At 43.3% G+C, this 115,343-nt stretch carries 75 protein-coding genes (1 of these 75 running past the window's edge); 58 read left to right on the plus strand and 17 right to left on the minus strand.

The features are described from left to right. The coding region (locus AC1DXF_RS17495; RefSeq protein WP_477447344.1) for a transposase at window positions 1-216 on the plus strand (216 nt) is incomplete at its 5' end. Window positions 217-253: 37 nt separating this feature from the next. Here the strand turns inward: AC1DXF_RS17495 and AC1DXF_RS17500 are convergent. Next, complete coding sequence (locus AC1DXF_RS17500) at window positions 254-943, minus strand: hypothetical protein (RefSeq protein WP_477450013.1); 690 nt, start codon at window positions 941-943, stop codon at window positions 254-256. A gap of 140 nt (window positions 944-1,083) precedes the next feature. Between AC1DXF_RS17500 and AC1DXF_RS17505 the strand changes: the two genes are divergently transcribed. Beyond that, window positions 1,084-1,401, plus strand: coding sequence for a hypothetical protein (locus AC1DXF_RS17505; protein WP_477450014.1), 318 nt, complete (start codon window positions 1,084-1,086; stop codon window positions 1,399-1,401). Here the strand turns inward: AC1DXF_RS17505 and AC1DXF_RS17510 are convergent. After that, window positions 1,398-2,291 (minus strand): SMP-30/gluconolactonase/LRE family protein, encoded by an 894-nt coding sequence (locus AC1DXF_RS17510; protein WP_477450015.1) that lies wholly within the window; start codon window positions 2,289-2,291, stop codon window positions 1,398-1,400. The genes AC1DXF_RS17505 and AC1DXF_RS17510 overlap by 4 nt on opposite strands. A gap of 132 nt (window positions 2,292-2,423) precedes the next feature. Then, window positions 2,424-5,414: a patatin-like phospholipase family protein gene (locus AC1DXF_RS17515; RefSeq protein WP_477450016.1), complete on the minus strand. Its 2,991-nt coding sequence runs from the start codon at window positions 5,412-5,414 to the stop codon at window positions 2,424-2,426. Window positions 5,415-6,314: 900 nt separating this feature from the next. Here AC1DXF_RS17515 and lysS point away from each other — a divergent pair. The 4 genes from lysS (at window position 6,315) to guaB (ending at window position 12,690) form a co-directional block, all read left to right on the plus strand. Further along, a complete protein-coding gene (lysS, locus tag AC1DXF_RS17520; protein ID WP_477450017.1) occupies window positions 6,315-8,036 on the plus strand; it encodes a lysine--tRNA ligase in 1,722 nt (573 codons plus the stop codon). A gap of 214 nt (window positions 8,037-8,250) precedes the next feature. Continuing rightward, window positions 8,251-9,531 carry a M16 family metallopeptidase gene (locus AC1DXF_RS17525; RefSeq protein ID WP_477450018.1) on the plus strand — a complete coding sequence of 427 codons (1,281 nt, stop codon included), beginning with the start codon at window positions 8,251-8,253 and terminating at the stop codon, window positions 9,529-9,531. 168 nt (window positions 9,532-9,699) lie between these two features. Continuing rightward, window positions 9,700-10,983 carry a M16 family metallopeptidase gene (locus AC1DXF_RS17530; protein ID WP_477450019.1) on the plus strand — a complete coding sequence of 428 codons (1,284 nt, stop codon included), beginning with the start codon at window positions 9,700-9,702 and terminating at the stop codon, window positions 10,981-10,983. A gap of 234 nt (window positions 10,984-11,217) precedes the next feature. After that, entirely contained in the window at window positions 11,218-12,690 is a 1,473-nt protein-coding gene (guaB, locus tag AC1DXF_RS17535; protein WP_477450020.1) for an IMP dehydrogenase, read from the plus strand. Window positions 12,691-12,814: 124 nt separating this feature from the next. On the opposite strand, the gene AC1DXF_RS17540 is transcribed toward guaB, so the two are convergent. Beyond that, window positions 12,815-13,585 (minus strand): hypothetical protein, encoded by a 771-nt coding sequence (locus AC1DXF_RS17540; protein WP_477450021.1) that lies wholly within the window; start codon window positions 13,583-13,585, stop codon window positions 12,815-12,817. A gap of 130 nt (window positions 13,586-13,715) precedes the next feature. On the opposite strand from AC1DXF_RS17540, the gene AC1DXF_RS17545 reads away from it, so the two are divergent. The 10 genes from AC1DXF_RS17545 to AC1DXF_RS17590 all read left to right on the plus strand — a co-directional run bounded on the left by AC1DXF_RS17545 (window position 13,716) and on the right by AC1DXF_RS17590 (window position 31,767). Beyond that, entirely contained in the window at window positions 13,716-14,321 is a 606-nt protein-coding gene (locus AC1DXF_RS17545) for a hypothetical protein (protein ID WP_477450022.1), read from the plus strand. An 18-nt stretch (window positions 14,322-14,339) separates the two neighbouring features. After that, on the plus strand, window positions 14,340-14,924 hold the full coding sequence (locus AC1DXF_RS17550) for an LOG family protein (RefSeq protein ID WP_477450023.1): 585 nt from the start codon (window positions 14,340-14,342) through the stop codon (window positions 14,922-14,924). Between the two features lie 423 nt (window positions 14,925-15,347). Beyond that, window positions 15,348-17,282, plus strand: a complete 1,935-nt coding sequence (locus tag AC1DXF_RS17555; protein ID WP_477450024.1) for an SGNH/GDSL hydrolase family protein — start codon at window positions 15,348-15,350, stop codon at window positions 17,280-17,282. Between the two features lie 148 nt (window positions 17,283-17,430). Next, window positions 17,431-18,744, plus strand: coding sequence for an alpha-L-fucosidase (locus AC1DXF_RS17560; RefSeq protein WP_477450025.1), 1,314 nt, complete (start codon window positions 17,431-17,433; stop codon window positions 18,742-18,744). A gap of 10 nt (window positions 18,745-18,754) precedes the next feature. Further along, window positions 18,755-21,091: a glycoside hydrolase family 95 protein gene (locus AC1DXF_RS17565; RefSeq protein ID WP_477450026.1), complete on the plus strand. Its 2,337-nt coding sequence runs from the start codon at window positions 18,755-18,757 to the stop codon at window positions 21,089-21,091. Between the two features lie 300 nt (window positions 21,092-21,391). After that, the gene (locus tag AC1DXF_RS17570) at window positions 21,392-23,419 is read left to right on the plus strand and encodes an alpha-galactosidase (RefSeq protein WP_477450027.1); all 2,028 of its coding nucleotides are present in this window, start codon (window positions 21,392-21,394) and stop codon (window positions 23,417-23,419) included. A 47-nt stretch (window positions 23,420-23,466) separates the two neighbouring features. Continuing rightward, window positions 23,467-25,674 carry an alpha-galactosidase gene (locus AC1DXF_RS17575; protein ID WP_477450028.1) on the plus strand — a complete coding sequence of 736 codons (2,208 nt, stop codon included), beginning with the start codon at window positions 23,467-23,469 and terminating at the stop codon, window positions 25,672-25,674. A 192-nt stretch (window positions 25,675-25,866) separates the two neighbouring features. Next, window positions 25,867-28,674 (plus strand): outer membrane beta-barrel protein, encoded by a 2,808-nt coding sequence (locus AC1DXF_RS17580; protein WP_477450029.1) that lies wholly within the window; start codon window positions 25,867-25,869, stop codon window positions 28,672-28,674. 575 nt (window positions 28,675-29,249) lie between these two features. Next, complete coding sequence (locus AC1DXF_RS17585) at window positions 29,250-30,806, plus strand: sodium:solute symporter family protein (RefSeq protein ID WP_477450030.1); 1,557 nt, start codon at window positions 29,250-29,252, stop codon at window positions 30,804-30,806. A gap of 28 nt (window positions 30,807-30,834) precedes the next feature. Beyond that, on the plus strand, window positions 30,835-31,767 hold the full coding sequence (locus AC1DXF_RS17590; protein WP_477450031.1) for a dihydrodipicolinate synthase family protein: 933 nt from the start codon (window positions 30,835-30,837) through the stop codon (window positions 31,765-31,767). Between the two features lie 51 nt (window positions 31,768-31,818). On the opposite strand, the gene AC1DXF_RS17595 is transcribed toward AC1DXF_RS17590, so the two are convergent. After that, entirely contained in the window at window positions 31,819-32,709 is an 891-nt protein-coding gene (locus AC1DXF_RS17595) for an AraC family transcriptional regulator (protein WP_477450032.1), read from the minus strand. A gap of 450 nt (window positions 32,710-33,159) precedes the next feature. Here AC1DXF_RS17595 and AC1DXF_RS17600 point away from each other — a divergent pair, with 450 nt between their 5' ends. The 23 genes from AC1DXF_RS17600 to AC1DXF_RS17710 all read left to right on the plus strand — a co-directional run bounded on the left by AC1DXF_RS17600 (window position 33,160) and on the right by AC1DXF_RS17710 (window position 75,992). Next, window positions 33,160-33,834 carry a DUF3826 domain-containing protein gene (locus AC1DXF_RS17600; RefSeq protein WP_477450033.1) on the plus strand — a complete coding sequence of 225 codons (675 nt, stop codon included), beginning with the start codon at window positions 33,160-33,162 and terminating at the stop codon, window positions 33,832-33,834. Window positions 33,835-33,929: 95 nt separating this feature from the next. After that, on the plus strand, window positions 33,930-37,130 hold the full coding sequence (locus AC1DXF_RS17605) for a SusC/RagA family TonB-linked outer membrane protein (RefSeq protein ID WP_477450034.1): 3,201 nt from the start codon (window positions 33,930-33,932) through the stop codon (window positions 37,128-37,130). A gap of 13 nt (window positions 37,131-37,143) precedes the next feature. Further along, window positions 37,144-38,973, plus strand: a complete 1,830-nt coding sequence (locus AC1DXF_RS17610) for a RagB/SusD family nutrient uptake outer membrane protein (RefSeq protein WP_477450035.1) — start codon at window positions 37,144-37,146, stop codon at window positions 38,971-38,973. Between the two features lie 67 nt (window positions 38,974-39,040). Further along, a complete protein-coding gene (locus AC1DXF_RS17615; RefSeq protein ID WP_477450036.1) occupies window positions 39,041-40,702 on the plus strand; it encodes a polysaccharide lyase in 1,662 nt (553 codons plus the stop codon). A gap of 62 nt (window positions 40,703-40,764) precedes the next feature. After that, complete coding sequence (locus AC1DXF_RS17620) at window positions 40,765-43,866, plus strand: DUF6298 domain-containing protein (RefSeq protein ID WP_477450037.1); 3,102 nt, start codon at window positions 40,765-40,767, stop codon at window positions 43,864-43,866. A gap of 2 nt (window positions 43,867-43,868) precedes the next feature. Then, a complete protein-coding gene (locus tag AC1DXF_RS17625) occupies window positions 43,869-45,254 on the plus strand; it encodes a glycoside hydrolase family 140 protein (RefSeq protein ID WP_477450038.1) in 1,386 nt (461 codons plus the stop codon). Window positions 45,255-45,268: 14 nt separating this feature from the next. Continuing rightward, a complete protein-coding gene (locus AC1DXF_RS17630; protein WP_477450039.1) occupies window positions 45,269-46,213 on the plus strand; it encodes a glycoside hydrolase family 43 protein in 945 nt (314 codons plus the stop codon). Window position 46,214: 1 nt separating this feature from the next. Then, window positions 46,215-48,050 (plus strand): sialidase family protein, encoded by a 1,836-nt coding sequence (locus tag AC1DXF_RS17635; protein WP_477450040.1) that lies wholly within the window; start codon window positions 46,215-46,217, stop codon window positions 48,048-48,050. Between the two features lie 35 nt (window positions 48,051-48,085). After that, the gene (locus AC1DXF_RS17640; RefSeq protein WP_477450041.1) at window positions 48,086-49,510 is read left to right on the plus strand and encodes a sialate O-acetylesterase; all 1,425 of its coding nucleotides are present in this window, start codon (window positions 48,086-48,088) and stop codon (window positions 49,508-49,510) included. Window positions 49,511-49,515: 5 nt separating this feature from the next. After that, complete coding sequence (locus AC1DXF_RS17645; RefSeq protein WP_477450042.1) at window positions 49,516-52,320, plus strand: glycoside hydrolase family 2 protein; 2,805 nt, start codon at window positions 49,516-49,518, stop codon at window positions 52,318-52,320. Continuing rightward, the gene (locus tag AC1DXF_RS17650) at window positions 52,317-55,061 is read left to right on the plus strand and encodes an alpha-L-rhamnosidase (protein ID WP_477450043.1); all 2,745 of its coding nucleotides are present in this window, start codon (window positions 52,317-52,319) and stop codon (window positions 55,059-55,061) included. Before AC1DXF_RS17645 ends, AC1DXF_RS17650 begins: the two co-directional genes overlap by 4 nt. A 25-nt stretch (window positions 55,062-55,086) precedes the next feature. After that, window positions 55,087-55,794: a DUF3826 domain-containing protein gene (locus tag AC1DXF_RS17655; protein WP_477450044.1), complete on the plus strand. Its 708-nt coding sequence runs from the start codon at window positions 55,087-55,089 to the stop codon at window positions 55,792-55,794. Window positions 55,795-55,805: 11 nt separating this feature from the next. Next, window positions 55,806-56,942: a sialidase family protein gene (locus AC1DXF_RS17660; protein WP_477450045.1), complete on the plus strand. Its 1,137-nt coding sequence runs from the start codon at window positions 55,806-55,808 to the stop codon at window positions 56,940-56,942. Window positions 56,943-56,954: 12 nt separating this feature from the next. Further along, entirely contained in the window at window positions 56,955-58,355 is a 1,401-nt protein-coding gene (locus AC1DXF_RS17665) for an acetylxylan esterase (protein WP_477450046.1), read from the plus strand. A gap of 5 nt (window positions 58,356-58,360) precedes the next feature. Continuing rightward, window positions 58,361-59,254, plus strand: coding sequence for a sugar phosphate isomerase/epimerase family protein (locus tag AC1DXF_RS17670; RefSeq protein ID WP_477450047.1), 894 nt, complete (start codon window positions 58,361-58,363; stop codon window positions 59,252-59,254). A 6-nt stretch (window positions 59,255-59,260) separates the two neighbouring features. Next, entirely contained in the window at window positions 59,261-61,183 is a 1,923-nt protein-coding gene (locus tag AC1DXF_RS17675) for a hypothetical protein (protein WP_477450048.1), read from the plus strand. After that, a complete protein-coding gene (locus AC1DXF_RS17680; RefSeq protein WP_477450049.1) occupies window positions 61,180-61,890 on the plus strand; it encodes an L-rhamnose mutarotase in 711 nt (236 codons plus the stop codon). Before AC1DXF_RS17675 ends, AC1DXF_RS17680 begins: the two co-directional genes overlap by 4 nt. Before the next feature lie 22 nt (window positions 61,891-61,912). Next, the gene (locus AC1DXF_RS17685; protein WP_477450050.1) at window positions 61,913-62,992 is read left to right on the plus strand and encodes a Gfo/Idh/MocA family protein; all 1,080 of its coding nucleotides are present in this window, start codon (window positions 61,913-61,915) and stop codon (window positions 62,990-62,992) included. A gap of 8 nt (window positions 62,993-63,000) precedes the next feature. Beyond that, window positions 63,001-64,590: a sodium:solute symporter family transporter gene (locus AC1DXF_RS17690; RefSeq protein ID WP_477450119.1), complete on the plus strand. Its 1,590-nt coding sequence runs from the start codon at window positions 63,001-63,003 to the stop codon at window positions 64,588-64,590. Next, complete coding sequence (locus tag AC1DXF_RS17695) at window positions 64,591-66,786, plus strand: alpha-L-rhamnosidase-related protein (protein WP_477450051.1); 2,196 nt, start codon at window positions 64,591-64,593, stop codon at window positions 66,784-66,786. It abuts the gene before it with no gap. Window positions 66,787-66,894: 108 nt separating this feature from the next. Beyond that, window positions 66,895-70,158, plus strand: coding sequence for a glycoside hydrolase family 2 TIM barrel-domain containing protein (locus AC1DXF_RS17700; RefSeq protein WP_477450052.1), 3,264 nt, complete (start codon window positions 66,895-66,897; stop codon window positions 70,156-70,158). 34 nt (window positions 70,159-70,192) lie between these two features. Further along, entirely contained in the window at window positions 70,193-73,600 is a 3,408-nt protein-coding gene (locus AC1DXF_RS17705; RefSeq protein WP_477450053.1) for a glycosyl hydrolase, read from the plus strand. 346 nt (window positions 73,601-73,946) lie between these two features. Continuing rightward, window positions 73,947-75,992, plus strand: a complete 2,046-nt coding sequence (locus tag AC1DXF_RS17710) for an aceric acid hydrolase (RefSeq protein ID WP_477450054.1) — start codon at window positions 73,947-73,949, stop codon at window positions 75,990-75,992. A gap of 391 nt (window positions 75,993-76,383) precedes the next feature. Here the strand turns inward: AC1DXF_RS17710 and AC1DXF_RS17715 are convergent, their stop codons facing one another. Genes AC1DXF_RS17715 through AC1DXF_RS17745 form a run of 7 tightly spaced genes read right to left on the minus strand, consistent with a single transcriptional unit; the run spans window position 76,384 to window position 86,062 of the window. Beyond that, entirely contained in the window at window positions 76,384-78,711 is a 2,328-nt protein-coding gene (locus tag AC1DXF_RS17715; protein WP_477450055.1) for a DUF5703 domain-containing protein, read from the minus strand. Window position 78,712: 1 nt separating this feature from the next. After that, on the minus strand, window positions 78,713-80,137 hold the full coding sequence (locus AC1DXF_RS17720; protein WP_477450056.1) for a sialate O-acetylesterase: 1,425 nt from the start codon (window positions 80,135-80,137) through the stop codon (window positions 78,713-78,715). 32 nt (window positions 80,138-80,169) lie between these two features. Beyond that, window positions 80,170-81,753, minus strand: coding sequence for a sodium:solute symporter family protein (locus AC1DXF_RS17725; protein WP_477450057.1), 1,584 nt, complete (start codon window positions 81,751-81,753; stop codon window positions 80,170-80,172). Window positions 81,754-81,765: 12 nt separating this feature from the next. Further along, the gene (locus tag AC1DXF_RS17730; protein WP_477450058.1) at window positions 81,766-82,917 is read right to left on the minus strand and encodes a four-carbon acid sugar kinase family protein; all 1,152 of its coding nucleotides are present in this window, start codon (window positions 82,915-82,917) and stop codon (window positions 81,766-81,768) included. Further along, entirely contained in the window at window positions 82,914-83,960 is a 1,047-nt protein-coding gene (pdxA, locus tag AC1DXF_RS17735) for a 4-hydroxythreonine-4-phosphate dehydrogenase PdxA (protein ID WP_477450059.1), read from the minus strand. The genes AC1DXF_RS17730 and pdxA overlap by 4 nt, the downstream gene beginning before the upstream one ends. Further along, a complete protein-coding gene (locus AC1DXF_RS17740) occupies window positions 83,957-84,889 on the minus strand; it encodes a dihydrodipicolinate synthase family protein (protein WP_477450060.1) in 933 nt (310 codons plus the stop codon). Before AC1DXF_RS17740 ends, pdxA begins: the two co-directional genes overlap by 4 nt. A 6-nt stretch (window positions 84,890-84,895) precedes the next feature. Beyond that, a complete protein-coding gene (locus tag AC1DXF_RS17745) occupies window positions 84,896-86,062 on the minus strand; it encodes an iron-containing alcohol dehydrogenase (RefSeq protein ID WP_477450061.1) in 1,167 nt (388 codons plus the stop codon). A gap of 439 nt (window positions 86,063-86,501) precedes the next feature. On the opposite strand from AC1DXF_RS17745, the gene fbp reads away from it, so the two are divergent. The 5 genes from fbp to AC1DXF_RS17770 all read left to right on the plus strand — a co-directional run bounded on the left by fbp (window position 86,502) and on the right by AC1DXF_RS17770 (window position 93,465). After that, window positions 86,502-87,530 carry a class 1 fructose-bisphosphatase gene (gene fbp, locus AC1DXF_RS17750; RefSeq protein WP_477450062.1) on the plus strand — a complete coding sequence of 343 codons (1,029 nt, stop codon included), beginning with the start codon at window positions 86,502-86,504 and terminating at the stop codon, window positions 87,528-87,530. 390 nt (window positions 87,531-87,920) lie between these two features. Next, window positions 87,921-88,649: an acyl-CoA desaturase gene (locus AC1DXF_RS17755; RefSeq protein ID WP_477450063.1), complete on the plus strand. Its 729-nt coding sequence runs from the start codon at window positions 87,921-87,923 to the stop codon at window positions 88,647-88,649. A gap of 347 nt (window positions 88,650-88,996) precedes the next feature. Further along, on the plus strand, window positions 88,997-89,833 hold the full coding sequence (locus AC1DXF_RS17760; RefSeq protein WP_477450064.1) for a universal stress protein: 837 nt from the start codon (window positions 88,997-88,999) through the stop codon (window positions 89,831-89,833). 28 nt (window positions 89,834-89,861) lie between these two features. After that, window positions 89,862-90,704, plus strand: a complete 843-nt coding sequence (locus AC1DXF_RS17765; RefSeq protein ID WP_477450065.1) for a universal stress protein — start codon at window positions 89,862-89,864, stop codon at window positions 90,702-90,704. A 64-nt stretch (window positions 90,705-90,768) separates the two neighbouring features. Further along, window positions 90,769-93,465 carry a cation-translocating P-type ATPase gene (locus AC1DXF_RS17770; RefSeq protein WP_477450066.1) on the plus strand — a complete coding sequence of 899 codons (2,697 nt, stop codon included), beginning with the start codon at window positions 90,769-90,771 and terminating at the stop codon, window positions 93,463-93,465. Here AC1DXF_RS17770 and AC1DXF_RS17775 read toward each other — a convergent pair. Both AC1DXF_RS17775 and AC1DXF_RS17780 read right to left on the minus strand, forming a co-directional pair. Continuing rightward, a complete protein-coding gene (locus tag AC1DXF_RS17775; protein ID WP_477450067.1) occupies window positions 93,462-94,532 on the minus strand; it encodes an AI-2E family transporter in 1,071 nt (356 codons plus the stop codon). The two genes, AC1DXF_RS17770 and AC1DXF_RS17775, sit on opposite strands and share 4 nt — an antisense overlap. Window positions 94,533-94,673: 141 nt before the next feature. Next, complete coding sequence (locus AC1DXF_RS17780) at window positions 94,674-95,237, minus strand: DUF2231 domain-containing protein (RefSeq protein WP_477450068.1); 564 nt, start codon at window positions 95,235-95,237, stop codon at window positions 94,674-94,676. A 50-nt stretch (window positions 95,238-95,287) separates the two neighbouring features. On the opposite strand from AC1DXF_RS17780, the gene AC1DXF_RS17785 reads away from it, so the two are divergent. Then, entirely contained in the window at window positions 95,288-96,145 is an 858-nt protein-coding gene (locus tag AC1DXF_RS17785) for a universal stress protein (protein ID WP_477450069.1), read from the plus strand. A 225-nt stretch (window positions 96,146-96,370) separates the two neighbouring features. On the opposite strand, the gene AC1DXF_RS17790 is transcribed toward AC1DXF_RS17785, so the two are convergent. The 3 genes from AC1DXF_RS17790 to AC1DXF_RS17800 all read right to left on the minus strand — a co-directional run bounded on the left by AC1DXF_RS17790 (window position 96,371) and on the right by AC1DXF_RS17800 (window position 99,377). Further along, window positions 96,371-97,174, minus strand: a complete 804-nt coding sequence (locus AC1DXF_RS17790; protein WP_477450070.1) for a phytanoyl-CoA dioxygenase family protein — start codon at window positions 97,172-97,174, stop codon at window positions 96,371-96,373. A 20-nt stretch (window positions 97,175-97,194) separates the two neighbouring features. Beyond that, the gene (locus tag AC1DXF_RS17795; RefSeq protein ID WP_477450071.1) at window positions 97,195-98,268 is read right to left on the minus strand and encodes a GNAT family N-acetyltransferase; all 1,074 of its coding nucleotides are present in this window, start codon (window positions 98,266-98,268) and stop codon (window positions 97,195-97,197) included. Window positions 98,269-98,519: 251 nt separating this feature from the next. Continuing rightward, window positions 98,520-99,377 carry a glycosyltransferase family 2 protein gene (locus AC1DXF_RS17800; RefSeq protein WP_477450072.1) on the minus strand — a complete coding sequence of 286 codons (858 nt, stop codon included), beginning with the start codon at window positions 99,375-99,377 and terminating at the stop codon, window positions 98,520-98,522. Between the two features lie 605 nt (window positions 99,378-99,982). Between AC1DXF_RS17800 and glmS the strand changes: the two genes are divergently transcribed. The 13 genes from glmS to AC1DXF_RS17865 form a co-directional block, all read left to right on the plus strand. Beyond that, the gene (glmS, locus tag AC1DXF_RS17805) at window positions 99,983-101,821 is read left to right on the plus strand and encodes a glutamine--fructose-6-phosphate transaminase (isomerizing) (RefSeq protein ID WP_477450073.1); all 1,839 of its coding nucleotides are present in this window, start codon (window positions 99,983-99,985) and stop codon (window positions 101,819-101,821) included. A 476-nt stretch (window positions 101,822-102,297) separates the two neighbouring features. Continuing rightward, window positions 102,298-103,056, plus strand: a complete 759-nt coding sequence (locus AC1DXF_RS17810; RefSeq protein WP_477450074.1) for a polysaccharide biosynthesis/export family protein — start codon at window positions 102,298-102,300, stop codon at window positions 103,054-103,056. A gap of 98 nt (window positions 103,057-103,154) precedes the next feature. Then, entirely contained in the window at window positions 103,155-105,404 is a 2,250-nt protein-coding gene (locus AC1DXF_RS17815) for a GumC family protein (RefSeq protein WP_477450075.1), read from the plus strand. Window positions 105,405-105,679: 275 nt separating this feature from the next. Next, on the plus strand, window positions 105,680-106,243 hold the full coding sequence (locus AC1DXF_RS17820) for a UpxY family transcription antiterminator (RefSeq protein ID WP_477450076.1): 564 nt from the start codon (window positions 105,680-105,682) through the stop codon (window positions 106,241-106,243). Beyond that, complete coding sequence (locus AC1DXF_RS17825) at window positions 106,233-107,531, plus strand: nucleotide sugar dehydrogenase (protein WP_477450077.1); 1,299 nt, start codon at window positions 106,233-106,235, stop codon at window positions 107,529-107,531. Before AC1DXF_RS17820 ends, AC1DXF_RS17825 begins: the two co-directional genes overlap by 11 nt. 10 nt (window positions 107,532-107,541) lie before the next feature. After that, window positions 107,542-108,981, plus strand: a complete 1,440-nt coding sequence (locus AC1DXF_RS17830) for a lipopolysaccharide biosynthesis protein (protein ID WP_477450078.1) — start codon at window positions 107,542-107,544, stop codon at window positions 108,979-108,981. Then, window positions 108,978-110,147: a DegT/DnrJ/EryC1/StrS family aminotransferase gene (locus AC1DXF_RS17835; RefSeq protein WP_477450079.1), complete on the plus strand. Its 1,170-nt coding sequence runs from the start codon at window positions 108,978-108,980 to the stop codon at window positions 110,145-110,147. The genes AC1DXF_RS17830 and AC1DXF_RS17835 overlap by 4 nt, the downstream gene beginning before the upstream one ends. Beyond that, window positions 110,144-111,001, plus strand: coding sequence for a glycosyltransferase (locus AC1DXF_RS17840; RefSeq protein ID WP_477450080.1), 858 nt, complete (start codon window positions 110,144-110,146; stop codon window positions 110,999-111,001). The genes AC1DXF_RS17835 and AC1DXF_RS17840 overlap by 4 nt, the downstream gene beginning before the upstream one ends. Before the next feature lie 24 nt (window positions 111,002-111,025). Next, entirely contained in the window at window positions 111,026-112,168 is a 1,143-nt protein-coding gene (locus AC1DXF_RS17845) for a glycosyltransferase (protein ID WP_477450081.1), read from the plus strand. Between the two features lie 51 nt (window positions 112,169-112,219). Beyond that, window positions 112,220-112,981 carry a DUF2334 domain-containing protein gene (locus tag AC1DXF_RS17850; RefSeq protein ID WP_477450082.1) on the plus strand — a complete coding sequence of 254 codons (762 nt, stop codon included), beginning with the start codon at window positions 112,220-112,222 and terminating at the stop codon, window positions 112,979-112,981. 55 nt (window positions 112,982-113,036) lie between these two features. Beyond that, entirely contained in the window at window positions 113,037-114,290 is a 1,254-nt protein-coding gene (locus AC1DXF_RS17855) for a DegT/DnrJ/EryC1/StrS family aminotransferase (protein WP_477450083.1), read from the plus strand. A 1-nt stretch (window position 114,291) separates the two neighbouring features. Further along, window positions 114,292-114,885: a sugar transferase gene (locus tag AC1DXF_RS17860; protein WP_477450084.1), complete on the plus strand. Its 594-nt coding sequence runs from the start codon at window positions 114,292-114,294 to the stop codon at window positions 114,883-114,885. A gap of 340 nt (window positions 114,886-115,225) precedes the next feature. Next, window positions 115,226-115,343 carry the 5' portion of an O-antigen ligase family protein gene (locus tag AC1DXF_RS17865; RefSeq protein ID WP_477450085.1) on the plus strand. 767 nt of this gene lie beyond the right edge of the window, so the window shows 118 of its 885 coding nt (coding positions 1-118); it begins with the start codon at window positions 115,226-115,228; its stop codon lies off the right edge, out of view.

Consider the following 115,343-nt stretch of genomic DNA (forward strand, 5'->3'; position numbering starts at 1 on the left):
TATAACAACGTAGAAGAGGCAGGAATTGATGCTTTTAGAACCGTAGCAAGGTCTGTTCAAACTCATTATGAATCTATCTTAAACTTCTTCGATAACAGAAGTACTAACGCTTCGGCAGAATCTTTCAATGCTAAGGTCAAAGCTTTTAGAGCCACTTTAAGAGGCGTTAGAGATACTGCTTTCTTCCTATTCAGACTTGCTAAAATATATGCCTGACTTTTTTATCCCCCAACTTTTCGGACTGATCCTCAACTTAGCTAATAAAATTGCGCCAATATTTCACCCAATAAAGCTTCAAATCAAAATCGATATGTCGGCCTGTGGTAATAGGCGTACTCCCGTTGATACGTACCCTCCATTTTTTTATGAAAGTCTTCTTTTTTCCGTTGAGTTTATAAAAACAAATGCCCTCGCCGTCGTTGTACTTAATATGGCCTACATTTATGATTTTTGAGTTCGAGATATAAAATAAGTCGCTACTCCAGTTTCTACCCATACAACAGTCTTCATAAGAATAGTAAAATTTTGTTTTTGGTATTTTCTCAGCGTTTGAACAATTGCCAGCTAATTTAAAACCTTTCGATTTTAGGTCGTAAATAATAAGGTCCTGTGCACCCGAATCTACACCCCTTAGCTCTAAGGTTATGTCTTTATAGCCGTCGCCATTAAAATCTATGAATTTAAAACTTACTATGGTTTCACCTGGAGTTCCGTTATACACAATTTTGCCGCTTTCGTCTTTTACATAGAACCAGCTGTGACTGTCATCAAAAACATATGTTGCGGTGTAACTGATACCGTTTATAATTATTGTTTCACGTTGTAATATCGTATCTTTTTTTGAAGCGAATGAGGTTAAAACCGGCTTCGCTTCGCAATATGACAATAGTTGCAGGCTATAACCTAAGATAGAAAAAAACAATGTTTTGTAAATGAGGTTCATAAATGCAATATAGAATATACCACTCGGATGTGCCAGTTTTTTTGTCGTGTCGGGAAGTTTAAATGCTCCTGTTGTTGGCTAACCCTAAGTTAAAACAAATTTCTGAGGCCATTGTATTTATCTATTAAAACAACTCACCTATGAAAAACCCGGTTTATGTAGATTTAAAACACGCCGACGGCAGTTCGAGAAATATCATCATCGAACCGGTATTGCAACACGATCTTGCCGATACGGGGGTATATAAGATTTACAAAACATCCATCGACAACGAATCGCGCCTATTTACCGAAGAAATGGAAATTGATGGCGACGGCCCCACTTTAGCCGATGAAGACAATCCCGATTATTTGGGCACAGTATATTTCCCCCAATCAGGTCCATGGCACTACGAAGGCGACCTGCTCAGCAACGGCGAGCAGCAGCAGATCATTTCGATATTGCAGCAAAAGGCTTAGTTGGTACCCTTTATTTTCATTTGAAAGGTATATACAGCTTTTGAAGCGGTTATAAAAAGTACATCCCTTTTTTTGCCGCTAAAACAGATATTGGCAGTCCATGGTTCGTCAATATCAATGTGGCCAATTTTTTCGCCTTTAGGGTTAAAAATAGTAACGCCTTTACCGGTAAGGTAAATATCGCCCAATTCGTCAACCGTCATCCCGTCTGATCCCATCGCTGCAAAAAGCATTTTGCTGGTTAACGAACCATCTTTATTAATATCATAACGGTAGGTTTTGTTATCGCCTATATCGGCAACAAAAAGATATTTGCCATCGGCTGTGCCAACTATGCCATTAGGCCTTACAAATTTATCGTCGACGATAACAGCATCGTGTGCGCCTTTTGCCAGGTAATACAGTTTCTGCCCGTCAAGCTCGGGTTTGGTATGTGTCCAGTAATTGCGTTGGTAATAAGGGTCGGTAAAGTAAAGCCCGCCGTTCGGGTGTATCCAAACATCATTTGGACCGTTAAATATTTGTCCTTTATAACCGGTTAACAATACTTCGATTTTCCCTTTAGGGCTGATAGACCAAAGTTCGTTTTTGCCATCGGCACAGCTGATCAGGTTGCCCTTTTTATCAAAATCCATCCCGTTACTGCGGCCCGCGCTATCCAAAAAAACAGATAGCTTGCCATCGGTACCATATTTCCATATTTTGTTGTTGGGCTGATCGGTAAAAAAAACATTGCCTTTTTTATCAACTGCCGGCCCTTCGGTAAATGAGAATTGTTTGGCAACCAGCACAGCTTTGGTACCGGCATCATATAAACTTGTGCTATCCTGGCTAAATACTTTGCAGTTAACAGCTATAAGATATAATAAGATCAAAGAAAGTTTTTTCATTGGTGGATGGTAATTGGTTAGCTAATATAGGTTGTTTTTGGGGAAGATTACCCCAAAGAAAAAACAATTCACTAATCGATAAACCAATTACTTACCTCCAATTGCATTAACATTAAGAAGGCTTTTGCTTACTTACCGCATTTTTAAATCCTGTAAGCTATTAATAGAATGATAACCTAATTTCCGATAACTTTCAAACTGCGCCTCATCAAAAAACTGGTCGCCGGTTGATTGCTGAGGAAACTCGGGGTTGGCAATGGCATATTCGCGGATATCAACAGGCTCGTCGCCGGTAAGCGCGGTTTTTACATAAATTATAGTACCAGGCGACTGCTTTGAACCCGGATAAGTAATGGTACCACTCGCAATATGGGCGTTACAATAACCTGTATCTTTATCCTTTTTGGTGATCTTTGTAATATCCAGATCAATCTCTACCCCAAAATCTATCCGGCATCTTCTTATAGCATTTGCCAACCCTTCACATGACGCATTATCATCCTGTTCGCCATCGCCAAGTAATATATAATTGCAACGCCTTCTGATGAGTTCATATAAACCCATATTATCAAAATGACCACCATCTGAAAGGCACACATAATCTGTATTGATATCCGATTTGCCAATCAGGTCTTTGATCAGGTAAGCCAAACCTGTTTCGGGATCCGAGCGTTTCCATTTCTTAAGTCTTGGATTTCCTATCCACCAGCCCAGGCGCACATTAAAAACAGTTAACAAAAAAGCAATAGGGGCCGAGGAATGATAACCAAAGTTGGGGTTAACCGCCGCTCCTGAAATAGCCATAGCAGTACCTAATGTTGGTCCGCCGTTTTCGTCCGAGAAGTTTTCTGTGGGGCGATACCCATATTCATAAACCGGGTTTCTGTTAGATGCAGCCGAACGTGTAGGACTAAAATCGTATCCGCAGAAAAGTGGTGAAAACATAAATGATTCAGCCTTACGGTCCTGCCTGTCTAATGCAGAAACTACCGTGGCATTTAAGGCAGTATTTATAATGGGGTAGGGGCCAATATAGCCATTTGCCGATCGCATAGAAGCCAACAATATATCATCATTAGTATCAAAATCGGTAAACGAATTGGCAGTCTCCTCCCTGTCCGACCGGCGCCTTGTAGCCCCCATATAGGCCCTTATTAACCGATTTCGGTAAAAATAGTGCAGCGAAAATTCATTTACGCCAACACGCCAGCTTAAAGCGCAGGTAATTAAAGCCAATAATACAGTTATTAATAAACATAACCGGCTGCCGTGTAGTGTATCAAACGTTTGCTGTAAATCGCATACTTTCCTGATAGCCTCAACAGTATAGGCTCCTATTAATAAAAAGCCCAACATAAATATATATGGGGCAATTTTTATAAACACTTCTATATAAAACTTTGACCCTTGCACATCTTTAGATGTCATTTGCTTTGATGAAAAAGCCAATCTAACAGCGCAAGTTATAATTGCTGCCCAGCCCCCCAAAAGCATTGGCACTTTCCCCGAAATATCTTTAAAATACTTACTTTGAAACACATCAGGAATTATTAAAGACGCCGAACTTACCAATATCCAAATAAGTATGCTGCGATGTACGACCCCTCCCATCTTGCCCCACCATTCGCGGCGCTCATCTGGAAATAACTTGCCCATTAATGCCATTCTGGAAACAACAATTAAAGAAATCGCTTCTAAAATTAATGGAACTCCAATAACCAATACGATATTTGGCCGTGAAATATTTAAGCTACTATATGACGTATAATATGCAAACTCCATTAACTGCCAGGCAAGTACAATGAAACATACACCAGCAAAAGCCGAGATAGCAGACGAAATTATAATAGCTATTACAGTTTCGATATCGTGTTCCTCATCGAGTTTTTGACTTTTAGCTATTTTTGATTTTAATTGTTTTGATTTAGATTTGTTTTTTGATATCCAGCCTGCCCTGCCAACCTGTTTTAAATCGTGGCGCTGATGGTAATTACCCAAAAAAGCTATAATAAGCATTCCTATAAAACCAGAAACAGAACACGGTAGAATCAATAAGTTAAATTTAGCATTTAATCCTCTTGTATCCGGAATTGCTGAATAAAACCACGTAGTAACAAGCAACGAACAGATTACTCCCCATCCAATTAATAAATGTGACAGGTAAGGCTGTAATTTTTCTTTAAAGAATTCTCTAAGCCTTTTTCGAACCAGGAACAAGCTTTTTCTCAGGTATATATACCTTACATTTGTTTTTTGCTCTTGATCCTTATTAAATGATTGCATACCCTTACCCGCCAATAATGAACCAGGCAATATGATAATCAAACTCCACCAAAAAACTTTCCAGGGGCTGAAATCAGTGGGGACGGCCGCAAGATATATCCATATTCTATTAACTGTACTTATTGCCGATAAGGCAGTTAACAATATAAGCAATAGAATAATTTGATTTATAATGGCATTGCGTAACCAGGTAATTCCCGCTGTCCAGGCATCGGGTGACATAATGCCTGCATTTGGCGATAAATAATTACTAAACATACGCAACCACCTTATCGGGCGCACCTCATCAGCCAACGGATCTCCTGATTTATTCGGGCATAACCTGGCGGTTACCTTACTAATAGATGATGACCTCATGAGCCAGGAAGTGTACCATGTGCCTATGTAACCTCCTCCCGAAACGGTTGAAAGATAATCAAAATGGCCAAGCAAATTTAAGGAAGCAAGTTTTTGCAATATCCCAAGGTTAAACGTGGCCGACCGTATCCCTCCGCCCGAGAATGCAAGTCCACGAAGTTTCATATCTTTTGCTATTTTAAGTGGATCGTTTAAGTCTGAAGGATCTTTCACATTTACAACACCATTAGCCGTATCAACGTCATTTGCTGTATTAATAAAGGGAATATCAGTGTTTCTTTTTTCTCTTGAACCTTTTATTTCGTTTAACTCCCTTCCAAATAAGGTTTCAAATGGTAACGATATCTCCTTTTCTATTAACTTGCTTAAAAGTACCTGATCGTTTTTAACTAAACTTTCTAACTCCCTTTTCTGTGCAGGCTCTTTGAGCTGATTATGCCATAATTCTGATTTAGCCCTGTCATCTTCGCTTAGCAGATCCATAAAGAAGGGTTTATAGACCTGGTAAAGTCTTTGATCATAAACGCCTGATCCTTTTTTTCTTATGGCAAAAACTACCTGTAATGGCAGATATTCTAATTTTTCTATCAACTCTAGTCTTTGTTCGGGGTCACGATATAGTATATCTCTTATTTGCTGCCTCCAAAAAAATGGGCTTTTGAAAATTATCGGGTTGTCGGGCTGATCTTTACTAATTATATTTTCACTATTGTTAAAAATCCATCTCAATAGATTCGCCGCTATTTTAAAGAAAGCAACCTTTAGTAATGGGGAATTATTGGAGTTACAACTATGCCAAATTATTTCACTTATCCTCGTTCCCAATTTGGGTGTAAATGTAAGCCGGCTTAAATCATCACTATTAATGGTACCCCATTTATTTATATTTATAAGCTTGTTTTCAACTTGAGTATTCAACTCATCGTTTCCGGTTTCAACGGATCGCTCAGGCAGGTTACATTTACAAATATCCTGCAACACTGTAAGGTATGAAATAGCTTGTGCGGTAAGGTCGGTTACAATATCCATCTTGTTAATTGGTTTAGATTATCAAATTGGTTGGTTATCAATTAAAAAAAATACCGGCAAACGGTTACTTAATAAACCGGCAAAAATTTAAAGGAGATAAATCGGGTTAAATAATGGTTGTTAACTTTTAATTAATTATAAATCAATTAATTAAGGCCACAATTTACTAACTAAATTCAATAATCACTTGCGTGTTTTTACGTAATTTATACCGTATTTTCACGGTGCTGGAAGTACAGGCTTTTAAGATTGGTTTGATGGAATGAAAAGTATCTGCAGCTAATACAAATCTCATTATCCAGTACTCATTAAAAACGCTATTTTTGCACCTTTATTAAAAATACCGTTCAAAACATGAGTATTGCACTATCCGAGCAGGAAATTATCCGCCGCGAATCTTTACAAAAATTAAGGGAACTGGGCATAAACCCGTACCCCGCCGAAGCATTTGATGTTAACGCCTGGGCACAGGATATTACCGATAATTTTGCAATAAAACCCGAGGCCTACCAAAATGTAGTTATCGCGGGCCGTATCATGACCCGCCGTATCATGGGTAATGCGTCGTTTGCCGAGATCCAGGATTCAACTGGCCGTATCCAGATATACCTGAAACGCGATGATATTTGCCCTGACGAGGATAAAACTTTATACAATACCGTATTTAAAAAATTGCTTGACCTTGGCGATTATGTTGGTATCAAGGGTTATGTGTTTTTAACTCAAACCGGCGAAATTTCTGTCCACGTAAAAGAATTAATCGTTCTTTCAAAATCGTTGAAACCACTACCCGTAGTTCGACGCGATGACGAAGGAAATATATATGATGCATTTACTGATCCCGAACTTCGCTACCGTCAGCGCTATGTTGATTTAACTGTTAACCCGGCTTATAAACAAATATTTATCAACCGGTCAAAAGTGATTAGCAGCATGCGCAATTATTTTAACGCGCAAGGGTGGATGGAGGTAGAAACCCCCATACTGCAGCCAGTACATGGCGGCGCGGCTGCACGTCCGTTTGCTACACATCATAATACGCTGGATATGCCTTTGTTTTTACGCATAGCCAATGAGCTTTACCTGAAACGCCTTATTGTCGCAGGTTTTGATGGCGTATACGAGTTTGGTAAAATGTTCCGCAACGAGGGTATGGACCGTACCCACAACCCGGAATTTACTGCCATGGAAATTTATGTAGCCTATAAAGACTATATATGGATGATGGCCATGGTTGAAGAATGTTTGGAAACCGTTGCTAAAGCTGTTCACAGTATCCCCGTGGTGCAGGTTGGCAGCAATGAGATCAACTTTGCCGGTCCGTACGAAAAATTGTCGATGTACGATTCTATCCTGAAGTATACAGGGATAGATGTATCTGCCATGGATGAAGCCGCTTTGCGCGAAACCTGTGCCGAACTGAAAATAGAAGTTAACCCAACTATGGGCAAAGGCAAACTGATTGACGAGATCTTCAGCGCCAAGGTTGAGCATAACCTGATTCAGCCAACTTACATTACCGATTACCCAATCGAAATGACTCCGCTTGCCAAAAAACATCGCACCAAAGATGGCCTGGTAGAGCGTTTTGAGTTGTTTGTAAATGGTAAAGAAATAGCCAACGCCTACTCGGAGTTAAATGACCCGATTGACCAGCGCGAGCGCTTAGAGGAGCAGTTGATACTTGCAGGCAGGGGCGATGATGAAGCCATGGCCATGGACGACGACTTTTTACGCGCCCTGGAATACGGTATGCCGCCAACATCGGGCCTTGGTATTGGTATCGACAGGTTGGTGATGCTGATGACCAACCAGAGCACCATCCAGGAAGTATTATTCTTCCCGCAGATGCGCCCCGAGAAAAAAGCCAAAGTTATTACAGCCGAAGATTTTATAAACATTGGCGTACCTGCCGAGTGGGTGCCTGTGTTAAATAAAATGGGCTTTAACACCGTAGAAGAACTAAAAGCCGCCAACTCCAACAAGGTATTCAACGACCTTGGTGGCATGCGCAAAAAATTAAAGCTTGATATCACCATGCCCACCAAAGACGAGGTGATGGCCTGGTTTAAATAATACAAAGACAACTAACGTTACCTTTTACAACGACCGCGAAGTGCCTTATTCAAAGGAAATTCGCGGTCGTTTTTTTATCAGTTAATGGTGCCTTTTGTACCCGCTGCTGCGTGCCCGTTTTCTTCCATCTTGATTCTTGACTCTTAATTCTTGACTCTCATCCCCGATTGTCGTCAAAAGTTTTACATTTGCTTTGTTAAAATAAGAACTATCCATGGTTAAATTCAACCGGTTTACACTGGATAATGGCCTCCGGGTTATTGTTCATGAAGATAATACCACGCCTATGGCAGTGCTCAACATTCTGTATGATGTTGGCGCACGCGACGAAGATCCCGAGCAAACCGGCTTTGCTCATTTGTTTGAACACCTGATGTTCGGCGGATCTGTAAATATTCCCAGCTACGACGAGCCACTGCAAAGGGTAGGGGGCGAAAACAACGCTTTTACCAGTAACGATATTACCAACTATTACATCACCCTGCCATCTGCCAATATCGAAACAGCATTTTGGCTGGAGAGTGACCGCATGTTAAACCTTGCCTTTAGCGAGAAAAGCCTTGAGGTGCAGCGTAATGTGGTAATTGAGGAGTTTAAGCAGCGTTACCTTAACCAACCTTACGGTGATGTTTGGTTAAAGCTGCGCCCGCTGGTTTATAAACAACACGCGTACCGTTGGGCTACTATTGGTAAAACCATCAAGCACATCGAGGATGCCAAAATTGAGGATGTGAAAGCATTCTTTAAAAAACACTATAACCCGCAAAATGCCATTATGGTAGTAGGGGGCAATATTACAACTGAAGAGGTTAAAAAACTCTCCGAAAAATGGTTTGGCCCGATCCCTGCCGGCGATAAATACACACGCAACCTGCCACAAGAACCTGAGCAGCACGACGAACGCCGCGAAACTGTTACCGCTAAAGTGCCGTTGAACGATGTTTATATTGCCTTCCAGATGGGAGCAAGGCTGGATGATGATTATTACCCGGTGGAGCTACTGAGCGATATCCTGTCGCGTGGGCACTCCTCACGTTTGTACCGTAGTTTGGTGCAGGATAAGCAAATTTTTAGCGAGGTACACGCCTATATTACAGGCAGCCTGGATAAAGGCATGTTTGTGTTAGAGGGCAAACCCCTGGAAAATGTTAGCATTGAGCAGGCCGAAGCCGCGTTTTGGGACGAGTTGGAAAAAGTAAAAACTACCGATATTCCGGCTGATGAATTAACCAAGGTGCAAAACAAAACCGAATCGACCATGGTGTTTTCTGAAATGTCGTTGTTAGATAAAGCCATGAACCTGGCCTCGTTTGAGCTGCTGGGCGATGCCGACCTGCTGAACCAGGAAACCGCCAAATACCTGGCCGTAACCCCTGCGCAGATCAAAGAAGCTGCCAACAAGATATTCAGGAAAGATAATTCATCAACGCTGATATACCTGGCCGAGAAAGCAGAAGTTTCTGAATCAGAAGTTTTCACGGCGAGTTTATCTTGATGGAGTTCAAGAAAGCTACGCTGTTTTCAGAATTAGAGAATTAACAGAATTGGAATTTGTCTGAACCACGATTTTTCGGATTAACGGATTTACAGGATTAGTCTAATCAAATCCAAAAAATCTGATCAATCTGTTAATCCGAGTTCAGAAAAAAGGAACCACTGACCAATGACCACAATAGATAGAACATTAGCCCCCGATTTTAAGGCTATCGATAATATAAACCTGATACGCCCCGCGCACAAAAAGCTCGATAACGGCTGTAATATATTTTGCTTTAACTCCGGCGACCAGGAATTGGTTCGTATAGAATGGATTTTTGGCAACCTGCGTTTTAACCCTGCGCTGCCGCTGTTAAACATGGCCGTAAATACCATGCTTACTGAGGGTACCAGCACGTTAACCGCAGCGCAGATTGCCGATAAGGTTGATTTTTACGGTGCCTTTTTGCAGGTTGAATACGGGTACGAAAACTCGCAGGTTGTATTGTACAGCCTGAACAAGCACCTGCACCATACCTTGCCCGTTATTGTTGATATTTTAACCAATTCAACCTTCCCCGAGAAAGAATTGGAAACTTTTAAACGTAATCAGCAGCAAAAACTACAGGTTAGCCTGCAAAAAAATGATGTTGTTGGCCGCCGCAATTTTAACAAGGCGGTTTATGGCGATACGATATACGGGGTGGGTGCAAGCTTTGATAATTATAAAGCGCTGCAGCGCGATGAATTGGTTGCGCACTATAAAGAGCAGTACCAGCCATCAAACTGTACCATCATCATTTCAGGTAAAATTGAACCGGAAACTTTAACGCTTATTACGGATACCTTTGATAAAGGATGGGTTAATGGCGATAAACCCGCCGATACCACCCAACCCGAAATTGTGCCGGCTACAGAATTGTTTTACTTTACCGAAAAGCCCGAAGCCCTGCAATCGGCTATTAGGATAGGTACACCGATGATTAACCGCAACCATCCGGATTTTCAGCAATTACAGGTATTGAATACGGTTTTGGGCGGCTATTTCGGGTCGAGGCTGATGGCCAACATCCGTGAGGATAAAGGTTACACGTATGGTATTGGCTCGGGCCTGGGCTCATTTAAGCAAGGCGGATCATTCTTTGTAGCCACCGAGGTTGGCGCAGATGTTTGCAAACCAGCCCTTGCCGAAATTGAAAAGGAAATCAATATCCTGAAAACCGAACTGATCCCCGACGAGGAACTTTCATTGGTACGCAACTACATGTTAGGTTCGCTGTTAGGCAGCCTGGAGAATGTGTTTTCGCATGCCGATAAATTCAAGAGCATCTATTTTGCCGGTTTGGACTATGATTATTACGATAGGTATGCCGCCACCGTAAAAAGTGTCGACTCGGCAAGGTTATTGGAATTAGCCAATAAATATTTCCACTTTGATCGTTTCTATAAAGTGATAGTGGGCAAATATTAAAAAAGAGTCAAGAGTTAAGAATCAAGAATTAAGACAGCTGCAAAGGGTTGCGGAAGGTAGCCCCAGGATTTAAACTGGCTTCAAAAGGTCTGCAAGAGCGATGTTTTTCTGCGAAATGTAAAATTCTTGATTCTTGACTCTTAATTCTTGACTCTATTTCACAAAGCATTTCTGTTTACCTGAATTTTTATTACCTTTGCCCGGCAAATAATAACTCCAAAATAATTATTTGCTATGCAGTTAGACCCATCTAAATTTGTTGCCGAAGGATTAACTTACGACGACGTTTTACTACTCCCCGCTTATTCAGAAGTATTACCGCGCGATGTTAACACCAGCAGCTGGTTAACAAAAAACATCCGTTTAAACATTCCCATCATTTCGGCAGCTATGGATACCGTTACCGAAGCTGGTTTGGCTATTGCCATTGCACAGGCGGGTGGTATAGGTATGCTGCATAAAAACATGACCATACAGGCCCAGGCCGATGAAGTTCGTAAAGTTAAACGATCTGAAAGCGGTATGATCCAGGACCCTGTTACTTTGCTGGAAGATGCCCTGCTTGCAGATGCATTCCAGATCATGAAGGAGTTTAGCATAGGCGGCATTCCGGTTATTGATGCGGAGCATAAACTGAAAGGCATCATTACCAACCGCGACCTGCGTTTTCAAAAAGATATGAGCGTTCCGGTTAGCGCGATAATGACCAAAACTAACCTGATAACCGCTCCCGAAGGCACTACGCTTACTGAAGCCGCCTCGATACTGCAAAGCAACAAAATTGAGAAATTACCGGTTGTGAATGAAAACGGCAGGCTGGTAGGCTTAATTACCTATAAAGACATTCAGAAGGTTAAAAACTTCCCCAACGCCTGTAAAGACGAATTTGGCCGCCTGCGGGTAGGTGCTGCCGTCGGCGTTGCTGCTGATAATATCGACCGCGTAACCGCCCTGGTAAACGCCGGTGTTGATGTGGTTACAGTTGATACAGCCCACGGCCATAGCAAAGGAGTTATTGATATGGTAAAAGCCATTAAAGCTTTACATCCAAACCTGCAGGTTATTGCCGGTAACATTGCCACAGGCGATGCGGCTATTGCCCTTGCAGATGCAGGCGCCGATGCTGTTAAAGTGGGTATTGGTCCGGGGTCAATTTGTACTACCCGTATCATAGCAGGTGTGGGTGTACCACAACTGTACGCCGTTTACGAGTGCGCTAAAGCATTAGAAGGCCGTGGCATCCCGGTTATTGCCGATGGTGGTATCAAACAAACCGGCGACATTGTAAAGGCTATTGCAGCCGGTGCAAGCTCTATTATGGCAGGTTCACTGTTTGCAGGTGTGGAAGAATCACCGGGCGAAACTATTATATATGAAGGCCGTAAGTTTAAATCGTACCGTGGTATGGGTTCGGTTGAGGCTATGGCAAAAGGATCGAAGGACCGGTATTTCCAGGATGAAACCGATGTGGTAACTAAACTTGTTCCCGAAGGCATTGTAGGCCGCGTACCATTTAAAGGTAGTATGGCCGAAGTAGTATTCCAGTACATTGGCGGTTTACGCGCCGGTATGCACTACTGTGGTGCCGCTAACATTGAAGACCTGCAACGCGCCAAATTTGTACGCATAACCGCTGCCGGCATGCGCGAAAGCCACCCGCACGATATTACTATTACTAAAGAAGCTCCTAATTATACGAGCAGGTAGGTTTGAGGTTGATTAGGTGATTGGGTGAGTGGTTGATTGGGTGAGTGGTTGGATTTGAAATGATAAAGCCAGTAAGGTATAAGTTTTTACTTACAACCTTACTGGCTTCTGTTTTGGTAACTATTTACTGACCGTTAATGGATGCCGACTTTGGGATGATGCTGTTTGATGTTAATATTTTTAAAGCCTGGTCGTTGGTAAAGCCCTCTTTGGTAAGGGCATCAAAATACTCTTTATTTAATTTTGCTATCTCGGCTATTTTGCCGGGCTGTTGGTAATAAGCAAATTGTGCGTCAAGCAAGCTTTTTGCCATCGAAGCGTACATGGGGGCCATGGCGCTTGCCATTTCATTACCGTGTCCATAAAATAAACCTTTGACAGTGTCGGTATTCGCTGGTGGTGGTGGCAATAATTCCACGTTGGTTATTTTTATGCGCTTATCCCCGGGCGATGAATGTATAACATCAACGTTATAAAAATTAAAATAGTTTATTCCATCACTCCGTTTGCCTGCGCGTTCAATAATATCGATGCTTTTGGCGTTGGCAGGGATCTTTTTAAAATACACTTTAAACTCCAGCTTATCATTTAGTTTTTTTAAGGTGTTCCTGGTCTCGGGCGCTACGGCAATTCCTTCCGATTTTACATATCCATAGTGCTTATTATCAACATCTGTTTGGATATAAATTTCCTTATTTAGTACAACCCAGGCATTATCGCTGCCCGCATAGTGCCTAAAGCTCACTATGGTATATTGTTGATCGGTCTCAATTTTGGTGATGGTACTTGTCGGGCTGTCAGTAGTTTCAACATCGGGATTGGTAACAGTTTGGGCAAAAGAACATTGAAGGCCAATTGCAAATAATACGGCTGTAAGAATTAAGGCTTTTTTCATATGGTTGCTTGGTTTATAAGGTTTGGTAAATGTAATTATGTAATAATACGTATTAAATGGATAAACGGCTAAGGTTAATGGATAATAGTATTTAAAAAGAAAGCGGTAAATTGACCACATAATTAAGTATATGCGATTAACTTTCATAGCAGTTTTTTGTGTATTAGCTACAGCGGTATCTATATCCGGTTGCAATACGCATACCAATAAAGAAGTTATTGACCTGTTGAATAAACGCAACGATGATAACGTTTGGGGCGGTGATGTTCATTTTTCCGTAGTCAACGTCAAAGAAGTTGATAAATCGTTTGTGTATGATTTACAGGCAAAATATAAGCAAAAGCTTGTTGGCTTTGAGGTAGCTATACCCAAAAATACAAACCAGGGCGAAAATGGGTTCGGTAAAGGCGTCGAGATCAGGAGTCTTGGTATAAAGAGCGACGATTTCAGGAATGCGCTTGCCGAAATTTATAAGATTAAGGTTGATACCAATAAAAAATTTGTTGATAAGATACCGGCAGCTTTTGTCGATCTTGATATATTTGCCAAAACTTTAGGGTACAACGCCAATACCGATAAGAACTACTTAAATCAGCTGAAGTTGTTTTTTGATTCTCCTGACGGTGATGAAGCAGAATTGTTTCTGAATGTTCGTAAAGGTCAACAGGTTGTTGAACTTGCAGAGAAAGATGAGGAATACAGAAGCTTGATCATCAAACTATTTACTCAACCATAACTGTATCAATTTAGATAAATGAAATCCATCTCTGTATTCTGCGGCGCCAACTTTAACGGCGATCCTTTATTAAAACAAGCTATAGAACAGTTAGCCGAGGTTATGGTGAGCCGTGAAATTACCCTTGTATTCGGCGGTGGTAAAGTTGGCGTAATGGGTTTAATAGCCGATGCTGTTTTAAGCCGGGGCGGTAAAGCGATAGGGGTGATACCGCAGTTTTTAATGGATAAGGAAGTTGGCCATACCGGTTTAACTGAGTTGCATATTGTAGATAACATGCACCAACGCAAGCAAATGATGAATGATTTGTGCGATGGCATCATTACCCTACCAGGAGGCCTGGGTACCCTCGAAGAGTTTTTTGAAGTACTCACCTGGCTGCAATTAGGACTGCACAGCCACCCGATAGGCCTGCTTAATACCGGCGGGTATTACGATTCATTGTTAAAACAACTGGATGTAATGGTTGAACAGAAATTCCTGAAACCCACCAACCGCGAACTTGTCATCACCTCCGGCGACCCAATCGAACTGGTAAACCTGATGGATAATTTCAATGCCAAACCCGATGAGGTTTGGTTTAGGGACAGGAACTTGACGTAGCTTTAGTTCTATAGTTTAATAATATTTTGATTATACAATGCCATTATTTGGGTATTGCCGGTTGCTGTATCCTGTAAAACTACGGCAAACATCAGCATCACAAAAAACCAAATCGGGTTATTCGATATAAGCCGGATTTGCGGTTAACTAATTACAAACCAATTTTATTACGGCGGTATAATTTTTAAAGCGTGTTTTATACCACTATTTATCGGTGTATAATCCATCGTTTTAAAAGGTTTATCCATTTTTTGAAGTGCAGTTAGCTTATATATTTACCCCAACCAATAATAACAGATCGGGTAGATGCAGCATTTTTTAACACATGCACATGGCCATGTTATGGCTTGTTTAAAAATACTTTGTTCACTAAAATCGCATAGTGCATAAACACCTTTGCCCGAAATTGTAATGTTAAAACCTATGTCAAAATTAAAACAGGCTGTTATCTTATTACTGCTAATAACCACTTTTATTAATGCAAATGCACAAAGCAAGGCCAACTTATGGAAAGGCTTTGAAAGAATACAACTTAAGTTTGCCGATAGGGATGCTTACTATGTTAAGCCCGCGCATCCGCTGCCCGGCAATCCCTGGGTTTGGCGTACATCATTTCCCGACTGGCACACCGAAATAGACAGCATTTTGCTTGCCAAAGGGTTTTACATAGCCTTTATAAATGTTGATAACCAGTATGGCGCCCCATCTGCAATGAAGTTTTACGATGTGTTTTATACCTATTTAACCACCCAACTCGCCTTTGCACCAAAGGTAGCGCTCGAAGCCGTAAGCAGGGGAGGCTTGTATGCTTATGCCTGGGCCAAACGCAATCCTGATAAGGTAAGCTGTATTTATGCCGAAACGCCGGTTTGTGATATCAAAAGCTGGCCGGGCGGAAAGTTAAAGGGCCCCGGAGATGCCGGCGCATGGAACGAATTAAAACAGGTGTATCATTTTACCGAAGAACAAGCTATTGCTTACAACGACAACCCAATTGATAACCTGGAAGGCCTGGCATCATTCCGTGTACCCATTTTACATACCATAGGGCTCGACGATAAACTTGCCCCACCTGCCGAGAATAGCGATGTGCTGGCCAAACACTATATTGCTTTGGGTGGCCCCATTAGTATCCATCCCGTAACACAGGGGCCAATGGAGTTACAGGGGCATCATTTTACGGTAGATCGCCCGGAATATTATGCCGAGTTTATATACAATAACTCATACCCGGTACAAAAAATACTCCCTTATACAAATTACATCAAAACGGCCGGCGGTTTAAATAATTTTTACTACGCTGCTACAGTAAATAAAAAAGCTACTGTTTCTTTTTTAGGCGGATCGATCACTTTTAATCCCGGCTGGCGCGATAAAGTTTGCAAATATCTCCGGGAAACTTACCCCGAAACTGATTTTCATTTTATCGCTGCCGGCATACCCTCGTTAGGCAGTTTACCACATGCGTTCAGGTTACAACGAGATATCCTTGATTCGGGTAAAACCGACCTGTTGTTTGTAGAGGCTGCTGTAAACGATAGAGGCACAGATAGTACCACACAGGCCCGGGCGTTAGAAGGCATTGTAAGGCATGCAAAAATGAACAATCCGACGATGGACGTTATTATGATGGCCTTTGTTGATCCTCAAAAAATAGAGAACTATGCCAAAGGCAAAGTATCGCCCGAACTGCTGAACCACCAGTTGGTTGCTACCCATTACAATCTACCTTATGTAAACCTGGCGCTGGAGGTTAACGATAAAATAAAAAACAAGGAACTAACCTGGGCCGATGATTTTAAGGATATCCACCCTTGGTACCATGGGCAGGAACTTTATTTTGAAACCATTAAAGCATTGTTGCAGGCCGGCGTTGCTGCAAATTACAAGCAACCTGTTAAAGTTGTTTTACCAAAACCAATTGATAAGGCCAGCTACAATAATGGTAATTATTATAACATTAGTAATGCCCGGTTGGATAAAGGCTGGGCCATCGACACAAAATGGAACCCAAAAGATGGCCTTTCTACCCGTCCGGGTTTTGTTGATGTGCCTATGTTACAGGCTACTGAACCGGGCAGCGAATTAACCCTGCCATTTAAAGGGACAACTGTTGGTATTGCGGTGGTGGCCGGGCCCGATGCCGGTATTATATCTTACTCAATTGATGGTGGTGCCTATAAGGATATGGATTTGTTGACCGGATATTATAGCTGGATTCACCTTGGCGTTTACCACATGCTGGGCGATAACCTGAGCAATGGCAGCCATACTTTGAAAATTAAAATAAGCGATAAAAAGAACAATTTGAGTAAAGGCCATGCCTGTCGCATTGTTAATTTTTTTGTAAATAAGTAAATGAGTGAGTGGTTGATTAGGTGAGTAGTTGATTAGGTTGAATGAGTGAATAATTATAAGAAGCTATCCGTCAAACTCCGTCAGCCCAATCAACTAAATCTAACTCAATCAACTAATCTAACTAAAAAAATACCTGATTAATTAAACTATGAAAAGAAAAGCAGGACTATTGGGGGTCCTTTTATTAAGCACCTGTTTAGCTATCGCACAGCAGGCAACAAGTCCAACTCCGCTTAAAACGCCTAAGGCGGTTATGGATCAGTTTATGGATAAGCGTTTTGGCATGTTTATTCATTTTGGCCCTGTTACCCAGCGTGGTACCGAAATTGGCTGGAGCCGTAACGACCAGGTGCCCGAAGAAGATTATGATAACCTTTACCACGAATTTAACCCGGTATTATTTAACGCCGATACCTGGGTAAAGGCGGCTAAGGATGCCGGTATGAAATATCTCACCATCACCGCCAAACATCATGATGGTTTTTTACTATGGCCAAGCAGTTATTCGGATTATAATGTTTCCAAATCGCCGTTTAAAAGGGATATTGTTGGGGAGTTGGCCAAAGCCTGTAAAAAACAAGGTATTACCTTTTGCATCTATATGACAGTGCTCGACTGGCATGACCAGGATTACCCCATAGACAACCCGCACCATCCCGAAGTAAATGCCCGCAAAGGGGATATGGCTGCCTTTAAAGCCCGCATGAAAAACGAGTTGAAGGAAGTGATAACCAAATACCATCCCTTTATGCTTTGGTTTGACGGCTATTGGGAAAAACCATGGACAACAGAAGATGGTAAAGAGATTTACAGTTACATTAAAAACGTTGATGCTAATGTAGTTGTAAACAACAGGCTTGGAAAAATAAGCGATAAGCTTGGTGGCGATGCGGTAGGTGATTTTTTAACCCCGGAACAAACCATAGGCAAACTAAACATGGATGAACCATGGGAAAGCTGTATCACAATTTGCAACCAATGGGCCTGGAAACCAAACGATGGGATGAAATCATTAAAGCAATGCATCCAAACCCTGGTAACATCGGCGTCGGGCAATGGGAACCTGTTATTTAATATTGGTCCGGCGATGGACGGGCATATGGAAGCCCGGCAGGTAGCACGCTTAAAGGAAATGGGGGCTTGGCTAAAGCAAAATGGCGAGGCGATTTATGGCACAAAAGGCGGTCCATACGTACCAACTGCCGAATATGGTGCAACGCGCATGGGCAATAAGATTTATATCAACGTTTTTCAAAAAAAGGACAGCACATTGAATATTCCATTGCTGCCCAATGCCAAAATCCTGAAATCGTATTTTTTGAACGGTAATACGGTAGCAATCAGATCGGACAGTAAAGGCTATAAGATTGAGTTACCGGCCACTTTACCTGATGAAAATTGCTCGGTAATTGTGTTGGAACTTGATGTTAACGCTATAGATATCCCTGTAATAAAATCATAACCTGCACTAAATGAATTTTAAAAAAAATATACCTGTTGCGGCTGTTCTTTTATTGCTGTCAACGGTTTCTTTCGCCCAGAAAAAGGCGCTTACTTTACATTACGACAGGCCCGCATCGCGCTGGGAAGAGACCCTTGCCCTGGGCAACGGCCGTTTGGGTATGATGCCGGATGGGGGAGTAAGTGACGAAAAAATTGTACTTAATGACATTACGTTATGGTCAGGATCGGTACAGGATGCCAATAATTATGACGCCTATAAAAAACTGCCCGAGATAAAGGCATTGCTATTGGCCGGTAAAAACGTGGAAGCGCAGGCCCTGATAGATAAAGATTTTGTGTGCAAAGGCCCCGGATCGGGAGGCAAACAATGGGGCTGTTTTCAAACACTGGGCGATTTAAACCTGAAGTTTGACTATAACGGCGCCGATGCTTCAAAGTTTACCAACTATCGGCGGGAATTATCGCTGGATAATGCTTTGGCTAAAAGTACTTATACTGTTAACGGGGTTACCTATAAACGCGAGTATTTCACCAGCTTTGGCAATGATGTTGCCATTGTCAAACTCACTGCCGATAAACCCGGTCAGCTAAATTTTAGTATCGGCATTAGCCGCCCCGAGCGGTCAAAAACTACCACAATTGGTAATACGCTGCAAATGGAAGGCCGGTTGGATAATGGCACCGATGGTAACGGTATGCAGTACATAGCCAATGTTAAAACCAAACTTACCGGCGGTACATTAACCGCTACAAATAATAGCCTGGTTATAAAGAACGCCACTGAGGTTATTATCTATATTTCGGCAACTACCGACTTTAAAAGTCTTGGATTTAAAGCTAAAATGACAAATAACTTAGCTAACGCCATGCTGAGGCCTTATGCGTCGGAAAAACAGGAGCATATCAGGAAGTTTCAAAAGCTGTTTAACCGGGTGAGTATCAGTTTAGGCGACGATAATTCAACCGAAACAACCGACCAACGCCTCATTAGCTTCCATAAAGCGCCTGCCGATGATAAAGGCTTGCCGGTATTGTTTTACCAATTTGGGCGCTATTTAAGCATTTGCAGTACACGCGTAGGGTTGTTGCCGCCCAACCTGCAGGGACTTTGGGCCAACGAGGTGCACACCCCATGGAATGGCGATTACCACCTGGATGTAAACGTGCAAATGAACCATTTTCCGGTTGAGGTTTCTAACCTGTCTGAGCTAAACCTGCCATTGGTTGAACTGGTTCGCGGCATGGTAAAAAATGGCGAACGCACAGCTAAAGCTTATTACAATGCCGATGGCTGGGTTGCCCACGTTATCACCAACGTTTGGGGATGGACAGAACCTGGCGAAAGTGCTTCATGGGGCGTAACCAAAGGCGGCTCGGGCTGGTTGTGCAGCAACATTTGGGATCATTACGCTTTCACCAACGATAAAAACTTTTTGAAAAGCGTTTACCCTATTCTGAAAGGCTCTGCGCAATTTTATAACAGCATTTTGGTAAAAGACCCTAAAAGCGGTTACATGGTTACTGCGCCATCATCATCGCCCGAAAACAGCTTTGTGATGCCCGATGGCAGCGGCAACCACGCCAGCATCTGCATTGGCGCCACTTTTGATAACCAGATCATGCGCGAGCTGTTTACCAATGTAATTACCGCATCAGAAACGTTGGGGGTTGACGTTGCTTTTCGTGCCCAATTGAAAAAACGGTTAACGGAGATTCCGCCTGCCGGTATCATCAGCAAAGATGGCCGCATACAGGAATGGCTGGAAGATTACAAGGAAACCGAGCCGCAGCACAGGCATATTTCGCATCTATATGGAATCTATCCTGCATCGGAAATTACAGCCGATGGCACGCCTGACCTGGCAGCCGCAGCTAAGAAAACCCTGGATGTACGCGGTGATGACGGCCCAAGCTGGTCTATCGCTTACAAACTCTTATTTTGGGCCAGGCTGCACGATGGTAACCGGGCCTATAAACTATTTACCGAGATCATGAAACCGACGATAAGCACAGGTATTAATTACGGTGCGGGAGGCGGTATTTATCCCAACCTGTTATCGGCCGGTCCGCCGTTCCAGATTGATGGAAACTTTGGTACCACTGCCGGTATTGCCGAAATGCTGATCCAGAGTCATGAAGGCTACATCAACCTGATCCCTGCCATCCCTGATAGCTGGAAAGTATTTGGCGATGTAAAAGGCTTACGCGCCCGCGGCAATTTTACTGTAGATTTTAAATGGAAGGATGGGAAGGTGGTTAGTTATCGCGTTACATCAACCACGCCGCGTAAAGTAAAAATAAAGGTTAACGGGGTGATGAAAGAGGTGATGGCGCAGAAGGTGTAGGAAAAGGATCTTTAAAAGGTTTGTCATGCTGAGTTGTAAAATTCGTGGATGCTGAAGGGGAAATGACAGTCAAAAATAAAAGACTGTCATGCTGAGGAACGAAGCATCTATTCGCGAACTTTTCTATCGGTCATCCATGGCTGATAGATCTTTCGTTTCTCAGGATGACAGGAAAATGGGATATGTCATGGGTACGAAGCATCTATTCTTGAACTTTTCTGGAGATCATGTATGTCGACAAATAGATGCTTCGTACCTCAGGATGACAGGTTATAATTTGTCAAAACAAAACACTAATCAATGAAAATATACTATCATATAATTTTTACGCTGTCGTTAGTCATGCAATCACTGTTTAGTATTGCATTAGCCAAGCAAACAAGTGCCGTTACAATCCCATATGGAAAAGGCAACAGCATCGTTTACTACCTTAAAACCGGCACTTACAATGTGTACCATGGCAAAACCGCTATCTATACCGATGTTAGCGCTATTTTAAAAATAAAAGAGGTAACGGTTAACACAACTAACAATTTGCATCGTCGATGTACCAACGTTTCCATAAGCGATGGTTTTGGCAAAGGCGAAAAATACGTAATAACACTTACCGGTAATAACCTCGCAAAAATTGAACAGGTATTTTATGTTTACCCGGCCCGGGAATTTTTCCTGACACAGATTGTATTGACAGGGAAAAAACTATCAAGTAATTCCATTATTCCTTTTTTGGGGAATATTCCGGCTGTTACGGGCAATGCCCGAAGTGTTTTTGTACCCTTTGATAACGATACATTTATCCGGTACAACGCCAAAGAGTTTAAAGCCCCGTTCAGCAATACCAGCGCCGAAGTAGGTACCGTATATGACAACACCAGCCGTAACGGTTATATAGCCGGATCTGTTGAGCACGAGGTTTGGAAAACCGGGGTACGCAGCACCGCCACGGGCGAAGGCAACCGCATGGTTGTTTGGAGCGGCTATACCGAAGAAAGCGTAACCCGAGATCATATTGAGCATGGCCAGGTTAAAGGCGATGTGGTAAAATCGCCAAAGATTTTTATTGCTTATTATAACGACTGGCGCACAGGTATGGAAGAATACGCCAAAGCCAACCGCATTGCCGAACCTCCCTTTGTTTTTAACTGGACAAAGCCTACACCCGTTGGCTGGAACAGTTGGGGTGTAATACAGGAGAAACTGAATTACGAAAAGGCCACCAAAGTAGCCGATTTTTTTGCCGATAGCCTGGACAATTTCCGTACGGGCAATACTGCTTTTATCGATTTGGATTCCTACTGGGATTTTATGCTGAAGGGCGGCTTAGAAGGCGACTATAGCAAGTTGAAGGAGTTTGCCGACTATTGCAAAAGCAAAGGCTTGCAACCCGGTGTATACTGGGCGCCATTTACCGATTGGGGCTGGAAAGACGGCCCCGGCAGGAAAGTAGCCGGAACAAAATATACCTATGGCGAAACCTGGGCAAAAGTTGGCAATGGTTACCACGATATTGATGGCGCAAGGGCTGTTGACCCTACACATCCCGGAACGCTGCAACACATAGACCTGGTGATTGGCAAGCTTAAAGAATGCGGCTTTAAAATGATTAAAATAGATTTCCTGGGCCACGCTACTGCCGAATCTACTCATTTTTACGATCCCACCGTAACTACAGGCATGCAGGCTTATCGCAAAGGGATGGAGTACCTGGTGAATAAACTGGGCAATCAGATGCTCATTTACGCTGCTATATCGCCAAGTTTGGCATCAGGTCGTTACGTGCACACCCGCCGCATTGCCTGCGATGCTTTTAAAAGCATTGATAATACACAGTATACCTTAAACAGTGTAAGCTATGGCTGGTGGCAAACTTATTTATACAATTTTGTTGATGCCGACCATGTGGTATTAAATAATGAAAGCGAAGGGGCCAACCGCGCCCGCATACTTTCGGCCATCGTTACCGGTACGTTTATCACGGGCGATGATTTTTCGGTGCATGGGCAATGGAGCTCAAGGGCTATAGCGTGGTATCAAAATCCTGAAATTTTAACGGTTATTAAAAATGGTAAATCCTTTAAACCGGTTGAGGGTAATACCGGCGAAAACGCGTCTGAACTGTTTACTCAAAAAATCGGGAATGCATATTATGTGGCCGTATTTAATTACTCGGATAAGCCTAAGGCATTTGTATTGGATTTTAAAAGGTTAGGCCTGCCCCCGCAAAAATGTAAAGTTACCGAAATATTGAAAGGCACTAACACAGATTTAAATGTAAAGATCCCTGCTGCCGATGCCGCATTATATAAATTTGAGTTCAAGAACCAATAATCAATAAATTTAACCTTATTTGTACCTGATAATTAACCTGTAAAAAATTGAGAAAGAAGTTAATAAACAAAGCACTGCCATTTGGTGTGGTGCTTGTAAGTTCGGTGGTGATGGCTATGGGAAGCTACGCCCAAACAGTTACCATCCCGGTAGAAACACAAAACAATGCCCTGGTGCTGCAAACCGACGGCGATAAAACCCTTAAAATGGTTTACTTCGGCAGTAAGCTGGGTAATGCCAAAGAGTACGAACATATTGGCAAAATGTACCGGCAGGCCGATGATTCGGGTGTGTTAACCGAAGCCTACATGGCATCGGGCTCGCAAAGCCTGGCCGAACCGGCAATAACGGTAACACATACCGATGGTAATAAATCGCTTAACCTGGTTTATGTAAGCCATACAGTTACTAAAGTTGACGAGGATGTAAGCCTGCTGGTTGTTAATCTGAAAGATCCGGTTTATCCGTTTGAAGTAACATTATATTATAAAACCTATTTTAAAGAGGATGTTACCGAACAATGGTCGGTAATAAAGCATAACGAAAAAGGTGAAGTGACATTGAACAAATATGCATCGGCCAACCTTAATTTAAAAGGTAATGGTTTTTGGCTAAAACAGTATCACGGTAACTGGGCATTAGAAATGCAACCCGAAGAAGCCAGGTTAACCCATGGAATTAAAACTATTGACAGCAAACTGGGTACCCGCGCTAATTTGTATGAGCCATCTATGTTCATGGTATCTATGGATAAACCTGCTACCGAGGATGAAGGCAGAGTAATGCTTGGCGCTTTGGAATGGTCGGGCAATTTTAAGATCGATTTGGAGTTGGATGTATCCAATAACCTAAGAGTTATTGCCGGTATTAACAATGCCGCGGCCGAGTATCACCTTAAACCTGCACAGGAGTTTACCACACCTGCATTTGTGTATACCTACTCAGATCACGGTAAAGGCGATGCCAGCCGCAAGCTACAGCGCTGGGCACGCAAATATAAAATTGTTGATGGCCAGGGTGATAGGCTTACCTTGTTGAACAACTGGGAATCGACCTATTTTGATTTTAATGAGAGCAAGCTGTTTGGTTTATTAAAAGACACCAAAAAATTAGGTGTCGATTTATTTTTGTTAGATGATGGCTGGTTTGCCAACAAATTCCCACGTAATGATGATCATGCCGGCCTGGGCGATTGGCAGGAAAACAAGCTGAAGTTGCCCAATGGAATCGGCTCGCTGGTAAAAGAAGCAACTGCCGATGGTGTGAAATTCGGCATCTGGATAGAACCCGAAATGATTAACCCTAAAAGCGAGCTTTACAGTAAACATCCGGATTGGGTGATTAAACAACCAAACCGCCCCGAAAAATATTTCCGCAACCAGTTGGTGCTCGATCTTGCTAATCCTAAAGTTCAGGATTTTGTATTTGGGATAGTTGATGACTTGTTTACCAAAAATTCTGCCCTGGCTTATATTAAATGGGATTGTAACGCGGTTATTTATAACGCGTATTCGGCCTATCTGAAAAAAGATCAATCGCATTTGTATACCGACTATGTTTTCGGTTTGTATAAAGTATTGGAACGTGTCAGGGCAAAATATCCCAAAGTACCTTTGATGCTATGCTCTGGCGGCGGTGGCCGTGTTGATTATGGCGCACTCAAATACTTTACCGAGTTTTGGCCAAGTGATAATACCGAACCGTTGGAAAGGGTATTTATCCAATGGGAGTATTCATACTTTTATCCGGCTATGACCAGCTCAAATCACGTTACCGACTGGGGTAAACAGCCAATAAAATTCCGCACGGATGTGGCTATGATGGGTAAGCTTGGGTTTGATATTGTAGTAAGCAAATTAAGTGAGCAAGACCTTACCTATGTGCACGATGCCCTTAAAAATTACGATTACCTGAAAGATGCCATCTGGCACGGCGATCAATATCGCCTGCAGTCTCCATGGGATAATGATGCAGCATCTGTCATGTATGTAAACGATAGCAAGTCAAAAGCAGTGGTATTTAACTATTTGGTTAATAACAGGTACAATGCCGGAACAAAAGTACCTATCCGCTTGAAAGGCCTCGATCCGCAGAAAAAATACCTCGTAAAAGAGATCAATCTTTATGCAGGTTCAACCTCATCTATAGAAAACAACCTTGTACTTACCGGTGATTTTTTAATGACCGTAGGCATCAACCCCGATGTTAACAGCGGCAGAGCAAGCGTTGTTTTGCAGTTGGACGAAAGCAAGTAACAAGGATGTTATGTAACAAGGCTGCAACAGTTTAAAATAAACCGTTGCAGCCTTGTATTTTTAGCCAGATTAATTCCTGTCAACTTTACAAGTTTTAAATTGATAGCCTTAAGTTCTAAGTCAGCTTGCTACTTATAACTTCTGGCTCATGACTTTTAACTCGGGATTTAATGCAGCCACATCCGCCTTGCCATGAAAAAAACTTTACTCTTTTTATTTATACTGATGTTTGCCGGCGCAAGCTATGCCCAAAACCGCCGTGGAGGCGGCAATGGGAACGGGAATAACGGTGCCGGTAACTTCGGGAGGCAGCGTGGCACTAAAGATCAAAAGGGGCCTTTACCATTTAGGGAAGTTTATGGCGTAGTTAAGGATACCGCCGGTAAAAAACTGGAAGGGGCAACCATCAAACTGATATCGGCTACAGATAGCATAGTTACCAGTACAGGTCCAACAGGTAAGTTCAGATTTGGGAAGGTTAAGTCGGCCACGTTTGTAATCACCGTTACCAGTGTAGGGTTCCAAACGGTTGTCCGCAAGATGCTGAACAACGACGAATCGCGCAGTTTGGAGCTTGATGCCTTTGTTTTGAAGCCTCAGCAGCACATGCTGGGCGAGGTAGTGATCAACGGCGAACCAAGTGTTACTTATAAAACAGATACAGTTGAATATCGCGCAAGCGATTATAAGGTGCGCCCGAACGCCACGGTGGATGAACTGATAAAAAAAATGGAGGGCGTGGAAGTTGCCAAAGATGGAACGGTTACCCACCAGGGGCAGGCCGTAGTAAAAGCCCGGTTGAATGGCAAAGATTACATAGGTGGAGATGTTGCGCAAGCCATTAAAAATTTGCCTGCGGAAATAGTTGATAAAGTACAGATAATTGACGACTACGGCGACCAGGCGGCACGCACAGGTATCAAAGATGGTGACCCGCAAAAAGTATTGAACATTACCACAAGGGCCGATAGATCTGTAGGGAATGTTGGGCGGTTAAGCGCAGGAGCCGGTAGTGATGACCGTTATGATAACAGGCTGTTTTTTCAGCGTATAAACGGCAACGAACAGATAGGACTGATAGGAAGTTTTGCAAATACGGTAAATGGCGTTTCGGGCGGTACAGGCGGCGGCAGCGGCGGTACTACCAAAACAGGTGGGCCAAATATCAGCTACCGGACCTATCTCACCAAAAAGATCCAGATAAATACCAGCTATAATTATAATTTCAGAGATGTTAATTCTATTAACCATAGCGATGGCCAACAGTTTAGCACATTGGGTACAACTAATTTTATCAGGAACTCCAATTCGCAAAATAATAGTAAAACCCATAATGTAAACCTGGAACTGGAGTATAATATTGATAGCGCTAATTATTTAAAAGTAACCCCCAATTTTAGCTACTCGGGCGCCAGTTCCACAAATACGTCACAAAATTTTAAAACCGGCCTCATTCACCAGGATATTTTGGGGCTAACCGGCAGCAATAATACCGTGCCCACCTGGGGGGCTATTGTGTTTTATCAGCATTTGTTTAAAAAGCCAAAGCGCAACCTGTCGTTGCAGGTAAGCTACAACCGGGCAGATAATGAAACGGTTAACGAGCAGGATAATAACATTATATACTACCAGGATTCAATCAATCACGTTTTAAAAGATTCACTGGTTAACCGCCACATCAGCCGCAGTAACCTGAGTAAAAACTTCAGGACGAGTTTTACCTACGTTGAGCCCCTTACCGATGTATCCCAGCTGGAATTTAATGCCCAGGTAAATTCGCGCAGCTATGATAACCAAGCCTATACCTATAATATCGACTCGCTGGGGAAACGCAGCCTTGTCGATTCACTGAGTAACGTTTTTAAATACTCATTTACCGAAACCCGACTGGCGCTTAATTATCGCATTAATCAAAAAAAATATAACATTTCGTTAGGTGTTACCGGTGTGCCAACCGTTTTAGATGGAACCAAAATAACCGGGGGAGTAGTAAATACGCATCGCACTAATTTTAACCTGATCCCGATAGCTCGTTTTCAATATGTATGGTCAAAGCAGGAGCGTTTTTCGGTGAACTATTCGGGCAGCCCACAAGAGCCTTCGTTTAACCAGATTCAACCTGTGCGCGATGAATCCAATCCGCAAAACCCGGTTGTGGGTAATCCTGATTTGAAACCGTCATTCAGGAACTCCATCAATTTGCAATACAATAACTACATAGTCGATTCGAAGTTCAATGTATCTGCCAACGCCAACGTGAGCTTTATTAAAAGCCAAATTGTTACTAATACGGTGCAGATAGCCGATACCCTTGGCGCTTTAAAAAACGAAACGCACTATATTAATTTAAATGGCAGTTACACCATTGGCGGCAACTACAACATATCTAAACAGTTGGCCGATCGTAAGTATAACCTATCGCTCAATGGTACAATCAACTACGGGCATGGTATATCCATGAGTAACAATGTGCAAAACTTTACCACCACCTGGCATTTTAATGAGCGCTTAGGCCCGCAGATAAACCCAAGCGAATCGGTAGAAATTAACCCATATGTTTCCTATGATGTAGCAAAATCATATTTTACGCTGCCACATTCGGTAAATACCAATATCAGTACAACGGCTTTAGCCATTGATGGTAAGTTTTATTTCCTTACCGGGCGAACGGCTACGTTTGGGTACAGTGCTAATAAGAATTTCGTAAAAGGAATATCGCAAAACCTAACGCGTAACCCGTTGGTAATTAACGCTTACATTGAACAGCAGTTTTTTAAGCGCCGTAACCTTACGCTCACATTCCAGGTATTTGATATTTTAAAGCAAAACAACTTTGTTAACCAGGTAACTACCGAAAACTCGGTAACCAACACCCTCAGCAACGCCCAAAGCCGTTACTTCATGTTCAGCGCCAAACTAAACCTCCAAAAATGGACAGGCTCGCCGATGCGTCACGGGCAACGGATGAAAAGGAGAGGGGATGGAAGTTTTATTGAGTAAGGGCAGTCTAACAAAACCAAAGTCATGCTGAAACAACTTACCCACGGCAAATTGGAAAACGGAAGTCACCCTGGGCTGTGATATCGGGACTCTGAAGATGTAATGATTGACACTTAAAGCTTGTTATGCTTCGTACATACCCATTACAAGTTTAAAAACGGGAGTCATCACGTCCGTTAGCTAACGGATCGGGAACCCACAGGACGGGTCACCCACATGAAGTACACTTAGCATGTGGGGTGCCGAAACAAGTTCGGCATGACATTGGGGATTAAATCGTTGTCATCCCCCTTTCAGAATTTCGCGAAATTTTACAACTCAGCATTCCTTTTTCTTACCCATCGACTGTTATCCTCATAGTCGATTTGCAATTGGGAAAAGTTGGCTGTAAGTGCACAATCGACAGAAGCAGGAAAATTCCTGAAAATTTAAAGAGTGATTTTCCTTTAACCAAATGCTAACATCCTACAATACCCTGAAAAAATGTTATAGTAAATGTTAATCAGCCGACGTTACATTTGTTAATACAATTTTAAACCATAATATAAACTTTTACCGTTCAACCCGTTTCATACATGAAAATGTTACCCGTGGTCGATTTTGCCGTTATAGGTATTTACCTTATTGCCATGGTATTAATCGGCTTTTATTTTTCGCGGAAGAATAAGAATGCCGAGCAATTTACCACCGGCTCGGGTTTGATACCGGGTTGGGCTATCGGGCTATCCATATATGCCACATTTTTAAGCAGTAATACTTTTTTGGGTGTGCCGGGTAAAGCTTATGGCGGTAATTGGAGCGCTTTTGTATTCAGCCTGTCTATGCCCCTGGCGGCGTGGATAGCGGTTAAGTATTTTATACCATTTTACCGTAACAGCGGCGAAGTATCGGCCTATACCCATTTCGAAAAGCGTTTTGGCGCATGGGCGCGCACTTACGCGGTGGTTTGTTTTTTACTTACACAGTTGGCGCGTATGGGCTCGGTTTTTTTTGGTATTGCATTAAGCCTGCAAGCGCTCACGGGGGTATCTATGAAACTCATTATGCTTGTTATGGGCATTGCTATTATCATATACACGGTATCGGGTGGTATAAAGGCGGTTATCTGGACGGAGGTAGTACAGGCCATTGTTAAAACACTGGGAGCGGTGCTTATTATTTACCTGGTGGTAACCAATGTGCCGGGCGGCTTTACCAAAATACTGGCTATAGGTAAAATTGCCGATAAGTTTAGTTTGGGCAGTTTCTCGTTAAACTTTACACAGCCCACGTTTTGGGTAATATTGTTTTATGGTTTTTTTATAAATCTCAACAATTTTGGTATGGACCAAAATTATATACAGCGTTATCACGCGGCAAAGTCAACCAGCCAGGCAGCAAAATCGGTGTGGCTTTGTGTGCTGATATACATCCCCGCATCATTTCTTTTTTTTGCAATAGGATCCTGCCTGTATGCCTACTATAGCCAGCATCCCGATTTGCTTTTGAGTATAAAGCACCAGGTGGCAGTGGAGCGGCTTCCGTTGACGGCTACGCCCGGCCAGGTAAACAACCTGGTGGCCACATTGACACCTGCTGATTATGGAGATAAAATTATGCCTCATTTTATGGTAACCCGTATTCCAACAGGATTTGTGGGCATTATTGTTGCGGCAATTTTATCGGCAGCAATGAGCACCATCAGTTCGGGGATGAACGCATCGGCTACCGTTTTTGCGGTTGATATTTATCAGCGTTACTTTAAGCCAAAACTTAACGGTAAGCAAATACTTTTTTTATTACACATTGGTACTATTGTATTTGGGTTTGCAGGTATGGGCGTGGGCATAGCAATGATAGGCGTAAAAAGCATACTTGATTTATGGTGGCAGCTTTCGGGCATATTCGCGGCGGGCATGCTTGGGCTGTTTTTACTGGGTATTATCAGCAGGCAAACCAATAATCATGAGGCAATTATAGCCACAATTATAGGGGTTGTCGTTATTATATGGCTCACATTCCCGGCTATTATTCCAGATAAGTACGCTTCGCTTCGCAGCACTTTAAATACAAATATGATTATCGTTGTAGGTACGCTCGCTATTTTTTTAACGGGCATACTTTTAACAAAAACAAGGCAGCAAACGGTTTAACGCCGGTTTAAATTCAACATAAATAAAAATGGAAGAGGCAAAAAAAGGTTTTATACCGGTAATGTTAACCCCTTTTAAAAATGACGGCGGTATTGATTACGACGCGCTTACGCAACTAACAGAAATGTATTTGAAAGCCGGGGCCGCCGGTGTTTTTGCCAATTGCCTATCCAGCGAGATGTTTGAACTTAAAGACGACGAGCGCCTGCAATTGATAAGGCATGTTATAAAAGTAGTGAACGGGGCCGTACCCGTAGTTGCTACCGGAACTTTTGGCGGTGCTATTGCACAGCAAGCCGACTTTGTGAAAAAAGTACATGACACAGGCACGTCGGCAGTAATTGCAATTACAAGTTTGCTGGCAGATGCGCACGAGCCGGATGATGTTTTAAACGACCGCGTATTTGAACTTTTTGATCAAACCAAGGGCATCCCGTTGGGTTTTTACGAATGCCCGGTACCTTACAAAAGGCTCTTATCACCAAAGCAGCTTATTGATTTTGTAGCCACCGGCAGGGTAATTTATCATAAAGATACTTGTCTTGATATCGGCCAGGTAAAGCAAAAATTGGCTGCCCAGGCCATAAACCCGGCCTTTGGTTTATACGATGCTTATATGGGCCACGCCGTTGAAACTTTAAAAGCAGGTTCGGCTGGCCTGTCATGTATCCAGGGAAATTTTTTTCCAGAGCTAATTGTATGGTTGTGTAATAATTATGCCAATGAGGCTTTACAGCATGAGGTAACCATGGTACAGGAGTTTTTAACAGATAACATGGTTGTAATGCACAATGTGTACCCCGTTATAGCCAAATATTATTTAACCAGGCGCGGATTAAAAATTTCGACCGTTACAAGGCGCAACGTTGGGCAATTTTCGGCTTCAGTACGTAACCAAATCGAAGACTTGTATAGCAGTTATACTTTGCTACAAAATAATATCGGCATTTGTAAGAGCTAAAAGCAGAATGACTAAAGCTAAAAGCCGACTTGTTATGTATAAATCAGTTAGCTATGCCACAGCTGCCTTTTGCCCTTTAATATACCGCCTCTTATACTCCAATGGGGTCATGTTGGTTACCCTTTTAAAATGCCGGTAAAAATTTGATATGTTATTATAACCGCACTCAAAACACAATACTTCGGTAGGCAGCTTATCCTCAATTAAAAAACGGCAGGCATGACTGATCCTGATCTCGGTTAAAAAATCAAAATAGGTTTTTTTGGTCATCAGCTTAAAATAACGGCAAAAGGAGGTGACACTTAAATTACCGATAGCTGCTATTTTTTCAAGACTGATTTCCTGCTTATAATTGGCCAGCGTATAGGAGCATACCTTATTCAGGCGAATGGTGTCCGATTCATTAGATTGATGAAACTCGTTGTGTGAAAGAATTATAGGGGCAAACTCTTCCGTTTCGGCCAATATTTTTAAAATAGACAGCAGCACAATTATCCTGTCGAGGTTGGTTGCTTCAACCGCCTGCCGCATTAAATGAGCCAGTTTTTCTTTGTCGGCCCCTTTTATCACCATGCCGCTTTTAGCTTTTTCAAACAGTTTTGGCAGCAGGTAAGTTTCGGGTAAATTCAATAAATATTTGCCCAAACAATCTGGTAAAAAATGAATTACAATCACTTCTACGTTCAACCCCGAATCGGGCAAAAAGTATTCATCCTTGCAGCGCCAGCAGTGGGGTAGGGCCTCGCCAAGTAAGGTGATCTCGCCGGGCGAAAAATTGCTGATATTATCACCAATAAAACGCACACCTTCCCCCTTAATTACGTAGTGAAGTTCCAGCTCCGGATGATAATGCCAGATACCCCTGAAGGTTGGCAAAATATCATGCCTGATGCTAAAAGAGTTCTGTGGTTTTACAGCAACCTTAAGGAAATGAGGCTTCATTTTTGAAAAATCAATAAACTGTTAATAAAATTAGCAGTTTAAACACTGCTTGCTAATTGGCTTACAATTTTTAAAATTATAAATATTTAAGCAAACATTGAATATAAAAAGGTAACATTCTTTTGACAGAACCAGGATGTATAGGAAAAATAGTGTTATGATAGGATCGTACAATAAATTGATAAATACAGGTAGAAATGGCACTACCTAATCTTTGATATTTGTTAAAGCATCCTGTAAAACAGTTTGCTGCAACCAAATATATAAACCGGAATAAGGTAACCAACATATAGTTTTTAAATAAGGTATTAGTAAATGATATGTGCTTGTTTAATTGTTGTAAATACGATTGAAATAAAGTAAAATATATTACAATATTTAATTAATAAATTGATTTACAGGTACTTGATTTTATATAAAAACTAAGTTTTTGAACCAGGAGAAATGAATATGAAAAAATATATTGTTATATTAACATTACTGTGTGGCGGGTATGCAGTCGCATTTGCACAATCGGCACCGGTAAATACCGGGAGCGATAGCTATACACAGGTAATTACACAACGGTCGGCGAAAATTGTTGATGTGTTAAATATTAGCGACTCGGTAAAGTACAAAAGGGTGCGCGATATTATTGTTGATCAGTACCGCAACCTTAACGATATATACAACGACCGCAACGCCAAAAGCAAACAAATTAAAGAGCAATTTGCCAATGACAAACCCGCAGCTGCAACCAGGATAGCTGATATTGACAGCGGTGTTGTTAAGCAGTTGAAAGTGCTGCATGCCCAATACCTTTTAAAATTGAAGTCTGAATTAAATGCAGACCAGGTAGAAAAAGTTAGGGATGGCATGACTTACCGTATTTACCCCATAACATACGGCGCTTATTTAGATGAACTGCCCAAACTTACCGCCGAGCAAAAAGACAAAATCAGGGGTTGGTTACTGGAAGCGCGTGAAAACGCGATAGATGCCGAATCATCAGAAAAAAAACATGCCTGGTTTGGCAAATTTAAAGGCCGTATAAATAACTACCTCTCGGCCCAGGGCTACGACATGAAGAAGGAAGGCGAAGAATGGCAAAAACGGATCAAAGAAAGGGCCGCGGCAAACAAGTGAAACAAACAGTAGGGTTGATAAAGTGAGAAGTATTACCTGAACATCAGTTATAACCAATTAATTAACAGAATTATGAAATTCAATTTCAAGACTTTATGAGAAAAATTTTTTACTTATTTTCTGTACTGCTCCTGATTAGCAGTACGCTAAAGGCCCAGAACAGGACCATAACGGGTATGGTAACTGACGAAAATGGTCAGCCCTTGCCTGGCGTTACCATTACGGTAAAGGGAAGTACAACGGGCGCTGTAACGGGTACTGATGGCAAGTATGCCATTAAGGCCACAAACTTGCAGATAGTTGTAATCGGCGCCAAATTTATAGGCTACAATTACCAGGAAAAAGCCTTAAGAGAAGGCGAAATGAATGCAGATTTTAAGCTGTTGCCATCGCAAAGAAGTCTGGACGAAGTGGTTGTAGTGGGCTATGGTACACAAAAGAAAGCGCATCTTACGGGGGCAATTGCAACTGTGGAAATGAAAAACATACAGGATATACCAACAACCAACCTGGCTGCGGCCTTGCGGGGGCAACTGCCCAATATTTCTGTAAGCGGCGGTACTGCCAGGCCAGGCGAAAACGCTACAATACAGATTCGTAACCCTGTGTTTTTTGCAAAAGATGGTAAAACCGATCCTTTATTTATCATCGATGATAATCAAAGAACACTTAGTGATTTTAACCTGCTTGATGCAAGTGAGGTTGAAAGTATTTCGATATTAAAGGATGCCGCGGCAGCAATATACGGGATTTTGGGTGCAAACGGTGTTGTTATCGTTAAAACAAAACGTGGCCAGTCAGGTGCCCCTAAGGTAACCTACAGCGGATCGTACGGAATATCTGACGCGGTTAAGCTGCCGCAAATGATGACAGGTTTGCAGCAGGCAACCTATCTTAATGATTACGAGCAAACCAAAAACAACTATACCTTATCGCCTACAGGTGTTATAGGAACCGGTACAACAAAAGATGCCGCTTACTACAGCCCGGATGAATTAGATTATTTTGCCAACAACAGTTCGGATCACTTAAGAGAGGCCTGGCAATCATCATATATTATGCGCCATGCTTTAACAGTTAGCGGAGGTAATGAGAAGGCAACTTATTTTGCAGGCGGTACTTACACGCAACAAAATTCAAATTTTAAAGGCGCCAGCACCAACAAATTCACGTTCAGGGCCAGTGCCGATGCCAAAGTAGCAAGTGGTTTAAAAATTGGTTTATCACTTAGCGGCGATACCTATTACAGCAAAAGGTATTATTTTAAACAGGGATCAGAAAGCCTGGACAACGATTTTAAATCTTTGCTGGCAATTCCGCAGTTTCAGCCGATGTATTACAACGGCTTACCGGTGCTGCAGGCATCAAATACAGGATCGTTTCAGGGAGCGAATTTTTTTGAGATACAAAAGTTAAATAACTACACATCTCAAAACACAACCATGTTAAATGTTTTGGCCAATGTCGAATATGAAATCCCTTTTATAAAAGGTTTGAAAGCTAATGTAAGCTACAACCGCAATATCAACAACGATTTTAGCAAACAATACGGTACCAGGTATAACATGTACTCATTCACCAACCTGGGCGAAAATAAGCATATAGTAGGTGGAGATGTTCAAAGTGTGATTTCGGCCAAAAATGGTGATATAGTACGTTTTACCCCTGGCATTACCAATGTGTACCAGGTAAATGGTAATTTAACTTATGCTGCCAGCTTTGGCAAACATGAATTATCGGCCATTGCTCTATTTGAGCAAAAGCACGATTCGGGCGAAAGCTTACAGGCCTATCGTGAAGGCACGTTAATAGGAGGCTTTGATAATATGCAGTTTGCAACCGGGGCCCAAAGTACCGATCAGGCAAATGGCAGGGTGTTGGAGTTTGGCCGCCTGGCTTATGCGGGTCGTGTAAACTACTCTTATGCCGATAAGTACCTTGTTGAATTGCTGGTCCGTGCCGACGCCAACAATAACTTTGCCCCCGGCCACCAGTGGGGTTATTTTCCTTCGGGTTCGTTGGGTTGGGTAATGTCAGAAGAAGGGTTCTTCAAAAACAATATCAAATTTGTTAATTTCTTAAAATTTCGGGCATCAGTTGGTTTATTGGGCAACGATAGCTCAAAGCCCTATTTGTACCAGGAAAACTATAGGCTGGAAACGGGTAAGGGCGCCGTTTTTGGCGGCAATAACGACAGGGGCAACACTTTTGCGCCAAACGTTGTAATAGCAAATGCAAATACCACATGGGACAGTAATTTAAGCACCAACTTTGGTATCGACGCCCAGTTTTTAGATAACCGTCTTTCGTTAACTGCAGATGGATACTACTCGCATAGGTATAACATGTTATCGGGTTTAACATCGTCAGTTTCGGTATTGATAGGCACCGCGCCGCCAACCGAAAACTTTGCATCGGTTAATACATTTGGTTACGAGATTGCCCTTAGCTGGAAGGATAGGATAGGAAAAGATTTTCACTACAACTTTAGCCCGTTTTTATCATGGTATGACGATAAAAACCTGAGAGTTGACCAGCCGCTTGGCAATATTGGCACCTACCTTGATGCAACAGGACGCCCAAGCGATAAGGGTGTATTGGGTTACCATTACATGGGTATGATCAGATCACAGGAGCAGGCCGATGCCGTAAAAGCACAGATGGCTGCAGCAGCAGGCGTTTCGCCGGATGCTGTACGGATTAATGGCCTGGTGCCCGCCCCGGGAATGTTGTACTACCAGGATGTACGTGGCCCTAAAGATGCCACAGGCCAGTACACTGCTCCTGATGGTAAAATAGGCGAAGAGGACCAGGACTACCTCACCAATAAATCAAGCAACCATTACGGTTTGGGCTTAAATTTTGGCGGTGGCTATAAAGGAATAAATTTAAACGTGACCATGGGCATGTCGTTTGGAGGCCAAAGCCTGGTTGAAGGCGATGCAAGGGCCTTATCAAAGGCTACCGATAACCGGCCGGAGTTTTGGTCGGACCACTGGACTCCTACTAATTCAAACGCAGCATATCCGGCGCCGTACTATGCAGATTCATATACTTTAACGTCGTCATTTTGGTTCAGGAGTTCGTACACGTTTAAAATAACTAATATCAACCTGTCATACACGCTCCCTGCGGCTGTGACAAAAAAGATGGGCATAGCAAGCATAAAAGCATTCGCGGTGGCAACCAATCCGTTTAACTTTTATAACCCTTTCACATACAGGGATAACGCGACTCCGTACAATGTGTACCCCACGCTCAAAACGGTATCTTTTGGTTTAAATGTTGGTTTTTAATTATCAAAGCAAAATGAAAATTCACAAAATATTATTACCGGTAATATGTTTAGCAACGGTAATTACAAGCTGTAAAAAAGTACTTAACAATGTCGACGAAGGCAATGCTGTGGCAAGCCAGATCTTCAATGATTCAACCTTGGCGGTATTAAACCTAAATTACATATACAATTCAAACCTGCCCGATTGGGGTGGTGTTACCGGCGGGGCCATAGGCAATCCAAACTCGCTATCGGAAGAATCTTATTCTGATACCAAGTTCTTTAGAGGGACGCTTACCAATAATGACGTTGGAGATATAGGTACCGCGGTAAATGTCACTAACAATTATGGTAAAATTCGTTTTATCAATACTTTCATCAGGGACCTTAATGCCGGAACTTTACCAGCAGCTACCAAAAACAGGCTGCGTGCCCAGGCGTTGTTCCTTCGTGCTTTCCGTTATTTCGATCTGGTACGTTTATATGGCGGTGTGCCATTGGTATTAACCCCATTGCAGGCTGTTGGCCAGGAAGCAAAAGATGCTGCTTTACTGCCCCGTAATAAAACATCTGATTGTATTAAACAAATCAGTGCCGACCTGGATAGTTGTATTAAATATCTACCCAAAAAATGGGCCGCATCTTCTGATTGGGGCCGCATAACAGCAGGAGCGGCCGCTGCATTTAAAGGCCGTGTATTGTTAACCTGGGCAAGCCCGCAATTTGTAACAGCAGGACCAAGTGATCCGGCTAACCCGGCAAGTTTACCAGAAAGATGGGAAGCCGCTTATGCCGCAAATACCCAGGCCATTGCTTTATTGCAGGCCGGCGGATTTGGTTTAAATACATCATACGAAAATATGTGGTTTACCGAAGTGAATAACCCCGAGGCTGTTTTGGTAACAGGGTATAACAACTTAACCACCGATACCAAAAAGAGCAATGGTTATGATAATTCTACAAGACCGTCATATTTAGGTACCGGCGGCGGCAGTAACCAGCCCACCTGGGAAATGGTAAAAGCATACCCGATGAAAGATGGTAAGCTGCCTGCAGATTCGAAATACGCTTACAACGATCAATCCTATTACCAAAACCGCGACCCCCGCTTTGATAAAACTATAGCCTACAACGGATGTACATGGTATATCATCAATAATTTGAATTACAGGTTATGGACATATTATTACAACCCAAATCTTAGCAAGCCAACTACATTTAGTACAGTGGAACCAAAGGCATCGTCAACAGGTTTTTATTGCCGTAAGGCCATTGATCCTACGTCGTTACAAAGTAATGTGCAATATGCGGGTACCGATTGGATGGAAATTCGCTACGCAGAAGTACTGTTAAACCAGGCCGAATGCGCAGCCGCAACTAACAAAATTTCGGAAGCATATGATATTTTGGTACAAATACGCAAAAGGGCCGGAGTAGAGGCCGGAGCAGATAATTTGTATGGCTTAAAAACAGGCATGGGCCAGGTTGAAATGATCAATGCCATTATGTTTGAGCGCCAGATAGAATTTGCATTTGAAGGTAAGCGTTTCTGGGATCTGCGTAGGAGGAAGCTGTTTGCCAATACCTTAAATGGCAAAACGAGGACCGGAGTTCAATGGAATGTTAATTCGGCAACCGCGCCCACAAGTCTTAGTGTATCGCCGTTTGCAGGCAGGGATGGTTTAACCGCCGATGAGGCATACCAATACTTTACCCTGAATACCAAAAAACTGGATAATGGGTATACAATTAGTTGGAAGGACGAATATTACTTTTTTGGTATCCCTACTTCTGCCATTACAAATAACCCAAAAATTGAACAAAATAATACCTGGGGCGGAACTTTTGACCCGTTACAATAATTGTTAAAATATTAAAGTGGCGGCAATGCTGCCACTTTAAGTTAAAAAGGATAATTTCAATTTACCTATGAAAAAGCACACAGCTATATTTATAATGGCAGCAGCATTGGGATTTGTTAAACCGGCTTTTGCACAATATCCGGAGGTACCCCAAAAAGTAAAAGACGAGAGTGAAGCATTGATGAAAGAGGCTACCCGCCGTTCAGATTCTGCATGGCAGGTTGCGCTTCCTATAATTAAGGCCGATCAAAGACGCGGTAAAGTGTATGTGCCCTGGGCAGGCAGACCATCAGATCTGCCGCAGGCAAAGCTGGCGGCTTTCCCCGGTGCCGAGGGCGGTGGTAAATTTACTTTTGGTGGCCGTGGTGGTAAGGTATATGTAGTAACAAGCCTTGCTGATAGCGGTCCGGGTACCTTACGTGACGCCTGCGAAAAAGGCGGCGCACGCATAGTAGTATTTAATGTTGCAGGTATTATCCGTATAAAAACGCCCATTATAGTGAGGGCGCCATACATCACCATTGAAGGGCAAACTGCACCGGGCGACGGTGTTTGTATTGCCGGCGAATCATTCTGGGTAAATACGCATGATGTAATTATCCGTTATATGCGTTTCCGTCGTGGCGAAACAAATGTTGGCCGCAGGGACGATGCCCTGGGCGGTAACCCGGTTGGGAATATCATTGTTGATCACGTATCGGCGAGCTGGGGTTTAGATGAAAATTTTTCGATGTACAGGCATATGTTTGATCCGGGCGACGGTTCAAAGGAGGAGAAGCTTGGAACAGTTAATATCACCATCCAAAACTGTATCTATTCCGAATCGCTTGATTATTGGAACCATGCTTTCGGCAGCACCACAGGCGGCGAAAACAGTTTGCTGATTCGTAACCTTTGGGCCGATAATACCGGTCGTAATCCATCAGTAGGCTGGAATGGTGTTTACAATTTTGTAAACAACGTGGTATTTAACTGGCACCACCGCTCTATGGATGGCGGCGATTATACAACAAACTATAATGTAATCAATAATTATTTCAAACCTGGTCCGGTAACGCCAAAAAATGAGCCTGTAGGCCACAGGATCCTGAAACCTGAATCGGGCAGGAGCAAATTGAAAGAAAAGTTTTTTGGTCGTGTATACGCCGTTGGTAATATTATGGAAGGATATCCCGAAATTACCAAAGACCCGTGGAAAGGTGGTATCCAGGTTGAAGGAGCCGGAGGCAAAGAATTGCCTGATGCGGGCGAGTATACCGATTACATGCGCTCAAACACGCCATTCCCTATGCCGCCCTTGACTATTATGTCGGCTACGGATGCTTACAAATTTGTTATTGCCAATGCAGGTGCAACGCTGCCAAAACGCGACGCGGTTGATGTGCGTATTACAGAGCAGGCGCGTACAGGAAAAATTGTTTATAAGGAAATGCAAACCGACACTGCATACCAGTTTAAGGTTCGTAAATTACCGAAAGACTCATATAAACTGGGTATCATCACTGCACCATGGCAGGTAGGCGGATATCCTGATTATAAAGGTACACCTTTCAAAGATTCGGATAATGATGGCTTGCCAGATGATTGGGAAACAAAACATGGCTTAAATCCTAAAGATGGTAATGATTCGGCCCTGCCTGCTAAAAATGGCGGTGGCTATACCAATATAGAAGTATATTTAAATACCGTAGCGATGAAAGGCGAAAAGAAGTTAGCTACCTTGAAATAATTATAACAGTACTAATGTCAGGATTTGGGTTCAATAGGTTTATTTATATGTTGGTGGGGAGCATGCTTTTGCATGCTCCTTTGTTTGCTCAAAAAAGGAAGCAGGATAAACCACAGTCGCCTGTTGCTGCTGATAAAAACGGGAAGCTGATCTATGCTGTTGCCGCCAATGGCGATCGCATTCCCGATTACTCTTATTGCGGGTACATGGCTTCAGAACAGCCAATTCCTGTTGCTCCGGTGCGGGTTGTCGTTCCGATAAAGCCTGGAGATGCCACATTGAGGATCCAGGCCGCGTTGGATTATGTGGCGGGATTGCCCGCCGGTAAGGATGGTATTCGCGGCGCTGTATTGCTTAATAAGGGGATATACAAGCTTAATGGCAGCCTTAAAATAAATGCCACGGGTATAATATTACGCGGAAGTGGCATGGATTCAAACGGAACCATATTACTGGCTGCCGGAACAGACAGGGAAACTTTTATCCATGTTTCGGGTAAAAACAACAGGCAAACCGATAAGGAAATTAAAATTACAGATGCTTATGTGCCTGTGAATGCTAATACATTACACATTGCTGCAGGCACTGATGTTAAAACCGGTGATATGGTTAGGGTACACAGGCCCAGCACCCAGGCCTGGATCAATGCCATCAAAACAGATCATTTTGGCGGCGGCCTTACCGCATTAGCCTGGAAACCCGGCGAACGCGATATTTACTGGGACCGAAAGATAATTGCCGTTGATGGCAACACTATTACTCTTGACGCACCGCTTACCGCGGCTTTAGATACAGCCTATGGCGGCGGCCTTATAGCAACCTATAAATGGCCGGGCAGAATAGCGCAGGTGGGTATTGAAAATTTAAAACTGCGGTCGGCTTATGAAGCATCAAACCCAAAGGACGAAGCGCACCGCTGGATGGCCATCACCATGGAAAATGTTACTGATGCCTGGGTGCGCCAGGTAACCTTTGAGCATTTTGCGGGTTCGGCGGTATTTATTGCACCTACAGGTAACCGTATTACCGTTGAAGATTGCAGATCACTTGCCCCGGTATCAGAAATAGGAGGGCAACGCCGTAATACCTTTTTCACCATGGGCGGGCAAACCCTGTTCCAGCGTTCATATTCAGAACAGGGGTATCATGATTTCGCAACGGGATATTGCGCCCCTGGTCCAAATGCCTTTGTACAATGTATGTCAATTCAGCCTTACAGTTTTAGCGGGTCAATTGATAGCTGGGCATCAGGTATTTTGTTTGATGTAGTAAATATTGACGCGCAAGCACTAAGTTATATGAACCGTGGGCAGGATGGGCAGGGAGCGGGATGGAGTGCAGCCAATAGCTTATTCTGGAACTGTACCGCTGCCCGTGTGGATTGTTACCAGCCGCCAACAGCGCAAAATTGGGCTTTTGGCACCTGGGCACAATTTGCCGGCGACGGCTATTGGGAAGAATCCAATAGCACTATTAACCCGCGCAGCTTTTATTATGCGCAATTGGTAAACCGGTTAAATAAAGATGTAAGTAAACAAGCGGATATTTTATATGCTGCAACAGAGCCGTCGAGCAGCCCGACTGTTGAGCAGGCTGCCGCGCTAATGGCTGCTGCCAGGAAACCGGCAATAACCATAAGCGACTGGATAAACCAGGCCCCTCAAAGAAATTCGATAAACACTTCATCCGCTGGTGTAAAAACAATCGACCAAATAGGATATAAGCCAACCGGCACTATTGCTGCAGCTCCAAAAATGAGTGTTGAAAATGGCTGGCTGGTACGCGGCAATACTGTGCTTGCCGGCAAACATGCGCAAACTCCCTGGTGGAGCGGCACTGTTCACCCTGATTATACCGAAAAAGAGGCCAAACCCGCCATTACCCGCTGGGTACCCGGCCAAACGGGAACCGGGCTTACTGATGACCTGGATGAAGTGTGCAACAGGATGCTTAAAGATAACATTGTAGCCTTTGAGCACAATTACGGTTTATGGTATGATCGCCGCCGGGATGACCATGAACGCATCCGCCGGATGGATGGCGACGTTTGGGCGCCATTTTATGAACTGCCTTTTGCCCGTAGCGGTAAAGAGTTAGCCTACGATGGCTTAAGCAAATACGATCTCACCAAATACAACACCTGGTACTGGAGCCGTTTAAAACAGTTTGCCGACCTGGCCGATCAGAAGGGGCTGGTACTGGTGCACCAAAACTATTTTCAGCATAACATTATCGAGGCAGGCGCGCACTATACCGATTTTCCGTGGCGCACCGCCAACAACATCAACGGTAGTGGCTTCCCCGAACCGGTACCTTACGCGGGAGATAAGCGCCAGTTTATGGCCGAACAGTTTTATGATGAAACCAACCCAGTGAGGCGTAAACTTCACCAGGCTTATATTAATAAATGCATGGATAATTTTGCGGGCAATAACGGTGTAATTCAATTTATGGGGGAAGAATTCACCGGCCCGCTTCATTTTATGCAATTTTGGGTAGAAACCATTAAACAATGGGAAGCTACTCATAAAAAGAAAGAAATTATTGGCCTTAGCGCCACAAAGGATGTGCAGGACGCTATCCTGGCCGATCCTTCAAAAGCATCGGTTATCAACGTGATCGATATTCGTTATTGGTATTATCAGGCCAATGGCGCTGCATATGAACCTATCGGCGGGCAAAGCCTTGCGCCACGCCAGCAGGCACGTATTTTAAAACCCAAAGCAACATCTTTTGAGCAGGTTTACCGTGCCGTGCATGAATACCGCACCAAATACCCCGGTAAGGCTGTGCTTTTTTCTGCCGATGGCTATGACCGTTTTGGCTGGGCCGTATTTATAGCCGGAGGCTCATTGCCGGTATTACCTGCCGGTACAGATAAACAATTTTTAACTGCGGCAAGCAGCATGAAGCCTGTGGAGCTGCCCGGCACGCCAAAAGATCAATGGGCATTAAGCTCTGCCAAAGGGTACATTGTTTACAATAGTACTGATAAGGCAGTTCGTTTGAATCTGCCTGCCAATATCAGTTACAAAGCGCAATGGATAGATCCCCAAACCGGCCAAATTTTGCCCGGCGACCAGCAGGTAAAAGGAGGTAATGGTGCCGAAATAAAGAACCCGAACGCCGGGACTGCCATTTTATGGCTGATGAGTAAAAAATAATTATGTTTAAAAAGATTGTTTTAATAGGTATCATCTCTTGTTTGCTTTTCTCGTTCAAAAGTAATGAAACGGCTATGCCGGTTTTAAAAATAGCTGCAAACCACCGGTACTTTACAGCAGGCGGCAAACCTTTTTTCTGGTTGGGCGATACCGGCTGGCTCCTGTTTTCGAAGATGAACAGGGAAGAAGCCGAACAATACCTGGATACCCGGAGCAAGCAAGGCTTTAACGTGATACAGGTTATGGTTGTACATAGCATTAAAGAAACAAATGCCTATGGCGACTCGGCCTTAAGTAATAAAAATATCGCCCAGCCTAAAGTAACGCCCGGCAATACCTTTGGCAAGGGTGATGAATACGATTATTGGGATCATATTGACTGGATAATCAGTAAAGCTGCCGAAAAAGGGCTTTACATTGCCTTGGTGCCTGTATGGGGATCGGTAGTTAAAGAAGATCATATCAGCGCAGCTAAAGCCAAAATTTATGCTGAATTTTTAGCCAAAAGATACCGCGACCGTTCAAACATCATCTGGATGAACGGTGGGGATATAGCCGGTACCGACTCACTGAAAACATGGAATGCCATTGGAAATACGCTGCACGACCTTGATACAGCACACCTCATTACGTACCACCCCCGCGGGCGTACACAATCATCAACCTGGTTTCATGAGCAGCCCTGGTTAAGTTTTAATTGCTTCCAATCCGGTCATCGTACCTATGCCCAGGATACCTCAAAAAAAGACTTAAAGTATGGCGAGGATAACTGGAAATACGTGCAGGTTGACTATGCCAAAACGCCCGTAAAACCTACACTTGATGCCGAACCATCCTATGAGAAAATTCCCTATGGATTGCATGATCTCAAATTGCCAAGGTGGACGGATGCCGATGTAAGGCGATATGGTTACTGGTCGGTATTTGCCGGTAGCTGCGGTTATACCTATGGCCATAATGATGTAATGCAAATGCACAAGCCAACAGATAAAAACAGCGCTTACGGCTCAAAGGGATATTGGTACAAGTCTATAAATGATCCCGGCGCCAGGCAAATGATCTACCTTAAAAAACTGATGTTATCGCGGTCATATTTCGACAGGGTGCCCGATCAGTCACTTATTGCAGGACCGCAGGGCAAAAAATATAACCGGCTTATAGCTACCCGTGGTAAAAACTATGCATTTATTTATACCTACACCGGCAGAGAAATTAATGTGAATACCGGGCAATTAACGGGAGCAAAGATAAAAGCATCCTGGTTTAACCCGCGTAACGGACAAGTTACAGCAATAGGCACGTTTACCAAAGCAAAAACACTTAAATTCAATCCTCCCGGCCAAAAAACAAATGGCAATGATTGGGTACTGATCATTGACGCTATATAAACCTGAGATAAAACATGAACCGATTAGTTAAATACGTAACGTTGTTATTTGCCTTTGTTATGATGGTATCATGCAAGGCAGGTAAAAGCGTATACATTTTCTCCTCGTTTCATGAACCTGCCAATGAAGGGCTCCGGTTTTTATACAGCTACGATGCCTGGCACTGGACAGACCTTAACCATGTATTTTTAAAACCGGATGCCGGCCAGGCGAAAATCATGCGCGACCCATCCATTGCCCAGGGTCCGGATGGCGTTTACCACCTGGTGTGGACAACCGGCTGGAAGGATGATAAGGGTATTGGCTATGCCAGCTCAACTGACCTGGTACATTGGTCGGCACAGCAACACATTAATGTGATGGAATACGAACCGACCGCTGTTAATGCCTGGGCGCCCGAATTGTTTTATGATGATGAAGCAAACCGGTTTATTATCGTTTGGGCATCAACAGTACCCAATCGTTTCCCTAAAGGGCAGGAGGACGAGAACAATAACCACCGCCTGTATTATACCACAACCAGGGATTTTAAAGCGTTTACGCCAACTAAACTATTCCTCGATCCAGGCTTTAGTGTAATTGATGCTGAAATTGTAAAGCGGGCCAAAAATGATTATATCCTGGTAATGAAGGATAATACCCGGCCCAACCGCAATGTCCTGGTTGCATTTAGTAACAACCCATTGGGGCCATACAGCAACTATACCAAACGCTTTACCGAAACGTACAGCGAAGGCCCATCTTTAACAAAAGCGGGTAACAACTGGCTTGTGTACTATGACTCATACAGGTTAAAAAGATATGGCGCTATGCGCACTACCGATTTTAAAACTTTTACTGATGTATCAGATAGTGTAAAGGTACCCGAAGGGCATAAACACGGGACTGTTTTTAAAGTGACCAAAAAACAACTGGATTTACTGCTAAAGGAAGCACAGTTGAAAAACGACAGAAGCTAACATGAACAAGATCATCAATATACTACTATTTACATTAATTGCTTATACCGCGCAAGCACAGGATACAGTACGCTACACCGGCAATACAATAGTTAATGTTGATTACCATCACGGGCAGTTAACTCCGGTAGTGGGGGTGCATAGTACGCAGATTTTGAGGGCCAACCGGGAACATCCCGAACTTGCCGATGGCTTTGGGTTTACTTATAACCATGCGCCTATGCTGGCCTACTGGAACAATACTTTTTATGTTGAGTATTTGAGTGATAAGGTAGGAGAGAGCGCGCCCCCCGGCCAAACATTGGTGATCACATCTGCCAACGGGCAAAACTGGTCGAAACCAACCCTTGTTTTTCCTCCCTATAAAATACCCGATGGTACTACAAAAGAAGGGCATCCTGGCGTGGCAAATAACCTGTATTCGGTAATGCACCAGCGTATGGGCTTTTATACCGCCAAATCAAAACGCTTGCTGGTGCTGGGCTTTTATGGTATTTGTTTGGATGGACATGATGACCCCAATGATGGGCAGGGGATTGGGCGTGTGGTGCGCGAAGTTTTACCAAACGGGAAATACGGGCCTATCTACTTTATTCATTACAACCCTAAATGGAACGAGAAAAACACAAGCTATCCCTTTTATAAAACAAGTAAAGACAAAGGCTTTGTACAGGCCTGTGACGAGTTGATGGCTAATCCCTTAATGATGATGCAGTGGGTAGAAGAAACCGATAAAAAAGATCCTTTAATACCGTTGCATAAAGACTATAAGGCTTTCAATTTTTATCACCTGCCCGATGGCCGGGTAGTCGGCTTATGGAAATATGCCCTAACAGCCATCAGTACCGATAATGGTAAAACCTGGCCTGCAAATGCTGCACGTGCGCCACGCTTTGTGAACAGCAATGCCAAAATATGGGGGCAGCGCACATTCGATGGTAAATATGCAACCGTTTATAACCCTTCCGAATTCAGGTGGCCGCTGGCTGTTTCGGTTAGTGATGATGGGCTCAATTATAAAAACCTGTTACTGGTTAACGGCGAAATTTCGGCAATGCGGTATGGCGGCGCCTATAAATCATACGGGCCGCAATATGTGCGCGGGATAGAAGAAGGCAACGGTAGCCCACCCGATGGTAAGCTGTGGGTCACTTACAGTATGAATAAGGAGGACATCTGGGTTTCATCAATACCTGTACCCCTAACCGAAATAGCCGGTGCACATGCCAACGAAGTATTTAATGAGATACCTGCCGGTAAAGAGCTGGAACTGTGGAATACTTACAGCCCTCAATGGGCTCCTGCAACTATTGAAAAAGCTCCGGATGGCGAAAAAAGTCTTACCCTGAAGGACAACGACCCTTTTGATTATGCCAAAGCGGAACGCGTGGTGCCTGTATCTAAAAAGTTAATCGCCGATTTTACCATCATCCCAGGGCAAAATAATGCTGGTATGCTTGATATAGAGTTCCAGGACGAAAAGGGCAGTGCCGCCATCAGGCTCACACTTGATTCGGCGGGGCAGTTTAGGACCAAGGCGGGATACCGTGATAAAAACATTATGAAATATGAGGCAGGCAAACCTTATCATATCATCCTGAAATTAAACACCAATACCCGTTTTTATACCATGAATGTAAACGGCAAGGATGTGCTTACTGCCTTGTTTTTTGCCCCGGTATTAAGCGTTAACCGTGTTGTTTTTCGCACAGGCGAGGTACGGCGTTTCCCCGATACAGACACACCAACGGATCAAAACTACGACCTGCCAAAAGCAGGCGAATCTGCTAAATCCGCGGTTTATTATATCAAATCATTTAAAACAGGCAATTATTAGGAATGGGTAGCAGAGCTATATTTTGCTGTTTGATTATGAGCTTATTCTGTTTTACAGGCAGTATAGCCCAGGTTGTTTTGCCTAAAATATTAGGTAACGGCATGGTATTGCAGCGCAATCAGCCTGTTCCCGTCTGGGGTACCGCCAAAGCAGGCGAAAGGGTAACAGTTAAGTTTAACGGTCAAACCAAAACGGCGATTGCGGATGCTACCGGTAAATGGATAGTTACGCTTAAACCGATGCCTGCTTCGGCAAATCCGTCCACGTTAATCATCGCCGGCACCAATACTATAAAGCTTACAGATATCCTGGTAGGCGAGGTGTGGCTATGCTCGGGCCAGTCCAACATGCAGTATGAAATGCGCAAGAACAGCAAGGTTAAAAAGCCCGATACCAGTACAGTAAATTCGCCGGTTGATGAACTGGATAGAGCCCATAACCCACAGATCAGGCTCTTTTTAGTCACCCAAAAAAACCTGCAGAAGCCCGATTCCACTCATTCTGGCTGGAGCGTCGCGGAGGATTCAGCTTTACGTGCTTTTTCGGCGGTGGGATATTTCTTCGCCAAAAATCTTAATCATGATCTGAAAGTGCCTGTTGGTATCATTTCATCGGCAGTAAGCGGCAGCCGTATTGAGCCATGGGCGCCACAGGAAGCTTTTGATGCTATCCCATATTTTAAAACCAATAACATTAAAATTGAGGGTGATCCCGGTAAATTCTACATCAAAATGATTGCGCCGCTGGCGCCGTTTGCGCTTAAAGGTTTTTTATGGTACCAGGGCGAAAGCAACTGCTATTTGGGTGAAACCATTAGTTACACCTATAAAATGGAGGCGCTCATCAATAACTGGCGTAAAAGCTGGAACAACAAAGGCCTGCCATTTTACTATGTGCAGATAGCACCCTTTTATTATTCGCAAAGTAAAGGAGCGGTGCCTTATACTGAGCTCACGGAACCCGAATTAAGAGAAGCCCAAACCATGGCTTTACAGATCCCCCATACAGGTATGATCATCACTACCGATTTGAACGATGATCTTAAAAACATTCACCCGCCATTTAAGTGGGAGGTTGGCCGCAGACTGGAATTACAGGCATTAGCCAATACTTACGGACAGAAAAAGCTTGTTTTCTGCGGACCGATGTATAAAAGCATGAAAATCACCGGTAATAAGATCATCCTGAGTTTTAAACATGCAGGTAATGGGTTGGTTAGTCATGACGGTAAACCGCTTACCTATTTTACTATATGCGGTCAGGATGGAAGATTTGTACCGGCCATTGCTGCCATCAAAGGTAATACGGTGGAAGTTTCTGCGGATGGCGTAGCCTCTCCTGTAGCTGCACGTTTTGCCTGGTCGGAATCGGCCCAGCCCAATTTCTATAACAAGAACGGATTACCTGCCGCGCCATTCCGAACGGATAATCCGCTAAAATTTACACCTACTACAAACTGATTGCCATGACATCTGCCTGTTTTAAAATATATACCTATGCCCTGTTACTGCTAAGCGGGATAACTGCCCGCGCGCAGGAAACACAAAAGGTATATTTATCGGGCACGGGTAGCGATCATACCGTTAACTGGCAGTTTTTCTGTACTGAAGGTCGCAATTCGGGCAAATGGACAACCATCCCCGTTCCATCTAACTGGGAATTACAGGGCTTTGGCAAATACAATTACGGGCTTGCAAAGGATAGCCTGAAGGGAAAGGAACAGGGCTTGTACAAATATGAGTTTACAGTTCCGGCTGCATGGCAAGGTAAAAGCATCAACATAGTTTTTGATGGCTCCATGACAGATACCGAAGTGAAACTGAACGGCAGATCTGCGGGGACAATTCACCAGGGATCGTTCTATCGTTTTAAATATGATATCAGCAGTTTGCTTAATTATGGCAAAGCCAACCTGCTGGAAGTAACCGTTTCCAAGCAATCTGCCAATGCATCCGTAAATGCGGCTGAAAGAAAAGGCGATTTTTGGGTGTTCGGTGGTATTTTCAGGCCGGTGTTCCTCGAAGCTTTTCCCAAAGCTCACATTGAACATTATGCCATTGACGCCAAAGCTGATGGCAAGCTAACAGCCGCGCTAAAGTTATCATTAGTTAAAGCGGGAACAATAACCGGGCAGGTATATAACCTTAAGGGGCAAAAAGTTGCTGCGGTCTTCAAAACGAATGTAAATACCGGCGATACCCTGGTGAATCTCACCACCAGGGTCGCATCGCCGCTGTTGTGGTCGCCGGAGTTTCCAAACTTGTATAATGTGGTGTTTACCCTAAACCAGGCCGGTAAAGCGGTGCATACGGTAAAGCAACGCTTCGGTTTCAGAACGGTGGAGTTGCGCCAGCACGACGGTATTTATGTAAATAACGTAAAGATCAAGTTTAAAGGCGTTAACCGCCACTCGTTCTGGCCCACAACCGGCAGGGCAATGAACAAAAAGCAAAGCATTGATGATATCATGCTCATGAAGGATATGAACATGAATGCCGTGCGCATGTCGCACTATCCGCCCGATGATCATTTTTTAGATGCCTGCGATTCACTTGGTCTTTTTGTTTTGGATGAACTTACCGGCTGGCACGGTCATTACGATACGGAAGTGGGTTCTAAGCTGGCGAAGGAAATGATAGCGAAAGATGTAAACCATCCATCAATAGTTATCTGGGATAATGGGAATGAAGGTGGATTTAACTTTGATCTCGACCATTTTTTTGACGACCTGGATATCCAGAAGCGGCTGCTCATCCACCCATGGGCAGTTTTCAGGGGCACAAACACGCAGCACTATATCAACTATGATTATGGTACCGGCACTAATTTACACGGGCACGATGTGACTTTCCCAACCGAGTTTTTGCACGGTCTTTACGATGGAGGTGCTGGCGCCGGTTTAGATGACTTTTGGGAACTGATGTACCATACGCCGCTTTCGGCTGGTGGGTTTATCTGGGATTTTGCAGATGAAGATGTGGTGCGCACCGATAAAAATAATGAGCTTGACTCTGATGGTGATCATGCCGCGGATGGCATTGTAGGGCCGTACCACGAAAAGGAAGGTAGTTATTACACCGTCAAGGAAATCTGGTGTCCTGTACGCCTGGAGCCGCGGGAAATTACCCCTGCATTTAATGGTAACCTGAGACTCGAGAACAGGTATCTATATACCAATTTAAAACAGTGTACATTTAGCTATAAGCTGGTTAAGTTTAATGATGCGTGGCAGCACCCCACGCCACAGGCCACCTCACAAACCGGACCGATAACTTCACCCAATGTAGCACCGGGCCAATACGGCAATTTGCAATTTGATTTACCTAAAAACTGGCAGGATTACGAGGTATTATACATAACTGCCATTGATCCTCACAAAAGAGAATTGTTTACCTGGAGTTTCCCCATTAAAATGCCTCATGACTTTGTAGGGCGTATTATATATAAACCTGGGAATCACAAGATAACCGTTACCGAAACCGACTCGCTTTACAAAGTGGCCAATGGCAATGGCATTCAATTGGAGTTTAACCGTAACACGGGTGTACTGAAAAAGGTAAGTAACAGCGGGGGCGAAATTCCATTTAATAACGGCCCCGTATTGGCTGAAGGCGGTGAGAAAACAGGCTTTAAAAAGCTGAGCTACCACTACCAGGGCGATACTTTAATAGTTGAAGCAGCTTTTGAACCCAAAGCCAATATGGCAAAACTCAAATGGACCATGTACCCATCGGGCTGGGTAAAGCTGGATGTAAAATACTGGCCCATTGGCGAAGAAGGTAACCTGTTGGGCGTAAGTTTTTCTTATCCCGAAAAGGATGTTAAAGGGGTACAATATATGGGCAGCGGCCCTTACCGTGTTTGGAAAAACCGGCTGAAAGGTAACTCGTTGGGCGTTTGGGATAAACAGTATAACAATACCATAACCGGCGAGCCAAAAATTGAGTACCCCGAATTTAAGGGATATTATGCCAACCTGTACTGGATGAGGTTAAACGCCAATGCCGGCCCAATCACTATTGTTTGTGATAACCGTGATGTATTTATGCGCCTGTTTACACCGGCTAATCCCAAAAAAGTGTACAACACGGCGCCTGCGTTCCCATCGGGAGATATATCGTTTATGCATGGCATCAGTCCGATTGGCACAAAATCTCAAAAGCCCGATAAATTAGGTGCACAGGGCTTCCCCAACAAATACTTTGATTATTACAAGGATATAGATATGGCTTTGCCGTTAACGTTATACTTTGATTTTTCGGGCAGATGAGTAAACGCGCACATATCGCCCTGCTGATATTTATACTCTCAACGTATAAGTGCCTGGCCGGTATTGCCACGCAAAACCTGCGCTGCGAAATGCTGCACAATCCGCTGGGGATTGAAACTATCCATCCAAGGTTAAGCTGGCAGATAACGGGAGAGGGGCGTAATATTAATCAAACAGCTTACCGGGTACTGGTTGCATCAACCCCGGCAAAACTGGCCGCCAATGTGGGCGATCTTTGGGATTCGCGTCGTGTAAATTCGGGTGAATCCATCATGATTAACTATGCTGGTAAGGCATTAATTAGTCGTACAGCCTGTTACTGGAAAGTTAAAGTATGGACCAATAAAGGCGAAAGCCAGTGGAGCCAACCGGCCATGTGGAGCGAAGGTTTGCTAAATACTACCGACTGGAAAGCCCGCTGGATAGGCCATGACGGCGGCTTCGCCTGGGATAGTGTTTCTAAATTCTCCCGCCTGTCGGCACGTTATTACCATAAACAGTTTGATGTAAAGCCTGCTGTAAAAAAAGCTACCATATATATCATTGGTTTAGGTCATTATGAACTTTATATAAATGGTAACATTATAGGCGACCAGGTGCTTGCCGGGCCACCTACCGATTATACCCAGTCTGTTAAATACAATACTTTTGATGTTACCAATGCAATAAAAACAGGTGCAAACGCTGTTGCAACGGTACTGGGCAACGGCAGGTTTTTTACCATGCGCCCCAAATACAAACCAAAAAAAATTAAGGAATTTGGTTTCCCCAAAATGCTGCTACAGTTAGAGGTAGAGTATACCGATGGCACCCGGCAATTAACTGTGAGCGATAACAGCTGGAAGTTTACAGCTGATGGTCCAATCCGCACCAATAATGAATACGATGGCGAAGAATACGATGCCACCAAAGAGATGCCAGGATGGAACAACACCGGCTTCGACGACAGCAAATGGCTAAAGGCCGAACTGGTTGAAGCGCCTGGAGGCAGGGTAGAGGCCCAAGTGAATGAACCCATTAAAGTTATGGATACGGTAAAGCCAGTCAGCATAAATCAGCTTAAACCGGGCACCTGGATTATGGATATGGGGCAGAATTTTGCGGGCTGGGTAAAAATGCATGTAAAAGGCAAACGTGGCGATAAAGTAGCCCTGCGCTATGCCGAAACCCTACAGCCCAATGGCGAACTGTATGTAGCCAACCTGCGCGATGCCAAAGTAACGGATGTTTACACCCTGAAAGGCGGCGAAGATGAAAGCTGGCGCCCGGCATTTGTATACCATGGGTTCAGGTATGTGGAGATCAGCGGTTACCCCGGCAAGCCCGGATTGGCCGATTTTGAGGGAGAGGTAGTTTATGATGCCATGGCTACAACCGGGCATTTTGAAACATCCAATCCGCTCATCAATCAGATCTATCATAACGCTTATTGGGGCATATTAAGTAATTACAAAGGCATGCCTGTTGATTGCCCGCAGCGTAACGAGCGGATGCCCTGGCTTGGCGACCGCGCGGTAGGCTCTCTTGGCGAAAGCTTTGTATTTGCCAATGGTAACCTGTACGCCAAATGGCTGGATGATATTGCTCAATCGCAAAAGCCGGATGGTGCCATATCCGATGTTGCCCCGGCCTATTGGAATTATTACAGCGATAACATGACTTGGCCGGGCACCTACATACTGGTTGCTGATATGCTTTACCGCCAGTTTGCCGATAAGGCGCCCATTGAAAAGCACTATGCCTCCATGAAAAAATGGATGGATTATATGCGCCTAAAATACATGAAGGATTATATGGTGACCAAGGATAAATACGGCGACTGGTGTGTACCACCCGAATCGCCGGAACTGATCCACTCTAAAGATTCTTCCCGCAATACTGATGGGCAGCTTATCGCGACAGCATATTATTATCACCTGTCGGGATTGATGCAAAAGTTTGCCAAACTGCTCCATAAACCTGCCGATGCACAGGCCTTTGCCGCCTTGAAACTAAAGGTAGGCAATGCTTTCAATCAAAAATATCTTGATAAAAAAAACTTTCGATATGCTAACAATACTGTTACCGCCAATTTGCTGCCTTTGTATTTTGGTATCACACCCACAGCAGGCAGCAAAGCGGTTTTTAAAAACATAGTTGATAAAATTCAAAACGATGCAAACGGCCACATCAGTACCGGGGTTATCGGTACACAATGGCTTATGCGTGGGCTTACCGAATACGGAAGGCCTGATCTTGCTTATCGCATCGCTTCTAACGATGATTATCCAAGCTGGGGCTATATGGTGAAGCATGGCGCCACCACCATATGGGAGCTATGGAACGGCGATACCGCCAACCCGGCCATGAATTCGCATAACCATATTATGCTGCTTGGCGACCTGGTAGCATGGTTTTACCAGGACCTGGCCGGTATTAAAACTGTTAACGCGGGTTTTAAAGAAATGGTGATGATACCTCCGGTAATAAGTCAATTGAATAGTGTAAATGCCTCGTATGAAACACCATATGGTGTGGTTAAAAGTAACTGGACAAATAATAAAGGTCATTTTACCTGGCATATAGTCATACCACCCAATAGTAAAGCTTTAGTATACATACCAGCGGCAACCGGCAAGGCTGTAACCGAATCGGGGCAGGCAGCGGATGCCATAAAAGATATTAAACTGGTAAAAATGGAAGGCGGCCGGGCTATTTTCCGGATAGGATCCGGCAGTTACAATTTTGAAGTTAAAAGTTAAATCTACCTATCTAATGAGTAAAAACATGAAAATATTAAACATTGTGGGTATGGCCGTATTGCTTGCAACATCAACCCTAAGTAAGGCACAGGATCAATCGGTAATAAAACAGTCCCAATCACCGGAATCACTGGCCAAAGCTGATGCAGAAATTGATAAAAAGGCTACGGATTGGATAAACTCATTCACTCTTAATGATACCGCGAAAGCTTCACGGGTAAAAACCGTAGTGACTGCGCACCTGAAAGCTATCCGGGATTGGAACAATAGCCACTCGTACGAATCTGTACCTGCCGGGATTGATCCGGCTACCGGCAAACCATTGAGCACTATGGACCGGCAGATCATCATCAATTCATCCCTGCCAAAATCGGTCCATGAAAACCTGATGACCGGTCTGCGCAAAGATCTTAATGAAGAGCAGGTAGAAGCGATACTGGATAAATATACCATTGGCAAGGTGGCTTTTACACTGGCAGGTTACAAAGCCATCGTTACCGATCTGACACCGGTTGAAGAAGCAACCATACTGGCCAATTTAAAGCAGGCACGCGAGCAGGCGGTTGATTTTAAAAATATTAAACAGATTTCGGCCATTTTTGAGATCTACAAAACCAAAAACGAGCAATACCTCAACAATAATGGCCGTAACTGGCACCAGTTATTTAAAGCTTATGTAGATGCTGTTAAAGCTAAAAAATCTGCGGATGCGGCAAAGAAAACAGCTCAATAAATATAATAGCTATGTATAAGAAAATCTTGCTGATCATATTAAGCGCCTGCACAATAGCCGGCGAAACATTTGCCCAAACTAATCCCTGGCGCAAAAGCATTGTAAAGGATGAATTTATTTACGATAAAGCACCTTATCCCGAATGCCATGCAGCCACTATTGCCGAAACACCAAAAGGCCTCGTGGCATCCTGGTTTGGTGGTACAAAAGAACGTAACCCCGATGTTTGTATCTGGGTAAGCAGGTTGGTTAACGGCAAATGGACCGAAGGCATTAATGTGGCCAACGGCATACAGAACGATACTTTACGCTACGCCTGCTGGAACCCCGTGCTTTACCAGGTTCCGGGTGGTAAGCTGTTGTTGTTTTATAAAATTGGCCCCAGTCCTGCAAAGTGGAAGGGGTATATGAAAACATCGGGCGATGGAGGGATTAGCTGGTCGGCGCAAACCGCTTTGCCGGATAGCTTTTTGGGCCCGATTAAAAACAAACCGGTTTTACTGAAGGATGGCACATTGCTAAGCCCGGTAAGTACCGAGGGTAAAGCCTGGCAGGTGCATTTTGAAGCCAGTAGTGATTTTGGCAAAACCTGGACAATGATAGGCCCTATTAGTGATGGTAAAGAGCTAAAAGCTATCCAGCCCAGTATCCTGATCCATAAAGATGGCAGGTTGCAGGTACTTTGCCGTAGCCAGAACCGGGCGATACTCATGGCCTGGTCTAAAGACAAAGGGCAAACCTGGTCGCCGCTCGAAAAAACAACCTTGCCAAACAACAACTCGGGCACCGATGCGGTGACGTTAAAGGACGGCAGGCAGCTTTTGGTTTATAACCATGTATTACCGCCGGGAACACTGGCAAAAGGCGCCCGTACGCCTTTAAACGTGGCTGTATCAAAAGATGGGGTTGACTGGTATGCTGCCGCTATACTGGAAGATTCGCCAATCAGCCAGTATTCTTATCCCTCGGTAATCCAGTCGGCAGATGGGCTGGTGCACGTGGTTTATACCTGGCGCAGGCAAAAAATAAAACATGTAGTGATCGATCCCCAAAAAATAGATCTGAAAGAAATAAAAGACGGTGTGTGGCCTAAGATTGATGGATACACAGCCCCCTCGGCAACAACAGGAGATGCTAAAGATCTTTAAAGGAGAAACGTGATGAAAAAATTAACCGGTATACTCATAGGCTGCTTTACATTGCTGTTTTACACAGCCGGTGCTCAGCAAACCACGGATGGCCTGTACAAAAAGTCATTAAAGGAAGTACTTGATGTGATCCAGGACAGGTATCATGTAAAGATTAAATACACCGATGCCCAGGTTCAGGATAAATGGGTAAACTATGCAGAGTGGCGTTTCCGGCCGGATGTGGATACTACCCTGGCTAATGTACTTACCCCGCTCGATCTGAAAGTAAATAAAGAGGGCCCCGGCAAGTATAAGTTAAAAGAGTACGAATATTTCCGCTGGACGGTTACTGACGGCTGGAAAGAGTTGGATCGTATTGCATCGCAGTATCACGATAAAGCAAGCTGGGAACAGCGCAAAGTTTTACTTAAACCACAACTATATAAAGCTTTGGAGTTATGGCCTTTACCCGCAAAATCAGCTTCAAAACCTATCATCACCCCAAAAAGAATATTTAATGGTTATACGGTAGAGAACATAGCCATTGAAATTTTACCGGGTTTATACATCAACGGATCGTTGTATAAACCATCAAAAATAAAAGGGAAGATCCCGGTAGTATTAAGTCCCGATGGGCATTGGGAGCACCAGCGCTACCGTGCCGATTGCCAGTTGCGTTGTGCCACACTGGCCCGCATGGGTGTTATGGCCTACAGCTACGACCTTTTTGCCTGGGGCGAATCGCTGTTGCAGTTTAAGTACGAAGATCATCGCCGCAGCCTTGCGCAAACCATTCAGGTTTTAGGAGCTATCAGGATATTAGATTATGTATCATCATTAAAAGAAACGGACACTGCAAGGATAGGAATCAGCGGCGGATCTGGCGGTGGCAGCCATACTGTTTTAATGACCGCGCTGGACGACAGGATTAAGCTAAGCGCACCGGTAGTTTCCGTATCATCCTATTTTTATGGCGGCTGCCCTTGTGAAAGCGGGATGCCTGTACACCAGTGCGGGGGTGGAACGGATAATGTGGAGCTTGCCGCTATGGCTGCCCCAAAACCGCAATTGCTGGTATCTGATGGGCAGGACTGGACAGCCAATATGCCCGAACATGATTTTCCGTACCTCAAAAAAATGTATGGTTATTATGGAGCCGAAAATATGGTGGAGAATGTACATCTCCCCAATGAAGGTCACGATTTTGGGCCATCCAAAAGGTTTCCGTTGTACAAATTCATTGCCAAAAATTTCCACCTCAATATTAAGGCGATTGAAGATAAGAGCGGCAATATAGATGAATCAAAAGTAACTATTGAAAAAGAGCCGGCCATGTATGTGTTTGGCGATAAAGGCGAAAAGCTGCCTGCCGGTGCCATAAAGGGATTTGACCAGTTCCAAAAAGTTTTCGCGGCAGCAATAAAAAAATAGAGGATATGAAAAGCAGGATGATATTGGTTTTGGGCGTTGTGCTATTTACAATAGGGGTGGTGCAACAGGTAATAGCGCAAACTCCATCGGCTAAGCAGCGGTACAAGGTAGCCGTAGTTGACCTCATGATAATCAAAAGGCAAAAACCTGGCGCTTTCCAGCTTGCCAAAGATATAGGCGCCGATGGCGTTGAAGTTGACATGGGCGGCCTTGGCGATTGCGAGACATTTGATAATCAATTGGCAAAAGATTCGGTACGGGAACTGTTTTTAAATAAAGCTAAAGAACTGGGCCTCGAAATACCCTCATTGGGAATGACCGGTTTTTTTGCACAATCATTTGCCGAACGGCCCACCGCCGTTAAGGCTGTTGAAGATTGCATCAATACCATGAAGCAAATGAATGTAAAAGTTGGCTTTTTGCCATTGGGCATTAAAGGCGACCTGGTTAAATACCCAAACCTGCGCCCCGCAATAGTTGCCCGCCTAAAGGAAGTAGGTAAAATAGCCAAAAAAGCTGGTGTGGTGATTGGCATCGAAACTTCACTGGACGCGAGGAATGAGTTGCAGTTATTAAAAGATATAGGTTCGCCAGCTATAAAAAGCTATTTCAACTTTCAAAACGCACTTGATAATGGCCGCGACCTGGAAAAGGAATTGCAGATACTGGGCAAGACGAATATTGTAATGATCCACTGTACGAATACTGATGGCCAATGGCTGCAGAACGACCCCGAAATAAACATGGAACGGGTAAAAGCAACTTTGGATAAAATGGGCTGGAGCGGCTGGCTGGTGATTGAGCGGTCGAGAGATACTAAAGATGTGCATAACGTTAAATGGAACTTTAGCGCCAATGCCACTTACATAAAATCAATTTTTCAAACATCAAACCAATAATTGTTAATGACCATCTGCCGCATATTTATCATCGCTTTGCTGTTAATTGTTGCTTTAACGGGCGGCGTTTTCGCGGCGGAAATATGGGTGTCGCCAAAAGGATCAGACAAAAATACGGGTACGCAACAGCAACCATTGGCTACGGTAGCCATGGCGCTGAGAAAGGCGCGCGAACTACGCCGCCTGAATGATGTATCCATAAAAGGAGGCATTCGTATTATGGTAGAGAAGGGACTTTACCAATTAACCGAACCTTTGTTTATCTGCCCCGAAGACTCGGGTACCGCGGATAGCCCCACCATTATTGAAGGCGCCGACAAAGGCGAAACTATTTTAAGTGGCGGTATCAACGTAAACGACTGGAAAAGGCTGGAAGGAAATATCCCCGGTTTACCGTTGAATATTGCCGGGAAAGTATGGGTTGCCAACGCGCCCTTAATTGGTGATGAAGTAGTGAATTTCAGGCAATTATGGGTTAATAATATTAAAGCCACCCCGGCAAGGGAAACAGATGCGCCGTTAATGAGCCGTATTTTATCATGGGATCATCAAAGCCAAACCTGCTGGATCCCTAAACCCGCGGCCTTTGACACCCTGCACATTAAGGGTATGGAAATGTTTATACACCAGTGGTGGGCTATAGCTATACTAAGGGTTAAATCGGCAAAAGTGGCGGGTGATAGTGTAAGGGTATCTTTTTATCAGCCCGAAAGCCGCATCCAGTCGGAACATCCATGGCCTGCGCCCTGGATCTCCAAAAAAACGGGTAACTCTGCCTTTTATCTCAGCAAATCGATACAATTTTTAAACCAGCCCGGTGAGTGGTACCTGGATAGGGAGCATCGTAAAATATACTACATACCCCGCCCCGGTGAGGATTTGTCCACAGCCGCCGTAACTGTTCCTGTCCTTGAAAATATTGTAAAGATTGAGGGGACGATAGATCATCCGGTAAGTTATATCAGTTTTAAAAATATTGGTTTTCAGCATAGCAGTTGGCTCCGCCCTTCAAATGTAGGTTTGGTGCCACACCAGGATGGTATGTATATGCTGGATGCCTATAAACTTAAAATACCCGGTACGCCCGATAAAAAAGGACTGGAAAACCAGGCATGGGTTGGCCGGCCTGTCGCTGCCGTTGAAGTGGCTTACGCTGCTCATACCACTTTTGAAGGCTGCCGTTTTGAGCACCTTGCCTCAACAGGCTTAGATTATCAGCGGGGAACGCATGATGATGAAATAAAAGGTAACCTGTTTAAAGACATTGGCGGAACAGCCATCCTCGCCGGGGTTTATTCGGATGAGGCGCAGGAGGTTCATTTACCTTATAACCCAACCGATAAACGCGAAATATGCAACAATGATCACATTGAAAACAACCTGGTAACCGATGCTACAAACGAAGATTGGGGCTGCGTGGGCATTGGTGCAGGATATGTAAAAGGCATCACCATAGCCCATAACGAGGTTTGCGATGTAAACTATACCGGCATCAGTATGGGCTGGGGCTGGACAAAAAGTACCAACGCCATGAGTGATAACCGCATTACAGCCAATAAGATTCACCACTATGCGCGCAATATGTACGATGTGGCGGGTATTTATACCTTATCGGCACAACCCGGTTCGGTGATCAGTAATAATTATGTAGATAGCATTTATAAAGCGCCCTACGCGCATGATCCCGAACACTGGTTTTACTTATATACCGACGAAGGCTCATCATACATCACCATTAAAAACAACTGGTGCCCTGCAGAAAAATTCCTGAAAAATGCCAACGGTCCCGACAATGTATGGGAAAATAATGGCCCGCAAGTGGCAAACGAAATTAAAAAAGCGGCAGGGGTAGAGCCGGCTTATCAATACCTGCTTAAATACAAAACCGATAACCGGGAAGGCCAGCCCATTAATTATAAGTCGGAATGAGGTCTTTAATTATATACATCACCCGGAAAAGTTTAGGATTAATGATGGTCCTGGTATTGCTGTTTAATGCAGCTGATGCAAGAGTAATTAGCAACCCTTACGCTGTTATTGAAATTACCGCACCGGTTGGGAAAACTATAGATCACCGGCCGTTATTGAGCCTGATTAAAAAGCAAAACCTGCCATTATCGTCAATTTATAAGTGGAGTAATCATTTAGTTATTTACGGTAAAAATCTGAATATAAATAAATTATATAATTTAATTGAAGGGTTGTACCCCGGATTGACAATAAGGAGATATAGCCATCCCTTTTATACTTTCAATAAGCAACAATGTTGCGTTAACTGCATCGTAGCGCCGGAATGGGACAACATAATACTGACGGCCAATTTGGTAAAAGATCCCAAACTGCAGCAGGAATATTTAAACTATCATGCAACCCAGTTTAAGAAATGGCCCGAAGTTTCCTGGGGTTTTTGCAACGCGAATTTTCAGCAACTGCTGGTTTTTAAAAATGGACGGCAGTTGATGTTAGTCATCAGCATCCCCAAAGGTGAAAGCCTGGATAAGCTGGATCCCAAAACAACAGAGAACAACCCAAAGGTGAACGAATGGAATAAATTGATGAAAAAATACCAGGAAGGCCTTCCCGGTACAAAGCCCGGTGAAGTTTGGGTGTTTTTTAAGCCATTGAAAAATCAATAATTGAGTAACTCAATAATTAAATATGAAGGTAGGAATATTAGGATTAGGCGAAGGCCGCAGTACCATGTCGGCAGTATTACAGAGCAACAAACTGGAATTGAAAATGGTATGCGATATGAGTATTGAAATGTGCAAACGCCGTGCAGCGGAATTTAACTTTCATAACTACACAACCAATTACCAGCACATGCTGAGCGATGCAGACATTGATATTATTGCTATTTATACGCCCGACCACCTGCATGCCGAACATGTGAAACAAGCCCTGCATTATGGCAAGCATGTGGTATGTACCAAACCCTTTATTGATGACCTTAGCAAAGCCGCCGAACTACTGGACCTGGTTGAAAAAAGTGGCAGAAGGGTGTTTGTTGGCCAAAGCTCCCGTTTTTTTGAGCCGATGAAAAAGCAACGCCAGGATTATGAAACAGGCCTGGTTGGCGACCTCATCACCATTGAGGCTTATTATCATGCCGATCATCGCTGGTTTTTAGATAAGCCATGGTCGTTACAAAATGCTTTTAAATGGCTTTATGGAGGCTTAAGTCACCCCACAGATTTTATTCGCTGGTATCTGCCCAATATCGAAGAAGTAATGGGATACGGCATGTTAAGCGCAAACGGGGCAAAGGGCGGATTGAAGAACCCGGACACTATGCATTTTATATTCAAAGCAAACGATGGGCGTATTGCCAGGGTAAGCGGCTGCTACACCGGCCCGGTACAACCCGCTACCCGTGACAGCGAGATGAGCTGCATTTTAAGAGGTACCGAAGGCTGTAGCCAGGGCGACTATATGGACCTGCGCTATGCCATAACTGATAAAACCGGCGAAGAAAGGATCATTACGTGGGAACATAAGCTGAAACATTATTTCCGCTTTGAAGGCAAAAGCCACCATGCGGGCGAATACCAGAATTACCTTGAATATTTTGCCGACAGCATTACCGAAGGTTTTACGGCTTACCCCGATATCAAAGAAGGTATTGGCACCATTGCGCTGCTGCAGGCTATGGATCGTTCCCTACAAACAGGCAGGCCGGTTAAAGTTGGCGACATTTTGGCCGAGTATCATTTAACCGCTAATCAACCCGGCGCATGATCATCGCAATGAGCAATATTGTGTCGCGCTTAACGGCCTTGGATTACGCGGTTGTGGCCGTTTACCTGGTCGTGTTGTTAGTGATTGGCTACCGGGCCAGTTTTAGCAATAAAAACAAAAAGGACGAAACACTTTTCCTGGCCAATAAATCATTGGGTTGGCCAAGTATTGGTTTCAATATGTGGGGTACCAACGTGGGGCCATCCATGCTGCTGGCCTTTGCCAGTATTGGCTATAGCACGGGCATAGTAGCCGTAAATTTTGATTGGTATGCCTTTGTATTCCTGATGCTGCTGGCCCTGGTTTTCGCGCCCAAATATATTGCCGCTAAAGTATCTACCATGCCCGAGTTTATGGGCAACCGTTACGGCGACTCGACACGGAACATCCTCGCCTGGTATGCACTCATTAAAATGCTCATTTCCTGGTTGTCGTTAGGTTTGTTTGCAGGCGGCTTTTTGGTAAGGCAGATATTAGGAATCCCCATGTGGCAATCGGTTATTGTGTTGGTTTCATTTGCGGGGCTGTTTGCATTTGCGGGGGGCTTAAAAGCCATTGCCAAAGTGAACGTATTCCAGATGTTGTTGCTCATCGGTGTATCATTAACCTTAACGGTTTTAGGTATAAACAAGGCAGGCGGTCTTTCGGCGGTATTTCATAAAGTGCCCGGCAATTACTGGAACCTAATACATCCGGCCAGCGACGTTAAATACCCCTGGTATGCTATATTGCTGGGTTACCCGGTATCGGCCATCGCTTTTTTTTGTACCGATCAGGCTATGGTACAATCTGTGCTGGGTGCTAAAAACCTGGAGCAGGGTCAGCTTGGTGTTAACTTTATAGGCTGGCTCAAGATCCTGTCGCTGCCCCTGTTTATCCTTACTGGTATTTTGTGCTTTATCCTTTATCCGCACCTGGATGATCCCGCCTTGGCCTACATGACCATGGTGACCAACCTGTTCCCTCCCGGTATGAACGGGCTGGTGATAGTAGTGCTGATAGCCGTTTTGGTGGGTACTATCGGCTCGTCATTAAACTCGTTAAGCACGGTGTTTACCATGGATATTTATGCCGAAAAGATTAACCGCGATGCCAGCAACCACGACCTGATCAGGATTGGTCGGTGGGTGGTTGTTGCAGGCTGCCTGTTTGCAATAGGCATGGCACTGGCTATTGATAGCATTAAAGGGCTTAACCTTTTCGATGTATTTCAATCGGTACTGGGCTTTATAGCGCCGCCACTGGCAGTTGTGTTCCTGCTCACAGTTTATTGGAAACGCACTACACGTAAAGCCGTGAATACTATTCTTTCGGCAGGTTCGGCTTTTAGTTTGGGTACGGGAGTGGTTTACCTGTGGGTGCTGCCATCTGCTAAGTACCATTTCTGGCCGCATTACCTGCTGCTGTCTTTTTACATTTTTGTTTTTCTTGCCGCCCTGGCTGTTGCCATTTCTTTACTGGATACCTCGCCCGAAATTTATAAACCGGATGCTTCGGAAATCAGCCGGATAGCCAAACCAACCAAACGGGTAAAATTAGCCTGGACATTGCTCACCATAGTAATGATTGTTTTATACCTCATTTTTAATGGACACTAAATGAAAAACACTGCTACACATAAAAAATTAAACGGCTGGCACTATGTGATGCTGTGCCTGGGCTTCCTGCTTTTTGCTGATATAGCCCAGGCACAAAAAGCCACCTGGATCTGGTATCCCGGCGACTATGAAGTATGGCTGAGCAATAAAATGCAAAACAGGCGTACGGAGCGTGGAGCATTTCTGCCTCCTTTCTGGAAGCTGGACAGCCATTATGTGCTGATTGATTTTCACAAGGATTTTGTATTGCCCAATGCCGAAAAGGTAGAGCTAGCCGTTGAAGGGCAGTACAACGTAAAGCTGGATGGCAAAGCTTTACCGGGCTATCCAAAATCAATAAATATCCCTGCTGGTAAGCACCGGCTGAGCCTTAAGGTATCAAACCAGGCAAGTGTACCTGCCATATACGTAAAAGGAGAATACCTAATATCTGATACCTCATGGCTGGTTACCTATGAGGATAAGGAGTGGATAGATGAATCCGGTAAAACATCTGATGTATCTGCCACAAAATATGTAGCAGCCGGGGCCTGGAATTTTGATTCATCAGCGCAACTGCCATCAGCGTTCCGTTTGCCTGTGGAAGAGCATCAACCCGAAAAAACTGAAAAAAAAGATCATTCCATACTGGTAGATTTTGGAAAGGAAACCTTTGGTTATGCCAAGCTGATCGGCCTAAAAGGTAAAGGCAACATCAGGCTTTGCTATGGTGAATCAAAGGAGGAGGCCTTGTCTGCCGCTACCTGCGAATTGCTGGATAGCATCCAGGTTGATCAGCCGCAAAAGGCCGATCTTACGATGGAAGGTTCGCGCGCGTTCAGGTACATTAATGTATTGTTTGACGATGATGTGAGCATAGATAATGTAGCCATGCTTTACGAGTATTCGCCGGTTCAGCAGCGGGGGAGTTTCCGTTGTTCTGATGAGCAGGTTAATAAAATCTGGGATGTATCGGCCTATACACTGCATTTAAATACCAGGGAGTTTTTTATTGATGGGATAAAACGCGACCGCTGGGTATGGTCGGGTGATGCCTACCAAAGTTATTTAATGAACTACTACCTGTATTTCGATTCGCCCACGGTTACCCGCACACTGTACGCCCTGCGCGGGAAAGACCCCGTAACCAGTCACATCAATACCATTATGGATTATACCTTTTACTGGTTCATGGGTATTTATGATTATTACCAGTACACAGGCGATAAAGCTTTCATTAAACAAATGTACCCGCGCATGCAAAGCATGATGAGCTATTGCCTTTCCCGCAGGGATAAGGATGGCTTGATGGAAGGCCTGCCCGGCGACTGGGTATTTATTGACTGGGCCGATAAACTAAGTAAAAAGGGAGAGGTGACCTTTGAGCAATTACTGCTTTGCCGCAGCCTGGAAACTATGGCTCTATGTGCCAATATTATGCAGGATCAACCCCAGGCAGCTCAATATCAGCAATTATCAACCAGTTTAAAGTCAAAAATATTTGCTTATTACTGGAATAGTGAAAAGCACGCCTTTGTACACAGCCGTGTAAACGGCGTGCAAACGGATAATGTAACCCGCTATGCCAACATGTTTTCCATCTTCTTTAGCTATTTCACCGAAGCCCAAAAGCAGGAAGTTAAAAAATACGTACTGCTGAACGATAAAATTCAAAAGATAACCACCCCATATATGCGCTTTTACGAACTGGAAGCCTTATGTGCCATGGGCGAACAAAGTTACGTGCTTAAAGAAATAAAAGATTACTGGGGCGGCATGCTCAACCTTGGAGCTACTACTTTTTGGGAGGTATATGATCCGGCCGAAAGCGGCGCTGCGCATTACGCCATGTATGGCCGCCAGTTTGGTAAAAGCCTTTGCCATGCCTGGGGGGCAAGCCCAATTTACCTGTTGGGTAAATATTATTTAGGGGTTAAGCCAACCGCGCCCGCATACCAGCAGTACCTTATTGAGCCAAAACTTGGCGGCTTGCAATGGATAGAAGGCAGTGTGCCAACCCCACATGGCGATATTAAAGTGTATTGCAGCACTAAACAAATAAAAGTAAATGCGGGTAGCGGCACAGGAACATTGCGTTTTGCCAGTAAAACAACACCGGTTTGTAAGGAAGGTGCTATAGCGGCAAAAGGTAACGGTATGTATGAAGTAACCATTCAAAAGGATAAAAAATACACGGTAGCATATAGTGTATTGTGATTGAAAAATAATGGAGGGCTATAGGAGATGCTCAGTTGTCCCTTAGGGACAAAATATTTGTAGAAAAAAATATAGAAAACGTTTGCTCCGTAGGAGCTACCCAAATCGATGAGGAAATTTATTTTTTTAGTATTTAATGTTTTATTTGCCCTTGGTACGCATGCCCAGCTGGTTGATAAAACCCCGGCGCCTATACCCAATGTGCCGGCGGTTTACGATACCGAACCCTGGGAAAATCCATCTGTTGATGGTATAAACCGCGACCCGGCCAGGGCTACAGCTTATTCATACAGCAGTATTAAAGACGCGCTTGCAGGCAACCGTGAAAAATCGGGCAGAATGATGTCATTAAACGGCTACTGGGATTTTAGCTATGCCGTTAAACCGGGCGATGCGCCAAAAGATTTTTATAAAGGCCGGGTAAGCGGGTGGAAAAAGATCATCGTACCCTCCAGTATCGAGATGCAGGGTTATGATAAGCCTATTTATAAAAGTGCTGTTTACCCGTTCCGGCCGGTTAACCCGCCGCATGTACCGCAGGATTATAATGGGGTTGGTAGCTATCAGCGTACTTTTACCCTGCCTCAAAACTGGAAAGATCTGAACATCACCCTGCATTTTGGCGGTGTAAGCTCGGGTTTTAAGGTATGGCTTAACGGCAAATTTTTAGGTTATGGCGAGGATAGTTTTCTGCCGTCGGAGTTTAATATCACCCCTTATTTGCAGGCCGGTGAAAACGTAGTATCAGTGCAGGTGATCCGCTGGAGCGACGGCTATTTTTTGGAAGACCAGGACCAGTGGCGCATGAGCGGCATCCATCGGGAAGTAATGCTGCTGGCCGAACCTAAGCTGAGGATTGCTGATTTTCAGTGGCAGGCCAAGCTGGATAAGCAATATAAAAATGCCGTGTTCAGCATCCGCCCAAGGATGGAGAACCTTACAGGCAAAGCTGTTCCCGGTTATAAAATTGAGGCGCGGCTTTTCGACAAAAACAATAAGGAAGTATTTCAAAAACCGCTGGAGCGTAGTGTGGAGAGTATGATCAACGAGATCTATCCCCGGTTGGATAATGTAAAGTTTGGTTTGCTTGAAACAACGCTGAAAAACCCAGATAAATGGAGCGATGATCAGCCCAACCTTTATACACTTACCCTATCGCTGTTGGATAGCGCCGGGCAAACTGTGGAAGTTAAGAGCTGCAAGGTTGGCATCAGGAGCATTGAATTTGGCAAGGATGATGGTAAATTACTAATCAACGGAAAAGTTACCTACCTGTACGGCGTAAACCGGCCCGACCACGACCCGGTAAAAGGCAAGGCATTATCCCGCGAGGATATTTTAAATGATGTGCGCACCATTAAACGCTTTAATTTCAACTGTATCCGTACAAGCCATTACCCAATGGACCCTTACCTGTATGATCTGTGCGATGAATACGGCATCCTGGTAATTGACGAAGCCAACCTGGAAACACACGGCCTCGGCTCCAAATTAAGTAACGACCCTATGTGGACGGGCGCTTATCTTGACCGTGCAACCCGCATGGTGATGCGCGACAAGAACCACCCCAGCATCATCACCTGGAGTTTAGGGAACGAGGCAGGCAGGGGGCCAAACCACGCGGCTATGGCTGCATGGATCCATGATTTTGATATTACCCGCCCGGTGCATTATGAACCCGCCCAGGGAACCCCGCAGGCCGAAGGTTATATAGATCCCACAGATCCGCGTTATCCCAAAACAAACGATCATTCACATAGGCTTCAAAATCCGATTGATCAGCCTTACGTAGATATTGTGAGCCGCATGTACCCTGGTTTATACACGGCGCCATTATTGGCCAACCAGCAAAACGGCGATAACCGGCCGATATTTTTTGTGGAATACTCGCACGCTATGGGTAACTCCAACGGCAACCTCAAAGAGTTTTGGGATCAGTGGCGATCAACCAAACGCATCATAGGCGGGGCCATATGGGAATTTAAAGACCAGGGGCTGTTAAAAAAAGATTCCGCCGGGGTATCATACTATGCGTATGGCGGCGACTATGGCGAACGCTACTTTGATAACTTCACCATCAAAGGTATCGTTGCTTCAGATGGGCGGCCCAAACCGGCTATTTATGAATGCAAGCATGTTTTTCAACCTGCAGAATGTACGCTGACGGATGCCGGCAAAGCATTGATCAAAATTAAAAACTGGCATAGTACGGCCTCATTGAGTCAATATGATGTATACCTACAGGTGCGGGAAGATGGTCACATCATTGCAAAAAAACAATTGCTGCATATTGATTTGGCTGCCGGTAAGGATACCATCATCAGCATTAAACAATACCTGCCCCATTTTAAAACGGGCCACGAGTATTTAGCCGATATTCATTTTACACTTGCCGAAGATAAACCCTGGGCTGCAAAAGGATATGAAATCGCGGAGGATCAGTTTACACTGACTGGTTTGCCTGTTGTTAAATCAACTACTGCTAATTACCCGGAGATAGCTGTTGATGATGCTAACCCGGCGTATACATTAAGCGGGAAAAATTTCAAGATCCGGGTAGATAAAACAAACGGTGCCTTAAGCTCCTATGTATGGGAGGGACAGCAGCAGGTATTCGCGCCGCTGTTACCACATTTTACACGGCCCGTTACCGATAACGATCACCGGGGATGGAAAGCCGAAAAAAAACTAAAGCCCTGGTTTATCAATCAGCCTCAATTAAAAAATATCGGCATTGACCGCTCTGTAAAGGGCCGGGTGAAAATTACCAGCACTTACACGCTCATTAATGATAGTGCCTCTGTTAAAGTTACATATACCATAAACGGAAAAGGTGCTGTTAAGGTTGATTACAGCCTGGCCGCTGATAAACATTTGCCCGATCTTCCCAAAGTAGGGATGCAAATGGGCATTTTACGGGCCGATAGCAATATAGCTTATTATGGCCGTGGGCCTTACGAAAACTATACAGACAGGCGCACAGGTTCCGAAGCCGGTATTTACAACCAGGTCATCAGTCAGTTTATGGAGCCATATGTGGTACCGCAGGAAAACGGTAACCGCACCGATGTACGTTGGATGCTGCTGCATAATAAAACCGATGGCCTGCTAATAACAGCCGATAGCCTGCTCAGTATGAGCGCCTGGCCTTATACCGAAGATAATATCCTACACGCTAAACATACCAACAAGCTAAAAGACGCGGGTTTTATAACCCTTAATATCGACCTGGTACAAATGGGAGTTGGTGGAAATGATAGCTGGTCGGAGGTGGCGGCGCCATTGGAACAATACCGCATACCTGCAAAGGATTATCATTATACGTTTTATATCGCGCCATGCCGTATAACGGAGGTGTTGATAAAGCAATAGTAGTGGCTGGTGAAATAAAATTTAACTGACGTTTATGAAAAGATTCATCCTGGTACTTCATACATGTATTTGCTGCATCGCATTGCAGGGCAGGGCCCAGGTGCGGAGTGTTTCCTATGCAAAGGATGAATTAAAACAAGCTTTTTTGCACCCCGGCGAGGCCGCGAAGCCCTGGGTATTCTGGTATTGGATGCAGGCCGCCGTAACACGTGAGGGCATCACTGCCGATTTGCAGGCTATGAAGCAGGCAGGTATTGGCGGCGCTTATCTTATGCCAATAAAAGGAGCCGCAAATCCGCCATACTTAACTCCGGCAATTGAACAATTAACACCCGAATGGTGGGCTATGGTAAAATTTACCATGCAGGAGGCCGATAGGATAGGCGTTAAACTGGCTATGCATGATTGTGATGGCTTCGCGCTTGCAGGCGGGCCATGGATCACCCCCGAATTATCGATGCAAAAGGTGGTTTGGTCGAAAGTTAAAGTAGCCGGTGGTAAAGTTTATAGGGATACCTTGCCAACCCCGGTGCATTACAAAAACTATTATAAGGATATCGAAGTACTGGCCTATCCTTCTCCGCAGGGTGAGGGCATCAGCAGTTATGATGCCGGGCCTAAAGTAAGCACCAGTATTGCCAATACCGATGTTCAATATCTTGCAGAAAAAAACAATAAAAAGAGTTTTGCAAGCAATGAGCCCTGTTGGATCCAGCTGGAGTTTCAAAAACCTTTTACCTGCCGCTCACTGGTTATCCATACTGCAGCCAGCAATTACCAGGCAGAGCGGTTGCTTATCGAGGTTAGCGATGATGGCAAAAACTTCCGGTCCTTAGGCAGACTTAATCCTCCCCGGCATGGCTGGCAGGATGGCGATTCGGAGATCACTAACGGAATTCCTGCTACTACGGCCAAATATTTCAGGTTTGTTTATGATAAAGCGGGATCAGAGCCCGGTGCCGAGGACCTTGACTTTGCCAAGTGGAAACCCACGTTAAAATTATCGGGTATTGAGTTATCGTCCGAAGCGCGGATCCATCAGTATGAAAGCAAAACCGGCGAAGTATGGCGGGTAAGTAAAAGAACCCCAGCAGCTCAATTGCCCCCTGAACTTTGTGTTGATAAAAGCAGGATCATTAACCTAACCGATAAATTAAGCCCCGACGGTAAGCTCAACTGGGACGTACCGGCAGGCACCTGGACTATACTGCGCATAGGCCACACCTCAACAGGCCATACCAATGCTACCGGTGGTGCAGGCAGCGGTTTGGAATGCGATAAGTTTAATCCCGAAGCAGCCAAAGTACAATTTGACCATTGGTTTGGCGAGGCCATCAGGCAGGGCGGTCCCGATCTTGCAAAAAAGGTTCTAAGGATCTTCCATATCGATAGCTGGGAATGCGGCAGCCAAAACTGGTCGCCGGTTTTTGCCGGGGAGTTTAAAAAGCGCCGGGGGTATGATGTGCTGCCTTACCTGCCGGTAATGGCGGGTGTACCTGTGCAAAGCGCCGATATATCTGAAAAGGTATTAAGCGACATAAGGCAAACCGTTGCCGAATTACTGGTTGATAATTTTTATGGCACCATGGCCAGGCTGGCCCATGAAAAAGGCTGCGAATTTACTGCCGAAAGCGTAGCGCCAACCATGGTAAGCGATGGTATGCTGCATTACAGCAAGGCAGATATCCCGATGGGAGAGTTTTGGTTCCGCAGCCCTACACATGATAAGCCTAATGATATGCTGGATGCAATATCAGGAGGGCATATTTATAGTAAAAATATTATCCAGGCAGAGGCATTTACCGAGTTGAGGTTATTATGGGACGAGCATCCGGCCATGTTGAAAACTATGGCCGACCGCAATTTTGCACTGGGTATTAACCGCCTGGTATTCCACGTAAATGTGCATAATCCCTGGCCCGACCGTAAACCGGGGATGACCCTGGATGGCATCGGCGTGTTTTTTCAGCGCGATCAAACCTGGTGGAAACCCGGTAAGGCTTGGTTCGACTATCTTCAGCGATGCCAGGCACTATTACAAATGGGACACCCTGTTACCGATATAGCCGTATTTACCGGTGAAGAAACACCACGCCGGGCTATTTTACCGGATAGGTTAGTTGGGACCTTGCCGGGCATCTTTGGCGCCGAACGAATAAAACAGGAAGCCGAAAGGCTGGCTAACAAAGGCGAACCGATAGTAAGCAGCGTCACAGATGCCAGCCACTCGGCCAACATGGCTTTACCCGAAAACTGGATTGATCCTTTACGTGGTTATGCCTATGATTCTTTTAACAGGGATGCATTGCTGCGTTTGGCCAAAGTAAAGAATGGCAGGATTGAGCTCCCCGGCGGTGCAAGCTATGCCATGCTGGTAATTCCGGGCGCACATCCCATGTCGCCCGATCCGGGTTTAATGTCGCCGGAGGTTGTAAAAAAGTTGCAGCAATTGGTTAACGATGGCGCAACTGTACTGATTAATAACAAACCGGTAAAGGCTAATGGCATGACCGATGACCGGCAGGTGAAACAAGCCGGCGAAGCATTATGGACATCAGCTAAAGACAAAACCACCCGGGGCAAAGTTTTAATTGGGCCATATAAAGAGGAAACTTTTGATAAAATAAGCATAACGCGCGATGTGATAGTTAAAGACGCTGCCGGGAACTACGCTGACGGTATCGCCTGGACACATCGGCTTGCACCCGGTTTTGATATTTATTTTATAGCTAACCAGGAAGAGCAACAACGGACGATTGAATTATCCCTAAGATCAACAAAAAGCAGCCCCGAGCTATGGGATGCTTTAACCGGCAAAAATGTTTTAGCGGCTAATTGGCAGGTAATAAAGGGCCGCACCGTTTTGCCTTTGCAACTCGCGGCAAACGGGTCTGTGTTTGTTGTACTCAAAAAAGGTGCTGGTCCACTTAAAGCGGCTCACCATGTTAAAAGCGAAAAGGAAACGCTATTGCAAACGCTGAAACCACAATGGGAGCTTAGTTTTGACCCCAAGCTTGGTGGTCCGGCAGTGCCTGTTATGTTTGAAAGGCTGGATAGCTGGTCGGAACGGCAGGAGGAGGGTATTAAGTATTATTCGGGTACGGCAATCTATAAGCAAACTTTTATCAATAAAGGTGTCGTGGCCGAAACATGGCTCGATCTGGGTAAGGTCGCCAACATGGCACAGGTTTATGTAAATGGTATTGATTGCGGCGTGGCCTGGACTTATCCCTATCGGGTAAATATAACCAGGGCAATAAAGCCCGGCACTAACAAGCTAAGCATCGAAGTAACCAATACCTGGGCCAACCGCCTGATGGGCGACCACATCAAACCCGAAAAAAATAGAATTACCTGGACAAATGCGCCATACCGTTTAGAAGGAAAAGCTTTGTTGCCCGCCGGTTTATTGGGGCCTGTGAGGTTGGTATGGGTACAGTAAGGAAGGTAATGCGTAAGTATGCAGGCTACCGTCCTGCGAGATCCTGAAACAAGTTCAGGATGACGGTTTCTTCGCTATACGTGTAGTCATGCCGAATTTATTTCGGCATCCCACATGCAAGGTGTACAGCAAGTAAGTTGAACGCTGGCGAAGACTCACCCCGGCTACGCTGCGCTGGCCGACCCTCTCTCCGGCTTACGCCGCAAAGAGGGTTGGGGAGTTTTTTTTTAATTTTCAACCCCCTCTATGCGCGAAGCGGAGAGAGGGGTGACGAGCGCAGCGATGTCGGGGTGAGTCGACTCGGCGCAATACAGGCAGTATATTAAAAAGGAATAAAATATCGAATATGAAAAATATATGGAAGTGTGCAGGAATTTTATTGTGCCTGGCATCAGCGGTGAAAACATCCTATGCTCAAAACAAGGGGCTGGTTAATACAGGTAAAAGCCCATTTGCTCAATTGAGCAGTGTGGATATGGGGAATGTAACCTGGACGAACGGCTTCTGGGCCGACAGGTTTAAAGTTTGCCGCGATACCATGATCCCCAACCTGTGGCGCGTTTATACCGATCCGAAGATCAGCCATGCTTATCGAAATTTTGAGATAGCCGCCGGGCTGGATACCGGCTCGCATGAAGGGCCGCCCTTTCATGACGGGGATTTTTACAAACTGTTTGAGGCGATTGCCAGTATGTATGCCTCAACGCGCGATCCTAAATTAGATGAGCTGATGGATAAAACCATCACTGTGATTGCCAAAGCACAACGCGCGGATGGCTACATTCATACCCCTACAATTATTGAGGAGCGCAAGCATACCGGCAGGGAAAAAGCATTTAACGACAGGCTAAATTTTGAAACCTATAACCTGGGCCATTTAATGACGGCAGCCTGCGTACATTACCGGGCAACAGGTAAAACCACCTTGTTAAAAGTGGCCATAAAAGCAACGGATTACCTTTATAAGTTCTACAAAACGGCATCCCCGGAACTGGCGCGGAATGCTATTTGTCCATCGCATTATATGGGGGTGATCGAGATGTACCGCACAACGCGCGATCCCAAATATCTTGAGTTGGCTAAAAGCCTGATCAATATAAGGGGCCTGATGGAGAACGGTACCGATGATAACCAGGACAGGATCCCTTTCAGACAACAAACCCAGGCTATGGGCCATGCGGTGCGGGCCAATTACCTTTTTGCCGGCGCCGCCGATGTGTATACTGAAACAGGTGATACAACCCTGATGCACACGTTAAACCTAATGTGGAATGATGTGGTAAACCGTAAAATGTATATAACAGGAGGCTGCGGCTCGTTGTACGACGGCGTATCGCCCGATGGTACATCCTATAACCCCAATGATGTGCAGAAAGTACACCAGGCTTATGGTCGCGATTACCAGCTGCCAAACTTTACCGCGCATAACGAAACCTGCGCCAATATTGGTAATGTATTATGGAACTGGCGGATGCTGCAAATTACCGGCAAAGCCCAATATGCCGATGTGATGGAGCTGGCTTTGTACAATAGTGTACTATCGGGCATCAGCTTAAGCGGGCGGAATTTCCTGTATACTAATCCGCTGAGCTATTCGGATGATTTGCCATTTAGCCAGCGATGGTCGAAAGATAGGGTGGGGTATATCAAGCTTTCCAATTGCTGCCCGCCGAATGTGGTACGTACAATAGCCGAGGTGAGCGATTATGCCTATAGTATATCCGATAAGGGCCTGTGGTTTAACCTGTATGGCGGCAACACCTTATCAGCCAGGTTAAAAGATGGTACCAAAATTAAACTAACACAAACTACCAATTACCCCTGGGATGGTAAAATTACAATTCGTTTGGATGATGTGCCGGGCGATAAAGCGTTTTCCATTTTTCTGCGGATACCGGGTTGGTGTAAAGGGGCCGGTATTAAAATGGCAGGGCAGCCGGTACCGCAGCTGGATACATCGCCAGGTGCATACACGCAATTAAATGCAGTATGGCGAAAAGGCATGGTAATAGAACTTAACCTGCCTATGCCGGTAACCATGATGGAAGCTAACCCACTGGTTGAGGAAACCCGCAGCCAGGTGGCCGTGAAACGTGGACCGGTGGTGTATTGCCTGGAGTCGGCCGATCTGGCCAAAGGGCAAAAACTATTCAATATTGCTTTATCGGCCCAAAACGAACTGAAGCCGGAAATGATCATGATTGGTAACAGCAGTATCATGAGCCTTACCGGCAAAGCCGACGTGCGCAGCGAGGCCAATTGGAAGAATGAGCTTTACAAGGAAGTATCAACCCCAAAACAAAACGCTGTGGATGTAAGGCTGATCCCTTACTATGCCTGGGGCAACCGTGGCCACGTAGATATGGAAACATGGATCCCTTTGGATAGGTAACTTTTGGGTGAAAGGCGAAAGGTTTTAGGCAGTTTCGGGAACGGTGATTTAAAACTTGCGAAGTTTTTGAAACTTCGCAAGTTTGGTTGGTTCAATTTTAAGGCCAGGTAATTTTAAAAATAGCCCGGAATTTTGTAAATTTGTATGCCGTCCGGTTTATAGGTTGCTCTTTAAAAATAAAGTAAGCTTCCGAAGATTAAAAATATAGTTAAGTTATTGATTTTTAGATATTTAATTAAAATTCATCGGTGCGCGGAAGGTAGTCAATGGTATCTCAAAGGTACATGAAAGGTGCATCAAAAGGTACCTGAAAGGTGCGCGAAAGGAGCATGGAAGGTTATGGTTTAACAGCTACACAGAGAAGCTTTTTTTCCCCTCTTTCCGGACTTTACTATTCTGCTTTTTGAACTTTAAGCATCAGTATAATATCCTTCTTTCTTTCCTCCGGGATGACCTTTAAATTTTCCACTTTTCCGTTCTTCAAAATACCCTCGACTGTTGTATTGTAAGGTGCGTGCAGCTTAAAATGTACATCCCAATCCTTTGGCCATGCCGGGAAGAGGTAGATTTTTTTATCGTCAACCTGCATCAGCATTTCCTGCAAACCAATCATGCCCGAACCTCCCCAATTATGGTCGGGTGTCCAATCGAAACCTGGTCCCCAAAATGCCGGGAAACGCCTGCCGGAATCTTTGAGCTTAAAGGTGGTTAATTCGGCGGCTTCTTTCGTCAGCCCTAACCGGGCGGCAAATATGTTATCCTGTTTCCAGCCTATACCACTCCTGAATTTGATGGCAAGGGTGTCATATTTCCAGCTGTTAAGGGCCATGTCTAACCCTGGTTTGCCAATGCCGTGTATACCCCACGGGAAAACAGTATAAAATTGGGTGCTCTCTATATTACTTACCCGTTCCCATGACTTTGCAGGAGTTAGTACCTTATGCCCGTCAATTTCATGATAAGTAACAGGAGGGATGCGTTTTAAAAATCCGGCTAATTTTAACCGTTCATCTTTGTCTAAATAATTATCGGGCAAAGCCAGCAGGCGCCGGGTAATGGTTTGTAAAGCTGCAATGGTAGAATTGGAGTTATAGGCCATCTTAAACGTTTCGGCTCCTGATCCGGGGTATAATACCAAATGGCCATCGCCATCCAATGGCTTGCTGCCGCGTTTACGGGCAAGGTACTGGTAATGCTCATCAAAAAATGTTAAACAGCTCCCGATAAAAGGAATATACTGGTGGATGTCTTTACCAGCATACCGTTCGGTTTCCAGCATCATCAGGCAAAACTCAAAAACGGTATCCCAGGTATATTCCAGCCATTGGTTATATTCCAACCCCTTATCAAAACCAATAGGGCGTTTCCAGTTATATTCGGCACTGTTGGGCAGACCGAAATTTTCCAGTTGCTCGGTAAAAGCTGCCCCTTTATGCCCCCAATAAACCTGGCTGCGCAGTTCGGCGTTATGTAAAGAGCGCAGGTAGAAATCGAACTGCGGTTTCATCATATCGATATCCCCGCTCTTAAGCATTGGGAAATAAACCAGCCGCTGGTTTTGGGCTGTCATCAAACCACCGCCCCAGTTACGAAAATCGGGTGTGTAATTGGTTTTTTCACTTACAAAAACCGGGTCGTAGGTGAATAGTCCGCCATTAAATTTTGTAGGATATTGCCCGTAGGCATTGCAGCCCAGCATATATCTGAACAACTGGTAATTTTTGCCGGTTTGCCATGCAGTGGTGTCCTGGTTGTTTTTAGGGTTGATGTAGATAAAGCTTCTGTCCCAATATTGCTGCCACCAATTGGCTGTTTGTCGCAAGGCGGTTTTGTGATGGGCATCGGCATCAAGTATGCTTTTTTGCAGGTTGTTTTGCCATTCGGAAACAGCTGCTGTTTGTGTGGTATTAAGATAGATAATTATGTTTTGGGTGCGGGCAGGATTAATACTTTGCAGTTTCCAGCCCTCAAAATCAGTATCCATGTACTTGCCACTATAAGTGCTGGCGGCTTTAAGGTTTTTACCCAACATTAAACCGCCAAAAGTGAGATTTTTAAGCGGGTTAAACAGCTGGTCTTTCACAGCATCCATACCCTGCTGCTTCACAGTTACATCAAATATGGTAGAATCAAGGTTGTGGTGGTAAAACAGAATCCCGCCATCCCGGAAAGCGATTGAATCTTTTAGCGTTTTAACATTACCATGGGCACCAAATTTCCAGGAGCCCTGGTTGTTTTCAACACCGTTTACAGGTCTGTCTTTATATCGCCAGCTTTCAAAGGCGGCCTCTGTTTTTATGGCTTTATTGCTGTTGATCTCCAGGTGGATCACTGGCCGGTATACATCAACCCAAAGCTTTATTTCTGCGTTGATACCGCCATTTTTCCCTGTGACAAGTACCGCTCCGTTTTGCAGCATTAACTGTTGCGTAAATTCGGTACCATCAAAAGGATTTGGGGAGAGTTTTATCCTTACACGGCCAGGTTTGAGCATGGCATTATTTTCATCAAACGTACCGCTGCTGGCTATGTAAAAAAACAGTTCGCCTTTTTCAACCCATACATTTAAGCCGATATCACCACCGCCACAAGGCATAGATTGGCCTGAATTTTGGCTTTGGCTGGTCCAGGTAACATTATATTGCTCAATACCTTTATCGGTTTGCGCAAAGGCAACATCGCCCCATAATATAAATATAAACAGCCACAGGTTTTTCATATTACCAATCGTCGGTCCTGAATGAAGATACGGGAAGTCCATTGGTGCCAAACAGATCGCCGGTTACAAAATCGTTGAAAGCATAACGCACAGCAACAGGTTCTTTTACCAGTGGAGATGAAACCACAATGGTACTGCCCGAAATAGCGGCTTGTGCCGGGTAAAATCTTTTGTCTTTCCCCGCAATTTCAAAGTATTGGAGCGGTTTGTTGTACGATGTCAGGCCATTTTCGGCATGCTCAAACCTGATAGTGGCTCTGCTGCCTTCAATGGTCATGGTTTTATACAGCGGACTTGCATAGTCGAAGCCGGTGATGCCATATGTTTGGGCAAGGGCAAGATAAGCCAGGCGCGTACCGGCCGGTTCTTTCCGCGAAGGGTGAATGGTTGCCTGGTCGCCCACATCAAGCAGTACGGCCATACCGCTATTGGGGATTATATTTAACGATTTTCGCTGGGCATCGCGCAGGTAAGCCGAGTTGTATTTGCCGCCTGAATTGTACGGTGGAAGCTGGGTATAATCATAGGGCGCTATCTGTACATAATAAAAAGGAAAATCGTATTGCTGCCATAATTCGCGCCAGCGCTTCACCATGGCCGGGAAGAGTTTTTCATACTGATCGGGGCGTTCGTAGTTTGATTCGCCCTGGTACCAGATACAGCCTTTAATGCCATAACCAATTACCGGGTTAAGCATGCCATTAAACAGCGTTGTTGGCGTGCGCGATACCGCTTTAATGGAGTCTGTTTTGGCTGGGATCTTTATTTCGGGAAAGTCTTTTAATCCTTCAGCATCCATCCAGGCTTCTGCGCTTGAGCCTCCATAGCAATCGCTGATAAGGCCGATTGGGATATGCAGAATATCATTAAGCAGGAGGCCAAAATAATAGCCCGTGGCACTGAAATTAGCCACAAACTCCGGCGAGGCCACATGCCATTCGGACGGTTTACTATTTTCCTGAGCTTCGGTTACAGATGAACGGGGAACTGTGTAGATATGAATATTATTGTTTGCCGATCTTAATATGGCATCAACCGAACCGCTGATAGGCTGGCTTTTATAACCCTTCATCGGGATCTCCATATTTGACTGCCCTGTACAAAGCCAAACTTCGCCAATAAGTACATTTTCGAGCTTGATAGTATTGCCATCACTGATAGATACAGTATACGGACCTCCATATACTGGGGTCGAAATTTTTACCATCCATTTACCCCTTGCATTTGCCCTGGTTTTATAGCTTTTTTTATTCCAGGAAGTGCTTACTGTTATACTGGAACCGGCTTTGTCCCATCCCCAGATGGGTACATTACTTTGCTGTTGCAATACCATATTGCTGGTAAACAAGGATGCCAGTTTTACCTGCGCGTTCGCAGGTGCATATAAAAATAAGATAGGGGCAAACAGGATGATTAATTTCTTCATTCGTTTTTTTTATAGAGTGCCGGTCAACAATCTCAAATTGTAACCTCATGTTGCTCACCGATCTTACTGGCGCGTTTAGCTTCGAGCCAGCCGCTGAAAAGCAGGTTTTTGTTGATATTAGGCTTTGGCCAAAACAGGCTGGCTACCGATCCAACAATGATCACAACCAGGTGACTGTAAACACCCAGCATGTATTTATGCTGATTAAAGTTGTATCCTTCCAGATCGAGCAGGATATGCTTTTGATCACCTAAGCCAATTTTGGTAGATGTTAAAAAGGCATAAGCCGTAAATACGATACAGGCGGCTATACCAATATTAACCCCTTGTCGGTTAGCACGGCTGCTAAACAATCCTAACAGGAATATACCCGCAATCCCTCCCGAAAATATGGCATATAAGGTGAATACGATACCTAAAGCCCCCTCATCACCTGCAAGCAGGTAAAGCGAGGCAATCATTATAGCGCCTATACCTGCAATTACTACTATCCACCTGCCCGCTTTAAGGTATTCTTTATCAGTTTTATTTGGCCTGAACTTTTTGTAATAATCTTCTACCCCGATGGCCGAAAGGCAGTTCAGATCGGCGCCAAGACTTGAAATGGCAGCTGATATTAACGCAGCCAAAATAAGGCCGACTACGCCTGTAGGCAGTTTGCTCATGATAAAATAAGGGAAAACCGCATCGGCTTTAATGCCTGCAGGTAAGGGGTTTTGCTGGTAGAAAGCAAACAAAGCCGTACCGATAAACATAAAAAGCGCCCATAACGGAACCGTAAGGGCTACACCCATTATGGAGGCGCGGATGGCTGCCTTATCTGTTTTGGCCGTCAGGTAACGTTGCACCATGGTTTGATCGGTGCCGTATTTTTGTATGGCATAAAACACCCCGTTAATGGCCATTACTATAAAAGTGAGCTTTTTGAAATCCCAGGTATAGGGGCCGAAATTGTTTTTATGATTGATACTGGCAATATGCCAAAGCTCGGGCAGGCCGCCTTTTATAGAACAGATGAGTATAATAAATGATACAATGCCACCGCCTATCAGCAGGAAACCCTGTACCACATCGGCCCAGATAACAGCTTCAATACCGCCAATGAGGGTGATAACGATAATGACAAATCCTATGATCCAGATAATGGCGTAGGTATTGGTATCTGTCATATTGGCAAGGGCGAGGGCTAGTAGGAAAAATACCGTACCCATTTTTGAAAAATGGGTTAATACAAAGCTTATTGAGCTATAAAAACGGGCAAAAGTGCCAAAACGTTTTTCGAAATATTCATAGGTGCTTACCCCAATAACTTCGCGGTAAAGGGGGACAATAAACCATACTATTAAAAGCAGTACTATGGGCACCATTAAACCCTGTACAAGCAGGATCCAGTTTGATGAAAAACCTTCGCCGGGGTAGGCCAGGAATGTCACGCTACTGATGAGCGTAGCCATAAGCGACATGCCAATTGCCCAGGCGGGTATTGAGCCGCGCGATACAAAGTATTTTTTGGTTGAATTTTGTCCTTTTGAAAACCTTATGCCTATGGTTAATGAAATGGCCAGTGCTAATGCTATAATAATATAATCTGCCAGGTGCAGGGTTTCATGTTTCATAATCAGGTATAATTAATTGGTTACCCAAAGCGGGGCGGGCCACTCATAGCTGCCGGGCTTTAAAGTTACATATAATTGGGTATCGCCAGGTACGCTCATACGGATAACACCCGGAGCTAACTGGTTAACAGGGTACATTTTTTTAAAATTTAACCGGCTTAAAACCGACCATGCAGTTGCACCGCCTTCAATTAACAGTTCATTTACCGCGGTGTATTGGATCACCTGTTTTACAATGGCAGCTATTTTATGACTTAATACAACTGGATCGATTTTTATGCCGCTGATAGAATCAGGATTTATGGCGATTATAGCATTATTTTGCTGAATAATACTTGTGGCCACGTGACTGGCAAACAGATAAATTATTTGCTTGTCATCATCTTCGCTGCAAACGATGGCCGCCGGGACATAATGCACAGCTATATTGTTCAGGAGGCCATTATTAACCACAAGTTTGCCCTGGTAAAATGTGCTGCCAAAAACAAACAAGCGCCGGCCTGGCAAGCCTGGATAAGAATAACCAGCCGGCTGTGCAGGGAACAGATGCTGAAGCAGGCTGTTAAATAAACCTGATGCACCGGCTAAAAGCGTATCGCCATCCGTTTGTTCAACCCAATAATTTAAATCAATTTCATCAAATACCTCACCAACCATAATGCCGGTTTCCGGTAATTCTTCCCCGGTTTTTAATAAGCTTATAGGGTCGGCGGCCCTAAGCATTTCTTTTACATTTGATGTTGTTGCCGGAAATGCAGGATCATGGGCATAATTGCTAAGGTGTATCGGCTCATCTTTATAATAATAAATGCCGTCAACAATCTTTTTTTCATGGAATGGATTGCCCGGGATAATTAATGTCCTTTTTAATCCCGATACCGCTAACTGGCTTTCAATTTCATTTAAAATATGGCCGCGTAAAACAGAATCTATTTTTTTAAAGATGAGCCTTGGTTTAAGCAACATCAATTGAATGGTAAGGTCAGCCATGATGTACCTGGCTTCAGCTTCCGGCAATGAACGTGTATTGGTTGCAATGATAAGCAGGTCGGCTTTACAGTTTGGATCAACAACGGTGCTAACCTCGGTTTTTAGTTGATAACCAAGGCCAATACCGGCAAGCTCTGCTGCTCCTGTTAAATCATCTGCAATTACGGCTATCATGCGTTTTGCGCTACCTTGTTTTTACTAAGCTGTACGGCCGATTCTATGGCCAGTATCATTGCATCACTGCTGGCAACGCCTTTGCCGGCAATCTCAAAAGCGGTACCGTGATCAACCGAAGTGCGTATAATAGGCAGCCCCATGGTAATATTCACTCCTTTTACACTGTCCATCTGTTGTTTTTGCGCGTTCCACTTAAAGCCGGTAAGCTTAAAGGGGATATGCCCCTGGTCGTGATACATGGCTACTACGCCGCCGTAATATCCTGTTGAAGCTTTTGAAAACAAGGTATCTGCAGGTACAGGGCCTTCTACATCGTAACCGGCTTTAAGCGCTTCCAGTACGGCTGGCAGTATTTCCTGGTCGTCCTCCGTGCCAAATAAGCCGGAATCGCCCGCGTGAGGGTTAAGACCGGCAATGCCTATTTTGAGGTTGGTTTCACCCAATTGGATCAAGCCATTATGCAGCAGTTCAATTACCTGTACAATGCGGTCTGTTTTTACCAGGTCGCAAGCCTGCCTTAGCGATACATGGGTTGAAACGTGGATCACTTTCATGTTATCCTCAACCAGCAGCATGGCGTATTTTTTAGTGCCTGTAAAATGCGCGTATATTTCTGTATGGCCTGCAAAATGATGCCCGGCCTCGTTTACCGATTTTTTATTGATAGGCCCGGTAACAGTGGCATCAACCTCCCCCGCAAGGGCAAGATCAATTACTTTTTTTACGGCCTCAAAAGACGCGTTACCGGCCATAGCCGATATTTCGCCAAAACGGAGCTGGCTCATATCAACATTTTGAAGGTCATATACATCAGGCTCGCCGTAAATAAAGGCGGCATCCTTTATGCTTTTTATAGGGTTGATGGTGGCCTGTATGTCAAGCCTTTTAACAATATCATTAAAAACAGCGGCATCGCCAATAATTACAGGGTTGCATATATCAAACAATCGTTTGGTAAGCAGGGCCTTAATAGCTATTTCGGGCCCTATGCTTGCCGGATCGCCCATGGTAATGCCTATAATTGGTTTTTTACTGATCATTGGTAAATTGGTAAATTAAGGTTTTCGCGGTTCACGATTTTTTGGAGTTCATTCCGTAACTGGATAGCATTTTCGTCGCTCACCCCTTGCAATGGCGGCATCATATATGAGCTGCACAGCCCCGCACTTTCCATCAATGATTTTAAAGCAGCTAATGATTCGCCTAATAATCGTTTTCCCTGGTACAAATCACTTACCAGGTTGGCGTGTTTTTGCGAACGTAAGGCCGATGGTTCGTCGTTGTTATCGGCCGCCACAATTATTTTATAATATATATCAGGGAACAGGTTTCCTGTACTTGGTACCAGGCCGTCGCCACCGGTAAACATTGCGTGGGCAGATTGAGCACTCCATCCTAAAAAATGGCTGAAATCGGGCCGGTTTGCCCACAATTTTATTGATTGCTGCAACCTGTCATAATTCCGTTCAGAATCCTTGGTGCCAACAATGTTTTCGTGGTAGCTTAACTCATTAAGCAGGTTTAGCTGGATAGATACATCGGTTGTTGCCGGTATATTATATATAATAAGCGGCAGTGGAATGCTATCGGCCAGGGTTTCAAAATATTTTTTTATTTCGTATTCTGTTAATGTAAAATATGCGGGAACATGGGCTACCGCCACATCAATACCTTCATCGGCGCATTGCTTGGCCATCTCAATGGAATCGGTAACGCAATTTGATGAAATACCCGCATAGATTAGTTTGTTGGGCTGTTTGAGCCTTGCCGCCAGCTTTATAAAATCAATCTTTACGTCGTCAGGCAGCGACGGCGCTTCGCCGGTGGTCCCCAATATAAACGGCACGCCTCCATAGTTGAATATATTGTCAAAAATCTTTTCGACAGCTTCATGATCAAGCTTGTAGTTTTCGGTTAGCGGTGTTATTGATGGCACCACTAAGCCATGGTATTTCTTTTTTTGTTTCATTTTATTTCAATAAGCTTCCTCATAAATATTTATAGCGTCGCTAAGTGTTATTGTGCGGGGATTGTTTTTAAGTAACCGGGTAATTTTCATTGCATCGGCGGCCATTGTGGGTATTGCAGATTTATTTACGCCTACATCGCTAAGCTTTTGAGGAATACCACATTGCTTAATGAGCTCGCATATTTTGTCAACGCCCGCATACGCTGTTTCAAGGTCGGTATCCAGGCTATTGCAGCCTAATGCCCTGGCAACACTCGCATACCGGGCGGGGGCGGCGATGATGTTATACCGCATAACATAGGGCAACAATAATGCATTTGACAACCCGTGAGCTATGTGAAACATGCTACCTAATGGGTAGGATAGGGCATGCACCCCGGCAGTATTTACCGGCCCCAGGCAAAAGCCGCCAAGCATACTGCCAATAGCCAGTTGAGCGCGTGCGTTTTCATGGGTACCGTTATTAACTGCTTTTGCCAGGTTGGCTGCAATAAGCCTTATACCTTCATAGGCATACATATCAATAAAGGGATGTGCAAATATGTTGGTATAAGCTTCAAGACAGTGGGTAAGAGCATCAAGACCGGTAGCGGCCGTGACTTCGGGTGGCAAGTTATAGGTTAATGCCGGGTCAATTATAACGGTATCCGGAACAAGGTATGGGCTTATTATTGCTTTCTTTTGATTATCGGTATCGTCAATCAATATTGCGTTAGGCGATACTTCGCTGCCGGTACCGGCTGTGGTAGGTACGCATATTAGTTTAACGCCCCGTTTCTTGAGCAAACCATTGCCGGTTATTTCATTAATGGTTTGATCATTTTCAATTTGCGCGGCTACAATCTTGGCCATATCCAGCACACTGCCCCCGCCAATGCCAATAACAGCATCTACAGCCTGGCCGGCTACAAATTTTAATAAACTTTCAACATCGTGATAAGAGGGTTCGCGGGTTATCGATGTATTTACCTGTACCTGGATATTTTGTTGTTGTAACTGCTTGATAACCGGGCCGACGGTTGTTAAGAGCACATCAATTGTAATGATTAACACATGAACATGCCCCGCACCAATAATTTCGTCGGCCAGTTCAACTATTGAATTTTTTCCGATGATAATTTGACCCGGAAACCTTACCTTTATGTTCCTGAGGGTACTATCTGTTTGTATCATTATATAGATATACGCTGTTGAAAATTGATAACCACACCCTTGAAAGCAGGGGCCCGGCTGTATACTTGGTATGAAACAAAGATGTGTAAAGACGGATATGGTTTTTATCTATCTGTTATCAAATTATTGTACGATCTTATCTAAACATAATAAGGCGCTGGTAATAAAGTAAGGTGAAATATTTGAGTTTTAAGTATAAAAACAATTGATTAGCCGGGAATGCCCCGGAGTATAGGAGCCTACGTTGTAAGACAGTGCATGACAGTTGCGTTTTTGTCGCAGTCTACCTTAGTGAAAGGTTTTTAGATAGTTATAGCAAATAAATAGCTAATTGCCGGGTGTTAAATAAAAGCCGCCGGCATCGTCTGACGCATTTTTTACCTATAACACTGCTTTGCGCTCAAAGCGTGTCATTATTTTCAAACTAACAACAATCTATATGAAAACAGTAAAAACCTTAGGACAATTTATTATAGAGAAGCAAGCCGATTTTCCGTATGCCAAAGGCGAACTTTCGCGGCTTTTGCGGGATTTAGGCATAGCGGCAAAAATAGTGAACCGTGAAATTAATAAAGCCGGACTAATTGATATTATTGGCGAAACAGGCGAAACCAATTCGCATGGCGAGCAGCAGAAGAAAATGGATATCTATGCCAACGAGCAATTTATTTCGGCGCTGCAAAGTGGTGGGGAATGTTGTATTGTTGTTTCTGAAGAGAATGAGGAACACATTTATATCGACTCCGAGATATCAAAAAACGCCAAGTACATCGTGGCTATTGATCCTTTAGACGGCTCGTCCAACATTGATGTAAATGTGAGCGTAGGTACCATATTTTCTATATACCGCAGAAAATCAAGCGAAGGTAAGGCAACACTTCAGGATGTTTTGCAGAATGGTACCGAACAGGTTGCAGCAGGATATGTAATATACGGATCATCTACCATGTTGGTATATACCACGGGTAAAGGCGTAAACGGTTTTACACTCGACCCATCTATTGGAGAGTTTTGCCTGTCGCACCCGGAAATGAGCATTCCTGCCGAAGGAAATACTTATTCGATAAATGAAGGATACTATACCCACTTGCCCGAAGGTGTTAAAAAGTATATTAAATATTGCCAGGTAGAAGATGATAAAACCAACCGCCCATATACTTCCCGCTATACCGGATCAATGATTGCCGATATTCACCGCAATTTAATAAAAGGTGGAATATTTATTTATCCAACCACTGCCCAATATAAAAACGGGAAACTTCGCCTGGTTTACGAGTGCAATCCCATGGCATTTATTGTGGAGCAAGCCGGCGGATTGGCTACCAACGGGTACGACAGGATTTTGGATATCGAGGTAGAAGAGCTGCATCAGCGATCGGCTATTTTTATAGGGTCAAAACTGATGGTAAAAAAAGCGCAGGAGTTTATGAATTCTTTTTCGCCTAAAAGTGTTGCCGTGCCGGTTTAGCGTAAATTGCTTGTTTAAGAGGTTGTATTAATGATCTGCATTTTAATAAAAGACAGCTGACCGGGAGACATAAACTTACCGTAAAGCATCCTCCTTTGATGGCGGGTGCTTTTTTATTATGTAGCAAATGCTGCTTATGCCACAATAAATAATCCCGTTTACAGTTTAATCTATAAGGTGATCCTTAGGGATTTACCAAGTACCTGCTGTTTCTGGCGCAACACCCACAAACTTTTACCGGTTTAATAACAAATGCAGCTTAATCATTATGCATATGGTCCCACCAGGTAAATTCAGGCCAACAGTGAAACATACCCTCTCTGTTTTCTAATCCCATCAACAGTCGCGGAAAAGCCATGCCTGTTATCTACTGCTATTAATGCCATTTTTATGACCATACTTATTTTTTTTATAGCGCACTGGTTTCTGTCGCTATTCTTTCAAACTTTTTTCCAGCACCGTTATGCTTCGCACCGAATGTTTACTACAAATAAATTCTGGGAGCGGATATTTTATTTAATGGCTTATCTTTTTGAAGGCACTTCGTTTTTAAACCCGCGGGCATATGCCATGATGCACCGCCAGCACCATGCTTTCAGCGACACAGAAAAGGATCCGCATTCGCCGCACTTTTTTACAGATGTTTATCAAATGATGAAGCATACTATTAAAACCTTCGGCGATTACGTAAAACGGACAAAGGATCCCGAAGCACAATTTCCGGGGCATTACCCCGAATGGCCAATAGTTGACCGCATGGGTTCTTCTATATTATCGAGGCTGCTCTTTGGCGCGGCCTATACCTGCTTTTATATTTTTTTTGCAACGCATTGGTGGATGTTTTTATTACTGCCGGTACATTTTATGATGGGGCCTATTCATGGTGCCATTGTTAATTGGTGCGGCCACAAGTATGGATACAGGAATTTTGACAATAAAGATAAATCAAAGAACACAACACCGTTTGATTTTTTGATGCTGGGAGAGTTATTCCAAAATAACCATCATAAGCACCCTAACAGTGCCAATTTTGGCAAGAAATGGTTCGAACTTGATCCTGTTTATCCAGTTATGAAGCTAATGCACTGGATGCGCATTATTACCTTAAGAGAAGCTTAAGATAGTGGTTTTTTGACCTGGAGAATATTAATAATGAAAACTGTTTAAGGCCGATGAACATCTGAAGGTGAGGCTGATTACTGCCCAAATTTCACCCCCTAATAGAAGCAATATCTAAACCTTTTTGTGGAAGAAACCAATTGCCTGGTGTAATGATGAGCTAAGCAGGAAAGAGTTTATCCGGTACAAGTTGTCATATCCCTATTGCAGAATAGTGATAGAGGTCATTTATTTCCACGCAGGACGTCATTACCTAATTCAACCATTTCGGGAATATTTGTAATTATAAACCAACCAATTTAAAAAGTGGCCCAGCTACTGTTTATCTCTGTAGATGTCAGGAAATCATGAAAAAAATCAGCGCGGTATTCGACGGTTTGAAATTTGCTGACAGCACATTGGCTTATGGAATCAAGTTGGCCGAAAGCAGCAAGGCGTTACTATCAGGTGTGTTCCTTGAATCTTTTCTCTATAACAGTTATAGCATGAATGACCTTATCGGGAGCCACGGCTATTCATCAGTAAAAATGAAACACCTTCTGGAAAAGGATAAAGAAACCAGGATAAAATCAGTAGATATTTTTGAAGAGGCCTGCAAAAAAGCACACATCAGCTATTCCATACACCATGATCCGAGCTTTGCAGTGCCGGAAGTGCTTAGGGAAAGTATCTATAGCGACCTGCTGCTGATTAGCGCTGGTGAAACATTCAGCTATTTACCTGATCATCGCCCGACGCATTTTATCCGGGAATTACTGGCGGGGACTCAGTGCCCGGTCATGATCATCCCACGGCATTACCGGGAAATTGAAAAAGTGTTGTTGTTGTATGATGGGAAACCGGCGGCGGTGCACCCTATAAAAATGTTTAACTATATGATGCCCTGGTTGCGTAGCAAAGCAACCGAAGTGGTTACGGTGGCGGATGCCCGGGATATGGCCGAACTCCCTGATGAGATACTGGTGAAGGAATTCATCGCATGCCATTACCCCGCGGCAACCTACACACTTTTAAACGGCGACCCCGAAGGAGAGCTGATTGCCTATCTTAAAAACAGCCGCAAGAACGCCCTGGTCGTTTTAGGGGCCTATCAGCGCAGCGGCGCTTCCCGCTGGTTCAGATCCAGCATGGCCGATAGACTTATGGAAGATGTAGATATGCCTTTGTTTATTGCTCATCATTAATCATGTGAAATTATAAGTTCAATAAATCATGGAAAAGATACTCGTTACCACAGACCAGTCCGCCAATTCAAAAGCGGCCATCCGTTTTGCCATTAAACTTGCCAAACAACGTAAAGCCGAATTGATCATCCTTCACGTCTATCATCTTCTAAAGCCTTTTAAATGGAGCGACCATGCTTTCGCCGAGTATACTGATAGCTTTAGAAAGAAAACGACGGAAGAAATGTCCGCATTTATTGCCGGTATCTATCATGATATCCATGAGGATGAGATCCGTTATCAGTTAGTGTTAGTATCCAATGTCGACGTAGTGGACGGGATTATGGAATATGCAAATAAGCACAGTTGCTCTTATATCTGCATCAGCACCCGCGGCGCAGGCGCCCTTAAAAAAATATTCGGCACGCATACCGCCAAATTGATCAGCAGATCCGTTGTACCTGTTTTGTGCATACCAAGCGCTTACCATTTAAAAGAATTAAAACATATCCTTTACGCATCCGACATGGCCGATTATGAAAATGAACTTAAAAAGGTCGTTGATTTTGCGAGGCCTATTCATGCCAGTGTAGAGATGATGCATATTTCCTATCCCTATGAATTTGCATTTGATAAGGAACTGGTGGAAGCCACACTGCAGAAAAAAACAGATTATAAAGTGAGCATACTAATTCCGGAAAGGGATATTAACCATGCTTTGCTTGAAGATATAGATGATGCGATCAGGATCAGCAAGCCGTCTCTTTTAGTTTTATTTACCCATCAGTCAAGGCCAATGTTTGAAAAGTTATTCTTTCCTTCTAACGCCGAGGAATATTCTTTTTATGGTAAAATACCATTACTCACCTTTAATAAAAATGAAGAAAAGTAAGGCTTTCCCCATACTTTTCTTCATTTAATGATAATGAGTAAACACATCTCATATCCCTGCGGCAATGAAATATCCCATAGATCATCCTTTTTCAATAACTGCAGACGAGGTGATCGGACTGGCTCAAACAGACGGCAATAAGGGGATTTCTGAGCGTGAGGCAGCGCGCCGCCGTAAAGCCTATGGCCTCAATTCCTACAAAACGCAAAAGAAAAAAAGTTTGTGGCTGATACTACTTGCCCAATTCAATAGCCCGATTGTTTATCTCTTGTTTTTCGGCGCAGCGGTTTCACTTTACTTTAAAGACCGGTTAGAAACCATTGCCATCCTGGCGGTTATTATTATCAATGCGTTAATCGGTTTTTTTATGGAAATGCAGGCTCGCAATTCCATGAATGCCCTGAAAAAAATGGATGTGATACTGGCTAAAGTGATCCGTGATGGCGAGGTTAGATCGATACCATCTGAAGAATTGGTGCCAGGCGACCTGGTGCCACTGGAGGCCGGTGATATGGTCCCGGCAGATGGCCGTTTAGTAGCCGTTCACAGCTTACAATGCGATGAGTCCTCGCTTACCGGTGAATCGCTCCCGTCTGATAAGGCGACCGAAGCCCTGAATGAAGACACCGTTGCCGGTGATCAGCATAACATGGTTTTCAAAGGTACTGCCGCAATTAACGGGAACGGGAAAATGGTGATCACAGGCATTGGGACAAATACACAGTTAGGCGCCATTACAGCTTTGGTCGAAAACTCGGGGGAGAATATTAGCCCGCTGAATAAAAAACTGAACAGGCTAAGCCGGAAACTTATCTGGATTACACTGGCCATGACCGCTATTTTTGCTGTAACCGGATTTATACAAGGGAAGGCACTGTTAAACATCATAGAAACCTCCATTGCGCTGGCCGTGGCCGCTATACCCGAGGGCTTGCCTATCGTAGCTACCGTAGCCTTGTCCTACGGAATGTTGCTGATGGCCAGGCGTAATGCTATAGTTAAGAAATTATCTTCAGTAGAAACGCTGGGCAGCACCGGGGTAATCCTGACTGATAAGACAGGCACCTTAACTGAAAACAAGATCCACGTGGACACGCTTGCGTTTCCGGAGGAAAGTATAAAAGTTCATATCGAAAATAACCTCCTGAAATTTCCGGGTGGCGTGATCAGGGTAAGTGCCGAAAACTTCGATAAGTTACTATTAACCGGCATTTTATGCAATAATGCAATAATTGCGGCTGAAGAAAAAAGCGGCGGGCAAAAAAAAGCCTCCGGCGATCCGGTTGAAGTGGCGTTGATTCAAACAGCCATAGCGGCGGGCTTGGATACGGGTGCGCTGATAGCGGAGTATGTACGTATTGAGGAAATACCATTTAGTTCAGAGCTAATGATGATGGGTACCCTGCACCAAACACCATCGGGATATTTTGCCGCGGCTAAAGGCTCGGTTGAAAGATTGCTGGAAAAATGCAGCCAAATACAATCGGGTAAGCTAATTAAAAATTTGGATGCCGAATACAGGAATGCTATACTTATAAAGGCCGGTAAAATGGCTGCGGGCGGGTTGCGGGTACTGGCTTTTGCCTACCGGTCGGGTAAAGCGCTTGATGCCAAAAACGTTTTAGATAACCTGACCTATGTTGGTATGGCTGGTTTTCTTGACCCGCCCCGTATAGATATCAAAGGGGCTATATTTAACTGCCGCCAGGCCGGTATTAAGGTGGTGATGATTACCGGTGACCATCCGCAGACAGCGCTGAACATTGCCCGGAAGGTGGGTTTGATTGATGAAAATAACAAAGATGTGATCACGGGAAGGGAACTGTCAGAAGCCAGGCTGTTAACAAAAGAATGGCGGCAACGTATTTTGGCTACCGCTGTTTTTGCAAGAACTTCGCCCCGGCAAAAACTGGAAATTGCCGATGTGTTTCAACAGGCCGGATTTGTGGTTGCCATGACAGGTGATGGTGTAAACGACGCCCCGGCTTTAAAAAAAGCCGATGTCGGTATTGCTATGGGCATCAGAGGAACCCAGGTAGCTAAAGAAACGGCCAGTATTATATTGAAGGATGATTCTTTCACTTCTATTGCCGGGGCTGTGGCACATGGCCGGGAGATTTTTCGGAACATTCAAAAGTTTGTGGTTTACCTGGTGTCCTGTAACCTGAGCGAGATATTCATTGTGACCATTTTAGGTGTGATTACCCCCACAGCGACTTTACTGCCGCTGCAGATCCTTTTCCTGAATATGGTGACGGATATCTTCCCGGCACTGGCGTTGGGTTTAGGTACCGGCGACCAGACCGTTATGCTGCGGCCGCCGAGAGATCCCTCAAAAGAAATGATCACCCGAAAGGATTGGATACGTATGGCCCTATATTCCGCCGCTATTACATCGGCGGTCATCATTTCGGTTGTTTATGCCAAAGAAGCACGCCACAGCGATGACCGTACCTGTAATAATATCGCCTTTATCACGCTCACCTTTGCGCAGTTATTCCATGTGTTTAATATGTCGTCAAATGGTTCCGGCTTTTTGGATAATGAGATCACCAGGAACAAATGGATATGGATTGCCATTTTGATTTGCAGCAGCCTTGTTGTGATGGTTTTTGCCGTGCCCGCACTACGTTTGGTTTTAGGCCTATCGGTACTTTCCATTAAATTATGGGTATCCGCCATGACCATTAGCCTGCTGCCATTGGTTGTTTTCCAGGCTTTTAAAGGGCTCAGGAAAATAAATAATAACCAAAGATACTAAAGCCGCAGCTGGCCTTTTACTGGCCGCTCATCGCCCAGCAGTACGCCCCATTGCTTATAATTTTCGGTGCGGTCGAATACGATTTTTAAAATAGACAGCACGGGCATCGCCAGGAACATGCCTGATAAACCGGCCATGACGCCGCCGATGATGATACCGACGATGGAAACAAGCGGGTTGATTTTGACCTGTGAACCAACAATACGCGGCATCAAAATATTATTATCCAGGAATTGTACCGCCGTAATGGCTCCCAACACAATCAACACATCAGTAATACTCTCGGATGAAGCCAGGGTTAATAATACGCCCAGAATATTACCAATTAATGCACCCAGGTATGGGATCAGGTTTAAAAAAGCAAAGATGATCCCGATCAGCAACGCATTCTGGATACMAAAAAGCCACAATGCCCCACCTAAAAGGATAATGATGTACGTGATTTGTATAAGCAGCCCTACCAGGTAGCTTTTAACCATTTTCTCAGTCTGCCGAACAACGTCCTCCACGTTCTGGTACTCGTCTTTTTTAAACCACATCAGCAGAAACTTTAAAAAAAGGTTCCGGTACAAGATGATCAGGTAGATATAGATAGGTAATAAGCCGATAAAGATGACTATGCCCGACAAAGAACCCGCCGCGCCGCTCAAAACACCACCCAGGGAGCTGAATAATTTTTTGCTCTGTACATTAATGAATTTCACCTGTTCTGCCGGGGAGTAGCCAAATGATCGGCTAATCCAGATACTCAGGTTATCCAGGTGTTTGGCCACGGTGCGTTGGATCTGCGGAAAATCATCCAACAACGCACCCACCTGGCTGGAGAACAGCCAAATGATCAGCGCTACAACAATTGTTAGTAATAATATAGGCAGAAAAACAGCAATGGCTTCGGGCACTTTTAGTTTTCTAAAAAGGCGAAATACAGGTAAAAGCATGAGGCTGAAAAAAAATGCCATTAACAAAGGCATAATAATCGTATTCGCGGCTACTATGATCGTTCCCAATACAAACAAACCAATGAGCTCTATGGCTCGTTTCACGGTCACCGGCATTTCTTTTACCATGGGCGTACAATTTTTACACTTCTTGCTATTGGCAGTTTTTAATTACCCAATATAGGCCTTTTATATTGATTTCCTATTCAGAGTTAATAGCCAAAAGAGCGCGCCCTTTCAGGTAGAGGATGGTTAACACTTGGCTTATAATCAATCATTGTCTTTTCTATTTCCCCCTTGCGCTGGCGATGCACTATGAGTTCCGATCTCGGTATGCCTTATTTGTCCCCCTAAAAATCCGGTCCATGCAACGAGCCCAAAGCCAGCTAAAGCTACCGTCAACGCCATTAACGCAACCGGCCTGATCAGGGAAGAGCCTTTTATTGTTACAAAAAGCCCGACCAAAGAGATTACGCCTATAACAATTAATCCGATCAAAGATATCAGGGCCGACTCTTCATGTTCTTCAATGACGTTTTTTGATATGCCCTGTAAATGTTCAACTGCTTCTTCGGCACCTTCTCCGGTTGCGTATGCTATACCGGCCCCTATGGCCGAGATGATCAAAATATTGTAAGCAGCAATTAAAGTAGAATTGCTTTTTCTCCATATCCCATGGATCAAAACAAATGCACCCAATGCGGTGCCGATGATCGGCAGGTGGGTGATCAGCAGGTGGATATGCGTTTGGTTCATAACTTTTTTAATCGAAAATAGCCATCTAATCGTACGATTTAAGTAACTGTCATCAAATGTATTAGTGATCTTTATCATTTCCGTTTTGCGGATATACAACCATTTTTATGATCTTAAAAGAACCGGACATGAAAACGATCCTGATGCTTACTGACTTTTCGGAAAATGCGAACCACGCCGCAAAAACGGCCATTAAAATTGCCATAAACCTAAATGCAGATATTTTGCTTTACAATAGTTATTATGACCGGCCGATTCTACCAACCTATGCCGGCGGCCCCTGGGTGCTGCAAGAGTTAGTTTTCCGCAAGGATGAAAGCGCCGCGCAACTCAGTCAATTGGCTATTCAACTGAAGCGTATCATAGCGGATATACCCAAATACGGATTTAAACCTAAAACCGATTACCAATGCGGGGAAGGGTCATTGGGTAAAAATACCGAGGCTATTATTCAGGAAAACAACGTTGGTCTCGTAGTGATTGGTGGCAGTACAGACAGTGCTGCGGACCATTTGCTCTTCGGCAGCGACACGATGGATGTGATCGATCATGCATCCTGCCCGGTTTTGATCATCCCGCCGAAAGCGGAAATGACCGAACTGAAAAAAGTAACCCTGGCCGTCGCTTTTGAATTAACGGATATTAACGCCATCAACTTTTTGACTGACTTAGGTAAACGATTAAACTTTCAACTGGAGATTGTTCATGTTTCACTCCTGGAAAAAAGCGATAATCCTGCAAAAGAGAATGCGACCCTTAATCATATTGACGCTATCAAACGAGATAATATAACGTATCTTGAGATCAGGGGAAAGGATGTTGCCAAACGATTAACAAGGTTGTGTAAAGATAATGGTTCAGCTATGCTGGCGCTGGTCCATCACCAGGATTGTTTTTTTTCCGGGCTTTTCTACAACTCAACGACAGCGCACGCATTGGAAAAACAGCGTATACCTTTAATGGTAATCCCCTCCGGAATGACCTGATCAAGCCGGCAAACTATTCATCGATCAAAAAAAGACTCAATCTCTTCGCGCCATTTAGCAACAGATAAGTTAGAAGTAATGAACATATTCTTTACCAATTCCGGTACTGCCGATGATAAGCATGTTTTCATCGCGACGAATGAAAGTTCAGTTTGCCAGTCGTATGGTCTGATTTTGGTCAATCTCTGGTCAGCAGGGGGATAGTTGTATACAGCATTTAATCGGTTAACCCTGGCCCGGTTGATACATTCTTTTTTCTACAGGCTGATAATATTCGTCCAGGTTTTCTGGGGTTCGTGCGTTATAACCCAAAATCTGCCTTAAACCCTCGTTTAATGTTTCACCAAACTTGTAACCTAATGCACGGGGGTAATCCAATTGCTGTTTAAAAAATGGACGGGTAAAAGCCATGGTGAGCGTTCGCCTTTGTCCATCTGTATTGTTTTTTCCGCTTGCATGCCACAGGTTGGAATCAAATAAAACAATACTTCCTTTTTTTACCACCGCGCGATCGGAGTTTTGGTAAAAAAAATCGGCTTCGGGCTTTTCGCTAAAGTGATGTGAACCTGAAAGAAAGTGAGTTGCGCCGTTTTCGAGGGTAAAGTCGTCCAGGATAACCATCATTTGAATCATTATTTTGAACTCGCCGGTATAACTCCGGATATCCCGATGGATGTTTTGAACATAGGGATTGTCGCCTTTTAAGTTAATTACTGCACCGAGTGAATTAATTATGTAATTGCCGTCCAAAAAATGTCTTATTTGGCTGTCGCAATATTTTCGATCAAGAAACTTTAGGGCGAAGGCATCTTTTTCAACCAGGTGATGTAATGTACCGTTCATGGCTGCGGCAATACCATTTTTAACCTGGATTTTTCTTCGCTCATCATAAGCCTTGGCTAACGAATTCGCAATCTCATCAACAAAATTTATATCTAACGCATCTTCGTAAACAATCCAACCGAAATCGGCCATAATCTTATCAAAAGTTTCCAGGTTAGCTTCGGAATAATTAAACTTATTTTTCATAATATTTTATTTATAAAGGATTAAACATTAGTTGCGTCGATAATTGAGGTGGTTGCTTCGGCTTTAGGGGCCGGCCGCCTATATAATGGAAAATAGCCCGCCTGAGAATCGACCCGGGACAAACTTGCCACAAGATTGTTATAAGCATCATGGTCATTAACGTAGCACCAAATCCGGTCGGTTATTTGTAAATCCGAAAAATACCTTTTGAATTCAAAAAGCGAGTCTTGTTTTCCGCCTACCCCGCCACCCAGGTGAAAGATTTTTTTACCAAGCCTTCGTCCTATAATACTTATTTCGTCGGTAAGTAATTTACTTGGCGATTCTTTTAAATAATCGGGCGAACTGGCCGAGAGATGATTTCTGATGATGCTTTCTGAAAGCAGCAAAACCGCACCGCAAATGAGTTCTGTGCCATTGTATATCAGGATAAGCTTATTTTCATAACCCTCCATATTAATAATGTTGGAAAAATAGCTTTCATCGAAATAATAATTTGGAGCCGCATTTACCCGATCCATGTTTTTGTAATACATATCTATGAAACATTTCATATCGTCGGGGCTGTTATTGTCTTTTATTATATAGCCCTTTTCGCGCATTTTCCTGATTTGCCGGCAAAGCCTTTTCTCGTATTTACTCCTTTGATCCTCGATGGATATCGATAAGTCTATATACAACGTTGTGCCGTTGCTTTTTAAGCCGCCAATGCTTTCGAGTATGTGATCCTGATTCAGGAAGGGGTGAAGGCGGGCGAATATGCAGATTGCATTTTCATCTTTCATGAACTTGGTAAAAGCTTGCCTGAAAGCAGCTATTATGTCTGCAGGCACGGTGCGTAAGTCGATATTTGACACGGGCCCGCCATAGCCATAAACAGAAGTCATATCATAAAAAGCTGAATTTTCTATTTTCCTTTTTATTACCGGCAGAGCAATAAAAAGATGTTCCTGTTCATAAACAAAAAGAAGTTGTTCTCCTTCTTTGTTTAAGGAATGATAGTACCAGCTATGAAAAATGTCATGAGCATATGTGCGATTAATGTAGGCATCCCAGCCATCTTTATCCCGGATGGTAAATTGTTTGTAAGCCATAAATAATTGTAATTAAAAAAGGTTTGATTGAAATATCAGTTTTCAATAAAAAGCTTTTGCACCTCGCCGGTACTTAAGCCAAAAAACAGGTGTGATTGGAAATTGTTAAATTAACTGCCGCGGCAGCGACGATAGGATACACAATAAAACCTAAACAAGTGCAATTGTAGTTAGGCCCTTTTTGGGAAATTGGGATTGTACGGCTAACAGATAGATAACATTGGTAAATACCAATGTTTATCGCGTTGTAGTTAAATCAGGAATTTTACTGTATTGTATATTTTTTGGAACCTATGTCTTTTCAACTCAAATAACAGATATCTGTTAATATATAACAACAACAGCTTTGCCCGTTGGATGCCATTATAGCTAAAATGTTTAATAATAAGGTTAAAGTCACTTATTACCATTTCCATCCTTTTTTCTGTTTTAATCATGCTCCAAATGCCACCAACGTGATTACGGTAGCAACTCATAACCTCGGGCATTACATATATTTTACCGCCGGTAACTGATGTTGAAAATATCTTAAAAAATTTGTCGGCTGCAAAGCAGCTAAAATACCAGGGTTGATTAAACAGCTGGTTAATTTTGTTGATGTTACGGTACACCACAGTTGCCGTTTTTGTTTCAACTTGCTTGCCCGTGAGTAAATCATGATAGGTGTGTATTAGCGGTACAGGCTTTGGGGCTACGTATAAAGTATTCCCATCGGTATCAATTACGCGCGTATAATGGCAGCAAATGATGTATTCGGGGTTCTGCTCTAAAAAATCCACTTGTTTCTGTAGTTTCAGTGGGTTGGTCCAGTAGTCATCGCCATCACAAAGGGCAATATACTTTCCGGTACAGGCATTCAGCGTATCGATCATGTTTTGATGAGCCCCTACATTTTTAATCGCTGAAATTATTTTTATTTTGCCGGGGTATTTTTCTTTGAATGATTGTAATATGGCCGAAGTCTCATCTGTAGAGCAATCGTCGCCGACTACAATTTCAAACGGAAAGTTTGTTTGCTGCATTAAAAAGCTTTCAATTGTTTGTGTAATAAATTTGTCCTGATTGTAAGTTGTACAGGCGACACTTACCATGAAATTATCTTTAATCATGTTGTATTTTATTAATCGGATTAAGGTTCTTTTATATTTGGCAGCTTGCCAACAATTAATGTTTGCCACAGCATTCGCAATACCGGTTACATGAGCCAGTTATGATAAATAAACCAGATTAAGCGCTAAGCAATGTGTGGTTATTGCAATAGTTTTTTGCATCTGAAAAACAAAACACGCGCTCATTTGGGCTTTGATTTGTCAAATGTATTCAATAGATATTCAATTATTTATCTGCGTATTTATTTGAAAATAAATTGTAAAGAATAGCTAATGCTTTCACACAAATGGTAAAATTTATTTTACCATTTGTGTGAAAGCTGACACCTTATTAAAGCTTATATAGTTAATGTAGCTTATAACTTCATCAATCGGCCTTTGTGCCGGGTATTTGTTGATCCAAAAAATTGCGGAGATTTTTATTTGATAACAAAAGCGCCGAAAATGTAAATTGAAGGATAAAGTATTTTACATCTTCTGTGTAATTTTTCAGATAATTTACAATTGGCGTTCAATTCTTTTGTTTTGTAATATGCTGTTATACAATTAAATAAATTTGAGTTTGCAAATAATTACTTAAAAGGTATAAAATAAAACTCAAAATTATGTGTGGAATAGTAGCTTATATAGGCTTTCGTGATGCCTGGCCAATTGTAATAAATGGCCTTAAAAGATTGGAGTATCGTGGGTATGATAGTACCGGTATTGCCATTATAAACGAGGTAGGTTTTAGTATTTATAAAAAAATTGGTAAGGTGTCGTCTCTTGAGGCCTTTACTGAAGCAGAGGACAAAAGCGGACACGTTGCTATTGGCCACACCCGCTGGGCAACCCATGGCGCACCATCTGATGTTAACTCTCATCCGCATACGTCAAATGATAACCGGTTACACATCATTCATAATGGTATCATTGAAAATTATGCCACGCTGAAAGCAGAACTGGTTAACCGGGGCCATTGTTTTAAAAGTGAAACAGATACAGAGGTACTAATTCACCTGATTGAAGAAATTCAAAATATTGAACAAACCGATTTGATGGAGGCCGTCCGTTTAGCTTTGAATACAGTAATTGGTGCGTACGCTATTGTGATTTTAGACCGGGAAAATCCCGGACAATTGGTTGCAGCCCGAAAAGGCAGCCCGCTGGTTATTGGGGTTGGCAAAGGCGAATATTTTATCGCTTCGGATGCAACGCCGATTATTGCATATACAAAAAACGTTATCTATTTAAAAGATAATGAGATAGCCCTTATAAAGCGTGACGAGCTATTGGTTAAGCAACTTGATAATGTTGTCCAAACCCCATTGATACAAGAACTTGAAATGAAACTGGAGTCGCTTGAAAAAGGAGGTTTTGAACATTTTATGTTAAAGGAAATATTTGAGCAGCCACGCTCTGTGACAGATTGTATGCGGGGCCGCATATTTCCGAAAATTGGAAGAGTTGAGTTGGGTGGCGTAAAAGAATATGCCGAAAAGCTCAAAAATATTGATCGCATAATTATTGTTGCCTGCGGTACTTCCTGGCACGCAGGTTTGGCAGGGGAGTACCTGATAGAAGAATATGGGCGGGTTTCTGTTGAAGTAGAATATGCTTCGGAATTTAGATACCGCAACCCGATAATAAGTGAAAGGGATATTGTATTGGCAATCTCTCAATCCGGTGAAACCGCGGATACCATGGCAGCAATAGAAATTGCCAGAGAGAAAGGTGCAACAATTTTAGGGATATGCAATGTTGTTGGCGCTTCGATACCCAGAATTACCCACGCCGGGGTTTACACCCACGCCGGCCCCGAAATTGGGGTGGCATCAACAAAAGCTTTCACAGCGCAGGTTACGGTACTTACACTATTAGCTTTGTATATAGCTCAACAAAAAGGCACTATTTCTTCGTCGAAACTTATTTATTTGTTATCTGAACTTGAAACAATTCCCGACAAAATTCAAACGCTTCTTCAGGATAATGATTTAATTAAAAATATTGCGTTGAAAATTAAGGACGCCTCCAATTGCTTGTTCCTTGGTCGTGGCAGCGGCTTCCCGGTGGCGCTGGAGGGAGCATTAAAGCTCAAGGAGATCTCCTATATCCATGCCGAAGGATACCCGGCGGCAGAAATGAAGCATGGTCCCATAGCTTTGATTGACGAAGCCATGCCCGTTGTATTCATTGCTACCCAAAACTCGTCATATGACAAGGTTATAAGTAATATACAGGAGGTCAAGGCCCGAAAAGGGATTGTAATTGCTATTGTTACCCAGGGAGATGTGACGGTGAAAAACATGGCAGATTATTGTATAGAGATACCCCCCTCAGATGAAGCATTTTTGCCATTACTGGCAACTGTACCGCTACAATTGCTGGCATACCACACCGCTGTACTCAGGGGCTGTAATGTTGACCAGCCACGCAATCTTGCCAAATCAGTTACGGTTGAGTAAGATTATGATGAGCTGATATCAATGCTATTTTAAGACGATAGCGTAGGTTCACATCCCCAATATATACTAAGATAAACATAGCAGGTGTAAGCCTGCTTTTTTTATGTGATACTGTTACTGCGAACAACTACTCTTTATGTGCCTTAAAACGCAAATTTGATAACAGCAGCGTTTTTTGTGATCGGTTATTTAACAAACTGGTAAAAAAACGCCGAATTATTATAAAATCAGCAGCGGTATGCATCTGAAACTATATACTGCAGCGGTAATAAATAGTTCAAAAATGATAATTTTTTACAACGGTTTTACACGGCCTGCACATGACCACGACTGTTGTTTTACATGTTTTGTAAACTAAACCGGCCAGGTTTACAATTTATTTTCAATCATTAAAAACGCTATGTTGTTGAACCTCAATCGGGTAATTTTAGTTTATCAAACAGGAACAAATCATAAGCCTTTTGATAAACTAAAAGATGATAAAAATAATGATAGTCGGTTGTATTGCGTCATTGATGATGTTATCTGGCTGTGCAGCCCGCCGCGACCTGGTTTACTTTAGCAATATGGCCGAGACCGCAACAGTAAACAAATCACAAGATCAACAAGTGTTAATTAAAAGAGGCGATGTGGTAAATGTTACGGTCAACAGTTTAAGCCCCGAATCGAATAACCTGTTCTATGGTAATAAAAATATGGGAACAAACCCCAGGCCAGGTTCCGAAGGTTATAAGGTTGATAAAAATGGCAATATTCAACTGCCCTTGATCGGTGAGATTAAAATTGAAGGGCTGAGCGTTGAAGATGCCCAAACAGCAATCGCATCGCAGCTAATAAAGCATGTAAAATCGCCGGTTGTAGACTTAAGATTGAGTAATTTCAAAATTACAGTTATAGGAGAGGTTAATAAACCGGCAACCTTTATTATAAACGATGAACAGGTAAACGTACTTGAAGCACTGGGCCTTGCCGGCGACATGACTGTTTATGGAAGGCGCGAAAATGTTTTGATCATCAGGAATGAAGACGGGAATAAGACCATGACAAGGTTGAACCTGAATAAGCTTGAGTCGATGAAGTCACCTTATTTCACCCTGAAACAAAACGATATAGTTTATATAGAGCCCGACCGGTCAAAAGCGGTGGAGTATAGTCAAAATACACGCATGATGCCCCTGGTAATTGCTTCTATATCTGCTATAGCGGTGTTAGCAGCCGTACTTTTAAAAAGATAACTGATACCCCCTTTTTCATAATGTTAAAGAAAGCCAACATGGACGTTAACGCTAAATCAAAACAATCTTTGCCAGGAAGTGACTTTAAGCTTAAAGCAATGCCATACTTAAAAAATTGGTACGCTTTTCTGGCAGGTTTGTTTGTTTGCCTGCTGGTTGCCTGGGCGTATCTTAATTGTGTTACGCCCCGGTATAAGATAACAAGTACGTTACTTATTCCCGATGATAAAAAGGGGGATGGTATACTAAAGGCAACAGCGTTTAGTGATTTGAATATGTTTCAGGAAGCAAAAACAGTGGATAATGAAATAGAAGTTTTACGCTCAAAAGATTTGATTTATAGTGTGCTTGAACGCCTGAACCTTGAAGTTTCTTATTTTGATGAAGATATCTTTAAAACAAGAGAGTATTATGGCGACGATCGCCCATTTATTTTAACAGCTATTAAATTGGGTAGCAAGGCTTATCTTAAAAAGCTTCACATTCAAAATTATTCACGGGATAAGTTTTTATTAACCGAAGAGAAGGTGAGTTGGCTATATCGCTACGGACAAGTTGTGAATCATAAAGATTATACATTCAAGGTTGATAAAGGAGCTGAATTAACTGCTACAGATAAACCGGTTACCATCAGGTTTAATAATTTAAAAAATCTGGCCGCTTTATATAGTGCCGGGTTACTACAGATAAATCCGGTGATTAAAGAATCTAATACCATTCTGTTGAGCATTAATGATGCTGTGCCTGAGCGTGGTGTAGCAATCCTTAACAATATTATTAATACGTATAACGATGAAACTGTCAAGAAAAAAAATATAACAGCGCTTAACACCATTTTATTTATCGATAAAAGGCTCAGGACAATGGAAGATGATCTGTCATCTGCCGAAAAAGACATAGAAACATATAAACAACAAAGCGGGGCGGCCGAAATAAATGCAGGCAGCCAGGTTAATCTTGTAAAGTCGGCAGAGTACAATCAATTACTTGAAGAATCAAATGTTCAACTTGGCATTGTAAAATCGATAGAATTTTACCTAAACCAATCGGGTAATCAATTCAATGCCGTTCCCAGTGCTATGGGATTGAAAGATCCGGTTTTGAATTCGCTTGTAAGCAGATTCAACGACCTTCAATTGGAAAGAAACAGGATGTTAAACAGCGCAAACTTAAGCAATCCGCTAATTGAAGATTTGAGCCGCCAGATAGCAAGTTTGCGTGCAAACATAAAAGAGAATTTAACAAATATTAAAAAGGGGTTTATGATAGGGCATAATCTTCTTAAACAAAACTCAGCACAGTACGACTCACGGATACGGTTGGTACCTGCCGTTGAAAGAGGGCTGTTGCAGCGCAGTCGCGAGCAAGGGGTGAAAACAAACTTATATCAATATTTATTGCAAAAACGCGAGGAAACGGCTTTGTCTCTTTCGGCAACTATTCCGTCATCGCAAATTGTCGACAGACCGGCATACGGTCCTGTTCCTGAATTTCCGAAGCACCAATTAACTTATTTAATTGGTGGAATCTTTGGCTTATTAATTCCTGGTTTTTCAATTTTTTTAAAGCAAAAACTTAATGTAAAGGTTACAAGTTCTGCCAATCTGTTAAATATACCTGGAGTCAGGCTACTTGGCGAATTAAGCCATAACAACGGGCTGGAAGGGGCAATTGCTGTACGAAAGGGGAGCACCACAGTCATTTCTGAATTATTTAGGTACATCCGCAGTAATATAGGCATTTTAAATCAGGGCCTTCCGCAAAAAACAATATTGGTTACGTCTACTATGAAAGGAGAAGGCAAAACATTCTTTAGTGTAAATCTTGGAATTACACTCGCTTTGTTAAGTAAACGTGTACTTATCATAGAATTTGATTTACGTAAACCCGACCTCCTGAAAAGTTTAAATCTGACGCAGACAAAGGGCATCACCGATTATATAGAAGGCGAAATAGATTCTTTGTATGAATACATTCAGCCTGTTGGCGAATCCGAGAACCTTTTTGTTTTGGGATGTGGTACACTTTCCGAGAGGCCATCAGAGCTGTTATTGGATAAACGGGTTGAACAGTTGTTTAACTGGTGTAAAGCTCAATTTGACTATATAGTTGTGGATACATCACCGGTTGGTACAGTTTCCGATGCCCTTAGTCTGGCCAGTTTTGCCGATTTAAGTATTTACCTGGTGCGTTATAATTATACCAGTGCCCAGCAATTGGATATACTGAAAGATATTTATGATAACGAGAAATTAAAAAACCTTATGGTTGTTTTAAACGATGCAAAAAAGCAAAATCGTAATGCCTACGCGTATGGAGGCTATGGTTATGTTCCGTATGGCGCATAGTAATTATTCTTTATCAAATATTTGTCAGTTAATAACTTCTATAACATAATTTAAAAAATATACCTGTAAGTGGATTGGCGAAGCTATATGAGGTTGCCAACAAACTTGTTGCAGTGTTTTTCACAGGTAAGCTTAAGCTAAATAGATCTGCACTGTCAAATTGATTCCTTTAAGCCCCGCGCTTAACTACAAAAAATTAAAAGCCACATCATGTAAGTGAGATGGCGAAGCCGTAGCCACCCCTCAAATATTGCTCGTTACAAATAAACACAATCATGCAACCATCATTAAATACCTCGAAAGTGTCGATATCAAATTTGCGCGAAAAAAAATGGCTTGTAATTTATACCAGGCCCCGGTGGGAAAAAAAGGTTGATAAACTGCTAAAGCAGCAAGGCATCGAGTCGTATTGCCCGGTCAGGGAAGTTGTTAACCAATGGGCTGATAGGAAAAAAGAAGTAAGCCTGCCTTTATTTAGTTCATATGTTTTTGTAAGGGTCGACCTTTTTGAACAGGCTAAAGTACTGTACGTTTTAGGCGTAATGGGCTATGTGTATTTTATGGGCAGGCCTGCAGTAGTAAAAGATCATATTATCGACCAAATAAAGTACAACCTCGACCACTACAAAGACTTAGAGATGGTAAGCCTGGCAGGAATAGCGATAGGCGATATTGTAAAAATAAGGGCCGGCGTACTTACCAATCAAACAGGTAAAGTGGTTGAAGTTAAAGGTAAGCATGTATTAATGGTGTTCGACAGTATTAACTGCGCCCTGGTAACCCGCGTTCCTGTACAAAATTTAACTATACAAAACTCAAATCAAAATTATGAAAATTGAAAAGTACCAATCAAAAATTGGAATTATAGGCCTGGGGTATGTGGGCTTGCCTTTGGCAGTTGAGTTCGCAAAAAAATATAAAGTATTTGGTTTCGATATAAACATAAACAGGATTAATCAGCTGAAAGCCGGTATCGATCATACTTTAGAAATTAGCAAAGATCAACTTAATGCGGTGATAACGCCGGTATGCACAACACCCACCGGCTTATATTTTACAGACGATATCGAGAAACTAAGACCATGTACAAGGTATATTGTAACGGTGCCCACACCCGTAGATAAGAATAATCGCCCTGATCTGACCCCTTTAATAAACGCAAGCATGTTGATTGGGAAAGTACTTAAAAAAGGAGATATCGTGATTTACGAGTCGACAGTTTATCCGGGCGTTACTGAAGACGAATGTATGCCCGTACTGGAAAAGGTATCCAAATTACGCTATAATATCGATTTTTTTGCCGGCTACTCACCGGAGCGGATTAATCCGGGAGATAAGGATCACACGGTAGCGAATATTCGAAAGATCACTTCGGGCTCAACTGCCGAAACTGCAGATATTGTAGATAAACTTTACAATTCGGTTATTACGGCAGGTACATTCAAAGCCGATTCTATAAAAGTGGCCGAGGCGGCAAAGGTAATTGAAAATGCCCAACGCGATATCAACATAGCCTTTGTAAACGAGCTTGCCATGATTTTTAATAAACTTGGGATTGATACCAATAAGGTATTGGAAGCAGCAGGCACAAAATGGAATTTTTTAAATTTCAGACCCGGTTTGGTTGGGGGCCATTGTATCGGAGTCGATCCGTATTATCTTGCTCAAAAAGCCCAGGAAGCAGGTTATCATCCGGAGATTATTTTGGCCGGACGCCGCATAAACGATTCAATGGGGGCCTATGTTGCTGATCAGTTTATAAAACAGATAACACGCAAAGGAACGTCGCTGATAGATGCCGAAGTGCTTGTGCTCGGCTTTACCTTTAAAGAAAACTGTCCTGACGTTAGAAACACCCGGGTAATAGATATTATTAAACGTTTGGAAGAATATAAAATAAAAGTGCATGTTCATGATCCCTGGGCTAACGCAGAACAAGCAAACCGTATTTACGGCATAATATGTGAAAACGGTGAGTCGAAAGAAAGGAAATACGATGGGATTTTACTTGCTGTTGCCCATGAACAATTTAAAGACTTGAATTTAGGAAGCCTTTGTAAACCTCATACCGTGCTGTACGACCTGAAAGCCTTTTTGCCCGACGGCCTGGTAAACGCACGCCTGTAATATCACTTAGATGAATTATAAACAAAAAACCATTTCGGGCATTCTATGGTCCCTATGGCAGCAGGTGAGTTCAAAAATCGTAGGGTTCCTGATATCATTATTCCTGGCCCGTATGCTTGATCCTGCTCAGTTTGGCTTAATTGCCATGTTGGCAATTTTTATTGCAATAGGCAATTCGTTATTAGATAGTGGTTTAACAGCTTCATTGATACGCACCCCCGATGCAGATGGGCGCGATTTTTCAACAGTTTTTTACTTTAACCTGGTTGGCAGCTGCTTTTTATATGGTGTATTGTTTTTTGCCGCCCCTTTCATTGCCGATTTTTATCAGCAGCCGCTTTTAACTGCCATCATACGTGTTTACGGAGTTATTTTAATTATCAACGCTTTTTTTGGTGTTCAAAGTACGTTACTGGTGAAAGATATGAAGTTTAAACTGCAAACAAATATTCAAATTCCGGCGGCCATTGGAGGGGGGCTTTTGGGTATCCTTCTGGCAAGGTTAGGTTACGGGGTGTGGAGCCTGGTTTGGATGGGGCTATGTACATCTTTCCTGTCAACTGCACTGCATTGGATCTATTCGCCATGGAGGCCGGCTTTGCTGTTCGATAAAGCGTGTTTTAAAAAACATTTCTCTTTTGGTTATAAAATGACTTTATCTGGTTTGCTCGATACCGTTTATCAAAACCTTTACTTAATAATAATTGGTAAATACTTTTCTGCAAGCCTGCTTGGTTTTTACTGGCGTGCAGATACCATTAGCCAACTACCCATAAGTAATATTTCAACTGCGGTTAATAAGGTTGCTTACCCAATGTTTGCACAAATAGCACATGATCCGGCACGATTAAAAGAGGTTTATAAAAAGTTAATGCAACAGGTAGTGTTTTGGAACGCACCGGCCTTAATATTCCTGAGTTTAATTGCCAGGCCACTTTTTCATATTTTACTAACAGATAAGTGGCTGCCTGCGGTACCTTTTTTTAAGATATTATGCCTTTGTGGTATTATGTACCCGCTTCATGTATACAACCTGAATATTTTAAAAGTGCTGGGTAAAAGCGCCCTGTTTTTTAAATTGGAGGTAATTAAGAAAATATTAAGTGTTGCCGGAATATTACTTTTCATTCCCTTTGGAATATACGGGTTATTGTACTTCCAGTTATTTTTTAACCTCATTGCTTATTACATAAATTCAGTTTATAGCGGCAGGTTAATAGCCTACCCAATAATGGAACAAATTGAGGATATTCTTCCAATCCTGGTGATAGCAGGTACGTTGGGGGTTACATGTTATTTCCTCGATATGCTGTTAACCTCCCTTTATACTCCTGCAGCTATGCAAATTGGCATTGTTTTCATAATTTATTTTGGAGTTTATTTTGGTGCAGGCTTATTAGTGAAACTTTCGGCGATTAAAGATTTTAACCAATTAATTCTTAAAAAATGATACCTGTAACCAAACCATTTCTGCCAACAGAAACCGAATTCTGTGATTATGTGAAAAGTATTTGGGAACGCCAGTGGCTCACAAACAATGGCCCTTTGGTAAATACGCTTGAACTGAAGTTGAAGGAATACCTGGGCGTCAATCATCTGTTATATGTTACAAACGGTACAATTGCATTACAACTTGCAATTAAGGCATTGTCATTAAAAGGCGAGATTATTACAACACCATTTTCCTTTGTGGCAACAACAAGTGCAATTGTTTGGCAGGAATGTACCCCTGTTTTTGTTGATATTGATCCCGAAACCTATAATATTGATCCGGCTAAAATTGAAGCCGCTATTACCTCAAAAACATCTGCCATATTGGCCACACATGTTTTTGGTAACCCTTGTGATATTACAGCCATACAGGAAATTGCCGATAAGCATCATTTAAAAGTTATTTATGATGCAGCACATTGTTTCGGGGCCATTTATAAAAACCGGTCTGTATTTGAATATGGTGATATCAGTACAACTAGCTTTCATTCAACAAAATTATTTCATACTATAGAAGGAGGCGCGGTATTTACCCAGGATCCGGAAATTTTGAGAAAACTGGCGTTGATGCGCAACTTTGGCTTTTCTGGAGTTGATTGTTTTTCAGAACAGGGTATCAATGCAAAAAACTGCGAATTTCATGCGGCCATGGGCCTTTGTAATTTACGTTATGCTGATGAGATATTGAAGAAGAGGAGGTACCTGACCGAACAATATATGTTACGATTAACTAACCTGGACGTACAATTTCAAAAAATTGAAAATGCCGACGATTATAATTATGCATATTTCCCGGTTTTGTTTAGTTCAGAGGAATTGATGCTGGAGAGTAAAGCTAAGCTTGAATTGGCACAAATATACAGCCGCAGGTATTTTTTTCCGTCTTTATCAACCTTACCATATGTAAACGGTATGAAAATGCCGGTTTGCGATAGTGTCGCCTCCCGCATTTTGTGTCTGCCGCTATATCATACCTTAACTTTGTCGGATCTTGACCTGATATGCCGTTTGTTGCTTAGAACCCAAAATTTTACGGAAGGAAGTCAGCCGAGACCCAGTCGTTTTGGTAAGCTGGTAGCAGATAAAATTGAGTGGGAGTTAAGCGTAAAAAACGGCAAAATATGAATGGAGCCGAAATTGTGGTTAGTATTTGCTGTATCACCTATAATCATGAAAAATTCATTGCGCAGGCTATCGATAGTTTTTTGATGCAGCAAACAAATTTCAGTTTTGAAATAATTATTGGCGACGATTGTTCTACGGATGATACGCTTCCTATTATCAATCAGTTTTCGGCAAAATACCCAGGCAAGATCAAAGTGCTTACATCTCCTGAAAACATAGGTATTCATCGTAATTTTATCAGGTGTGTTGAGGCGTGTAAAGGAACATATATAGCCCTTTGCGAGGGCGACGACTATTGGACAGACAATTATAAGTTGCAAAAGCAGGCAGATTTTTTAAAATCTAATCCTGGCTATATTATGTGTTGTCACTATACCCGCGTTATAACTGCCGATAACAAAACAATATATGCACACCCTAAACCAATTCCACTAACACATAGTTATTATGATTTGCTTGCCGGCAAACAAGAGGAAACAAAAACAGCAACGGTACTTTACCGTAATCTGCCAATAGTCCATAGTTTGTTTTTAAGTAAGTTATTTTTTAATTGCTATGCCGGAGACAAGATATTTAAACTTTACGCCACATTTCATACGGGCCAAAAAGTATATGTTATGCCCGAAATAATGAGTTGTTACCGTAATCACGAGGGCGGTATATGGAGTATGATAAACGCCAATACAAGAATGAAAAGGATGATCAGCGATTTTAATTTGATTATCAGGAACTTTTCTTATCCAACGTTGCTGAGAAGAAAACTACTTAGTTTGTATATTAAAAGGTATCTGGTTTTCGAACTGAATAACCTGCAAATAAGAAAGGCATACAACACTGTTAAATATCTGCTTTAACTCATCAGCGAAAAATAAATCTTCATGAAAATAAAACCCGGATTACAAGTAAAACCCCGCTTGTTTTTTATTATTCCTTCTTTAATGGGCGGGGGGGCCGAAAGGGTGTTAATATCATTGGCAAATTATTTTAACAAATTAAATTTTCAGTCTGTAATCGTTTCGTTAAATCAGCATACTCCAGCTTATGCTATTGACAAAGGCGTAAAAGTAGTTCATGTGTTGAACAGAAAGCGGCATAATTTGGTATATCGGTTTTACGCCTTTTTAAAGACTTTTTATGTGCTGATTAAATTGTTGAGAACCGAGAAACCGGTTTGTACGGTATCATTCATAACATCGGCCAATATATGGGCTGGTATAACCTGCAATTTTACCAATACTCCGTATATCGTATCCGAGCGAACATCGCCAAACCGAAGCTTAAATAAATTTGGTTATCTGCATAAAAAACTTGCCGCATTAATATATACCAAATCGGCGTCGGTGGTTGTTAGCGCAAAGGGAGTAGGCGACTGCCTGTTAGCGACAAAAGGTTTTACACATTTAGATAATATAAACAGAATAATGAATGCCGTGACAACCTTTGATAGCCTGACTCCCGGTAAAGTACACGTTCGGAAATTTATATTGGGCGTTGGTCGATTAGCCTTTGTTAAAGGCTTTGATATACTGGTTGCAGCGTTCGGTCTTGCCAATCTTGAAGATACCGATTTATTGATAATAGGAGAAGGTGAAGAGAGAGCAAATCTTCTTTATCAGATTCATTGCCTGGGATTACAGGAAAAAGTTATACTTCCCGGAACAAAGACTAACCTGCAGGATTATTATAGCCAGGCCGAAATGTTTGTGTTGCCTTCCCGGAATGAAGGTTACCCTAACGCGTTGGTCGAGGCGATGAGCTTAGGATGTCCCTGCATTGCAGTAAACTGCGATTTTGGACCTTCGGAGATTATCAAAGATGGCGATAATGGCATTTTAATAGAAAAGGAGTCGATTATTGTTTTGGCAGATGCGATAGTGTCTTTAAACAGCGACGATGACCTTAAAAAAAGGATAGGAACAACAGCACGAAACATTTGCGACAGCAACAGTGCGGTAAAAATATTAGGTGAGTGGGCAAGTTTAGTCAATAAGCATGCTAAGGATACTGCTACTGTACCCTGACCTTAAAAATGATATCGTCAAATTATTCATTCGAAATTAAATCTTAATTATATGTTACAATATTTAATCCGTTTGGACGATTTGTGTCCGACAAATAATTTAGAAAAATGGCAGCGTTTTTTTAGGTTGTTTGACCGGTATAAAATCAAGCCCATTATAGCCGTAATTCCAGACAACCAGGACCCTAAATTAACAAGCCACGGCAACTATAACTTTAACTATTGGTGGCTGGTGCGGGAGTTGCAAAGTAAAGGCTATATAATGGGGATGCACGGGTATGATCACTGCTATGTAAATCAAAACTCGGGAATACTAAAAATGAATAAGCGATCGGAATTTGCCGGTTTGCCGTCATCGATACAGGAGGAAAAAATTAAAGCTGCAGCATCAATATTTAAACGCGAAAATATCCATGCATCGTTGTTTGTAGCACCGGCCCATACATTTGACAGGAACACGCTTGTTGCGCTCCAGAGGCATACCAATATAAGGGTGATAAGTGATGGGTTATTAAAATCACCGTACATCAGGTTTGGCTTTAACTGGATTCCCGTTCAACTATCAGAAGTTGAACCTAAAACAGAAAATACCTGGACTTTTAATTATCATCCTGAAACCTGCACAGATCGTGCTTTTTATGAGCTTGAAGATTTTATTGCTAAACATCACAGGCACTTTGTTTCACTTCATGATCTATCGTTTGTAAACTACACCTGGACAGACTATCTAATAGAGAAGTTTTACATACACAAACGTCTTTTGCGTAGTTACGTAGGTCTTTTGGTAAAAGTACTCGAGAAAATACCAGCCTGAAACGGCGCAGATATTATCTAACTGTCTTCAATAATTAACTTATTATATCCTTTTTATGCCTTCCGTAAAAATTCCGTTTTCGCCGCCTTTTATTGATCAATCTGTTATAAAGGAAGTTATTGATACACTTGCTTCCAGATGGATAACTACCGGCCCTAAGGTAGTCGAATTTGAAAATGAAATAGTTAATTTAACAACAGCCAAGGCGGCGGTTTGTGTAAATTCATGGACATCCGGCGCTATACTTATGCTGAAATGGTTTGGCATAAAAGAGGGAGACGAAGTTATCATACCCGCTTACACCTACTGCGCAACTGCTTTATGTGTGCTGCATTGCGGGGCCAGGCCGGTGATGGTTGATGTTGATGCTGATTGTTGCATATCTACGCAAGCGGTTCTGCAAGCCATTACCAGTAAAACAAAAGCAATTATTGCTGTTGATATTGCCGGCTGGCCATGTGACTATGGCGCTTTAAACCAGATTATTAACAGGCCCGAAATAGTAAACTTATTTGAGGCAACAAATGACAAGCAGGCGGCACTGGGTAGGATATTATTGATTGCCGATGCAGCGCATTCCCTGGGAGCCACGATACACGGAGTTGCAGCCTCGAAGGAAGCCGACGTTGCAATTTTCTCATTTCATGCCGTTAAAAATATAACAACAGCAGAAGGGGGCGCCATATGCTTAAATCTGCCATCAAAGTTCAATATCGAACAGGAGTACAGATATTTGAAAATGTTTACCCTAAATGGGCAAACTAAAGATGCTTTCACCAAATCAACTGGCGGAGGGTGGAAGTATGATATTTTATTTCAGGGGCTTAAAATAAATATGCCCGATGTATGCGCTGCTATCGGCCTGGCCCAAATAAAAAAATATTCAGACGTCCTACTTCCTTTGAGAAAGCTGGTTGCATTAAAATACTTAAAAAGCTTTAGGGAAATGAATTGGTTTATAGCGCCATCACTCATTGATGGAAACCGGGAGACCTCTTATCACCTCTACTCTTTAAGGATCAAAGGAATATCTGAATCACAGCGCGACCAGATTATTGAAGATATTACCGGGCAAGGCGTAAGTGTTAACGTTCATTTTATTCCGTTACCAATGTTAACATTGTTTAAATCATTAGGTTACAACATTGCCGATTACCCCGTGGCTTACGCTCAGTATGCAAATGAAATTTCACTTCCTATTTATCCTCAATTGTCTAATGAAGAAGTGGACTTTATAATAGAAACTGTAGCAAATGCAGTAAATAAGCAAATTGGATACCTGAAAACTTCTTCAGTAACACAGTTTTAAAATGATATTAAAAAGAATTTTCGATTTGATTTTTGCTTCAATTTTATTGATAGCCTTAACTCCGTTGTTAGTTATTATAGCGGCGGCTGTTAAATTTAACTCAAAAGGAAGCATATTCTACGTTCAGCGTAGAATTGGCAAAAATGGTTCTGAATTCAACCTCTTTAAATTCAGAACCATGTATGAGTTCTCGGACAGGGCAGGCCTGTTAACTATTGGATATACCGATTTTAGGATCACCCCCGTGGGTTTTTGGCTTCGTAAATATAAACTGGATGAGTTGCCGCAATTAATAAATATTGTTGCCGGCCACATGAGTTTTGTTGGCCCCAGGCCTGAAGTAAGCAAGTATGTTACAATTTATACTGCACAGCAATTAAGGGTACTTAGTGTTAAGCCTGGCTTAACAGATTGGGCTTCTATTAAGTACTTTAACGAAAATGAGCTTTTGGCTACTGCCAAAGATCCAGAGAAACTTTATATAAACACCATTTTGCCATCAAAAATATTTCAAAATCTTGAATACATAGACAATAGAAATTTCCTGATGGACATCAGAATTATTTTAAGCACCCTTAAAAGATTACTTAAATAAGCTGTAACCTTTTATGGAATTTAAAAAGCTTTTGGTTTATTGTTTGGTCATTTTCTATTTATATGCCCTTGCATTTGGTTTGTTTATGACAGAAACAGTGAAAATACCAGCGCCAATTGTATTTGGTTTGCCCCTTGTTTTTTTTGCACGCCAGCCTGTTATGCGTTTTTTTTACCAAAAAGAGATGTTTCTTTTTGCCATAGCATCATTTTTATACAATGTAGTGGGGATGAACGATTACCGCTCTTTTTTTGCCACTTTAATTACAATTTTAATATGTGCACTGTATTTTAATTACTTTGTCGGCTCCAGCAGAAGCCGGTTTACCAAATCGGTAACGTTGTTTTTTTTACTGTTGATGTTGTCAATGATTGTCATGATACTTGACCATAACTACGCATCAATTATAGATCCCATTAGGATTGCAATGCTTGATGAACAGATTAAGCAAAGCCCGT

The organism is Mucilaginibacter sp. P2_A5 (assembly GCF_056404995.1).

Excerpts from the sequence above, each read along its gene's own strand:
- AC1DXF_RS17500 (WP_477450013.1), bottom strand. The coding sequence starts at position 943 with ATGAACCTCATTTACAAAACATTGTTTTTTTCTATCTTAGGTTATAGC.
- AC1DXF_RS17505 (WP_477450014.1), top strand. The coding sequence starts at position 1,084 with ATGAAAAACCCGGTTTATGTAGATTTAAAACACGCCGACGGCAGTTCG.
- AC1DXF_RS17510 (WP_477450015.1), bottom strand. The coding sequence starts at position 2,291 with ATGAAAAAACTTTCTTTGATCTTATTATATCTTATAGCTGTTAACTGC.
- AC1DXF_RS17515 (WP_477450016.1), bottom strand. The coding sequence starts at position 5,414 with ATGGATCTGCTAAGCGAAGATGACAGGGCTAAATCAGAATTATGGCAT.
- lysS (WP_477450017.1), top strand. The coding sequence starts at position 6,315 with ATGAGTATTGCACTATCCGAGCAGGAAATTATCCGCCGCGAATCTTTA.
- AC1DXF_RS17525 (WP_477450018.1), top strand. The coding sequence starts at position 8,251 with ATGGTTAAATTCAACCGGTTTACACTGGATAATGGCCTCCGGGTTATT.
- AC1DXF_RS17530 (WP_477450019.1), top strand. The coding sequence starts at position 9,700 with ATGACCACAATAGATAGAACATTAGCCCCCGATTTTAAGGCTATCGAT.
- guaB (WP_477450020.1), top strand. The coding sequence starts at position 11,218 with ATGCAGTTAGACCCATCTAAATTTGTTGCCGAAGGATTAACTTACGAC.
- AC1DXF_RS17540 (WP_477450021.1), bottom strand. The coding sequence starts at position 13,585 with ATGAAAAAAGCCTTAATTCTTACAGCCGTATTATTTGCAATTGGCCTT.
- AC1DXF_RS17545 (WP_477450022.1), top strand. The coding sequence starts at position 13,716 with ATGCGATTAACTTTCATAGCAGTTTTTTGTGTATTAGCTACAGCGGTA.
- AC1DXF_RS17550 (WP_477450023.1), top strand. The coding sequence starts at position 14,340 with ATGAAATCCATCTCTGTATTCTGCGGCGCCAACTTTAACGGCGATCCT.
- AC1DXF_RS17555 (WP_477450024.1), top strand. The coding sequence starts at position 15,348 with ATGTCAAAATTAAAACAGGCTGTTATCTTATTACTGCTAATAACCACT.
- AC1DXF_RS17560 (WP_477450025.1), top strand. The coding sequence starts at position 17,431 with ATGAAAAGAAAAGCAGGACTATTGGGGGTCCTTTTATTAAGCACCTGT.
- AC1DXF_RS17565 (WP_477450026.1), top strand. The coding sequence starts at position 18,755 with ATGAATTTTAAAAAAAATATACCTGTTGCGGCTGTTCTTTTATTGCTG.
- AC1DXF_RS17570 (WP_477450027.1), top strand. The coding sequence starts at position 21,392 with ATGAAAATATACTATCATATAATTTTTACGCTGTCGTTAGTCATGCAA.
- AC1DXF_RS17580 (WP_477450029.1), top strand. The coding sequence starts at position 25,867 with ATGAAAAAAACTTTACTCTTTTTATTTATACTGATGTTTGCCGGCGCA.
- AC1DXF_RS17585 (WP_477450030.1), top strand. The coding sequence starts at position 29,250 with ATGAAAATGTTACCCGTGGTCGATTTTGCCGTTATAGGTATTTACCTT.
- AC1DXF_RS17590 (WP_477450031.1), top strand. The coding sequence starts at position 30,835 with ATGGAAGAGGCAAAAAAAGGTTTTATACCGGTAATGTTAACCCCTTTT.
- AC1DXF_RS17595 (WP_477450032.1), bottom strand. The coding sequence starts at position 32,709 with ATGAAGCCTCATTTCCTTAAGGTTGCTGTAAAACCACAGAACTCTTTT.
- AC1DXF_RS17600 (WP_477450033.1), top strand. The coding sequence starts at position 33,160 with ATGAAAAAATATATTGTTATATTAACATTACTGTGTGGCGGGTATGCA.
- AC1DXF_RS17605 (WP_477450034.1), top strand. The coding sequence starts at position 33,930 with ATGAGAAAAATTTTTTACTTATTTTCTGTACTGCTCCTGATTAGCAGT.
- AC1DXF_RS17610 (WP_477450035.1), top strand. The coding sequence starts at position 37,144 with ATGAAAATTCACAAAATATTATTACCGGTAATATGTTTAGCAACGGTA.
- AC1DXF_RS17615 (WP_477450036.1), top strand. The coding sequence starts at position 39,041 with ATGAAAAAGCACACAGCTATATTTATAATGGCAGCAGCATTGGGATTT.
- AC1DXF_RS17620 (WP_477450037.1), top strand. The coding sequence starts at position 40,765 with ATGCTTTTGCATGCTCCTTTGTTTGCTCAAAAAAGGAAGCAGGATAAA.
- AC1DXF_RS17625 (WP_477450038.1), top strand. The coding sequence starts at position 43,869 with ATGTTTAAAAAGATTGTTTTAATAGGTATCATCTCTTGTTTGCTTTTC.
- AC1DXF_RS17630 (WP_477450039.1), top strand. The coding sequence starts at position 45,269 with ATGAACCGATTAGTTAAATACGTAACGTTGTTATTTGCCTTTGTTATG.
- AC1DXF_RS17635 (WP_477450040.1), top strand. The coding sequence starts at position 46,215 with ATGAACAAGATCATCAATATACTACTATTTACATTAATTGCTTATACC.
- AC1DXF_RS17640 (WP_477450041.1), top strand. The coding sequence starts at position 48,086 with ATGAGCTTATTCTGTTTTACAGGCAGTATAGCCCAGGTTGTTTTGCCT.
- AC1DXF_RS17645 (WP_477450042.1), top strand. The coding sequence starts at position 49,516 with ATGACATCTGCCTGTTTTAAAATATATACCTATGCCCTGTTACTGCTA.
- AC1DXF_RS17650 (WP_477450043.1), top strand. The coding sequence starts at position 52,317 with ATGAGTAAACGCGCACATATCGCCCTGCTGATATTTATACTCTCAACG.
- AC1DXF_RS17655 (WP_477450044.1), top strand. The coding sequence starts at position 55,087 with ATGAAAATATTAAACATTGTGGGTATGGCCGTATTGCTTGCAACATCA.
- AC1DXF_RS17660 (WP_477450045.1), top strand. The coding sequence starts at position 55,806 with ATGTATAAGAAAATCTTGCTGATCATATTAAGCGCCTGCACAATAGCC.
- AC1DXF_RS17665 (WP_477450046.1), top strand. The coding sequence starts at position 56,955 with ATGAAAAAATTAACCGGTATACTCATAGGCTGCTTTACATTGCTGTTT.
- AC1DXF_RS17670 (WP_477450047.1), top strand. The coding sequence starts at position 58,361 with ATGAAAAGCAGGATGATATTGGTTTTGGGCGTTGTGCTATTTACAATA.
- AC1DXF_RS17675 (WP_477450048.1), top strand. The coding sequence starts at position 59,261 with ATGACCATCTGCCGCATATTTATCATCGCTTTGCTGTTAATTGTTGCT.
- AC1DXF_RS17680 (WP_477450049.1), top strand. The coding sequence starts at position 61,180 with ATGAGGTCTTTAATTATATACATCACCCGGAAAAGTTTAGGATTAATG.
- AC1DXF_RS17685 (WP_477450050.1), top strand. The coding sequence starts at position 61,913 with ATGAAGGTAGGAATATTAGGATTAGGCGAAGGCCGCAGTACCATGTCG.
- AC1DXF_RS17690 (WP_477450119.1), top strand. The coding sequence starts at position 63,001 with ATGAGCAATATTGTGTCGCGCTTAACGGCCTTGGATTACGCGGTTGTG.
- AC1DXF_RS17695 (WP_477450051.1), top strand. The coding sequence starts at position 64,591 with ATGAAAAACACTGCTACACATAAAAAATTAAACGGCTGGCACTATGTG.
- AC1DXF_RS17700 (WP_477450052.1), top strand. The coding sequence starts at position 66,895 with ATGAGGAAATTTATTTTTTTAGTATTTAATGTTTTATTTGCCCTTGGT.
- AC1DXF_RS17705 (WP_477450053.1), top strand. The coding sequence starts at position 70,193 with ATGAAAAGATTCATCCTGGTACTTCATACATGTATTTGCTGCATCGCA.
- AC1DXF_RS17710 (WP_477450054.1), top strand. The coding sequence starts at position 73,947 with ATGAAAAATATATGGAAGTGTGCAGGAATTTTATTGTGCCTGGCATCA.
- AC1DXF_RS17715 (WP_477450055.1), bottom strand. The coding sequence starts at position 78,711 with ATGAAAAACCTGTGGCTGTTTATATTTATATTATGGGGCGATGTTGCC.
- AC1DXF_RS17720 (WP_477450056.1), bottom strand. The coding sequence starts at position 80,137 with ATGAAGAAATTAATCATCCTGTTTGCCCCTATCTTATTTTTATATGCA.
- AC1DXF_RS17725 (WP_477450057.1), bottom strand. The coding sequence starts at position 81,753 with ATGAAACATGAAACCCTGCACCTGGCAGATTATATTATTATAGCATTA.
- AC1DXF_RS17730 (WP_477450058.1), bottom strand. The coding sequence starts at position 82,917 with ATGATAGCCGTAATTGCAGATGATTTAACAGGAGCAGCAGAGCTTGCC.
- pdxA (WP_477450059.1), bottom strand. The coding sequence starts at position 83,960 with ATGATCAGTAAAAAACCAATTATAGGCATTACCATGGGCGATCCGGCA.
- AC1DXF_RS17740 (WP_477450060.1), bottom strand. The coding sequence starts at position 84,889 with ATGAAACAAAAAAAGAAATACCATGGCTTAGTGGTGCCATCAATAACA.
- AC1DXF_RS17745 (WP_477450061.1), bottom strand. The coding sequence starts at position 86,062 with ATGATACAAACAGATAGTACCCTCAGGAACATAAAGGTAAGGTTTCCG.
- fbp (WP_477450062.1), top strand. The coding sequence starts at position 86,502 with ATGAAAACAGTAAAAACCTTAGGACAATTTATTATAGAGAAGCAAGCC.
- AC1DXF_RS17755 (WP_477450063.1), top strand. The coding sequence starts at position 87,921 with ATGACCATACTTATTTTTTTTATAGCGCACTGGTTTCTGTCGCTATTC.
- AC1DXF_RS17760 (WP_477450064.1), top strand. The coding sequence starts at position 88,997 with ATGAAAAAAATCAGCGCGGTATTCGACGGTTTGAAATTTGCTGACAGC.
- AC1DXF_RS17765 (WP_477450065.1), top strand. The coding sequence starts at position 89,862 with ATGGAAAAGATACTCGTTACCACAGACCAGTCCGCCAATTCAAAAGCG.
- AC1DXF_RS17770 (WP_477450066.1), top strand. The coding sequence starts at position 90,769 with ATGAAATATCCCATAGATCATCCTTTTTCAATAACTGCAGACGAGGTG.
- AC1DXF_RS17780 (WP_477450068.1), bottom strand. The coding sequence starts at position 95,237 with ATGATAAAGATCACTAATACATTTGATGACAGTTACTTAAATCGTACG.
- AC1DXF_RS17785 (WP_477450069.1), top strand. The coding sequence starts at position 95,288 with ATGAAAACGATCCTGATGCTTACTGACTTTTCGGAAAATGCGAACCAC.
- AC1DXF_RS17790 (WP_477450070.1), bottom strand. The coding sequence starts at position 97,174 with ATGAAAAATAAGTTTAATTATTCCGAAGCTAACCTGGAAACTTTTGAT.
- AC1DXF_RS17795 (WP_477450071.1), bottom strand. The coding sequence starts at position 98,268 with ATGGCTTACAAACAATTTACCATCCGGGATAAAGATGGCTGGGATGCC.
- AC1DXF_RS17800 (WP_477450072.1), bottom strand. The coding sequence starts at position 99,377 with ATGATTAAAGATAATTTCATGGTAAGTGTCGCCTGTACAACTTACAAT.
- glmS (WP_477450073.1), top strand. The coding sequence starts at position 99,983 with ATGTGTGGAATAGTAGCTTATATAGGCTTTCGTGATGCCTGGCCAATT.
- AC1DXF_RS17810 (WP_477450074.1), top strand. The coding sequence starts at position 102,298 with ATGATAAAAATAATGATAGTCGGTTGTATTGCGTCATTGATGATGTTA.
- AC1DXF_RS17815 (WP_477450075.1), top strand. The coding sequence starts at position 103,155 with ATGCCATACTTAAAAAATTGGTACGCTTTTCTGGCAGGTTTGTTTGTT.
- AC1DXF_RS17820 (WP_477450076.1), top strand. The coding sequence starts at position 105,680 with ATGCAACCATCATTAAATACCTCGAAAGTGTCGATATCAAATTTGCGC.
- AC1DXF_RS17825 (WP_477450077.1), top strand. The coding sequence starts at position 106,233 with ATGAAAATTGAAAAGTACCAATCAAAAATTGGAATTATAGGCCTGGGG.
- AC1DXF_RS17830 (WP_477450078.1), top strand. The coding sequence starts at position 107,542 with ATGAATTATAAACAAAAAACCATTTCGGGCATTCTATGGTCCCTATGG.
- AC1DXF_RS17835 (WP_477450079.1), top strand. The coding sequence starts at position 108,978 with ATGATACCTGTAACCAAACCATTTCTGCCAACAGAAACCGAATTCTGT.
- AC1DXF_RS17840 (WP_477450080.1), top strand. The coding sequence starts at position 110,144 with ATGAATGGAGCCGAAATTGTGGTTAGTATTTGCTGTATCACCTATAAT.
- AC1DXF_RS17845 (WP_477450081.1), top strand. The coding sequence starts at position 111,026 with ATGAAAATAAAACCCGGATTACAAGTAAAACCCCGCTTGTTTTTTATT.
- AC1DXF_RS17850 (WP_477450082.1), top strand. The coding sequence starts at position 112,220 with ATGTTACAATATTTAATCCGTTTGGACGATTTGTGTCCGACAAATAAT.
- AC1DXF_RS17855 (WP_477450083.1), top strand. The coding sequence starts at position 113,037 with ATGCCTTCCGTAAAAATTCCGTTTTCGCCGCCTTTTATTGATCAATCT.
- AC1DXF_RS17860 (WP_477450084.1), top strand. The coding sequence starts at position 114,292 with ATGATATTAAAAAGAATTTTCGATTTGATTTTTGCTTCAATTTTATTG.